The following is a 115,343-nucleotide window of genomic DNA, read 5'->3' as shown; positions in this document are numbered from 1 at the left end:
AAGATACCGTTGGAGACTTAGCATTTGAGTACTTTAAGGAGCTTGATTTAGGGGATATTTTAGGTGTTGAAGGAACAATTTTCCGTACTAATCACGGTGAATTATCCGTTAAAGCAAGTGAAATAACACACCTTACCAAAGCATTGCGACCATTACCTGATAAATTTCATGGTCTCCAAGATAAAGAAGAACGCTACCGTCGTCGTTATTTAGATTTAATTATGAACGAAGACTCACGCCGGACTGCCATGTTGCGTCCGTTAATTATGCGTTCCATTCGAAAATTTTTCGATGATCGCGGTTTGGTTGAAGTTGAAACTCCTGTTTTAACACCAATCTTATCTGGTGCAGCTGCACGTCCTTTTGTGACACACCACAATACATTAGATATGGAATTTTACTTAAGAATTGCGACAGAACTTCCTTTAAAACGCTTAATCGTTGGTGGTATGGAAGGTGTTTATGAAATTGGTCGTTTATTCCGAAATGAAGGAATGAGTCCAAAACATAACCCAGAATTTACAACAATTGAAGCTTATGTCGCATACGCAGATATGTATGACATGATGGATATCAGTGAAGGTTTGCTTGAATACCTTGCGCATGAAGTTTTAGGAACCACTGAAATTGTATATCAGGGTACAGAACTTTCTTTGAAAGGACCATACCGTCGTGTACATATGGTCGACTTAATTAAAGATGTAACTGGTATTGATTTTTGGAATGTTACATCAGATGAAGAAGCTGTTGCGATTGCGAAAGAACATAATATTAATATGGCAAAACATCAATTATCATTTGGTCATGTTGTAAATGAGTTCTTTGAAACATTCTGTGAAGAGAAGATCGTTCAACCTACATTTGTTTATGGTCATCCTGTCGAAGTATCACCATTAGCAAAGAAAAATCCTGAAGATCCTCGTTTTACTGATCGATTTGAGATGTTTATTGATGCACGTGAATATGCGAATGCATTCTCCGAGCTTAATGATCCAATCGATCAACGTGAGCGCTTTGAGAGTCAATTGAGTGAACGTGAACTTGGAAACGAAGAAGCGAATGAGATGGATGTTGATTATGTTGAAGCGTTAGAATACGGAATGCCACCAACAGGTGGAATCGGTATCGGTTTAGACCGCCTCATTATGCTCTTAACAGACAGCGCAAGCATTCGTGACGTCTTGTTGTTCCCACATATGAAAAAAAGATAAAAGAAAAAAGATACTAACACAGCGTTAGTATCTTTTTTATAAAAGCCATAGTAAACCAAGACAAGCCGATACAATAAGAATATGAGTAGTTTGAAGCTTAAATTTATAACTTAAGCCAAGCACGATTGCAAATGACACAACGGTCAAAGCACTAAACTGACTTTCTTTTAGGATTAACATGGAAAAAATGGTTACCGTTGCAAGGCTGATCAGTGTAGCAGAACTAATACGTAATGACTTAAGAATAATTTCCCAAAGTTTTTTGTGAGTCGCATTAACGTAGGAACGATACACAGTAAGGGTCAATACGACGCCGATTAGGACACAACCCAAGGTTGCGGTCATGGCCCCAGGAACTCCAGCAATGTTTAGTCCTACAAAAGTGGAGATGTTTACTGTTAACGGACCGGGTGTCATTTGGGAGATGGTTATCATATTGATAAACTCATGGGTGGTAATCCAACCATGGACATTGATAATTCGATTTTCAATCAAAGGAATGGTTGCATAACCACCACCTAAACTAAACAATCCTACATATAAAAATTCTACAAACAATTTAATCAACGCTAACATGGCGCAGCTCCCATCGGTTTAAAAGATATACAAACATAAAATTGAGGATAAGAATAAAAACAATGTGTATTTTGAACACCAGCGAAAGGATTAATCCCGTAGCATAAAACATGATTGCGGATTTTTGATCTCTTTGGTATAGATCCTTCACCATGTCGATGACAAGGCGCACCATAATGACAGCAACACCAACCTCTAATCCCTTAAAAATTGCTTGGATAAGGGGCTGGCCCATAAAAAAATCATAAGAATAAGTAATCACTGAAATGATAAATAATGGTGGCAAGACGGTGCCAATAAATGAGACGAAGCCTCCAGCTTTACCGTTAATTTTATAGCCCACACCCGTTGCAAGATTTACGGAAATGGCACCCGGTGCAGATTGAGCAATCGCCGCTAGGTCTTGTAATGTGTCTTCGGTGATTAATTGTTTCTCTTCCACATATTTTGTACGTAAAATGGGGATGGTTATGTATCCACCACCAAAGGACACCGCGGATAAGAAAAAGGATGTATAAAATAGTTCGAAATTTGTAATTTTCTTCATAAAAACCTCCGCTTGTATTATAGGTAATTCTTAGAGATAATTATAATAGATAGAATGAATGAAGGTATAACCGTATCGTTATGGAGGAAGGCATGAATATCCGTTTATTAAAAATTTTTAAGACAGTTTATGAATTAAAGTCAATTACAAAGGCTACAGAGATTTTGTACATATCACAGCCCGCTGTATCGCAAGCAATTAAGGAACTTGAGACGGTTTTAAAACGTAATCTTTTTGTGCGTAAATCAGGAGGAATCGAACCAACACCGTTTGGTACTCAATTTTACGTTCAGGTTACTCATTTTTTAAAAGGGTATCATCAGTTTGAGTCAGATGTTTTTAAATTGGATCAGTCCAATCCATTACGAATTGGTTCCAGCATTACGGTTGCCAAGACCACACTCCCGGATATTATTAAAGATTTTGAGGCATTGAATTCAACCAATAAAACAGTAACAACGATTGCGAATGCTCAAGATGTCCTTGAACTGTTGGTTGAGGATAAAGTCGATGTTGCCATTATTGAAGGTGCAATGCAAGACGATGGTTTTGAAACGATCCATCTTGGTTCTTATGAACTAAAATTTTTCTCAAAAACTCCATTTGATATTTCGACACTCGAGTCATTACTTCAACATCGAGTCTTGCTCCGAGAGCCGGGCAGCTCAATTCGGAATGCATTTGAAGAATTGCTTTTAAGAAATGGATTGGTTTATCAAGCAACATGGCAAGCTGTGAATTCAGAAGCAATCCTATTTGCGGTAAGTCAAGATTTAGGAATTGGTTTTTTACCGGAAATTCTCATTGATGATGTATTTTATATTTATAACGATATCAAGTCAGATATTCGTACACCGATAACTCTGTGCTATCGGAAAAATCAAGTTTTTGAAGATCCTTTAAATGAATTTGTGGAGATTGTAATCAAGGCGTTTGGTAAATAATACGAATTCCTTTAATCCGAGCGTGTGATATGTTAGAATACTAAAAAAGAAGAGGTGACTTATGGATTATTCAGTATTAATTGTTGCCGCTGGAAAAAAAGCAGCAGAGGGTGCAAGTTACGCAAAAGCACTTGCCTCATTTAATGACTCTAAAAGTGTTTTAGGTCAGACAATTTCCGTGTTTATGCATGACACGCAATGTAAACAAGTCGTAATTGTTGCGAGTTCTGCCGATATGACACGTGTTGTGAAATCGAATGGAAGCGGTAAAATTGTTTATGTTAAAGGTGGGAAAACACGTCAAGAGAGTGTGCTAATTGGTCTAACAGCCGTCTCTGAAGATGTTGTTTTGATTCATGATGGAGTACGTCCATGGTTGCGTCAAGGTTTAATTGATAAACTTCTTGTGCGTATGCAAACTGAAAAAGCATGTGTACTCGGGTTACCTCCTACCAGCCGCATGTGCCGAGTTGTAGATGGTTATATTGAGTCAACAGTTGATACGGATTCTTTCATTCAAACCCAAACACCACAGGCATATCACACTTCATTTATTTTGAGTTGTTATGCGAAAGCAAATCGATCGGGTGGAACGTTTATGGATGATTCAGAAGTTGTCTCCGCATTCTCAGACGTTAAGATTGCAGTTGAAGCGGGCGATTCGCGAAATCGTCGATTTATACTTAAAAAAGAAGATTAGGACATTAGGTCTGTGAAACTTATTTAGTGATGACGGAATAGGTTTACATAGACCTTTTTGTTTGGTATAATGAAGAACGGATAAAATATAAAAAAATATCCTTGCTCGAAAGAGCCATAGACCAGAAGGAGGTGTACAAATGCGCAAATATGAAGTAATGTACATCGTGAAACCTACATTAGACGAGGAAGCTCGTACAGCAGTTATTGCTAAATTACACGCTATCTTAACAGATAACGGAGCAACAATTGATGATGTTAATGAATGGGGTTTACGTGAACTAGCATACGAAATTGAAGACTTCAAAAAAGGTTACTATGTAGTAACTCAATTTACATCAGGTGACGAAGCAGTTAATGAATTTAACCGTTTAACACGTATCAATAACGATGTAATCCGTCACATGATCGTACGTCAAGACGAAATCTAATCAAAAACACAAGGGGTGATTATTTATGATTAATCGCACTATATTAGTGGGTCGTTTAACTCGAGATCCAGAACTTCGTAAAACACAAACAGGTAAATCAGTCGTATCATTTACTGTAGCGTGCAACCGCCGCTTCGGTCAACAAGATGAAACTGATTTCATTAACTGTGTGGCTTGGAATCATACAGCTGATTTCATGGCGAATTACTTGCTAAAGGGTGCTTTAGTAGGGCTAGAAGGTCGAATTCAATCGAGATCATACGAAGATGCTACTGGCAAACGTGTGTATGTTCAAGAGGTAGTTGTGGATACACTTCAGTCACTTGAATCACGCGCACAACGTCAAGAACAAGGCGCAAGCCAAGGTCAATATCAGAATCAAGGCGGAAATCAAGGTGGATCAAGTTATACACCTTCATATCAACCAGATCCTGACCCATCATTCTCAATGGATGATGAACCTGTTCTCGATATAACCAGTGACGATCTTCCATTCTAATCGAAAGGAGATTTGTTATGTCATTCAGAAAATTCCGTGGACCACGTCGTAAAGTTTGCTATTTTACAAAAAATAACGTAAAAACAATCGATTACAAAGATGTGGAATTACTAAAACGCTTTATCTCAGCAAATGGTAAAATTATTCCTAGACGTGTTACAGGTACAAAAGCTAAATACCAACGTCCATTAGCAACAGCTATTAAACGTGCTCGTCAAATGGCTTTATTACCATACGTATCAGATAACTAAGATATACAAAAGCCTCTCTAACGAGAGGTTTTTACTTTATGGAGGATACTATTATGAAGAAAACATTGAGTCTTACTTATGGCGCAATGACTGTTGCTTTAACAGGTATTATTTTATTTTTTGATCGTATAACTGCAGGTTTTTTTATGACGTTTCTTGCGCTGCCTTTAATTGTTTATGGTTCGTATTGTGAGTGGTCGGATGCTTTCGTTGTCTATCTCTCATGTATCATTATGGCGGTTATTATGTCTGGGCTTTTCTCAACTGTTTTAATGATGGCGGGTTATGGTGCCGTAGGCTTAGCGTATGTTTACTGTATGAAAAAGAATGCCTCCCCATCGCGGAGTTATCTTGTTATGGGAGCGGTTATTGCATTGTTTTACTTTATAATGATTCGATATTTTGGACCTGCATTCGGTATGGATTTTCAAGAAATCATACAATCTGTGAAAGGAATACTAAATGTTCACAATTCATGGGTGCTTTATGGGATTTCCATCGGTATGGTTCTGTTTACAATGGCTATGGAGCTCTTTATTATTAAAACGAGTTCGGACATCGTTTTAGTGATGTTACATCGCAATAGAAAATAGTGTTATTTTGTGATAAAATTTAGGGTGAAAACCTAGGGGGTTTATTATGTCAAATCGATTTGAGACTCTTAAAACACGTTTAATGATTTTAACTTTGACCCAATTGGTGGTCCTCTTCTTTTTCCATGTTTTTATTAATAAATACTTATATGTTGTTCAATACATTTTCCTTGTGATTGATTTTGCGATTATCTTTTATATCTTTGCAACCGCGATTACAAGTCGTAAGGAGCGTGTTATCTCTGTTGCGGATGTATTAGGTCAGGAAGCACGGTACGCTTTTGAGTATGCAAATATGGGGATTATTACGCTTGATGATCAAAATACAATAACGTGGATGAGTGAACTTTTTGATGAACTTAATATTCTCGGAACGGGAGAATTGGTTACCGATATTTTTCCATCAATTGTGAAAATAATAAAAGGAAATCAAGAAACCATGACAATTCGTTTTGATTCGCATGTTTTTGAAGCATCAACAATGGGTCAGAAAAACATCGTTTTCTTTAAAGATGTTACCGAATTGAATGAACTTGAAATTATTAATAAAAATAACCAAGTTGTATTGGGAATTGCCCACCTTGATAATTATGAAGAAACAACACAGTACGAAGAAGAACAAACGATTGCCTTTATTGATTCAAACATTCGTCAGGCTGTTGTGCGATGGGCGGATAATCATGAGATGTTTGTGCGTCGTATTCGACCAGACCGTTATCTTTTAGTACTCAATGAGCAAGTGTTTCAGCGACTTGAGAGTGAACGATTCTCGATTGTGAATGAAATTCGAAAACAAGCTACAAAAATTGACGCAAGCATTACCTTGTCATTGGCTTTTGCACGACACAGTGATAATTTTAAAGATTTAGAAGATATGTCGAATAAAGCACTTGAAATGGCACAGAGTCGTGGTGGTGACCAGGTTGCAATTAATACTAAAAATGAAGTAATGCGATACTTTGGTGGAAATACTGAAGCTGTGGAGAAACGAAGTAAGGTTCGTGTACGGGTCATGGCTCAAAACCTCGGTGAACATATTTTAGAATCCAGTAATGTCGTAATTGTAGGACACCGCATGATGGATTTTGATTGCTTCGGTAGTGCCTTGGGTGTCTCATCAATTGTTTCAGTTTACAATAAAGAAGCATCTATTGTGATTGATTTAGAGGACACTGAGGTTAATCTTGCAGGCGGAATTCGAAAGCATCGTGAAGAATTTGAGAAGGATCACAATTTAGTAACACATGAAAAGGCGCGCGAACTTATTGGGCCCAATACATTACTTATTATGGTAGACCATCATTCCTTACAACAATGTCAATTTCCGGATTTAGTGGATAAAGCAGAAACGATTGTGGTGATTGATCATCATCGTCGTACGGGTGATTTCAAGTTTAAACCAACACTAACATATATTGAATCTTCCGCGTCATCTGCAAGTGAGCTAATTGTTGAGTTGTTCCCATATCACCGTCGAAATGTTGTTATTTCAAAGTTGGAAGCAACCTTTATGTATACGGGGATGTTGATTGATACAAATCGATTTAGAAATCGAAGTGGAAGTCGAACATTCCAAGCAGCTGCTGAGTTACGAAAATATGGCGCTGACTTAATGGAAGTTGAGAACATGCTTCGAGATGAATATGAAAGTTTTGAAATGAAGAATAAAGTATTAAGCAAATGTGAATTTTTCGATGATTACTATGTGATTGCGGCCTATAAAGATGAGTTATTACCACGGCCACTCATGTCACAAGCTGCTGATGAAATTCTCACGGTTAAAGAGGTTGAGGCTTCATTTGTGGTTGCTTATGTTGATGAAGACATTGTGGCCATCTCATCGCGTTCAAAAGGAGAACTTAACGTTCAAGTTGTGATGGAACGCCTTGGTGGTGGTGGACACTTTACGGGTGCCGCGGCTCAAATTAAAGGACAGTCGATTCATGAAGTAGTGGAATCGTTGAAAAAAGCTATAGAAAATGTAAGAGAGGAAAGTGAATAATATGAAGTTGATTCTATTAAAAGATGTTAAAAAAGTAGGTAAGAAGAATGATATTGTTGAGGTAGCCGACGGTTATGCACGTAATTTTTTATTACCCAATAAACTTGCAGTTATGGCAAGTGATCAAAGTCGTGAAATTTTAGACCACCAAAAAAAAGAACATGCTGCAGAAGTGCAAGCAGAGATTGAAAAGGCGAAAGAACTCGCAAAAGAACTTGAAAAAATCACTTTAGAATTTAAAGTAAAAGTGGGTGAAGGGGGTCGTGTATTTGGATCTGTATCCACAAAACAAGTAGAGGATGCATTGAAGAAAGAACACAAAATCAAAGTAGATAAGCGTAAATTTAAACCAAATGGTCCAATTACTCATTTAGGATCGAACCGTATCCAAGCAACATTGTATGGAGATGTAACCGGAGAAATCCATGTTAAATTAATTGCTGAATAAAAGGAGGAACTATGCGTAAATTGCCTTACAGTCAAGACGCGGAGATGGCACTTTTAGGAACACTATTGGTGTTTCCAGAGTCTGTTGCAGTTGTTGAAGAATATGACATGCAAGTCGATGACTTTTATAATACCGAGCACCAAAAAATATTTTCTCATATGTTGGAAATTATTGAACGTGGTCGTGTTTTAGATGCGACGACTTTAATAACACGATTAAAAGATCAACATGAAATTGATAGTGTAGGTGGTGTTGAATACTTATTTGCCCTTACGGAAAACAGTGCGACACCAGCAAGTGTGAAGCATTATATCGAAGTAGTTCAAGAAAAAGCACAGATGCGACGTCTTATCGATGTTGGGCAGTCTATCGCTGAAAAAGGGTTTGACTCTACAACAGAACTTACCGCACTCCTTGATGAAGCAGAACAGAGGATTTTAGAAGTAACGCGTGTCCGTCGAACGACTGAGATGCAACAAAGTCGTGATGTTGTACGAGAAGTAATCGACAATCTAAATCGTATTCGTGATAATCATGATCGTATTACAGGTTTGAAAACAAATTACAGTCATTTGGACAATGTCACCAATGGATTACAACGGGGTGACCTAATCATCTTGGCGGCGCGTCCCTCTGTAGGGAAAACCGCTTTTGCGTTGAACCTGGCATTGAATGCTGCACGTCATAACAAAGATGAAAAAGCAGGTATGGCAATCTTTTCTCTTGAGATGCCTGCAACACATTTGATATCTCGGATGTTAAGTGCTCAATCTTCCGTTAAAAGTGAGTATTTACGAACCGGCAACCTCAATGATGAACAACTCAATAATGTTTATGCTGGCGCGAATGTTCTATCGAAACTGAATATTTTTATTGATGATAGCTCAACAATCACCGTTCCAGAAATCTTTTCGAAGTGTCGAAAACTTAAAGCTGAAGGGAATCTCGATATGATTGTAATTGACTATATTCAGTTAATTACAGGACGCGGTAAAACCGAATCCCGTCAACAAGAAGTGTCTGAAATTTCCCGTGGACTGAAACAATTAGCTCGTGAGATGGATTGTCCAGTTATTGCTCTGTCTCAGTTATCACGTTTAGTAGAACGACGAGACAGTAAAATTCCTCAATTGAGTGATTTACGTGAATCCGGTTCAATTGAACAAGATGCGGATATTGTTATGTTCTTATATCGAGAAGATTACTATAAAGATCGTGAAGGCGAGGATGACGACGCACCTCAAATGCCAAAACCAGAACAACAAGAAGTATTACTTAAAATGGCGAAACACCGTAATGGTGCATTGGCAGATATTACCCTTATGTTCAATGCTTCCATCAGTAAATTTTATGGAGTAGCCGGAGAAGGAGGTAGATTGTAATATGAAAAAACATAAAAACCTCATTATGATATCCGTTGCATTTCTTTTTGCGATTGGATTGGGTTACCTTTACAAGTCGCCAACTTCCGCAACAGAAATAAAAACCGCGTATGAAGCAATCGATTCGTCATCCGCGATTTTTCCTCAAGAAGTAGTTACTGTAAATGATAATCCAGTGGTTATTACAAAACTTTATCGTGAACAGAAACTTGTCGGCGTTATTAAAGATTCAACACGCTTACAAAAAATGTTCGATGAAGTATATGAAAATGAATATAAAGAAGAATTTCCAGACTCAAAGCTTGGATTTATTGATGACTTGATTCAAGTCGATGAGATGAGTTTTAATATTTATGAAGATCGCGATAATGATATTTTTGACTACCTTTATAAAGAAAATTTATTTGCGATTGAAGCAAATAAGGTAACGTTTTCAAATGGAGCCATTATCTACGTAAAAAACTCCGAAGATTTTGATTCGGCACGCGATAAATTTATCCAGAACTTTACCAGTGAAAGCACATTTGATGCCATTAAAAACAATAAAAAAATTCCAGCGATTACCGATTATGGAACGAAGGACATCGATGTAAAAGTTAAAGAAACCGTTAAAGTAACGCGGGGTCTGGCAACGAAAGATAAAATTTTAAAAGATGAAACGGAAATTCTTACGTTCCTTAGTTATGGGTATAATCCTAAAGTTGAAACGTATAAAATTAAGCCGTTTGATACATTAGAAGGTATTGCATACCATAGTGGAATGAACGTAAATCAAATTCAGTCCATCAATGCTGATAAAATTAAAGACGTAAATCAAGTGCTTGAAGTCGGTTCGGAACTACGAGTAAGTAAGTTTGACTCACCATTTACCGTTACCGTAACAAAACAACGTATGACGACGGAACCCGTTTATCCTGAAAAAACGGTATATCAATCTGATCCAGAACTTGCAGAAGGAAAAGAAGTTGTGGACGTTGTGGAACAAAATGGTGCACGAGATGTTATTTACGAAGACGTTTATGAAAATGGTGCATCCATCTCAACGAAAGAAATTTCAAGTAAAGAAACTAAGAAACCAGTTCGTGGTGTCATTCGTTATGGAACTAAAGTTGAACCAAAAGTAGGTAGTGGAGCTTGGCGTTGGCCATTAGACAATGCCTATGTCCTCTGTGGATATGGTTGTTATCCAAATCACTCGGGTACTGACTTCTCGACACACGGTAGTGGATACGGTCCAATTTATGCGATTGACCGTGGTGTTGTAACTACAAACTCCTATGATCCAGGTGGATGGGGTAATTATATTGTTATTGACCATGGTAACGGATACCGTTCCCTCTACGCGCATATGGCAAGCCCAGGATATTTCCAAGCAGGTCAAACGGTTGCGAAGGGTGAAAACATTGGTTATGTTGGTATGACGGGTCGAACAAGTTATCCACACGTTCACCTCGAAATTATTGTAGGTGGAGGAACACGTGTTGATGCATGTGGTGTTATTGGCTGTTAAGGCTTAATCAAATCGAAGTATAAACGAGATTACGGTCTCGTTTGTGCTTTCCAAAAGGAGTTGGTTTAATGAAACAACATAAAGAACTGAAATTAATCCTGATAACTTTTGTAGTCTCAGTACTTATTGCGTATGCAATCGAAACTGTGAGTGCGAATGCGAGTGTTGTGGATTTATACAAATTAACCGATACATCTACATCAATTTTCCCACAAGCGGCTCAAGGGAAGTCCGACAAACCGATTGAGGTTACAAAACTGTATCGCGATAATAAACTAGTGGGGATTATCAGCGATGGCTCTAAACTTAATAAGATGTTTGACAAAGTATATGAAGAAGAATATAAAGCGGAATTTCCGGATTCAAAATTAGGGTTTATTGATGATCTAATTCTGGTTAAAGAGCTAAGTTTTAATCACTATGAAGATCGTGATGATGAAATCTTTCAATATCTCTATGATGAAAAATTATTTGCGATTGAAGTAAATCAAGTGAAGTTTTCAAATGGTGCGATTATTTATGTCAAGAATATTGATGACTTCAACAAAGCGCGTGATACCTTTATCCGAAACTTTACGGATGAGAAAACTTTTGAAGCGATGAAAAACAACCATAAAATCGAAAGTATCAAAGATTATGGAACTCACGATGTCAATGTGGAAGTTGAAGAGACGGTTCAAATAAGCAAAGGACTCACGTCAAAAGAAAACATTCTTATGAATGAAAGTGATGTATTAACCTTTTTAAGTTATGGATATAATCCTAAAGTTGAAATTTATGAAGTTCAGCCTTATGACACAATTGCAGGGATTGCTTGGCATAAAGGTATGGATGCAAATCAAATAAAATATATAAATAGTGATATAATTAAAGACGTAAACCAAGTACTTGAAGTTGGATCAAAACTTCGAGTAAGTAAGTTTAATTCTCCATTTACCGTTAAAATTACTCGCGAACGAATGACTTCAGAAGTTGTTTATCCCGAGTCGACCATCTATGAATCGGACCCGGAATTATCGGAAGGGAAAGAAGTTGTGGATGTTGTGGAACAAAATGGTAAACGAGATGTGGTTTATGAAGATGTTATTGTGAATGGTGCTCCGAAGTCTTCAGAAGAAATTCGGACTCAAATGACCAAAGAGCCAATTCGTGGAAAAATCCGTTATGGAACTAAAGTTGAACCGCGTATTGGATCGGGTAACTATCGTTGGCCTTTAGATAACGCGAATATCTCTTGTGTATACGGAAATTCCTGTTATTACAATCACAATGGAACAGATTTTGTACTTAATGGTGGAGGATTTGGTCCAATCTATGCGGTTGACCGTGGTGTTGTCTCGGAGACGGTAAGTGGTTGTTTCGAAGGGAATTATGGCTGTGGAAGTGGCTGGGGAAACCATATCGTAATTGATCATGGTAACGGCTATACAACACTTTATGCACATATGGCTACCGGACCATACTTTAATGTTGGAGATCTTGTAAAGCGCGGAGATAATATTGGCTATATGGGTATGACGGGAACGACTTATGGTCCTCATGTTCATTTAGAATTCCGTTATCATGGCGTGCGGGTGGACCCATGCTCTGTTATGGGATGTTAGATAAAGGAAGATGTTTATGAAATATTCAATGCTTGCAAGTGGATCTAAAGGGAATTGCTGTCTTGTGGAATCGCAAGGGGTTCGAATTATGATTGATTGTGGAACCACCAAGCGTTATCTTAAGCAAAGTTTTGAATCACTTGAACTAACATTTGATGATGTAGATTGTGTGTTGATTACGCATGATCATAGCGATCATACAAGTCAGCTTAAACATTTTTCACACCATCAAATCTACTGTCCTTCTGATATTGTGTTCAATCATATCAGAGTTGAACCGTATACAAATTATCACGTTGGACCATTCGTAATTACAGCCGTGAAAACATCTCACGATGCGGATGATTCAGTTGGCTATATTGTGGATGATGGACATCGAAAACTTGTTTATATTACTGATACAGGATATATTCGAGAACAAGATTTTGAACTGATTCGTGATGCAGATTACTACATACTTGAGAGTAACCACGATCCTGAATTGTTAATGCAAACCAATCGTCCTTATGCCATAAAGCGTCGTATTTTATCGGATACAGGTCACTTGTCAAATGAAGAAGCGGGTGTTCTGTTATCAAAAGTTGTTTCGGAAAAAACAAAGGAAATTTTACTAGCCCATCTTAGTTCGGAAGCTAATGATGAATATTTAGCCCTATCAACAGTTCGTGAATTAGTTGATAATGAGGGGATTGAATTCAATGTCGCTAAACAATTTGAAATTGTAATTGGAGGATATCAAATATGAAAAAAGACCAAGGCTTTAAAAACACATTTATCGGAATTTTAGTTATTTTACTTGCTTGGAATGGATTTTTAACATACCAAGTGTATGATTTAAACAATCGCCCTACAGTCACAGAAAAGACAGAAGATGGAAAAACTGTTGAGAAAGTTGTCACAGAATTTGAAACAGATCCAACAAAAGTCGTTGAGAATGTTCGCGACCAAGTAGTGAGTGTCTTAAATGTTCAAGGTGGACAACTGGCGGGTAGTGGATCTGGAGTTGTATACAAAAATGAGGGTGGTAAAATTCATATCATTACCAACAATCATGTAACGGAAAAAGGGGAACAGTTTTATGTTCAGTTCTCTAATGGTGAAAAAGTCGAAGCGAAATTGTTAGGGGCAGATCCATTTACCGATCTCGCATTGCTTCAGGTAGAAACCGAATCGGACGTAAAACCCATGAAACTTGGAGATTCATCGGTTGTTAAAGTAGGGGAATTTGTACTTGCAATCGGAAGTCCCGTCGATTTAGAATTCGCAAACTCAGTAACGTTCGGTGTTATTTCGGGTAAAGACCGAAAAGTTCCGGTAGATTTAAATGGTGATCGTAATCCAGATTGGGATATGGTTGTTATGCAAACAGATGCCGCAATTAACCCGGGAAATAGTGGTGGTGCCCTTGTGAATATGAATGGCGAATTAATTGGTATTAATTCAATGAAACTTTCTTCGGCTCAAGTCGAGGGGATGGGATTCTCGATTCCAATCAATGAAGTGGTTCCAATCATTAAACAAATTGAAGAAACAGGTAAGGTTCAATATCCCGTGATCGGAATTTCGGGTGTTTCCGTTTCAGAAATGAATCCATTCCTAAGAAATTACTATAAAGTGCCTGCGGATGTAAGTGCCGGCGTCTTTATTGCGGAATTAACACAAAATGGCCCAGCCCGAAAAGCAGATATTAAAGAGGGTGACATCTTAACTCACATTAATGACAAAGCTATTTCGAGTTATCGAGAATTTAGACGCGAACTTTATACTCATAAAGTGGGCGATGCTGTTAAACTCACCATAAATCGAAATGGCGCAACACATGAGGTAGAGGTAACATTGCAGTGATTAAAATAATCGCAATTGGAAAAATAAAAGAGAAACCAATGCAAGCACTGATCCAAGAGTTTGAAAAACGTCTTAAACCCATTCATGCCGTTGAGATGGTTGAACTTACGAATTCCAATAAAACAGATATTACAAGCATCATCGAAGATGAATGTCAGCGTATTATGGAAAAAATTGATGATCGTGATTACGTGATTCTTATGGACTTAAAGGGTAAAGATTTGGATTCTGTATCAATGAGTGAGAAAATAATTGACCTGATTGATATGGGAAAACCAATCATCTTTATCATCGGAGGTTCTCATGGTGTGAACCAAGCGATTCGAGATCGTGCGAACTATCGATGGAAGATTTCAAACCTTACATTTCCGCACCAACTTGTACGACTCATGTTGTACGAACAAGTGTACCGTTTTTTTATGATTTCAAAAAATCATCCATATCACAAGTAAAAAAAGACTAATCATTGTATTAATCTTTAAAATAGTATAAAATTGAAATGAAAAGTAGGAGGTTATACTTATGAAAGAGATTACAGTAACAGTTATTGATCCTGTTGGATTGCATGCACGTCCTGCAACCGTAGCAGTAAATGCAGCAAGCAAATTCAAGAGTGAAATCAAAATCAGCTACAAAGGTAAAGCTGTAAACATGAAATCAATCATGGGCGTTATGTCATTAGGAATTCCAACTCAGTCAGAAATCGTTATTTCAGCTGAAGGCGAAGATCAAGATGATGCAATCGCTACAATTGAAGAAGTACTAAAAGCACAAAAAGTAATTGCTTAATTTTATAATTAGAATAAAATAGAAGATGAGAATCTTCTATTTTTTTTATGCAGGAGGGAATTATGTCATTAGATAGATGGAATGAGTTGGCTCGCAATTATTCATGGATTGAGGAAGCAATGAAATCAATGGATGAAAGCACAAAACAGGACGCTTTTTATAAGTCATTAGAATTTGGTACTGCAGGAATGCGCGGATTATTAGGAATCGGACCTAACCGCATGAATGTTTATACGGTAGCGAAAGCAAGTGTGGGATTTGCGAAATACTTAGTTGAGACATTCAAAAATCAAGAATTAAAAATAGCGATTGCATATGACAACCGTCATATGTCTAAAGAATTCGCGGATGTGAGTGCAATGGTATTGTCCACATACGGTATTAAAAGTTACATTTTCTCACAACCTCGACCAACACCGGAGTTATCGTTTGCGGTAAGAACTTTAAACTGTGTTGGGGGAATTGTTATTACAGCAAGTCATAACCCTAAAGAATACAATGGTTATAAAGTCTATGATGAAAATGGTTGTCAATTGGTGGATCACAAGATTGCGCGTGTGATTACGCTCATCAATGAGGAACCGGATGAAACATGTGTTGATATCAATCAAGGTGATCGTTCAATGATTACATATATGGAAGCTGATTTTGATGAGACCTATAAAGATGCCATTCATTCGATTCAATTACGCCCTGAGGAAGAAAAGACGTTATCGGTTGTATTTACATCTCAACACGGAACATCTTATCCGCTTGTACCCGATATCCTAACGGATGCAGGATATCATGTTATACCCGTTCTTGAACAAAGTAATTATGATCCTAATTTTAGTAATACCAAAACACCAAACCCTGAAGAAAAAGCATCTTATGATCTCGCGGTTGAATATGCGAAAAACCATGATGCAGATCTTGTGTTGAGTTGTGACCCGGATGCAGACCGCATGGGGATTGTAGTTAAACATCAAGATACGTATGTTTACCTTACAGGGAACCAAGGTGGGTCGATCCTCCAAGAATATATTTATGCTACGCATATTGAAAAAGAAACGATGCCCGAAAATCCAATTATGTTTAATACAGTTGTGACTTCTGATCTAGGCGAAAAGATTGCGCAAGCATATGGTGTTAATGTGGAGAAAACATTAACCGGATTTAAGTATATTGGTGATAGCATTGAAAACCACAATAAAGTTGGTGATTACAATTTTGTATTTGGATATGAAGAGAGTTATGGTTACCTCATTGCGGACTTTGTACGTGACAAAGATGCATTGCAAGCATGTATGATGGTTGCGGAGGCAGCAAACTACTATAAAAACAAAGGTTTGACGCTTGTAGATGTTTTAAACGGACTTTACGACCGCCATGGTGCTTATCATGAAACGCAGGTTGCGATTACGTTATCAGGACAAGAAGGCTTAAATCGTATTCAAGAAATACTAACAACGTTTAGAGAATCAAATATTGAAATGTTTGCGGGAATTAAGGTTCTATATCGTGATGACTTTCTCACTTCGACACGATCAAATGGTGAGATGTTAACATTACCAAAATCAAACGTTATTAAATACAGTCTTGAAGATGGTTCTTGGATTGCAATTCGTCCATCGGGAACCGAACCAAAATGCAAGTTCTACTATTGCGTTGTCGGTAAAACAATCGAAGAATCACTCTTGAAATTTGAAGCACTAAAAAAAGACATTAATCAAATAGCGCAACTCGACTAAAAATACAGTGTGCTATGTCTTTTTAAGGCGTAAACGGTACATTGATATATTCGTTAAAATCATGTATCTTATATATGAAAAAGAAGGAGCACATATAAATTATGAATAATATAGAAAACTTAGCAGTTAATGCACTACGTGTGTTATCTGTCGATGCAGTTCAAAAAGCAAATTCTGGTCATCCAGGGATGCCTTTAGGTGCTGCACCCATGGCATACACAGTCTGGGCAAACCATATGAACTTTAACCCTGCTGATCCAAAATGGATTAACAGAGATCGTTTTGTTCTGTCTGCAGGACATGGTTCGGCACTGCTCTACTCATTACTCCATGTATTTGGGTATAATGTTTCAAAAGAAGATTTACAAAATTTCCGTCAGTTTAACTCGTTAACACCAGGTCATCCAGAATATGGTCATACGGATGGTGTTGAAGCTACAACAGGTCCTTTAGGAGCGGGTCTATCGACAGCAGTTGGTATGGCAATGGCTCAAGAACATCTTGCAGCAAAATATAACAAAGACGGTTTTGAAGTCTTCAATAACTTCACTTATGTCATTTCAGGTGATGGTTGTATGATGGAAGGAATTACAAGTGAAGCTTCCTCATATGCAGGAGCAATGAATTTAGGTCGCTTGATTGTTCTTTATGATTCAAACAACATTACAATTGAAGGAAGTACAGATCTTTCATTCCATGAAGATGTTTGTGCACGTTATGAATCCTATGGGTTTGATACATTCGTGGTTGAAGACGGTAACGATATCGAAGCAATTAATGCTGCAATTACAGAAGCTAAAGTAAATCTGGATAAACCTTCATTTATTGAAATTCGAACAAAAATTGGTTTCGGAACACCTAAAGAAGGTTCTGCCGCATCACACGGTGCTCCAATCGGTGAAGAAGGTATCAAAACATTTAAAGAACTTGTAAATTATCCAAGTCTTGAACCATTCTATGTACCCGAAGAAGTTTACGAACACTTTAGTTCAATTGCAGCTGAAGGCGCAAAAGCACAAGAAGCATGGAATGCAATGATGGATTCATATAAGAATACGTATCCAGAATTAGCACAACAATTAGAGCAAGATTTCAAAGATATTACTGTTGAAGAACTCACAGCAAATAAATCACTTTTTGAATTTGAAGATAAGCCAATGGCAACACGCAGTGTTTCAGGTATGATGATTAACCGTCTTAAAGATCAATATTCAAATATTTTTGGAGGGTCTGCAGATTTAGCGCCTTCAAACATGACTCATATGAATGATGAAGATTCATTCTCTTCACAAAACTTTGCAGGACGTAATATTCATTTTGGTATTCGTGAACATGCAATGGCTGCAATGGGAAATGGGATTGTTCTCTATGGTGGACTTAAAGCATATGTTGCAACATTCTTCGTGTTCTCAGACTTCCTAAAACCAATGGCTCGTTTAAGTTCACTTATGAACTTGCCACTAACCTACGTTTTAACGCATGACAGTATCGGCGTTGGAGAAGATGGACCAACTCATGAACCTGTTGAACAATTAACAATGTTGCGTTCATTACCGAACTTCTATACATTCCGTCCTGCAGATGCTACTGAAACAGCATACGGCTGGGTTTTAGCACTTACATCAAAAACAACACCAGTTGGACTGATTCTTTCACGTCAAAACTTACCACAACTTAAATTAACAGGTGCGGATGCACTTAAGGGTGGTTATGTTGTGAAGGATGCGGAAAAGGTTGATGCAATCATCATGGCTACTGGATCTGAGGTTTCACTTGCAATTGAAGCAGCTGAGTCATTAGAAAAAGAAAACATCGGTGTTCGTGTTATTTCAATGCCATGTATTGAACTCTTTGAAGCGCAAAGCAAAGAATATCAAGAATCGGTACTTCCTTCATCCGTTCGTGCCCGTGTTGCTGTAGAGGCAGGGTCATCGATGAGTTGGGGTAAATTTATCGGACTTGATGGTGCGTATGTAACCTTGGATCACTTTGGTGGTTCTGCACCAGCACCAAAACTCTTTGAAGCATTTGGATTTACTGTTGAAAATGTATCTGAAACTGTAAAATCAGTAATCAAATAATAACGATTAAGATGTGAGGAAGTCTCACATCTTTTTTTATTCAAAGGATAGGGTATAATAAACATAAAAAGAAGAGGTGCATGTTAGATGATACGTTATATGGAAATTCCCGAGATTGAACAGGTTATGAAAATATGGTTGGAGTGCAACTTGGAGGTTCATTCCTTTATGGAGGCCACCTATTGGACAGACAATTATGATACTGTAAAAGAAATGATGGAGAATTCAAACATCTATGTTTCAGTTGAAGAAGGTGTTATTCAAGGGTTTGCAGGTGTGACTGAGGGCTATTATCTTGCGGGTATTTTTGTTTTGAAAGATTATCGAAACAAAGGAATTGGTAAGCAACTTCTTGATTATATAAAAACGCGATATGATGAACTCACACTTGATGTTTATGATCACAATAAACAAGCACAAAACTTTTATAAACGCGAAGGATTTGTTGTTGTGGAAACGCATCCCGAGAGTCCTGTCGAACATACCATGGTTTGGCCAGAAACAGTTTAATGATCTCTCATTAAGAGACTTGACTTAGACCGATGTAAGATGTAAAATATATAAGCCTGTAAAAAGGCTTTTGTTATGTGGGAGAGTGATGCAACCATTCATTTAACCACAGCACAGACAAACACATATAAGGAGGAATGTCTCGTGAGTAAAAAAGTTGCAAGAGTAGTTAAACTACAATTCCCTGCCGGTGGCGCTAAACCAGGACCTGCATTAGCTGGTGTTGGTATTAACATGCCTCAATTCTGTACTGCGTTCAATGATCAAAGTAGAGAACGTGCAGGAGATGTCGTTCCTGTAGAAATTACAGTATACGATGACAAGTCATTTGATTTTGTCTTAAAAACAACACCTGCTGCAATCTTATTAAAGAGAGCTGCTGGCGTTAAGAGTGGATCAGCAACACCAAATTCAAACATTGTTGCTACAATCTCAGCAGATCAATTACGTGAAATTGCTGAATATAAAATGCCCGATTTAAATGCAAATAGCATCGAAGGTGCTATGAACATCGTTGCTGGTACAGCACGTAATATGGGTATTGCTATTGAAGGAATGGAGGACTAGAGTATAATGGCTAAAAAATCAAAAAACGTCGTTAAAGCTAATGAATTAGTGGATCGCTCAAAAGTTTACTCAATTTCTGAAGCAATCAAATTAGCAAAAGAAGCAAGTTTCGCAAAATTCGATGAAACATTTGAAGTTTCATACCGTTTAAATGTTGATCCTCGTCATGCTGATCAACAAATCCGTGGTGCTATGGTATTACCTAATGGAACAGGTCGTTCACAAAAGGTATTGGTTGTAACTCAAGGTGCTAAGGAACAAGAAGCAAAAGATGCTGGAGCAGATTTTGTTGGTGGTAAAGAAATTCTTGAAGAAATCCAAAAAGGATGGTTCGAGTTTGATATTATCGTTGCAACACCAGATATGATGGGTGAACTTGGTAAACTTGGTCGTGTATTAGGACCTAAAGGTTTAATGCCAAACCCTAAAACTGGAACAGTAACAATGGACATTACTAAAGCTGTTGAAGAAATCAAAAAAGGTAAAATCGAATACCGTGTTGATAAAGAATCAAACATCAATACAATTATCGGTAAATCATCATTTACAGATGAAGCATTAGAAGAAAACTTTAACGCATTACATGACGTAATTCTTAAATCACGTCCAGCTGCAGTTAAGGGTGCTTTTATTAAAAACCTTACAATCTCAACATCAATGGGTCCTGGAATCAAAGTTTCAATCGACTAATTTATGTTAAATTAAACAAACCGGTCTCAGACCGGTTTTTCTATATTAAGGAGTAACCATGGACTTAAAATTTAACAGTGAATACTGTGTTTTTGTAACAGTTCTCACTAAATACAACAATCAATTTTTATTTGATAATAACCAAAAACCCATTCAAGGGGTTTTACGATACAAAGAACGCATTGAAGATTGCGCAAAGCGCTTGGTTAAAGAAACGCTTAATCAATCGATAGAAAATCTTGAATTTATCGGTCTTGGAGAGTCATTTGGATTTGAGTGTAGTCACGGTCATAATTTTATCTTGATTGCGGATGTGGAAGGTTTCAGTGAAAATACGTCTTTCTCTGTGGTACAAGAAGCAAATTATCCTGAGATGTGGCTCCCATTGATTAATGCAGAGGATTTTGATTTTTATGAGTATCGCACCGAAGAACCGAGTTCTTTGGAGTCCAAGGATTTAAGTTATGCGATCGCTACCGGACATGAGTTTACATTTCGAGTAAGTGCGGTAATACGTTCAGATCAGGGAATTCTCTTCGATGATGCTCATAATTTAATTGGTGGTCGTCAACGACTTAATGAAACAATCTATCAAGCGTTGGAACGTGAAGTTAAAGAAGAATCTGGATATGATATCGATGACTCATATTTCATAGGGATTGCGGAAGATATTGTGGAACTGCCAAAGTACAATAAAATTGTCCATTATTTAAATCTTGTTTTTGAAGTGTCGGGTGATTTTTCAGAAAACATTAAGTCATCCGGTCAAGGATTCGTATGGAAATCCGAAGATGACATTGAAGACTTAGATATGGGGATGGTTGAAGTTAAACATATCATTGAGAGCATGTAAAAAGACAGCAGATATAGGGTGCTGTCTTTTTTTGTGTTTATATGCAATGACGAAGTGTCTCGCGAATGACTGATTTGATGTCGTTTTCAGGAGTAATTCCTAGGGTTTCCATTGTATCCGCGGGATCGAGGTAGAGATCCTCTTCATTCATCTTTTGGGATATGGCGACGTGGATCCCGTGTTCTTTACCTTCAGCTGCAGCATGTTGATCTGCTGCGATGTATCGATCAGCCATGCTTTCATAATCAACAACGTGTATTTGAGTGTCTTGGTTTAATGCTTCCACAATCATGTGGAAAAATTCTTCATATTTAAGGTTTGAATCGCATATTGCGTAGGTTGTACGGTGGGTTCCGTTTTCAAGTGCTCCTACAGCGGCTTCTGCGACCTGTGTGGCGGTTATGATGGCAGTCCCCCCTTTGTGTACCGGATAAACGGGTTGGTCACGTACCATGTCCACAAACATCTTCCAAAGCGGTGTTCGACCTGGCATTGTGCCAAATATATAAGGGAGTCGAAGACTTGTAACGCGCATCGCTCCTTCACCTTCAGCAAAGGCAATTTGTTCTTGAAGTAAACGTGTTCCGGGATAACCTTGATTTTTTAAGTTATATTGCGGCAGACGTTCCGCAAACTCTGAAAAGTAAGATCCAAAAACAACAAAACTTTCAACACCTGCTTGAACAGCTAGTCGCGCAATACGTTGTGTGGGTAAAACATTTGCTTGATAGAAAGCCCGATAGGATGGAGCATCTGGCAACCAGCGTTCATCGGCACCAATTGCGTAAACAAATCCATCGACATCGTAAAGCATATCAACAATTTCAGAGTCGCTCATTTGATTAATATCACCTAAATGGCTTTCCACATTATCCGGAAATAAATTTTCGGAGGGCATTGGAGGAAGGGACATTGTCTTTACCTGATAGTCTCTTTTCAAGAGTTCGCAAATGGTATGATATCCAAGAAATCCCGTTCCACCTAAAACAAATACTTTTTTCATGTACATAAACCTCGCTTTCGAGTACAGTGTAGCATTTTGACGATATCCGTTGGAAAAAGTATGGTGAAAACTGCACAAAAAAAGAAAGACTTAGCTTTCTTTACGCGTAAATATATAGGTATCCTCTGTGGACAATTCACGATTGTAACTGTAACCATCAAAACGTATGGATTTCAGTTCTTGGAAAGAATGGATACGTTTTTCAATTAAGCGTGAGACCATTTTCCCACGAGCGATTTTTACGTATGTCGATTTTGTTTTGAAGGTGTCACCGACCTGTTCTTTAAAATCAAGCGTAATCATCGGCACATTGAGATGTGCTTGGTCAATCATCGAACTGTACTCGTTGGATGCGAGATTAACAATAGGTTGCGCAAGACGGTTTAAGTAGTTTGTAATTGGGTTACGCCAGATTTTATAGAGATCCATGGGTCCATTCATCATAAAATCAAGACGATAACGGCCTACAGCAGAAGAACACTTTGAAAGGCCGTAGAGTGCGGAGAAAATATACAACCGATCTTGTGCCTCTTGATAATCATCAGTAGACCACTGTTCTCGATTCATATTTTTAAATGAAGATCCTTGATAAGACCACAGTGCCGGGGTTGTTTCAGAAAAATTTTGGTAATTATGATACACGGTATCCGCAATTTTATCGGAGATGTTCATCATCGATTTAAGTTCATCCCGTTTATATGCTTGCATGGTTCTAAGAATTTCTGATTTGAGGTCGGGAAAAAGAGAATTCTCAAGATTAAATTGAGAATTCTCTTTTTGTGTTTTCGTTGGTGATACGAGAATAATCATTACTTTAAGGTCTCATACATCTCTTCGTGGAACCCAACAAACACACCATGGTCTCCAATTAATAACGGTCTACGAACTAAACGACCGGTTGTAGAGAGCAATTCAAGGGCTTCATCATCGCTCATTTCAGGAAGTTTATCTTTAAGTTTCATTTCGCGATAAACAATCCCAGATGTATTAAAAAAGCGTTTAATAGGCAAGCCACTAATCTGGAGCCATTCTTTTAATTCTGCTTTCGTTGGATTTTCAAGCATCATGTCACGATAAACAACATCGATATTGTTTTCTTCCAAATATTTTACAGCGCGTTTGCATGTGGAACATTTTGGATAGTAAATAAATAATGGTTTCATAAGAACCTCCCTTTAAATATATGTTAATGATAACATATTATTTTAAAGGAATACGTCTTAAAATTGTGGATGCGATGGTAAAGTCGACAAGACTGTGGATAAAACCACCAACACCAACCGCTAAGAAGACAACGGTAAAATAAGAACCGGTAGATATTGATTGAGAAAAAAAGAAAGGTGTAACGGCGAGACACTCAAGGGTAGCATGAATGATTCCGATAATAATATTAAAACGGATGCGTTTTCCTTTATGACTTAAGAAGTCTGGATTTTTTTTGATATAAAGCGACCCTAATAACGCAAAAACACAATGCGAAAAAGCACGAACGGCTACGATAAATGGGGTTGAGAGAAGAAACCCAACACCGGTACCAATTGCAACGGCAAGTGCTACAGATGGCGAAATAAACATCGCAACGAAAAGTGGAACATGACTTGCAAGTGTGTAGGATGCAGGTGGGATGATGATTTTAGGCATAAACATCGGTATGGTGATACCGAGTGCAATCAGCAGTGCAGTGATGCTTAGATTACGAACAGATTTCATTGTGAACCTCCAATGTGTCTTGACACCTAGGAGTATTGTAGAGGGAAAAGAAAAAGGTGTCAAGACACCCTAGTTACTTTCATAGAGAAACGCATGTTTTTTTAATTCAGTGATTAAATCGGCGTAATTTTCTTCAGAGACGGCAACGCGATGCAAGTGAATACCATTGGTTAAGGAGGCAAGCAATTCGGGGTTTTGATTCATAAAAAGGTCTATATCCTCTTGAGATTGGATGTTTAATTGCCCTGTAAGGTAACCATAAATTGGATGTTCAACGGTGACATCCAAAACTTGAGCGTGATGCTTAATGAATATTTCTAATTCTCTTTGGGTATCCTGGTGATTGTGTTGCATCGCCAAGGTGTATATATTTCGATTCGCATCAATACGATTCATGAGATAACCCTTACCCGTTGCGATGATATCATGCCCTTGCGCTCTAAGTAGTGCGACATCACCAACAATAATCTGTCGTGAGACATTGAAACGTTTTGCGAACTGATTTGCACTGATTGCATGCTCGGATTCTATCAATTTTGTAATAATTTGTGTACGTCGCATATCGCCATGCATCTAAAATCACCTCTTATAACTTATTGTAACGAAAGATACACAAAATTGAAAGGGAAAGGTTGTCTTAGAACCTTTATTGACAGGTTCTAGTCACAATGATAGGCTAAGAGTACAGATGAAAAAGGCGGTTAATCATGAAAATATTACTCTATCAAAAGGGCGAGAAAGCATTTAGTAAATCGGGAATTGGACGTGCAATGAAGCACCAAGTTCGTGCATTGACCGAAGCTAAAGTCGATTTCACAACAAACACGCAAGACGACTATGATTTAGTTCATATTAATACTGTGGATTTTGGTGCACGCATGTTTGCACGTAAAGCCCATCGTCGGGGTAAAAAGGTTGTGTATCACGCCCATTCTACCGAGGAAGACTTCCGAAATTCATTTATGTTTTCCAATCAAATTGCCCCACTCTTTAAAAAACATATTGTTTCAAGTTATAAGTTGGGGGATTATATTTTGACACCAACACCCTATTCCAAGCGAATTCTTGAAGGATATGGAATCACGATCCCAATTGAAGATATTTCCAACGGCATTGATTTAAGTCGATTTGAATATCGTGATGAAAAGGTTCAAGCATTTAGAGAGTACTTTAAGATTAAAGAAGGTCAACCTGTAGTGGTTTCGGTGGGACTCTATTTTGAACGCAAAGGATTGCCTGATTTTATGGAAGTTGCTCGCAAGATGCCCGAGGTAACATTCATTTGGTTTGGTCACACTCCGCTTGCAAGTGTTACACAAAAGATTCGTGATGCGATTAAACAGAAACCGGATAATGTCTTACTACCTGGTTATATTGCGGGCGATATTATTGAAGGGGCATATATGTGTGCTGATCTGTTCTTTTTCCCATCTTACGAAGAGACAGAGGGTATCGTTGTTTTGGAAGCATTGGCTGCACATTGCCAAACCCTTGTTCGAAATATTGGCGTATACGATCCATGGCTTGTGGATGGTGAGAATTGTTATAAGGGTGAATGTAATGAGGATTTTATCCGCATTATTCAAGGATGTCTTGATCAAACTTTGCCTTCTACAACTGAAGCAGGATATCAAGTAGCGAAAGATCGCAGTATTAAAGCGATTGGGGAACAATTAAGAGGGATTTATACAAAAGTTTTAAATCAGGATTCCAACATCTTTAAGTAAGGTTGTACTTATGATATTATGACGATAACGAGGTGGATATATGAAACGTCTAAGTGTTTTTTTAGTTCTATTACTAATTTTAACGGGTTGCAGCGATACGCCGGAAAAACCGGAAGTGGTTGAACCGCCTGTGAATACATATGAAACCATTGCATTTAAACTGGGTGGGAAAGCGTATCAACTCCCAGTATCGTATCAAACCTTATTTGAAGATGGATGGATTCCGACAACAGATATTGAAAGCATCTCCCTGGCTTCAAATAGTTATACAGATGGTTATGCTTTACGCAAAGATCGAAATATTATCTGGATTGCATTCTTTAATCCCGAAGATGAAGAAAAGATGTTAGAAGAGACGCTTGTAGCATCGATAAGTGCTGAAAATCGTGAATCGTATTATGATGATCCTGTGGATATTATTGTCCATGAAGGCATTTCCTTTGAAACACCCAAAGAAACAATCATAGAACAATTAGGGGACTACACGGAAGATGAAAATGCACGATTTAAAAACATTACATTTGAACATACTAAAAAAGCTAAAAGTGTTTTCAAATTTGATATTGATTCGGGACGTATGGAATATATTGAAATTACAAATTATCGAAAACCAAGGTCGTAAAATAGATACAAATGCGTATCTATTTTTTTTATTTATTCTTGTCAGAAAAACATCATAAGCGTATGATAATGAAGAAAAAGTTGGGAGTTGTCATTTTGAAGAAAAAAGAACAGATTATTAATTATTTTGATAAGACGCGTTTAGCCTTTATTGGTAAGGGAATACTGGTAGGTATCTGCGCAGGTCTTGTTGTCAGTTTATTTCGATATCTTATTGAGGAATTGTTAGGACTTGTGAAGTTGGGTTATGCACTCTTACACATTAATCCTCAAATGATTCTTTTCTGGGTTATCGCATCAATCATCCTTGCGATGGTTTTGGGGCTCTTTATTAAAAAAGATCCAATGATTAAAGGCAGTGGTATTCCGCAAATTGAAGGTCAAATATTAGGGGTAATGCACATGAATTGGCTCTCGATTGTTTTGCGAAAAGGAGTTGCGGGTGTTTTGGCTATTGGATCTGGGCTCTTTTTAGGTAGAGAAGGACCTTCGATTCAGTTAGGTGCAGCCGTTGGACAAGGTGTTAATGAAGGATTTAAAGGCAATAGGATGTCTGAAAAGGTATTGGTCTCAAGTGGAGCAGGAGCGGGTCTCGCCGCGGCGTTTAACGCTCCGGTAGCAGGGTTGTTGTTTGTATTGGAAGAGGTTCATCATAATTTCTCGCCACTTGTTCTTCTAACGACACTTGCGGCAACGACAACAGCAAATTTTATTTCACTTTACTTTTTTGGTTTAAGACCAATCCTATCGTTTGGATATTTACAAACATTTGAGTTGAAGCATTATGGATTCTTAGTGCTCTTAGGTGTGCTTTTAGGTGTAGCGGGCTTTATCTACCAAAAAGTCGTTCTCTGGATACCTACGGTCTACAGCAAGCTCAAAAAAATGCCACCATATTTTTACGGAGTTATTCCATTTATCCTCGTAATTCCGATTGGTTATTTTTATCCACACTTAATTGGAGGAGGTAGTGATATTATTCATCTTCTTGCGGAGAATCCTTTTGGCCTTTCCACACTCATTTCAATCTTTATTCTAAGATTTATATTCTCGATGATTTCTTATGGTTCTGGTCTACCAGGAGGTATATTTTTACCAATTCTTTCTCTTGGTGCCTTGTTAGGGGCAATATATGGTGTATTTTTAACGACACAGTTTGGCTTCGATCCGAACCTTTTAAAATCATTTATTGTGATTGCAATGGCAGGGTACTTTACCGCCATTGGTAAAGCACCGCTCACGGCAATTGTGCTAATCACTGAGATGGTTGGTAATTTTGATCAACTGATGCCGATGGCGGTTGTTTCTTTGGTTGCTTATGTCATTTCGGATTTATGTGGGGGAGAACCTGTGTATGAAGCGATGTTGGAACGTTTGGTGGGAGAACGGGAACCCAATATTACCGGTCAAAAAGTTATTGTTGAACTGTGTGTGCACGTTGAAAGTGCTCTTGACGGTTGCATGGTTCGTGATGTTAGTTGGCCAAGATCAAGTCTTTTGACAGGGATAAGTCGGGGAGACCATGAATTTATTCCACATGGAGATAGTATTATTTGTGCGGGTGATACATTAATGATTTTAACTAATCGTGATTCAAGCGCAGAAGTACGTGAGTATCTTTCCAGTTACGTAGGTGTTAAAAAACCAGTTTAGGACTGGTTTTTTAATGGACTTATTTATTATTAGGGTTAAAGCACTAAAAAAATTCTCAAACCCGTTGACAAAATACAAGAATGCGATATGATATTAGCACTTAACGAATTAGAGTGCTAAGGAGGAATAGAATGGCTCGAACAAAACAATTTAAAGCTGAATCAAAAAGGCTACTGGACTTAATGATTAATTCTATCTATACAAACAAGGAAATTTTCTTACGAGAACTCATATCAAATGCGAGTGATGCGGAAGATAAACTTTACTATAAATCTTTGCAGGATACCTCGATTGAAATCAGTAAAGACGATCTAAAAATAGAAATTGAATTGGATGAGGAGAACCGTACCTTAACCATTCATGACTATGGTATTGGTATGACTGAAAAAGAATTAGAAACTTATCTGGGGACAATTGCGAAAAGTGATTCGCATGCCTTTAAAAAAGCGCTTGAGGAAGGTGATGATGCGGTTGACGTCATTGGCCAATTCGGTGTGGGTTTCTACTCTGCGTTTATGGTAAGTGATCACGTTGATGTTATCTCAAAGGCTTATGGTTCTGAAGCTGCTTATAAGTTTAGCTCGGATGGATTAGATGGATTTAAAATTGAAGCAGCAGAACGGGAAAAACACGGAACCACAATCGTATGTAAGATTAAAGACAATACGGATGACGAATTTTATGAACGATTTATTGATGAGTACACAATCAAGAATTTAATCAAAACATATTCAGATTACATTCGTTATCCAATTGAAATGAAAGTAGAAGACGAAGTCGAAGTTTTAAACTCAATGATTCCAATTTGGAAACGATCCAAAAATGATGTTACTGAGGAAGCATTAAATCAATTCTATAGAGATAAATTCCATGATTATGATGATCCATTTAAAACAATTCAGATGAAAGTTGAAGGAAACCCTTCTTTCGATGCATTACTGTTTATTCCGAAACATGTTCCAATGGATTTCTACTCACAATCCTTTGAACCCGGACTCCAACTTTACAGTCGTGGCGTGTTTATCATGGATCACAACAAGTCTTTAATTCCGGAAGAATTCCGATTTGTAAGAGGACTTGTGGATTCACCTGATTTAAATCTAAATATTTCACGTGAAATCCTACAACATGATCGACAACTTGCTGCGATTTCAAAACGAATTGAACGAAAGATCAAAAGCGAACTAGAGCTAATGATGAAAAACGATCGTGAATCGTATGAATCATTCTGGAAAAACTTTGGTCTTTCAATCAAATATGGTATTTACACGTCTTACGGATCAAAAAGCGATGCCTTAAAGGATCTTGTCCTCTTTAAGAGTTCACAGGGTGATGATTTGGTATCGTTCAAAGAATATATGGAACGTATGAAAGAAGATCAAGAAGAAATCTATTATGTTTCTGGTGAAAACGAAACAAAATGTGCTCATCTACCTCAGACTGAATTTGTTGTTTCAAAAGGTTATGAAGTACTTTATTTCACAGATGAGATTGATGAATTTGCAATTCAAATGTTGCGTGAGTATGAGGGCAAAGCCTTCAAATCAATTAATCAAGGGGACCTTGATTTAGTTGATGATGAAACTAAAAAATCAATTGAAGCGAAAAAAGAAACGCATAAACTTTTAATTGAAGCATTAAAAGAAACTTTAAAGGATGAAGTTGATGATGTAACCTTATCCACTCGCCTCGTAAATCACCCAGTGTGTCTCGTCAGTGAAGAGGGTGTTTCATTTGAGATGGAGAAAGTGTTGAATGCGATTCCTGATCAAGGGGAACACGTGAAAGCAAAACGGATTTTAGAAATTAATCCAGAACATCCACTGCTTGATGCACTTGAAAATGTTCATCAAAACAAACCTGAGGAACTCGGTGATTTTGCGACCATCTTATATGATCAAGCATGTCTAATCGAAGGACTTCCTATTAAAGACCCAGTAACATTCTCAAAACGCGTTGCTGACTTAATGGTAGCTTCCGCAAAATAATAACATTATGCAAAACCCCTTTATGAATCGTAAAGGGGTTTCGCGTATGCGGTTGATAATAAAAAAACTGTGGTTTTAGACTGATTGTGCTACAATAGATTTAGAAAAAGAGGATTTGTAATGCGAAGTGTAGGAGAAAATCTACTGAAGTTTGTTCCTAATTTTACGGTAATTGACTTAGAAACAACAGGACGTAGTAATAAGTTTGAAGACGTAACGGAATTAAGTGCGATAAAGTATCGAAATTATAAACAAGTCGATGCATTTTCCACATTGGTAAAACCTGATAATTCAATTCTTCCTTTTGTTGTAGAGCTAACTGGCATTACCGAAGAAATGGTTTCCGATGCACCTAAAATAAATGAGGTTATCGAACAATTTGTTGAGTTTATTGGGACTGATGTTATTCTTGGTCATAATGTAATGTTTGATTATGGTCTTGTTTATGATGCTTATCTCGATGTTGTTGGGAAACGTATGCATAACGATTACGTTGATACGCTCCGCGTTTCAAGGCTTTTAAATAAAGATTCTAAGAACCATAAATTAGAAACTTTATGTATTTACTTTAATGTTGAGCGTTTAGTGGGACATCGAGGTTCAGAAGATTGTCTTCAGACTGCAGAAGTCTATATCAAAATGAAGGATAAGTATAAACGCCTACGACAGATTCAAAAAGAACAAAAACCAAAAGTATATCCTGTAGAAAAGGGGGCAGAATAAATGAATGTTTATGATTTCGATAAGACCATTTATGATGGGGATAGTTCCATGGATTTCTATAAGTACAATTTAAAACGTGATAAATCGATTATGAAATTTTGGCCGCGTCAAATCAAAGCAGCGCTTGACTATAAACGTGGAAAGATTGATAAGACAGAAATGAAAACGGTTTTTTATGAGTATTTCACGGCGATTCCTGATATTAGAAAACGAGTCTTAGAATTTTGGGATGAACACCGTGATAAGATTAAACCATGGTATCTTGAACAAAAACGTGATGATGATTTAATTATATCAGCATCACCGGAGTTTATGCTTGAACCAATTTGTGATGAATTAGGTATTGAATTGATCGCTTCGGTTGTTGACCCAAAAACTGGGAAGAATCTCAAACATAATTGTTGGGGTGCTGAAAAAGTTGCACGTATGGAAGCATTTTATGATTTGGGTCTGATGGAAGATTTCTATTCTGATTCCTATTCAGATGATCCACTCGCACAGTATGCGGAGCATGCGTATCTCGTAGAAGGTAATACGATAAAACCTTGGTAGAAATAAGACTGATACTCTCTTTACGAGGGGATCAGTTTTTTTATTTCACTAATTATTGGTGAAAATATTGAAATTAGTGAAATTAGTGGTATAATTTGAAAAGTAAAGGAGGTCGCTATGTTTGAATGGGTAACAGGAAATGCACAACTTCAAGTTGTGACTTTGACTGAAAAAAGTTTAACATTAAATCAAAATGCATCATCTCATTTTAAAGACAGTCAGTATGTCTTGGTTGGTTTTTCAAAAGATGGGCAGGTTGGCATTAAGCCAGTTACAAAACGCGATCTTGAACTGAATGTCTATCCAGTCGAGAATTTGCATAAAATTTCAATTGGTAAAGGTTATGCGAAGGTAAATAATAAAGCGTTGTGTGATTTAATCTCTGCTAAAGTAGGGAAAAATCTTGACGGTCAGAAGGTTATTGCGAATTATGACAAAAAAGAACGTGTTCTTACATTTGATTTGTCATCACTAAATGAAGAGGGAGTGATACTATGACATTAACGATGGATTGGGTATGGCTAATTGTTTGTTTAGGGATGTTGGTGCTTGAAGTAATCACGGTTGGAAATTTGGTTTCCCTTTGGTTTTCATTTGGTGCGCTTGCGGCACTAGGTACAACATTTTTAACAGATAATGTAGCAGTACAGTTAGCGGTTTTCGCTATAGTAAGTGTTGCGGCATTAATTATGATTCGTCCAATGACTAAAAATCTCTTAAGAGGTAATGTTGTTTCGACGAATGCGGATCGTTTAATTGGCCGTCAATTTATTTTAAATGAAGAAATTAGCCAAGATTCTTGGGGAAAAATCAAGGTTCATGGCGAGGAATGGTCCGCAACGACGGCAGATCAATCTTCAATTTCAGCACATACACGTGTTGAAGTTATTGCCATAGAGGGTGTAAAATTAATTGTGAAAAGTGTAGAGGAGGCTTAACATGCCAGGAATAATTTTATTTTTAGTCATTTTAGCATTAGTATTAATCATTATTGGATATTGCATTCGTGTGATTCCGCAATCGAATGCCTATGTTGTTGAACGATTAGGTGCTTACAGTCATACACTCGATAAGGGAATGCATTTAATTCTGCCGTTTGTAGATCGTGTTGCCAATAAAGTTTCTTTAAAGGAACGTGTTCAAGACTTTGCACCACAACCTGTTATTACAAAAGATAACGTAACAATGCAAATTGATACGGTTGTCTATTTCCAAATTACAGATCCAGTATTATATACATACGGTATTCATAATCCAATTAATGCTATTGAAAATCTTACAGCAACAACGCTTCGTAATATAATTGGGGATTTGGAGTTAGACCAAACCTTAACGTCGCGTGATATCATCAACTCAAAAATGAGAGCAATTCTTGATGAAGCAACAGATCCTTGGGGTATTCGTGTACAACGTGTTGAAGTTAAAAACATTATTCCTCCACGTGATATTCAAGAAGCAATGGAAAAACAAATGCGTGCTGAACGTGAACGACGCGAGTCAATCTTACGTGCAGAAGGGGAAAAACGCTCTGCAATTCTGATTGCTGAAGGGGAAAAGGAATCAACCGTACTTCGAGCTCAAGCTCGTAAAGAAGCAATGATTACAGAAGCTGAAGGGGAAGCCCAAGCTATGGAACGTGTGTTTGACGCTCAATCTAAAGGGGCGCAACTGTTAGCATCTATTGATCCAAATAGCGCTTATCTAAAACTTAAGAGTTTTGAAGCGTTTGAAAAAGCAGCAAATGGCCAAGCAACAAAAATTATTGTTCCTTCCGATTTACAAAACTTAGCTTCCGTTTTAGCAGCAGGTAAAGAAATTATTAACAAATAATATAAAACCACTCTTAGAGTGGTTTTTTTTAGGTTTATTTAAGCACGCACCATACTTATTATTGGGTGATTTAAATGATTTGTGACCGTTGTGGCTACATCGTTCAAAATGATAAATGCCGAAGATGTCTTTATTACAGTCAATATCTCGTGGATTTGGAGTCATGTCAGCAGGAGTCTGTAACCAACAATGATGCGATATGTACACTTCCTTTTAAATTGACAGCATATCAAAACGATATTGCGAATCGTTTGTGTGAATTGGTTAAGACGGAAGATGTATTTTTAGAAGCGGTTTGTGGTGCTGGGAAAACAGAAATCTGTGTCCCCCTTATTGAACAATTACTGAGAGATGGGAAATGTGTTTGTTGGGCAGTTCCTCGCAGAGCAATTGTGCTTGAGTTGTATGAACGATTTCAATTGTATTTTAAAACTGTCAAAGTCGCATGTGTATGTGGTGGGAAAACGGATGATGTTATTGCACCGCTTATTATTTGTACGACGCATCAACTTTATCGATACGATCATCAATTTGATCTGTTAATTTTAGATGAGCCGGATGCCTTCCCATTTGCAAATGATGCGTTGTTGCTTAAATTTGTTTTGAACGCTTGTAAAGGACGTATCGTCTATCTTAGTGCAACATGTAATGCATACCTTGAATCCTTATGCGAGTCCAAGCAGGTAAAACATCTATATGCATCATTGCGTCCCAGTGGGAAACTTTTACCGGTCCCAATTTATATTCAATCGTTCTTTCCAATACTACGAATGTTAATTGAGTATCGAAAAAACAAAAAAGAGAGTTTGCTCATATTTGTACCAACACGTAAGCTGGCGCAGGTGCTATCGTTATTATTACGTGTGCCTTCGATTACATCACAGACCACAAATCGTGACGTGGTCTTGGAGCATTTTAGAGAATGTGGAGGGGTACTCGTTTGCACAACGGTACTCGAACGCGGTGTAACGTTTAAAAAATGTGATGTATTTGTACTTTATGCAGATCACCCAATTTTTAATACTTCATCTTTAGTACAAATTGCTGGACGCGTAGAACGTGGTTTGAATCCAAAAAAGGAGTATGTATGTGTTTTTTTCTCGAATTGACACCGTCCTTGCAAAGGGCAAAACAGATCATCGACAGTGCGAACAAGCATGCGATATTTGCTTTAAGAGCATTGGAATGAAACCATTCATTGATTCGGTTATGCATCCAAGGCAGCATTTGTTATGTTCATGCTGTTGTGCCCAGCTACGAATCAAGAAATTTTACCGCGAAGACCTTTCCGTCAAAACGTGTGTATTGTTTGAGTATCGAGATTTTATTCGAAACCTTATCCTAAGATACAAAGTTCATAATGATGATTATCTGAAACGATATTTGTTTGAATATCATCGACTTTGGATTCGACTTCATTATGTAGGGTACCATTATGTTATTGCGCCATCGCACCAAAATACAACTAAAAGTAGTAAGAAAAATCATTTAGAAAATTTAGTTGAAAATATCGGACTCAAGTGCAGTGGAATCAACCTCATCAACACGGCACCCATAAAGCAAGCTCAATGTAATGCGCAACAGCGGTGCTTGATCAGAAATCATATTCAACTCGAAAAAGTCCTACACACAAAGACAAAGAAAATTTTAATCATTGATGACATTGTAACAACTGGAAATACTTTAGAAACAATTGCAGGTCAACTCAGTCCCTATGTCAATCAGATTGAGGCACTCTGCCTCGCGGGGACGTTACCAAACCATAAGTAAGCGATTTCACTTGCCTTTTAAGTACCTCTATCGTATAATTTTATTGAAATTAAAAGTATATAAATATGCTTAGAAAGGGTCTGTACAATGAAGGGGAAAGTTAAAACATTCAACAAAAACAAAGGATTCGGATTTATCACGGCAGAAGATGGCCAAGACATATTTTTCCATTACACACATCTGATTATGGAAGGATTTAAAACCATTGAAGAGGGTACTGACGTTGAATTTGAACTTGTGGAATCCGATCGCGGTTTGCAAGCACATAATATTGTGAGAATCTAGAGTAAAAAAGTTGGTCATGCCAACTTTTTTAGTTATGTATTCTGAAATCGTTATGTGTTACAATATCAAGGAATGGAGGCTTGAATTATGGCTGGATTTTTAAGTAATCTTTTTAGTGGCGATCGTAAGATTTTAAATGAAATTGAAAAAATTGCAAATGAAATTGATGCATTGGCAGATGAGACGCGAGCTCTATCTGATGAAGCATTAAAAGAAAAAACTAATGAATTTAAAAACCGTATTGCGCAAGGGGAAACTTTAGATGATCTTCTTGTGGAAGCTTATGCTGTTGCACGTGAGGCTGCATATCGCGTTATTGGCGAATTTCCATATGTTGTTCAGCTCATGGGGGCTATAATTCTTCACCGCGGTGATATCGCGGAAATGAAGACCGGAGAAGGGAAAACATTAACTGCAATTATGCCTACTTACCTTAATGCGTTAGAGGGTAAAGGGGTTCATGTTATTACGGTTAATGAGTATCTTGCTCAACGTGATGCGGAATGGATGGGTGAGATTCACCGATTCTTAGGACTTACAGTCGGTATAAACGTGCGCGCTTTATCACCTTCAGGTAAACGCGAGGTATATGAATGTGATATTACATATACGACAAACTCGGAAGTTGGTTTCGACTATCTTCGAGACAATATGGTGACAAAGGTCGAACAACGTGTTTTACGTCCTTTAAACTATGCGCTTGTTGATGAGGTCGACTCGATTCTCATTGATGAATCACGAACACCCTTAATTATTTCAGGTGGTGCACGTGATGGTGCGAAGTTGTATGAATCTTCAGATAAATTTGCGAAAAAACTAAGCGAAGGTGCAGACTACGTAATTGATGTTAAGTCAAAAACAGTCCAACTTACTGAAGCGGGTGTTGAAAAGGCAGAACGCACTTTTAAAGTAGATAACCTCTATGATCTTGATAATACATCGTTGGTGCACCATATCAATAATGCATTAAAAGCAAATTACATTATGCTTAATGACATTGAATATGTTGTTCAAGATAATGAAGTAGTGATTGTGGATCAGTTTACAGGACGTTTGATGGAAGGACGTGAGTATTCTGATGGACTTCACCAAGCACTTTGCGCAAAAGAAGGCGTAACAATTAAACAAGAAACGGTAACGTTAGCAACCGTAACGTATCAAAATTTCTTCAGACTTTATAATAAACTTTCAGGGATGACCGGAACTGCGAAAACGGAAGAGGAAGAATTCCTTGAAATTTATAACATGCGTGTTTTAGAAGTTCCGACAAACCGTCCGATTGCACGTCAAGATCTACCAGATCTTGTATACGGTACACGCAAGGCGAAATTTGAAGCCCTTATTGAAACCGTACGTGAGCTTAATGAAAAAGGACAACCCGTGCTTGTGGGTACTGTTGCTGTTGAAACATCTGAATACTTAAGTATGATGATGAAACAACGTAAGATTAAACATGAAGTTTTAAATGCGAAAAATCATGCTCGTGAAGCACAAATTATTGAAAAAGCAGGGCGTAAAGGTTCTGTAACAATTGCAACCAACATGGCTGGTCGTGGTACCGATATTAAACTTGATGAAGAATCAAGAGCGTTAGGTGGTCTTGCAGTTTTAGGTAGTGAGCGTCATGAATCACGTCGTATTGATAACCAATTACGCGGTCGTTCAGGTCGTCAAGGGGATCCAGGGATGTCCCGTTTCTTCGTTTCATTTGAAGATGATTTAATGCTGCGTCACGGTAGTGAGCGTTTTGAAAATGTTTATAGTCAATTGGGAGATGTAGCAATTGAAAACAAAGTAATTACAAAACAAATTAGTGCTGCACAACGACGTGTTGAAGGGGTCAACTTTGACATTCGTAAGACACTGCTTGATTATGATGATGTACTACGTCAACAACGTGAAATCATTTATGAACAACGCGATTACGTTTTAGAAAACGAAGATGTTCATGGAATAATTAAAGAAATGTATAAACGTGTTGTATCAGATACCATCGCATCGTATACAAATACAGAGTCAAGAGATCTTTCAATTGACAAGGAAGGACTTGTAGAAGCATTAGACAAACTTGGTTTGATCGATGACACATTCGATCTAACATCGTTGGATAAAGCATCACAAGAAGATATTCAAACAATCATCACGGATGCTGCATGGGAAAAATATGAAACCAAAATTTCTGATGTTCAAGATCAATTTACTCGTGTTGAAAAAGAAGTTGTTCTTAACATGATTGATCGATCATGGGTTGATCATATCGATGCTATGAGTAAGTTGAGAGAAGGGATTCATTTGCGCTCTTATGCACAGGATAAACCGCTCCAGGCTTATGTGACTGAAGGATTTGAAATGTTTGAAGAAATGCTAGGACAAATTGCACAAGACATTGTAATGTTCTGTGTAAACGTAAAGATAGAGTACAGACAATAGATAGGGTGATACGATGGAATTATTTGAAATAGCACAGATTGTTGATTCAACAACATCTGATTTGAAAGCACTTGGTGATTCACTTTGACTTAGCTCAAAAAGAAGCTAAAATCAAAGAACTTGAATCAGAAATGGTTGAGGACGGTTTTTGGGATGATCATCGTCACAGTTCTCAACATATTCAAAAGCTGAATCAATTAAAAAAAGTCGTTGAAACACATCACGATTTACTCGAACGATTGATGTCATGCTCCGATAGCATTCTTTTACTAAAAGAAGAGTCGGATGAGGAGTTTCAAACCTCACTTGAAGCAGAAGTTAAAGAAATTCAAAAAGAAATGGAATCTTTCTCGGTACTTGTACTTCTAAGTCATGACTACGACCAAAAAAATGCAATTGTGGAAATCCATCCGGGTGCCGGTGGGACAGAAAGTCAAGATTTCGCAGAAATGTTGTACCGTATGTACACACGCTGGGCGCAAGATCACGGATTTAAGATTAGTGTTCTTAACTATCTTGATGGCGATGAAGCAGGGCTAAAGTCCGTATCTTTTTCCGTCTCGGGAATGTTTGCATATGGTTATCTTAAAGCCGAAAAGGGTGTGCACCGTCTTGTTAGAATTAGTCCTTTTGATTCATCAGGTCGCCGTCACACATCATTTGCTTCCGTTGATGTCGCACCCGAGTTTGATGATAGTATTGAAATTACAATTTTACCAGAAGACATTGATGTTGATACCATGCGTGCAACAGGCGCTGGAGGACAACATGTTAATAAAACGGATTCAGCAGTGCGGATAACGCACAAGAAAACGGGTATCGTTGTGACATGTCAAGCGGGAAGAAGTCAACTTCAAAATAGAGAAGAAGCCTTAATGATGCTTAAGAGTAAATTGTATCAAAGAGAAATCGAAGAAAAACAGGCTCAACTTGCAGCCATAAAGGGTGAGCATAAGCTTATTGAATGGGGATCACAAATTCGATCTTATGTCGCTCATCCATACACAATGGTGAAAGATCATCGTACAAAATTTGAGACGAGCCAATATGGTGATGTATTAGATGGTGATATTGATGATTTTATTGAAGCATTTTTAAAAATGAATGTAGGAGTATAGAATGGATCGTATAAAAGAACATTTAAGCGACTTGCTATTTTTACTTCTAGGAAACTTTGTACTTGCGGTAGCTGTAACATTTTTTATACTACCCAATAATATTCTTTCTGGGGGCGTATCGGGTGTATCCGTTGCGCTCTACCCATTTATAGGGATTGAAAAAGAATTGATGATTAATATTATTTATGCATCATCGTTTCTATTAGGGTTGGTTTTCTTAGGTAAACGATTTGCAATTAAAACGCTAGCGAGCACAATATTATCCCCTTTGTTAATTAACCTTCTATCAACAGTCGGATACGCACCTGTCGTTGAGCCAATACTAGCATCGATTTTTGGAGGCGCATTAATGGGAATTGGATTGGGATTAACATTTAGGACTGGTGCAAGTACTGGTGGTATGGATATTCCACCCTTAATTCTATCAAAGTATACTGGGATTAAGGTCTCTGTATGGATTGCACTTATCGATACTGTTACAGTACTACTAGGCCTAAAAAGTTATGGATTGAACAATGTCCTGATTGGGTTTTTATCAATTTTTACTTCAGCGGTAGCGATTGATAAGATTCAGATGATTTCAGGAGAGCAAGCAAAACAAGTATTTATTATAACCGATGAAGTAAATGAAGTTTTAAATCGTATTCATACTATGATTGATCGAGGATCAACGCGCATTCCGGCAACTGGTGGATATACGAATGAATCACGTGAAATTATTTTAACGGTATTAATGAAAGACCAATATGTCGAGCTGGAGCGTCTTGTTAAAGAGGTTGATCCAAATGCATTTTTGATTGTATCAGATGCTACGGAGGTTCATGGGAAGGGCTTTATGAAGGCATCAATCACATAGCCTACCATACTTTTTCACATTATGGACATAAACGGTGTGATATAATAACACATGATAAAAGGAGTGAGTTGATCGATGTTATATTTCGAAAATGTATCAAAACAGTATAAAAACGGTGTTAACGCGCTCTATAATATTAATCTTGGAATTGAACAAGGCGAATTTGTTTATATCATTGGACCGACAGGTTCAGGAAAATCTACGATGATTCGTCTCTTAAATGGTGAAGAAATACCTACTAAAGGAACCGTTAAAGTTGGGAAATTTAATGTAGGTAAATTAAAACATTCAAAAGTGCCGCTCTATCGACGTCACATTGGAGTAGTATTTCAGGACTTTAAATTATTAGAACGTAAAACAGTATTTGAGAATATTGCTTTTGCACTTGAAGTTGTTAATACACCACGCGTTGAATTACGCAAGCGTGTACGCGAAGTTTTAAGACTTGTGGATTTAACTGAAAAGGCAAATGCTTATCCGAATGAATTATCAGGGGGACAACAACAACGTGTTGCAATTGGACGCGCGATTGCAAATAGACCCAAAGTTCTTATTTGTGATGAACCAACAGGGAATCTTGATCCCGATAAATCAACGGAGATTATTCATTTATTGGAACGCATTAATGAAGAAGAAGCAACAACAGTCGTAATGGTCACACACGATGTTGAAATTGTTAATAAAAACAAAAAACGTACAATTGCTTTAGATGAAGGCCACTTGGTGGCAGATTTGACTGCGGGAGGATATATCAACCATGGGTAGAGTCTGGCGTCATATCAAAGATGGTTTTACAGGTGTTACACGACACTTTGCATTATCACTATCAAGTATTTCATCGGTTACTGTGACCCTCTTACTAATGTCAATCTTTCTATTTTTAAGTGTAAACATTAGCACAATTACGAAATCAATGGAACAAAGTGTTCAGATCCATGCTCAGATTTCGAATGACTATGAGGAAAAATCACAGATTAATGAAATTCAAAAACAAATTGAACAATTACCAGAAGTTTTAGATGTTAAGTTTTCATCCAAAGAAAACGAGCTTGATGCATTTATTCGAGCCAATGACTCAGAAGATGCCGAAAGTCTTTACGGTGGTTATCGTGGAGAAAACAATCCGATGTTGAACGCGTTTTTAATCAATGCCAAATCGGGGGATGAAATTAAAGACTTATCAAATAAAATTGCGAAAATCGAAGGTGTTTATAAAACAAGTTACGGAGGAAGCGGAACAACTGATTTCCTTGGTATGCTTGAACAAGTTCGAAATATCGGGTTTATTATTGTAATCACACTTGCTGTGATTGCTGTATTTTTAATATCGAATACGATACGTGTTTCAATTCATTCACGTCGTCGTGAAATTAGTATTATGCGAACGGTGGGTGCAACCAATTGGTACATCCGTTGGCCGTTTATCATCGAGGGGATGATAATTGGATTACTCGGAGCAGTAATTCCTATTGTTATATCGATATTTGGATATCAATACTTATATCAAGCAACGGGCGGTATATTAATATCGCAAATGTTTAAATTGGTTGCAGTTTATCCATTATCACTACAAATCTCAGGGATTCTAGCATTAATTGGAATCGTTGTAGGAGCATTGGGAAGTCTCTTCTCAGTGGGTAAATTCTTAAGGTGGTCACGATGAAAAAATTTTTCAGAAATGTTATAATCATATTAGTAGTAGTATTAATGCTTGCTGGCGTGCTGGCACCCGTGTTTGTTACGGTGCCAATCTACGCTGAGGATATTGAATCACTTCAAAATTCAATTGCTGAACGTGAGAAAGAGCTCGAGGCGCAAAAGTCGAAACAGGCTAATATTAAAGAACAACTTTCTGAAGAAGTCGCTAAGTTGGATGATTATCGCCAACAAATCAAAAATCTTGAAGCAGAAATTGAGTCGATGAAGACAGCGATCGCAACTTCGGAAGAAGAGATCAAACGCCTTCAAACAAGTATCGATGAGAGAGCGAAAAAGATTAAAGAAACGGAAGAGAAGGTTAAGGGCTATATGGTCAATGCCCAATCATCTTCTCGTGTTAACGGTTATTTCGAGTTTGTAATGGGTGCTGAAGATTTCGCTGAGATGGTTCGTCGTCTTGAAGGTATGGGCGCCATTAAGCGTTATAACGAAGATCTAATCCGTGAAATGAATGAAATTAAAACAGAATTGGAAGCAGATAAAGCAAAACAAGAAGAAGAAAAACAATCGATTGTTTTACGTAAAGAAGCTTCGGAACTTCAAAAGGAAGAAGCAAAACTTCTTGAGGAACGTGTTCGCGCCGTCATTACAGAGCTTCATCAAAAAGAAAAAGAAGCCCAAGAGCAAATTGCGAGCATTAATGACAAAAACAAAGCGGATGAAGAACGTATTAAAGAACTTCAGTTTCCCTCAACACCTGGAACAGGTGGCAATGGTTTTACATTACCACTCCCATCAGGAACCTTTAGCGTCACTGCCGATGTTTGGCATTATCCAGAAGAATATGGTGGAAGCGCTCATGCTGGTGTCGATTTAGGTGTAAGTCAAGGAACTCCGGTATTTGCGGTTGGTAATGGACTTATTGTTTCAACCAATTCAGGCTGTTATCCAGGCAATTGGAGTTGCGGTGGAGGTTATGGAAACTACATTTCATATATTGTAAATGTAGGGGGACATAACTATGGAATTCTTGTTGCCCATCTATCCGCTGTATCGGTTTCAAAAAATCAAGTAGTATCTGCTGGTAGTCAAATTGGACTTTCAGGAAATACCGGATCTTCAACCGGACCACATCTTCATGTCGAAACAATTGATATGGGACCTGGGACCATTTTAGATGCTTGGAATCGATGGAATGGTGATCCTCAATTTGGAACAGGTCCGGCTTCTTACGGGGGCCGACGTTGTGATCAAGGTTACGGTGTTCCATGTCGCCTTTATCCGCGACAAACATTAGGAATTTAATTATAGAAAAAAGTACAAATCTCCGTTTGTACTTTCTTTGCCTAGTATCCTACTCGTCTATGATTTGTTCATAGTTCTGCACTATTACGAAATAGGAGTGATTGTATGAAAAAAATAATCAAAAATGGACTGTGTATATTTCTTGCGTTGTTTGTGCTTGGTGGAACGTTAACACCTGCAATCAGTACAACTGTATTTGCTGCGTCCTCAGACACAACAAAAAAACAAGAAGAAAGACGCGCACAAATTGAAGAAAATAAGAAAAAATTGAGCGCGCTTGAAGGATCTCAGAAAGATATTAAGGCAAACTTAACAGAAGAAATGAAAAACTTAAGCGGATATAAAGAACAAATCGCAAGTTTAGATTCAAAAATAAAAGAAATCGAAGGTGAGATTCGCGTTTCTGAAGCACAGATTGTTCAGCTTCAAAAATCGATTGATGAACGACAAGCTAAGATTGAAGAGACAGACGTAAAGGTTAAATCCTATATGTTAAATGCGCAATCTGCTACACGCGTAAATGGTTATTTTGAATTTATGATGACGGGCGAAGATTTTTCTCAAATTGTGCGACGGTTTGAAGTATTGAGTTCCATTAAACGCTATAATGAAGAACTTGTACGTTCAATCTATAAAATCAAACTCGAACTTGAAGCAGATAAGAAACTTCAAGAAGTTGAGCGTGAAGAAATTAAACTTCACAAAGAGGACATCGAACTTCAAAAAGAGACTGCAAAGATCTACGAGAAACATGTCGAGGAAATTGTGAAAGAACTTCAAAAACAAGAAGCAGAATTACAAGATGAACTTGATGAAATTAAGTATGTTAATGCAGGGCATGAAACTCAGATTAAAGCGTTAGCAGAACAACTTGCTCATGAACTTGCCCAAGAACAAAATAATAATTCAGGTTCGCAAGGATCAAATGGTGGCTCTACCGGTGGTGAGTCATCAGGAGAATCTCAAGAAAATGGTTCTACAGGTGGAGAATCAAGCGAAGGGGGATCTACCGGTGGTGGATCAACTGGAGGAGGCTCTACGGGTGGTGGATCAACAAGTGGATTTTCACTGCCTCTCGATCCGGGAGTATACCGAGTAGGAAACAGTGTTTGGGCGTATGACTGGGGCTCACCTCATATGGGTGTGGATCTTGAAGTCTATTATGGAAACAATGCACGTTCAGTAGGAACTGGAATGGTTGTTGCAACGAATTCCGGATGTTCTGAAGGAAACTGGGCTTGTGGTGGAGGTTATGGAAACTATATTTCATACCTTGTGCACGTAAACGGCCAAAATTATGGTATTCTGTTTGCCCATTTAAGTGCTGTTTATGTTTCGGAAGGACAAATTGTTCATCCAGGTTCAGTACTTGGACTCACGGGTAATACCGGTGCATCAACCGGACCTCACTTACATGTTGAAACCATTAACATGGGTGGTGGATCAATCTATGATGCTTGGAGTTTATGGGCTGAGAATAGTACTATGAACTTTGGGACAGGATCTGCAAGCAGTGGTGGTCGACGTTGTGATCAAGGCTATGGTGTTCCATGTCGATTACATCCGCAATCAACGCTTGGACTCTACTAAAAAAACTGAGCTCAATAGACTCAGTTTTTTTTCTGCTCAAATCCAAATTATGAATCCATCAGTTTCGCTTCCATTTGACGGATAAACGCATCAAAATTCGATTCAAAAATAATGCAATCAATCTGTTCATGTGATGAGAATCCGACATTTGCTGCTGTATCCAAATATGTTTGAATCCCATCATAGTAATGGTTAATATTTAAGAAACCGTAAGGCTTGTTATGAATTCCAATCTGATTCCATGTAATGACTTCAAAAATTTCTTCCATCGTTCCACATCCACCGGGAAAAGCAATAAACCCATCTGCCATATCCATCATCAGTGCTTTTCGTTCATGCATATCCTTCACAAGTATGGATTCGGAGAGTCCTTCATGGAGGATTTCCTTATCCGCAAGAACCTTTGGCATTACACCAATAACATATCCGCCTTCTTGCAACATCGTATCCGCAAGAAGCCCCATAATCCCTACTTTTGCGCCACCATAAATTAATTGAATATCATGATGTGAAAAATACGTTGCAAGTCGTATCGCTTCATCGCGATAAATCGACAATTCTGGCATTTTTGATCCACAAAAAACTGCAATTCGTTTCATAATGTGTCCTCCGTGATTTATTTGTGATTATTAATATTATAACATTGAATTCTTATTCCCTTATGCTAGGATTATATTAGATTACTTTTACCATAGTCTATGTTAACGCTTAAGGCTGAGTCTATGGTAAACTATAACCATATTGAGGTGATTTCATTGAAAGATAAAAATAAAAAAGTAAGTATAAAACTCGAACGTCATCGATGGCCTGATGAAATAGCAAAAGACCAACAGAAACGACGCAAGGCTTTTAAAATCGTAATCGTGATTATTGTTGCATTTTTACTTGGTACTCAATTTAATAAAATTTCAAGCTTTGCGGGAGGGCCAACAGAGGCTCATGCTGGCGTAGAGCGTTTTGATCGTGTTTACCGTGATTTGCTTGCAAGTTGGTATTTTAAAACGGATATGGATCATCCGGAATCAGAAATGATTGATAATGCGATAAAAGGGATGCTTGAAAAAAACGGAGATCAACATACTTCGTACATGACTCAAGAAGAAATGAATAATTTAAATGAGTCGATAAACATGAATTTTGATGGTATTGGTGTCCAATATTACGCAGGAAATGGTGCGAATATCATTACTCGTGTATTTAAGGGATCCCCAGCGGAAGGTGCTGGCCTTTTAGCGGGTGATGTCCTTTCTAAAGTTGATGGTGTTGAAATTAAAACCGTAGATCGTGAAAAAATTCAAGAATTAATCATGGGAAAGGAAGGCACTTCAGTTAAAGTTGAAGTCTTACGTGATCAAAAACCGATCGAGTTTGATATTAAACGTGGAAAGATTAACGCACTGGTTTGGGGCGAGATTCGTGATGGCGTGGGTTATATCGAAATATCCTCATTTGGTAAAAATCTTGCGGATGCAACGAAGCTTTATCTTGATGAATTTCTGGAGCAAGGCATCGATAAACTCGTAATTGATTTACGCGATAATGGCGGCGGATACTTGCAAGCTATCGAGGACATTGCACGAATTTTCTTTGATAATGATGAAATTGTCTATAAAGAAGACTTTATGAACCATTCTGAGAAGGTGTATAAAGTGACAGATAGTGAGAAAAATCAGTACCCATTCAAAAATATTGCAGTACTTATTAACGAAAAATCTGCAAGTGCTTCGGAAGTACTGACACTAGCACTCCAAGAAAATCGTGGCGTTCAAGTTGTTGGTGTTAATTCATATGGAAAAGGGACAGTTCAAACACAACATGAATATCCTGATAAGAGTGCTTTAAAAGTAACAATTGCGAAGTGGAATTCACCAAAAGGAAATAATATTCACGGTACGGGTATTAAACCGGATGTGGAAGTGAAGTTACCGGCAATTTTCTATACCAATTTTGTCGTGTTAGACGATTCTAAGGAAATACACGTTGATGCAGTGCATGAAGCGGTTGTGTATACTCAAAATGCGCTCAAATTTTTAGGATACCACAATGGCCGTACGGATGGCTATTATGATATCCAAACATCAGAAGCCTTAATGAAATATAAAGCCAATCTTAATCTAACGATAAATGATACGATTGATCATAGCGTTCAAGAGCAGTTGTACAGTTCGGTTGTTTCAGAGTGGTCAAGTAACCGTAATGCTCGAGATGTCCAGTTACAAAAAGCAATTGAGGTTGTGAAAAATGGCAAATAAAGAGGAACATAAATTTGAACTTGTTTCCAAATTCGAACCGAAAGGGGACCAAATTAAAGCAATTGGTGCACTTACAGATGGAATTTTAGAAGGTAAAAAAGAACAAGTTCTTTTAGGGGCAACTGGAACGGGTAAAACCTTTACAGTAAGTCAAGTTATTGCGAAGTTAAACAGACCAACCCTTGTTTTTGTACATAACAAGACACTTGCTGGGCAACTTTATTCAGAGTTCAAAGAATTTTTTCCAAATAACCGGGTTGAATACTTCGTTTCAAACTTTGATTATTATCAGCCAGAAGCTTACTTACCCGGCTCAGATACTTATATCGAAAAAAGTTCAATGATTAATCAAGAATTGGATATGCTGCGACACGCTGCACAAAACTCGGTATTACAACGTCGTGACACAATCATTGTCGCATCCGTGGCGAGTATTTATGCAACTGCGGATCCAAGTTACTATAAAGAAATGCTTTACGTAATGCGCGTTGGACAAGAAATTTCGCGGGAAGATTTGATGCGTGATCTTGTGAAGCGTCAGTACATTCGTAATGATATTGAACAAAGTGTCGGAACATTTAGAGTTCGTGGTGATGTGATTGAAGTCGTTCGCGGTGATCGTGACGATATCGTGGTTCGCGTTGAATTTTTTGGCGATGAAATTGATCGAATCGTGGAAGTCGATCGCATTACCGGGAATGTTCGTGAAGGTTATTTAGTCTACGATATCTTTCCGGCAAATCAGTATGCTCGAGATATGGATCAAATTCGTCCTGCAGCCGACCGGATTGAAGCAGAGTTACAGGAACGTCTTGCTTATTTTGAATCTGAGAATAAACTGGTTGAATACCAACGCCTCAAACAACGGACTGAATATGATCTTGAGGCATTACGGGAATTTGGGATGTGCTCGGGTGTTGAAAACTACTCCATGCATATTGATGGTCGAGATCCAAATCAACGTCCTTATACATTATTCGATTATTTCCCTGATGATTATTTATTTGTTGTGGATGAGTCTCATGTGTCATTACCGCAAGTTCGAGGGATGTACAACGGTGATCAGTCCCGTAAACGCACACTTGTGGAATACGGATTCCGCTTGCCGAGTGCTATGAACAACCGTCCAATGACATTTGAGGAATTCACAAGTGTTCAAAAACAAACGATATATGTTTCTGCGACACCTGGCGATTATGAACTTGAAAAAGTGAATCATGAGGTTGTTGAACAAATTATTCGGCCAACTGGACTTCTAGATCCGACAATTGAAATTAAAAAAAGTCAGGGACAGGTGGATGATTTAATTGACCAAATTCTCGAACGTCGTGAGCGTGATGAACGTGTCCTGATCACGACACTTACGGTGAAGATGGCTCAAGATTTAACGAATTATCTTCTTGAAACGGGTATTAAAGTCGCATACCTTCATCATGAGACCAAGACTTTGGAACGTATTGAAATATTAAGAGATTTACGCTTAGGAAAATACGATGTCGTTGTTGGGATTAACCTCTTAAGAGAAGGGTTAGACCTTCCCGAGGTAAGTCTTATTGCGATTCTTGATGCCGATAAAGAAGGATTCCTAAGATCCTATCGATCACTTGTTCAGATTGTAGGGCGTGCAGCTCGAAATTCAAACGGTCATGTTATTATGTACGCAGATAAAATAACGGATTCCATGAAAAAAACAATTGATGAAACGAGACGAAGACGCGATATCCAAATTGCGTATAACGAAAAACATGGCATTACTCCGAAAACCATTAAAAAAGAAATTCGTGATGTAATTGCAGGGAAAGAAACCGCTGAATTGACACATCGTATCCGCAATAATAAAGGAAAACGTAAAGATAAAAAAGCTGTGGATGAACTTATCCAAAAACTCGAGAAAGAAATGCGAGAAGCTGCGGCACTTCTTGATTTTGAGAGAGCAGCTCAACTTCGTGATATTGTTATGGAGATGAAAGCAAGCTTGTAGACCAAGGAAACTTGGTCTTTTTTTGTAGTTTTTGTGCACTCATGCGATAATAGAATTAAATGAAGAGAATGTTGATTTGTTTGAAATCAAACATTGGAACGAAGTAATGTGATAGGGTTTCTTAAAAATGGTAATTATTTATTACCAGAGGAGGCGTGCTATGCGAACTGAAACTGAAATTATGACTGTAATTTTGGAAGAAGCGGAATCAAGTCCACAGATTCGAATTGTTGCGATGAATGGTTCACGGGTAAATAAAAATATCGAAAAAGATGCAATGCAAGATTATGATATTGCATACATAGTCGATGACATCGAATATTATAAAAATCATCAATCATGGTTGGAACCTTTTGGAAAGATATTGATGATGCAAAGACCCGATGATTTTACGCTGTTTGGGCAAACAAAGTCTCGAGACTATCATTACTTGGTTCAGTTTGAAGACGGGATTCGTATCGACTTCACATTTGTATCCATCGAGAATCTTGAAGATTATCTTCAGGAAGATCATCTAGTATCCATCATTTTGGATAAGGATTCCATTATATCCGGTGTCCTTCCTGCAAGTGATCAAGATTATTGGGTTCGTAAGCCAAGTGAGCAAAGTTACCGTGACTGTATTAATGAGATGTTGTGGTTATCCTTTTATGTCGTTAAAGGTATCAAGCGCCATGAGCCAATTTACGCAATGGACCACCTTGCATTGATGCGCGGAATGTTGCTTCAAATGATTACGTGGCAAGTCGGATTTGAAACAGAATTTTCCTTGAGTGTTGGGAAGAATTATAAACATCTTGATCGATATATTAGTTCGAGTATGTGGGAAAAGCTACTTTCAACGTATAACTTAAGTTCAAAAGAGCAGTGTGTCATTGTGTTGGAGTCCATGCTTACAATCTTCTCGGTAGTTGCTGATCGCGTAGGAGATTATGGAACTTTTGTATATGATCGTCATGAATACCATGATGTTTCAACTTATGTCTTAAATCAGATTAACGGTGAGTAAAGCGGTATTGTGGAGTTAAGAAACATGTTATAATTTGTTCAGTAGGTGATAGATATGGAAAACAATAAAATTGTCATTAAAGGTGCAAAAGAGAATAATCTAAAAAATATTAGCCTTGAGATTCCAAGAGATAAACTTGTAATTATGACGGGCCTTTCTGGGTCTGGTAAAACGAGTTTAGCGTTTGATACGATTTATGCTGAAGGACAGCGTCGTTATGTCGAGTCACTCAGTTCGTATGCACGTCAGTTCTTAGGAAATATGGAAAAGCCGGATGTTGAGTTAATTGAAGGACTTTCTCCATCGATTGCAATTGATCAAAAAACAACAAGTAATAATCCTCGTTCCACTGTTGGAACAGTAACGGAGATTTATGATTACTTGCGTCTTTTGTATGCTCGAGTGGGTATCCCTTATTGCCCTACGCATAATATCGAAATTACGTCTCAGACGATTAAACAGATGGTTGATCGCATTATGATGCTTGAAGATAAAACACGTCTTGAAATCTTGGCGCCGGTTGTGAAAGCACAAAAGGGAGAACATCGCGATTTACTGGATCATCTTCGTAAAGAAGGTTATGTCCGTGCGTACATTGATGGTGCTTTAGTAATGTTGGATGAAGAAGTCGCACTTGAAAAGAATAATCGCCATGATATCGACGTTGTCATTGACCGAATTGTTAAGAAGGAAGACAGCCGTTATCGATTGAGTGATTCATTAGAGACTGCCTTAAAATTGAGTAATGGAGTTGTACTCGTGAAAAATGGCGAGGAGAATATGGTGTTTTCAAGTAATTTTGCGTGCCCGGAGTGTGGATTCAGCATTGCATCCATCGAACCACGTCTTTTTTCTTTCAACTCACCCATGGGTGCATGTCACAACTGTAATGGTTTAGGCATGACGCAATCAGTAGATCTTGAGTTCTTAATTCCTGATCCGACTTTGTCGATTTCTGAAGGTGGGATTCGATACTATAAAAATATTGTGAATTCTCAAAATATCGAGTGGCAGACATTTGAGCATCTCATTCAATTTGCGAAAGTTGATATTGATAAACCCATTAATAAATTAACGAAAAAACAAATGGATATTTTACTCTACGGAAGTGTTGTGCCCGTAAAATATGTTATTGAATCGCGTTCGGGAAATAGTTTTCACCGTAACGAACCCATCGAAGGGGTTGTAAGTTTAATTGAGCGACGTCATCGCGATACGACATCTTCATCATCGCGAGAATGGTATGGTTCGTTTATGGGTGAAGCTGTCTGTTCAGAGTGCCATGGTGCACGTCTGAATCAAGAAGCCTTAAGCGTGCGCGTAGGCGGATTAAACATTAGTCAATTTACTGAACAATCGATTGGTGATGCACTGCATTTTATGGATCATTTAGAACTCGATGAGATGAAAGCAAATATTGCTGAGCTTGTGATTAAAGAAATTGTCTCACGTCTAACATTCCTTAAGGATGTAGGACTAGAGTACTTAACGTTAGACCGTATTGCAGGAAGTCTTTCAGGTGGAGAATCTCAACGAATTCGTCTTGCCACCCAGATTGGGTCGCGCCTTACGGGCGTGCTCTATGTTTTAGATGAACCCTCAATTGGTCTACATCAACGTGATAATGCGCGTCTTATTGAGACGCTAAAGAACATGCGTGATCTAGGGAATACCTTGATTGTTGTGGAACATGATGAGGAGACGATGGAAGCTGCGGACTGGATCGTGGATATCGGACCGGGAGCGGGCGCACTGGGTGGAGAAGTTATTGCGAATGGCCCCCTAGAATCGATTTTAAAAAACGAAAATTCAATTACCGGTCAGTATCTAAGTGGTAAACGAAGAATTCCTACACCTCAAAAACGCCGTAAAGGCAATAAAAAGAAAATCGAAATTATGGGTGCGGAAGAAAATAACTTAAAAGGAATTAATGTTAAGTTTCCACTTGGAACATTTATCGCAGTTACAGGTGTAAGTGGTAGTGGTAAGTCGTCACTTGTTAATGAGGTCTTAAGCAAAACCGTTTATCATGCGCTTGGAAAACAACGTGTAAAACCTGGTAAACATAAAAAAATTAAAGGTCTCGATAATATTGATAAATTAATTACAATTGATCAAAATCCAATTGGACGTACACCACGTTCTAACCCTGCAACCTATACAGGGGTATTTGATGATATTCGTGACTTGTTTGCGAAAACACCTGAGGCCAAAATGCGCGGTTATGATAAAGGAAGATTCTCCTTTAATGTTGCCGGTGGCCGTTGTGAGATGTGTAAAGGTGATGGAGTCAAACGGATTTCGATGCACTTTTTACCGGATGTATTTGTTAAATGTAGTGAATGTGATGGTAAGCGCTATAACGATGAGACACTCCAAGTTCATTATAAAGAAAAAACAATTTTTGATATTCTTGATATGAGTATCGATGAGGCGACGGAATTCTTTGCACCGATTTCGAAAATTCGAAAAGGACTTGAAACGTTGCAGGATGTCGGACTGGGTTATATTAAACTGGGTCAATCAGCAACCACTTTATCCGGAGGTGAAGCACAGCGTGTTAAACTTGCGAGTGAGCTTCAAAGACCTTCTACTGGGAAGACGATGTTTGTTCTTGATGAACCGACAACAGGTTTACACAGTTATGATGTGGAAAAACTAACGGGAGTATTACAACGTATTGTGGATAATGGTGATACCGTAGTTGTGATTGAACATAACCTTGATGTTATTAAAAATGCGGATTATGTTATTGACCTTGGTCCAGAAGGCGGTGAAGGCGGTGGAACACTTGTTGCTTGTGGTACACCCGAAGACATTTGCCAAGTCGAAGACAGCTATACTGGACATTATCTTAAAGGGGTCTTAGAAAAGGGGTAGTTTATGGAAGAAAGAGTTTCATGCAGTGTAAAAACACTCGTACATCATTTTGGATTTGAACAAGTGGCGGGAGACCGAGAATCGTTAAAACGACGAATTACTCTTCCGAATACAAACAGACCTGGCTTGGAATTAACGGGGTTTTATGCACATGCAGAACCAAAACGTGTAGTCATAATTGGGAATAAAGAATCCTCATTTATCAAAACATTGGATGAGTCCGAACAGGCCGAACGATTTGATACAATCTTGAATGAAGAAACACCGTTCGCGTTAATTACAGGTGGCAATCCATGTCCGCCAACCCTTCGTAATGTTGCGAACAAAAAGAATTTCCCCGTGTTTGTTACAGACCGACCAAGTTCAGATATCATGGTGGAAATCGTTACGTTTTTAGATGAGGTCTTGGCACCGACAGGAAATGTTCATGGTGTTTTAATGAACGTTTTTGGAAAAGGTGTACTTATTATTGGTGAGAGTGGTATGGGTAAAAGTGAAGTCGCACTTGAATTGGTCTTACGTGGTCATGCGTTAATTGCCGATGATCGTGTAGATATTACCCGTGTTAAAAATAAAATAATGGGAACAGCCCCCGAGTTATTACGTGGAATGCTCGAAATTCGTGGAATTGGAATTATCGATGTCAGCCAGATGTTTGGGGTCCGCTCATATTTGGAACAAGAAGAAATTAACTTTGTAATTGAGTTTACAAAATGGGATGACAACCAGCAATACCTTAGAGCCGGTATTGAAGAACAATTGCCTTATGAGGCATTGGGACTAAAAATACCGCACCTTGTATTCCCGGTGAAAGAAGGTCGTAATATGTCAGTACTCGTTGAATCCGCTGTACGTGATCATATGCTTAAACAACGAGGAATTAATAGCGCAGAACTTTTTGATGAGCGCGTAATGGATTTTATTAAACGTCAAGCAAAGGAGCAAGTTGATGATTAAGTTTTTTCCAAATACTCAAACATTCGTTCAAATTGGACCTGTAAGTATTGCGTGGTATGCAATACTGATAATGTCTGGTGCATTTCTAGCGTATTCTATAAGTCAACGAAATTTACTCAAAGTAGGTTATAAAAAAGAGGATATCGAAGATTTATTCATGGGTTCGCTCATTGCGGGTTTTCTGGGCGCGCGTCTTTGGTATGTTTTGTTTTTTGAATTTAAGACATACCTTTCTCAACCTTTACGCATCTTTGCAATCCATGAAGGTGGACTTGCGATTCAAGGGGGTTTAATTGCAGGGGTGGCATTTGGCTATTGGTTTACAAAGCGCCGACGTCTAAATTTTATTCAATGGGCAGATCTCATTATTCCAAATATTCTCCTTGCACAAGCTATCGGTCGATGGGGGAATTTTATGAACAAGGAAGCTTATGGACGTGTTGTTCAAGAAAGCTTCTATAATCATTTTCCAATTTGGTTTAAAGATATGATGTATATTGATGGAGCATTCCGTCAACCAACATTCCTCTATGAGAGTGTTGCAAATATTATTGGATGGATTCTGATTGTATTTGTACTCAAACGATTCAGTAAGATTAAGCGCGGCGACTTAACTTTCGCATATATGATGTGGTATGGAGCAACCCGCTTTATCATTGAGGGATTTCGATCAGACAGTTTAATGTTTGGTCCAATTCGAGTTGCACAATTTATTTCAATTATTTTTGTAGTACTTGGTGTGGCTGGATACATGGGACTTTTTAAAAAATACCTTAAACGTCAGAAACCAATTATTCTATTTGATTTTGATGGAACCATTGCGAATACACAAGCGTGCATTTTGGAGACGTTCCGTCGCGTGTTTGAAACATACAAGCCTGAGTATAAACTCAGCGAACAAGAAATGAAATCCTTTTTAGGACCAACACTTCATGATACGTTTAGTAACTATTTTGAAGAAGCTGACATTGAGTCAATAATCCAAGAATACCGTCGGATCAATCATGAGCTGCATGACGCTTATGTTGTTCCTATGGAACATGCGATTCCATTATTGGAAGATCTTAAAAATGATGGATATCGTATGGGTGTTGTTTCAAATAAAATCACATCGACACTTGAACTTGGGATGGAAGTAACGGGTATCAACCCTGAACTTTTTGAAGTGGTATTAGGATGTGATCAATTTGAACCCGTAAAACCCGATCCTGCGGGCATCGATAAAGCACTCGAGTTGATGCATGCAGATCGTGGACAATTAATTTATGTTGGAGATACTGCTTCAGATATTCTCGCAGGACAGCGGGCAGGTTCATTTACTATCGGATATGTATTTGATAAAATACGTGAGAAGGATTTAGAAGAAAGTAAACCGAATCGTATGATTTCGGATTTAATGGAAATCAAAGAAATTTTGAAGGAGGATCATGAATGGACAATAACTATGATGTAGTCATCATTGGAGCAGGTCCAGCAGGTTTGACGGCAGCGGTTTATGCAGGACGCGCTGGCTTGAAAACAGCAATGTTGGAATCGGAAGCCCCAGGTGGAAAAATGATTAAGACGGACTTAGTCCAAAACTATCCCGGTGTGGATAATATTGCGGGGGTCGATTTATCGATGAAAATGTTTGAGCACTCGACCGCTTATGGAACAGAATACCTTTACGGTAATGTCAATGGCATTGTTGATGAAGGGGATTATAAAGTAATCAAAACTGAAGATGGATCGGAGTACCGTGCTCATGTTGTCATCGTTGCAACGGGGACAAATGAACGTACTTTAGGATTTGAAAAAGATGACGCACTCTTAGGTCACGGCCTATCTTATTGTGCAGTGTGTGACGGTGCATTCTTTAGAGATAAAAAAGTTGTTGTTATTGGTGGGGGGAATTCAGCCCTTGAAGAAGCTGTCTATTTAACCCAGTTTGCAAGTGAAGTTAATCTTGTAATTCGTAGAGATGTCTTCCGAGGTGATGATTCAGCACAACGCCAAGTATTTAGCAACGATAAAATTAATGTAATTAAAAAACATATTCCCGTTGATTATATCGATAGCGATGGGAAATTAACAGGGATGAAATTTGAACATGTTGAGACAGGAGAACCACTAGTAATTGAAACAGATGGTGTCTTCCCTTACATTGGGGCGATTCCAGCAACAGGGTTCCTAAAAGATTTAAATGTTTTAGATAACGAAGGTTATTTAATTGTTAATAATCAACTTGAAACTGAAATTCCAGGCATCTTTGGAGCCGGTGATGTTATTCAAAAACATTTACGTCAAATTGTTACTGCAACAAGTGATGGTGCAATTGCAGCACAAAATGCATTTCACTATATACAAGATCTTAAATCTAAGGCATAGCCTTAGATTTTTGTTATAATTGGGGTAAGAGGTGGAACATGGAAAAACAAAAAGTAGTTTTAGTCACAGGTCTATCAGGTGCAGGGAAAACAAGCGCCATGGCTGTTTTAGAAGACATGGGGTATCATTGTATTGATCGTTTTCCAGTATTTATGATTGAAGATCTTGTACGAGATATTGAGGCGATGAAAGATGGGACTTACAGCAATCTTGCGTTAAGTGTGAATGCTGCAGATTTCGATGTTTTCTATCGTACATTCAAGAACTCAGAGTGTGAGTTGATTGTCTTGTTTTTAGATGCGAGTAAAGAACAACTTCTGCTACGCTATAAGTATAATCGACGCAATCATCCATTAATTGTTGCGAATCTGGCAAATGGGCTTGAAGAGGCCATTGATGCGGAAATCGAACAGTTTTCAAATATTAAGTCACGCGCATCGATTATCATCGATACAACATTTTTAACACAACAAAATCTAACATCACGCATTAAGCGGTTCTTTAAAATAGAGGGAAATCAATCCTTATCCCTAAGCTTTATTTCGTTTGGTTATCGTAAAGGTCTTCCAATGGATGCAGACCTTGTTTTCGATGTGCGATTCTTAAACAATCCATATTGGGAAGAATCCCTGCGATCTATGACGGGGAATGATAAACCAGTCTTTGACTACGTAATCAACGATGAAAAAACACAAGAATTTTTAAAATATCTAACACACTTTTTAGATTACGCATTTGAACGTTATATCGAAGAGTCAAAGCACTTGTTAACTGTTGCAATTGGTTGTACAGGTGGTCAACATCGATCTGTTTCGATTGTGAATTGGCTCTATGAAAATTATGACAAACAATATAATACCTTAAAAGACCACCGTGATATGCCCGAGGATAAAGAGTAATGAAGGTCGCGGTAGTTGGTGGTGGAAAAGGGCAATCTGCGTTATTAAGAGGTTTAAAACATATAGAATCACTGGAGTTAAGTGCGATTGTTACGGTGGCTGATGATGGTGGTAGTACTGGGCGATTGCGAGAAGATTTTAATGTTCCAGCTATGGGTGATATTCGAAATGTGATGCTTGCTTTAGCGGAGTCAGAAAATTTGCTGTCGCAAATAATGAACTATCGTTTTAGTAAAGATTCAAGATCAACCCTTGCAGGTCATAATCTTGGTAACTTAATCCTTACGGCACTTACAGACACCACTGGCGATTTTATGGACGCGGTTGCATCGGTTTCAAAAGTTTTAAATGTGATGGGTGACATTATTCCTTCATCCGAAGAAACCATTACATTATGTGCACGGATGGAAGATGGAACGATTGTCCGCGGAGAATCGAATATTCCAAAATATGCGAACTCAATTGACTGTGTTTACTACGATGAGCCGGTACATGCAACAGATCAGGCGATTCAAGCCATTCTTGAAGCGGATGTGATCTTATTAGGTGTTGGTTCGTTGTATACCTCAATTCTTCCAAATATCATCATTCCAGAAATAAAAGAAGCACTGCAAAAAAGTAATGGGAAGATTGTGTATTATTGCAATGCAATGAGTCAGCCCGGAGAAACAGATGGCTATAGTGGGGAAGATCATGTGAATGCAATTGTAAAACATATCGAAAAACCTGTCGATCTTGTTGTACGTTGTGTTGATGAAATTCCTTCTGATGTAATTCAAAACTACGAAAATGAAGATTCTCATCCAATTTACTTTAGAAGTTCGGTTCATACGTATACCGTTGTAGACCAAAACTTATTGAATTTTGAGAATGGAAAAATCCGTCATGATCATGATCGTGTGCGTGAGGGATTCTATGAAATACTGGAGGTGATTGGATGTCCTTTAGCAGTGAAGTAAAACATGAAATATCCACAAATATTTATCACGAGTGTTGTGAACGTGCATTCTTATCGGCATTCTTACAAATCAATTCAAATTTGATTATTGCGAATAAGCGCATGCAAATTCAAATTGAGATTGAAAATGCAGCAATTGCGAAACGATTGTTTTCACTTCTTAAAGAACGTTACCAAGTCGAAATTGACTTGACGGTTGTTAAAAAACAAAAATTAAAGAAAAATAATGTTTATGTTCTCCGTGTTATGAATCGCGGTATGGAAATCTTGGAAGATTTGGGAATTTATTCGTCGAAAGGCATGCGAAGCACACCATATAGCGTAATTACACTTAAAGAATGCTGTGCGCGTGCTTATCTTGCGGGTGCATTTCTGGCAAGTGGAAGCATTAATGCGCCAACAACTGCAAATTATCATATGGAAATAACGTGTGAAGGCGAGGAACTTGCGCGTTATCTACAAAAACTACTCAATCGTTTTGACATCACCGCTAAAATAACAACCCGCCGCAATCGTCAAGTTGTTTATGTTAAGGCAGCAGACCAAATTGCGGATTTCTTAAAAATAACAGGCGCTCATGTTAATACTTTGGAATTTGAAGATATCCGCATTCAGCGCGATTTTAAAAACTCCTTAACACGACTTGATAATTGCGAAGTTGCAAATGAGGTCAAAACCATTAAAGCCGGAAGTCAACAATTGGATGCAATTTACAAACTTATTGAACATAATCGTTACAATCAACTTGAAGCGCGATTAATTCAAGTGGGTGATTTACGCATGAATCATCCTGAAGCAAGTTTAAACGAGCTTATTGAATACTATGAAGAAGAACATAATGCAACCATTAGTAAATCAGGTCTACAACACCGTTTTAAAAAAATAATTGAATTAGCAGATAAATTAGACCAAGAGGTAGCATCTTGATGCATTATGAAGGTGTAAAATTTAACTTGAGAGAAGCTCGTGATGATGATGCACACGAACTTTTCCAGATAATGTGTGATGAACGTGTTACGAAATATTATGGAATGGGTCGCTTTGAAGATCATGACGAGGCATTAAAGGAAATCCATCGCTTTAAAGAATCTGAGACCAGCTTTGATGGGTTTCGTTGGGTTATTTCAGATAAAAATGACTGTTATATCGGCGATGTAGGGTGTTATAACTATGATCTGGATTTTAACTGCATTGAAGTCAGTTTTAAACTCAAATATGAATATTGGAATCAAGGAATTCTTTCGGAAGCATTACAATACGCAATTGATTATGCGTTCAATTTCAAATACTATAATCGACTCCAAGTAAAAGTTTGTCCTGAAAATCAAGGATGCATTCGACTCTTGGATAAAACAGGATTTAAGTATGAGGGGACGTTGAGGCAAGCGGAGTATGAAGCGGGACGCTATATCGATATATGTATCTATTCGCTACTTCAAACCGACATTATGTGATGATTAGTGAACCGCGCTAAAAGTGGTATTGACATTTTTTTTCGTGTTATAATTATTAAAAGGCGGTATTTATTATGGGTTCTATTATTTCGTTTTTAATTTTATTCTTTATAACAATGATTATTATCAAGATTTTACCCCAATTATTGGGTATTGTCGTCATCATTTGGGTTATTAGTACGATTGTACGTGTAATCCAAGAAGTACGTCGTCCTCGAGGATCTTCTCGAGATTTTTATGGGAGTCAAAGTTCGCATACAGATCAATCGTATTCGGATAATCATAACGGCGATGTTATCGATGTAGAATATACAACACGTGATGTCACAGATCAAGAAAATAAATAGCGATTAAGGGAGGGGATGCTTGATGATCTCGAAAGCAGTTATTGCAGATAAAAAACAATTAAATCTATTGTGGAAAGATGCGTTTCCAAACCTCAATCGCGGTGCAGTCGATGCGTATTTTAATAATTTTTATCATGAAGATCAATGTTATGTATCCAAAAATGATTATGACGAGATTTTGGCTGCAATCCAAGTTCATGATAAAGTCCTATCGTTACATGATAAAAATATTAAAGCTTCCTATCTCGTTGGGAGTTTTATAAGACCGAATGTCTTGGTTCAAACGATGACGACACTGATTGAAACAATCTTAGAAGATGTTTCAAAGACAGATATCATTACATTGTGTCACACAGATCATCCGGAATGGTTTGAACCATTTGGATTTGAGACAGTTGTGGAAAACTATATTTATACAATCCCAGCAATTTCACTTCCTGCATTAGGAATGGAAGGGATTGTTAGAGATCCAAGCCCAGAAAGTCTGTTAGAAGTATATCGACGATTCACAAGTCATTTCACTGCGAATTTTGTACGGGACGAAGTTTATTTTGGAAAACTCAAAAAAACAATGCGAGAACAAAACGGCCAAATTATTGGACTTCAAGAAAATGGCGTTTTAATTGCCTATGCAATTGTTACAAATGGGCCTCATTCGGTAGAAGTGTTAGAGTGCTGTTATGATAAGAGTGGTTCTTTAGTACGCCTTCTTGCCTTTGTTTCGCGCTCTGTTCAAGATGTTCGTCTTCATGCTTCAATTTCGGAGCGACTGGATAAAATATTTACAGAGGCTCAGCGTGTAAAGGCACCTTTTCTAATTGCGCGTGTTAATGATAAAGAATTATTTGAACGATTGTATCATATAAAAATTATCAGTGCGTATTCGGCATTTCATGCCTTTGGGAAGCCACTGTTTAATAGGGATTTTTTATAGATTGTTAGTTGGCTCACAATTGACAATTGGTTGAGATGGTATATAATAAGAATGTCAATTATAAGGAGGATATAGACACTATGACAGTTAAAGTAGCAATTAACGGTTTCGGCCGTATTGGTCGTTTAGCAACACGTTTATTAACAGGTTCAAAAGACATGGAAATCGTGGCAATCAACGACTTAACAGATGCAGCAACATTAGCTCATTTATTAAAATATGATTCAGCACAAGGACGTTTCGAACATGATATCGAAGTTAAAGACGGAGCTTTCGTAATCGACGGACACGAAATCAAAGTTTTAAGCGAACGCGATCCTAAAAACTTACCTTGGAAAGAACTTGGTGTTGACGTAGTTATCGAATGTACAGGTTTCTTCACAACAGAAGAAAAAGCTGGCATGCACTTAGAAGCAGGAGCACGTAAAGTTATTATCTCAGCTCCAGCAACAGGCGACATCAAAACAGTTGTTTACAACACAAACCATGAAATTCTTGACGGTAGCGAAACAGTTATCTCAGGTGCTTCATGTACAACAAACTGCTTAGCTCCAATGGCTGCAGTATTAAATGACAAGTATGGTATTATTTCAGGAACAATGACAACAATCCATGCTTACACAAACGATCAAAACACATTAGATGGTCCTCATCCTAAAGGTGACTTACGTCGTGGACGTGCAGCTGCACAAAGCATTATCCCTAACTCAACAGGAGCAGCTAAAGCAATCGGTTTAGTAATTCCTGAGTTACAAGGTAAATTAGATGGTGGAGCACACCGTGTTCCTGTAATCACTGGTTCAATCACTGAATTAGTAGCAGTAGTTGAAAAAGCAACAACAGTTGAAGAAGTAAACGCAGCTATGAAAGCAGCAACTAACGAATCATTCGGTTACACTGAAGAACAACTTGTTTCAACAGACATCATTGGTATGAGCTACGGTTCATTATTTGATGCAACACAAACTAAAGTTTCATCAATCGGTGGTGTAAACTTAGTTAAAGTTGCTTCATGGTATGACAACGAAGCATCATACACAAACCAATTAGTACGTACAGCACATTACGTTGCTTCAAAATTCTAATTGATTCAATTATGATCTTGAAAGCTATCCATTTGGATAGCTTTTTTTATATTTGAAGTGTGCCTAAATAAAGGCGATTTATGATATACTTATTGCAAAGGTTTGGAGGCTATTATGAAGTTATATAATTCGAAATCAAATTCGCTTGAAGAGTTTACACCGATTGAGGAAGGGAAGGTATCCATGTATGTCTGTGGACCAACTGTTTACAACTATGCACATATAGGAAATGCACGCCCAATCGTCGTATTTGACTTATTGCGACGCGTTCTAACGGCACTTGGGTATGATGTTAAACTTGTATCGAATTACACGGATGTTGATGATAAAATCATTAAGAAAGCGTTAGAAGAAGGTGTTGATGAATCGGTTATTTCAAATCGTTATATTGAGGCCTATGAAAAAGTTCGTAAAGGACTTCATGCAGATTACGTTCAAGCAACTCCAAAAGTAACAAGTACGATGCCAGAGATTATTGCGTTTATTCAGGACTTAATTGATCATGGTTATGCGTATGCATCCAATGGAGATGTTTATTTTCGTGTGTCTAAAGCAAAAGAATACGGCTCCATTTCTTCACAAAATATTGATGAATTGATGGTAGGTGCACGTATTGAGGAAAACAGCAGCAAAGAAAACCCTCTTGATTTTGTATTGTGGAAAGATACAAAGGATAATGGCATTAAGTGGGATGCACCATGGGGTAAAGGAAGACCGGGTTGGCATACTGAGTGTGTTGTTATGATTGGTAATGAATTTAAACAAGAGGTTATCGATATTCATGGCGGTGGTCAAGATTTAAAATTCCCGCATCACGAAAATGAATCAGCACAATGCCGTGCACTCCATAATCATGATCTTGCGAATTATTGGATTCATAATGCGATGCTAAATATTGATGGTGAAAAAATGAGTAAGTCAATCGGTAATGTTATGTGGGCCCAAGAGTTTATTGATAAATTGGGTGAAAATGCTACACGGTGGTTGCTTATGTCGACACATTATCGTCTCACACTAAATATTACGGAAGAACTTATTGAACAAACTCAGAAAGAACTTGATCGTATCTTCCAAGGACTAAACAAAGCATATATTGAACTTGAAAAGATGGAATATCATATTGGCCCACAATTTGATGATGTACGCTATCATCAATTTATGGACGCCATGGCGGATGATTTAAATGTCGCGAATGCGAATGTTGTCCTGTTTGACACCGTGAAACAATTAAATGCTGCAGTGCGCCAACGTGAAATTAATGGTGAAGAGGTATCTAAATATATTGTGACTGTGGAGAAAATGTTGGATGTTCTTGGTATTGCTTATTCAAGAATTGTCCTTGATGACAAATCTAGAGCGCTGTTTAAGCAATGGAATGATGCTAAAGCACGCAAAGATTTTGAAGACGCAGACCGCTATCGTAGCGAACTCATGGAACGAGGATTATTATAATATGATGCATTCAGGAAATGTATTGGCTTTTGTGGGTGATGCGGTTTTATCCCTTCAAGTGAGGCAATATCTGGTAGAACAAGGAATTACGAAAACAAAGCAATTACAAGAAACTTCGGTTAAGTTTGTGAGTGCCATGGCACAAGCCGATTACATGAAGACATTACTGGATGGTAATGCACTTTCTGAGGAAGAGATGGGTATCTATAAACGAGGCCGAAATGCCAAAAGTGCATCAATGGCTAAAAATGCGGATGTTATGTCGTATCGTATTGCGACGGGATTTGAAGCATTGTGGGGATATCTTTATATGGAAGGTCATCATGAACGTTTGGACACGCTTTGGAAAGAATATATAGAAACGGTGGAAATATAATGTCGAATTACATTTTTGGGAAAAATACGGTCACTGCATATTTAAAAAGTGGGCAGAAACCAAAGAATTTATATTTATTCAATAAAGGAAATTATCAAGAAATTGTGACGCTTGCGAAAGAACACGGAATTAGACCGCAATTTGTCGATAAATTTCGATTGGATAAAATGGCTGATGGTGTGCACCAAGGTGTCGTGATAGAAATTCAAGACTACAAATATTACTCACTTCAAGAAATTATTCAAGGCGCTCAAAACAATTTAATCGTGCTCTGTGATCAACTTGAAGATCCACATAATCTGGGTGCAATTTTAAGAACGTGTGATGCATGTGGTGTAGATGGAGTGGTAGTTGGAAAACATCGAAGTGTTGGCTTAACATCAACGGTTGCGAAAGTTTCAACAGGTGCAATTAATACGGTAAAGGTAGCGGAAGTTACAAATATGGTTAAAGCTATCGCAGAACTTAAAGAAGCGGGCTATTGGGTAGTAGCTGCTGAGAATGCTGTGGAAGCAGTTGATTATACTGAATTTAATGTTGATATGCCACTTGTATTGATTGTGGGTTCTGAGGGTAAAGGAATTTCACGTCTTGTAAAGAAAGAGTGCGATATATTAACAACGATTCCAATGCAGGGAAGCGTCAATTCACTAAATGTATCCGTCGCAACGGGTGTTTTGCTCTTTGATATAGTACGTCGCCGAAAATAATGCAGTATGGGGGGATTTGCATGATAAGCGATTTTGAGTATCTTTATATGATTCGCCAGAACAGTGAAGATGCATTGGATATTGTAATGGGGAAGTTCAAGCGTTTGCTTTGGAAAAGAGCATATGAACTTTATACTCAACAAAAGCCTATCGGGATTAATATCGAAGATTTGTTTCAAGAAGGATTTTTAGGGTTTTATGATGCCATTTATACCTTCAAAGAAATAAAAGATGTAGGATTTGCATATTATGTAAATCTATGCGTAATCTCCACGATGCGAACCGCACTACGAAAATGTCGATCACAATCATACAAACTTTTGGATAGTAAATGGTCGTTGGATCTCTTTGTGACAGAAGATAAATCTGTTTATCTTGCTGATATGATTGAAACGCAAGATCTCACCAGTGATCCGGTTGTGGTTGCACATTATCATGATGCACGTCGCATTGAACGCAAAGTACTTGAAACGATCCCTGAAAAAGAGCGGATAATCTATACAATGCGGGAAGAGGGATTTGGATATCGTGAGATTGCAGATCGGTTTAATATTTCACCGAAAAATGTGGATAATATCATCCAAAAAGTGAGGCGTCGTCTTGTAGCAATGCGCGATGTTTCCCACATGTGAGTTCATTGACACCCCATTGTGATTGTGATAAAGTTAGGGAGCACGAAAGTGGGGTTTTTTAATGACAAATAAAAGAGAAAAAGTAATCTTGGTATGTACTGAATGCCTTTCACGTAACTACTCTACTTTTCGAAATCATTCAAGTGTTACGGAACGACTTGAGATAAAAAAATTTTGTAAACGATGTGGAAGACACACATTACATAGAGAGACAAAATAGGAGGTAAATGCTATGGCTTGGTTTAGTTTTGCTGGAATTAAAGAAGAAATCCATAAAATCAAATGGCCTACTCGTAAGGAAATGACACGAAACACAACAATCGTTTTATCCTTTGTTCTGTTTTTTGTAGCTTACTTTTTACTAACAGAAGTTGTGTTAGTAGCAGCATTGAAATTGATTGGAATTGGTGGATAAGATGGAAGAAAAAAAATGGTATGTTGTTAACACCTATTCAGGACATGAAAACCGTGTTAAAGAAAACTTAGAACGACGCGTAGAATCAATGGGTATCGAAGATGCTTTATTTAGAATTCTTGTAGCCGAAGAAAAAGAAATTGAATATAAGAATGGTAAAAAAGTCGAAAAACTTCGTAACTTATTCCCAGGTTATTTATTTGTAGAAATGATTATGACGGATGAAGCGTGGTATATCGTTCGTAATACTCCTGGTGTTACAGGATTTATCGGTTCATCAGGTGGTGGTGCAAAGCCATTCCCAGTTTCAGATGAAGAGATTGAATCAATTTTAAGACGCATGGGTATGAGTGATCAAAAACTTATCGTTAATTTCAAGGAAGGCGATACAGTTCGAATTCTTTCGGGACCATTTGCAGGGATCGAAGGAACTGTTGATAGTATGAATGATGATTCTCAAACAGCAATGATTCTTACGATTTTATTTGGTCGTGAGACACCTACTGAGATTTCATATACAGATATCGAAGCATTATAATAATTACAAGCGGGCTATGCTCGCTTTTTTTATGCACAATTATATGAATTCGTGTGAATTGGAAAATCTTAAGATTTATGATGTATAATATAGATGCTATTTATGTTTGGAAGGTGTTTATATGAGTCTATATGGAATTGGGTCTGCGACCGGAAAAATTATTCTAATGGGTGAACATTCAGTTGTTTACGGTAAACCAGCGATTGCGTTGCCTTTCGCATCCGCACGTATTGAGACAAGAGTGGATTTCCATCAAGAAGAAACCACGATTGATTGTCTTTATTATCAAGGGGCCTTGTCAAGTGCGCCTTCAGTTATTGCGGGTATCAAAGAATTAATCACACTAACATTAAAATTTATGAATAAAGAGAATTATGGTCTTCATATTTCAATTGTATCAACATTACCACCACAACGTGGATTGGGCTCGAGTGCCGCAGTTTCAGTATCCGTTGTTCGTGGTCTTTTTGATGCGTTTAAAATGCACTTATCAGACGAAAACTTAAATTATTTGGTGTCAGTAGCCGAGCGCATCCACCATACGAATCCTAGTGGCCTTGATGCAAATACAATCGCTATGGGAAAACCCGTTTTCTTTGAACGGGGTAAATTGGGTGAAGTTATTGAAGTGGATATGGATGCGGTCCTCGTTGTTGCAGATACTGGCGATTCCGGTCAAACCCATCTTGCCGTTTCAGAAGTGAATGCAATGCTTAAGGATAATCCAGAGTATGTGGAATCGTTGATGAACAAACTTGCAGATTTGACCAATGAAACCCGTATTCACCTTCAAACAAAAAATGTGGGGGAAGTGGGTAATTGTATGAATCGTGCCCATGAGGTTTTAAAAACAATTCGCGTAAGTAATGATAAATTAGATCTCCTAACAACCATCGCCATTCAAGAGGGGGCATTGGGCGCAAAGTTAACGGGATCAGGAAAAGGTGGCTGTATGATTGCCCTTTGTGCCAACGAAGAGGATTCAATGCATGTATCACAAAAATTAAAAGAAGCGGGTGCGGTAGATACATGGTCTTATAATTTAAATGGTAAACAAATTCATGACTAAAACGATTCGTGCTCATACCAACATTGCCCTCATTAAGTATTGGGGAAAGAAGGATAATGAATTAAAAATACCGCACAATTCCAGTCTTTCTATGACATTAGATCAGTTTTACACCGATACATGGGTTGAATATGATGCCACATTAACTGAGGATATTTTTATCCTTGATGGTTATGAGGTGGAAGGTAAGGAAAAAGATCGCGTTGTTTGGTATATGAATGAGCTTAGGAAACGATATCCGTTACCTTATTTTGCTCGCATTCATTCTACCAATTTTGTCCCCAAAGCAGCAGGCTTAGCCTCATCAGCATCCGCATTCGCTGCGCTTGCGAAAGCAGCAACGCTTAACCTTGATTTATCCGATGAAGAAGTGTCTCGCTGTGCGCGATTGGGTTCGGGAAGTGCATCGCGTTCAATCTACGGTGGATTTGTGAAATGGAATCGCGGCTCAAATGATTTGGACAGTTTTGCGGAGCCTATAATCATGAAGCCTTGGCCAGAATTTAGAATGATTGTCTGCATTCTTAATGATCAAGAAAAACCGTTTTTAAGCAGCCAAGCGATGAACACAACTGTCGAAGAATCGGTTTATTACCCAGCGTGGGTAGAACAGACAGAAAAAGACATCATAAATTTAGAATCGGCACTGAAAGAACACGATATCTGGACTGTTGGTGCGATTGCGCAACAAAATGCTTTACGAATGCACGCATCGTTAATGTCAGTAAATATGTGGTATTTTGAGCCGCAAACGGTCGAAATTATGAATAAAGTGCGTAAAATCCAAAAGACAGTACCTGCTTTCTTTACCATGGATGCTGGTCCTAATGTGAAAATCATGACAACCTCTGAACATGTGGAAACGGTTCTCGCTGAGTTAGAGGGTGTTAAAACGGTAGTTTGCGCGCCGGGAGTGGGGGTATCGGTTTATGATTCACGTTAAATTTCCTGGGAAACTGTTTTTAATGGGGGAATATGCAATTATGGAACCAGGTCAAAAAGCGGTCATTGCAGCCATTGATCGGTTTTTAAATGTTTACATAGAGGCCGCTGAGCAATTTGAAGTAAACAGTCGCTATGGTCAACTTCAAGGTACTGAGATATTTATGCAGAATGGAACGTTGACTCATGTGAAGGCAGCAATTGAAATTTCAAGACGCTATTTGAAATTTAGAAAAATAACAATGACCCCTTTCAAAATGCATATTGAGAGTGAGTTGGATTCGGAAAATGAGCAAAAATATGGATTTGGATCGAGTGGTGTTGTGCTAGCGGCAGTGATTGATGCTATTTTGAGACTTCATGAGGTAGAGCTGGAATCGTTAGAACTTTTTAAACTCTCGGTGATGGCCCAAGTAATTGTTGGTGAGATCAGCTCGGGTGGTGATTTGGCTTCCACATGTTTTGGCGGCACACTAGTTTATCAGCGTTATGATGAGTCATGGCTTATTGTTGCGGATATGTGTAATATGAACCTTGTCCATTCAACATGGCCAGGATTGTTGATTGAACCTTTACCATCAACCAACCTAAATCTATGTGTTGGATGGACGGGAACTGTAAATCAAACCTCGCCTTTTGTCGACGCAGTACGAGAATTAAAAAGTAGTAATCCAGCCTATTATGCATCCTTTCTCGAGGAAGCGAATCTTCGAGTCAATCAGTTTATTGATGCTTGGAAAGACCATGATTTTATATTGGTTTCTCAAGCCATTGATCACTATAGAATGTTGATGGCCGAATTAGGGAATCGTGCATCGATCAATATTGAGACAAATGTCTTAACGAAGCTGATTGAATCCGCGCACAATATCGGTTTACCTGCGAAGATATCCGGTTCTGGTGGTGGTGATTGTGGATTCGCATTAATATCTGAAAACTTTAATGAAAAAGCGAACACTTTAGTACATGAATGGGAAAAACATGGTATTCTATATCTAGATGTAGGAGTGTATAAAACGTAAATGAGATCAAAAAGAAAAGACGAACATGTAGCACTTGCGTTAAAGCAAAATGTGTATCAATCTGATTTTGATACCGTACGGATTGTTCACCAAAGTTTACCAAATATCAATTTGAGTGAAGTAGATCCTTCCATTCAATTTTTAGGTCAGACGATGAAGTATCCAATTTATATTAATGCAATGACAGGTGGTAGTGAAAAAACTGAAATGTTGAATCGAAACCTAGCGAGAATTGCTCGTGTTTTTGGTTTGCCGATGGCAGTTGGTTCACAACATGCTGCGCTTGATGATAAGACCCTTGAATCATCGTATCGAGTTGTACGTGATGAAAATCCTACAGGATTTATTATTGGGAATGTAGGGGCGAATGCAACTGTGGATGAGGCGAAGCGTGCAATCGCGATGATTGATGCGAATGCACTAGGTATCCACATCAATGTTGCGCAAGAAATTGCGATGGACGAAGGTGATCGCGACTTTGCTCACTGGATTGAAAATATAACCGAAATTGTTGCTTCGGTGAATGTTCCAGTTATTGTTAAAGAAGTGGGATTTGGTATGAGTGCAAAGACCGTTGCTCAGCTCTATGATTGTGGTGTGCGTCATGTAGATTTAAGTGGTCGTGGGGGTACGAACTTCGTTTGGATTGAAAATGAACGCTCACAAGGCAAACGTTATAACTATCTATCAGATTGGGGTATTACGACCGTCGAGTCACTTATGATGACTAAATCATATCAAGAAAAATGCGATATATTCGCATCAGGTGGGGTGCAAAATCCACTTGATGCCCTGAAGTGTTTAATACTCGGTGCAAAAGCAGTTGGGATTTCAGGGTATTTCCTCAAGGTAGCACATTTAGAGTCAGAAGCGATGCTGAATGAAGTTTCCATGTTTTTGGAAGACTTTAAAAAGCTAATGGTTTTAGTTGGGGCTAAAACGATTGAATCGTTAAAGAATGTTGATTATACAGTCCATGGGAAGGAGGTGTAGTAGGATGAGCGAAGAACATCAAGCAATACATGTTGAGGAAAATGCAAACGACAAGAAAGAAAAACAGCGTTTAGTTAAAAATCCAAAAGAAAATAAGAGTGTTATCATTGGTGTTATTGCAGTCTTGTTACTTGCAGTTTTTTCAACCTCATTCTTCTTCTTAAACAGTCGTTGTACGGTAGATGGAAAGAGTGTTTGTTACGATAAAGATAATGAATATTTTAGTATTGAAGAAAATGCCTCGCTTACCGTACAAGTAGAAAATAAAGAACTTGGAGATTATCTCGTGTCCACATGGAATGAGATTCATCCGCAACATAAAGATGCAATTTCATATGTTGTACAGGAACCTTTAAGTATTGATCAAATGGCAAAAGGACTTCCTTATGATGTTATGGTGACGTCTCAAAAAAATGCTGTTTATTTTCTAGATCAGTTGGTCAATCTGGGGAATTCACTTGATACAGTAGTTGGGAGTCGTATTCCGGTCCAACTGCAAGATTCCATTAATCTTAAAGGATACTATTTCGTTCAAAACAGTATTGAAGGTGGCCTTTTTGTCTATAATAAAACCCTTCTAGAGGAAGCAGGTTTTGATTTAAAAGATTCGGATGAATCTGGTTTACCTGATGTTTTTGAGACCTGGGATCAAATCTATAAAGCTTCAGATAAAATACTGAAAAAGACCGATATGGTTTTCCCATTATCCTTTAAAGATCAAGAATCCTTTTATCCTTTCTTAACCAGCGGACGCTGGACGTTGAATTTTACAAAAAAAGGATCTGATCCTGGCTTTGAAACTCAAGAATTTAGAGATGGTCTTGTATTTATTGAAGCAATGAGCACACATAAAATGGATAAGACTCTCTCTAAAGATGTGAAGGCAGAAGATCTTCCATGGCAATTGGATGCTGCATTTTATGAACGACGATCGGCCTTTAGTTTTATTACCGATTTTGAGATGGCCGATAAATACGAAGTAAGCAGTAACGATGAATATGTATATGCTCCATTCCCAGAATATATGAAGCATCGCATGTCGCCTATGGGTGAAGTCGATGGTTACATCGCACGAAAAGAGACAAAGTATCCTTCAGCAGCAGCCGAAGTAATCCGAATCTTACGCAGTGGTGAAGGGGTATCAACATATCAAAGTTCGGTAGGTAAAACGCCGATCTATCATCGCATACACCTTGATGAACTTACGATTACCGATAAACGTGTGATTGAAAAGATGAGAGCCTATAATTTCCATGACACACCACCCGTTATGGCATTGGATAATAATCCAACGAAGTTAGCACGAAGTCTTTATAAAGAAGTTGATTTTATGCCAATCTTACGAGATTTATACGATCATAAAATTACAGTTGATGAAGCGCAGATAAAAATTGTGGAATTAGCAAACAAGTGGATTGAAGAAAATGATTTGACGGAAGATGAGAAAAAAACATTGGAAGCCAAAAAGGCTGAAGATGAAAAAAAAGAGCTTGAAGCTAAGAAAGAAAAAGAATCAAAAGAGTCAGATGATGAAGCATCTTCTGATGATGAAGCGAAAAATAATTAATTGATAATCACAGTTTTGTGATGGAGGTTAGCATGGCTAAAAACAATCGAAAAGAATTTATTTTATTCCGAGACAAAGTAATCGTACTGATATTTTTACTTTGTTCAGTCGTTACTTTGTATGCAATTTATAAGTTTAATGCAATTCCGACAAAGTATCTCATGATTATTGTAGGGATTATCCTACTTTTATTCCTTATTGGAGCGTTAATAACCATGCTCACCAAACCCGGTAAGTTGAAAAATTTTGGTAAAGTATACAGTTTAATTTTAAGTTTACTCTTGTTACTGGGAACACGTTATTTAGTTACAGGAAATAGTTTCCTTGGCAAATTAACCGGGGCAAATAAAGACACACATGTTATTTCTGTTGTGGTCATGAAAGATTCAGAATATAAAAGCATTGATGATGTTAAATCGTTATCCTTTGGTGCAAATACACGATTGGACTCGAAAAACATCGCTAAAGGTAAGAAATTAATTGATGAAAAATATAAATCAGATATTAATATCGTGGACTATGAAGATTATACGGAACTCGCAAATGATTTGTATGATGGTACACAAGAAGTCATCTTATTGAGTGAAGCACACCGTGGTTTTATTCAAGATGAGGTAAAAGATTTTGATGAAAAGACTCGTATTATAGGTACCGTAGCGTATGAAGAAGAAGTCGATTTTAAAAATAAAAATACAGACGTAATGCAAGATACATTTAGTATGTTTGTAACCGGGATTGACACCTATGGACCTGTTTCATCCGTTTCACGCTCAGATGTGAATATGATTATGACCATTGATCCTAAGAATAAGCAGATCTTATTAACAAGTATTCCTCGTGATTATCATGTTGAACTTGCATCCTTTGGAGCTTATGATAAGCTAACACATGCGGGAATTTATGGTGTCGGAGAATCAATGGCAACACTGGAAAATCTTTTCGATATCGATATTGATTACTTCGTAAAAGTAAACTTCAGTTCAGTTGAAACCATTATTGATGCATTGGGTGGCGTAGATGTTTATTCCCAATATGCATTCCAATCTTATGCAGGTGTGTATTTTGATGAAGGAATTAACCACGTAGATGGACGAAATGGTCTTATCTTTGCACGTGAACGTTATAATCTACCAAATGGTGATAATGACCGTGTTCGAAACCAACAAGCTCTCATTACAGGAATCCTTAAAAAGGCAATGTCACCCGCAATTATTACAAACTATACATCAATTCTAAACTCAGTTTCGGACTCATTCCAAATGAGTATGGAAGAAAGTGATTTTAAAAAACTCATAAAACAACAAATTAATGACATGTCTGATTGGGATATTCAATCCTATGCAGTAACTGGAACGGGAAGCTCAAGTACAACGACTTATTCAATGCCGGGACCAGCACTCTATGTGATGGAACCAAACTATGAAACAGTACGTCAAGCGCATGACTATATTGAAGCAATGGAACGTCATGAAATTATTTCAGTCAATGAATAAAAGCCAGATATCTGGCTTTTATTTTTAAAAATCATGCAGGAGGTCTTTATGAACTGGCAACAATTATTTAATGAAGAAAAGCAAAAAGACTATTTTCGTTTACTTGAAAATAAAATCAAAGAAGAAAGAAATGAGTTTACAATCTATCCACCTGAGGAGGCGGTTTTCACGGCATTTGAAAATACTAAATTTGAAGATGTAAAGGTAGTGATTTTAGGACAGGATCCTTATCATCAACCCGGTCAGGCGATGGGGATGAGTTTTTCTGTTTATAAAAATCAAAAATTACCTAAAAGTTTGATAAATATTTATAAAGAGTTGGAAGCTGATCTCGGAGTAAAAAATGAACATGGTGACTTATCATCTTGGGCGAAGCAAGGTGTTTTGCTTCTTAATACATTGCTGACGGTAAGAGAAAGTGAGCCAATGTCTCATGCTCATATTGGATGGGAACAGTTTACGGATCGGGTAATTTCGGAATTGGGACGCCGCGAAGAACCAATCATTTTTGTGTTATGGGGGAAAAAGGCTCAAGCTAAAAAAACGCTCATCCAAGATCACCATCAATTTATTGAATCCAGTCACCCATCCCCACTTGGTGCGTATCGAGGATTTATAGGGTCGCGTCCATTTTCAAAAATCAATGCGTTGCTTAGAGAACGTCATCAAGAAGAAATTAATTGGAGTGTTACATGTTTAGACAAATAGAACCTGCGCTTGAAGCGCTTATGAAACGTAAAAATCAGACGTACGGCATTGACTTGTTTCGTCAATGTTTAGAAGATATGGGCAATCCTCAAGATTCCCTCTCTTGCATTCATATTGGTGGTACCAATGGTAAGGGGTCGACAACCAATTATACCCGTGCAATTTTACAGGAAGCCGGTTATACTGTTGGGACATTCACATCACCTCACCTTACGGTACATAACGATCGTATTCGGATAAATAATCAGAATATCACGGACTCGGATTTACTAATGTATATTAATGTAACCGAACCTTTTTGGGATCGATATCAATTAAGCATGTTTGAAATTGATGTTCTCATCTCATTTTTATACTTTCTTGATCAAGATGTAGACTATGCGATTTATGAAGTGGGTCTTGGAGGTCGACTGGATGCAACCAATGTTATCCATCCACTAATTTCTGGAATTACAAACATTGGTCTTGATCATATGAATATTCTTGGGGATACCATTGAGAAAATTGCTGCCGAAAAAGCGGGTATTATTAAGCCGAATACACCTCTTTTCACAACAGAAAGCAAAAGTTCATGTTTAGAAGTATTCCACCAACACGCACATTGTATGCAAACCGAAGTACACCCGATCCAAACACCGGTGCCTCATCGTAGTGGGATGGCCTATCACTTTGAGGTTTTGGGTGACAGCTATAGCATTGAAAATCAAGGTATTTATCAAGTTGCGAATGCAAGTCTCGCCATTAATCTCGTAAAGGCCTTGCCTCAACTTGCGATTTCAACCCAAACCATTCAGAATGCAATTTTGAATGCATCCTGGGCAGGCCGTTTTGAGCGTGTCAGCGATGGTGTTTATGTAGATGGCGCTCATAATGAGATGGGGATAGAAATGCTTGTGAGAAGCATGGAAATGCTTCCTCGACCATGGATTGCGGTATTCACAGCTCTTAAAGATAAAGACTATACGCTTATGATAAATAAATTGGAATCTGTATTTGATGAAGTTATTATCACCCAGTTTGATTTTTATCGTTCCGAAAGTGCAGAAAACTTAGCGTTTGGACATCATGTCACCATCATCAAAAATCAATATGATGCAATTGATGCAGGTATCAAACATCGAAATCATGGGACATGTGTCGTTACGGGCTCACTCTATTTTATTTCTGAGGCGCGTGATTATCTCAAAAAAAAGCAAGACAATTGATGTGAACCCCTAAATCCAAACATGGACAGGGGTTTTTTCATGTCAACATGTAGTGCGGAATTCAAATTAATCGCAATCGAGCATGCAACGATAAACCTAATAAAGTATGGGGACCGATTTCAAATCAAGAAATATGATATCATAAGATATTTAGAAAAATAATCAAGTAGATTCGTCCGCACAGCCGTGACAAAATAAAAAGGACGCTCTTCTGTTTAATACAGAGAAGAATCCTTTGGTACTATTCATTAAATATAAAGCTCTTGGTTATGGGTCCACATCCATTTAAGACATGTTTTTTTTTATAAAACTTTACTTAAAAACTCAATGGTACGTGGATGAGATGGGTGATCAAAGATTGCTTCAGGATTACCTTGTTCACAAATAACGCCCCCATCCATAAATAATACTCGATCACTAATTTCTTTTGCGAAATTCATTTCGTGGGTAACGATGACGATGGTCATGCCACTTACCGCAAGATCTTTAATGACTTCAAGAACATCCTTAACCATTTCGGGATCTAAAGCAGAAGTTGGTTCATCAAACAGCATAACTTGAGGTTGCATAGCAAGTGCCCGAACGATTGCAAGACGCTGTTTTTGACCACCGGATAATTTACGTGGAAATTCGTGAGCTTTTTCTTTTAATCCAACTTTATCAAGTAAAGATAGCCCTAAAGCATTTGCCTCATCAAGAGACATTCCCTTCTCTAAAGTTGGTGCGAGGGTGATATTTTCCAAAACCGTTAAATTTGGGAAAACATTAAAGTGTTGGAACACCATCCCAATTTCTTGACGAAGCTTATCTAAATTTTTATGATCGGGTTGTAATTCAACACCGTCAAAGATTATACTTCCAGAACATGGTGTTTCAAGTAAGTTCAAACAGCGTAACAGTGTCGATTTTCCAGACCCTGAAGGGCCAATAATTGAAACAACTTCACCTTGGGTGATGGTCTCATTAATTCCTTGAAGAACCGATAAATCGCCATATGCCTTATGTAAGTTTTTGATTTCAAGTAGCGGTTTAGTCATTGAGAGCCACCTTTCTTTCAAATGCGGAAATAAGTTTTGATGTTGAGAATGTCATCATAAAGTAAATAACACCAACAATCATTAAAGAAGGAAGTTTTAAGTGCGTTGCACTTGAAACGATCGACTCCGAAGTCATCAGGTTATTAACAAAAAATACCGATGCAAGAGATGTTTCTTTAATCATTGTAATAAATTCATTCCCTAAAGCAGGTAAGATGTTCTTAATCGCTTGGGGGAAAATAATTTTCTTCATCATATTGGCGTTTGAGATACCAAGACTCTTCGCAGCCTCAAATTGTCCTTTATCAACAGCTTGAATTCCTGCACGGAATATTTCCGCAACATAGGCGCTTGAATTAATTATGAGGGCAACCATAATCCATCCCACATCGGGTACCGAGGATGAAATGTACTCAGATCCTAAAAAATAAAATAAACTCAGTTGAAGTAAAAGGGGCGTTCCACGAATGACTTCAATATAAACATTAATAATTGCTTTTAAGGGTTTAAATTTTGACATTTTCCCCATGGCAAGAAATGCACCAAGTAGAGTGCTGATGAGAACAACTACAACAGAAATGGTTAATGTACCCCAAGCTCCCTTGAGGTACACATGTCCATAGCGATTAATGAGCTTTAATATATCCTGAAACATTTTAGTCTATCGCTCCTAATTGTTCTGCAATGCTTGTAGCGTCATCAAGCCATTGTTTATATAAATCAAGTTCTACGGCTTTCGCAATGGCTTTATTCACTTCATTCATAAGGTCTTCTTGACCTTTTTCTAAAATTACTTTTGTACCATTGTCATCGATTGTTGCGAATTTAACTTTACTTACAACGAGATTTTTATTATTGAGGGTAAAACCTTCGCCTGATGCACATGATGCGGCAATGGCATCAACTTTCCCAACATTTAATTGAAGAACGGCATCATCTAAAGTATTCACAAGCTGCATTGTTGCTTCAGGAAGCTCCGTTTCGACATATGTTTGAGGTAATGATCCGTTTTGAACGGCTACCTTTGCTGTTTTAAGATCATCGATTGTATTTAGGGTTGCTTCTTTTTCTTTGGTAACAAGGAACCCTTGGCATGTGGACTCTGTTGTATCATATGTTTCACTGAAATCAACTTGTTCGGCACGTTCGTCATTGTAAGTGAATCCTGCAATACCCATATCAAATTTTCCAAGCGATACGGCGGAGGCAATATCGCCAAAACTCATCGCTTTAATAACCAGATCAACACCAATTTCATTGGCAATAAATTTTGCGAGTTCAATATCTGCTCCAACATATTGATCTTGACCAGATTTTGTTGCATCGATGAACTCATACGGTGCGTAGTCAGGTGATGTTACTAAAACAATCTCACCTTTTGCCTTGATGGCTTCGAGTTTACTTACGGTTGAATCCTTTTTACTACAACCGGTTAATACTAATAATGTAATACTTGCTACGATAAATAATTTTTTCATTTTGTTTCTCTCCTTGTGATGTTCGCTTTAAGTTTGGTTTGTGCGCTTTGCGAAGTCACGTCGTCGTTTGATTCCCATAAAAATTCTCCTCACTCTTATTTGAATCTAGGAACAAAAAAACGTCCCTAGATAGTTATATCTAGAGACGTGTTAAACGCGGTACCACTCTAATTGCCATATGTTTTTCATATGACCTCTCTCCTATAACGCTAGGTTTGCGGTTTATCCTACTCTTTGTTCAGATAAACATCTCCCAAGTGCGGTTCAACATAATTCATCCATTAGGCTTCCACCATCCCTAATTCGCTATCGATATCCGAATGTCTACTCTCTTGTTCTGCGATTTAAGTGAAATAATATCGTACAATCAAATCTTTGTCAATACTTTTATTTATCGTTGTAAGGGAATTGATCTTTCTTAATTGGATGGCTTTTTGCCCAAGTCCTATGTTCTACTGAACAAATAACATCATCACCTAATGTGCGTAAGCGGTCTAATATTTTTTCGTTTTTGATTTGAAGGCCATCAAAATCACAATCTTCAATAAAGACATACTTCTGAACAATCCGTGCACCCATGTAAGATAAAATCGGCTTGAGCTGTTGTTCAGCCATTAAAAAATACTTTGGTGATCCTGCAGTTACAACAATACCTGCACTTTTATCAACCAACGCATGCATTGGTAGTAAATCAAAAATATTTTTAAGGGCTCCAGGAATAGAGGTTTGATACGTTGGCGTTCCAACAATAAGTGCATCGGCCTCCAAAATTGCATTAATAACATATTGGGTATCGGAATTATATTGATTAACGGGGCGTCCATCACTAAATTGGAGATCATAATCTCCGATATTAATAATCTCCGTGTCAATAGTATGATTGTGTTTGGTTATCTCTTGGATAACATAGTCCAAAGCGACACGTGTCTTGCGGCCTGCTACTGAACCTGTGATTGCGATTATTTTCATGATGACACTCCATTTCTAAAAATTGTATCGCTTTCATTATAGAGTTACATGCTTCAAAATGAAAGGAATTCGCATGACTTTATGACAATAACATAAGTTTCGATTACAATTCAATTTCATTATAATAAGAATGTGTTAAAATTTTGATGATAAGGAGGTAGCATATGAAAAAACTCATCGTTCCAGCAATTCTTGCTGCGGCAGGCTATGGTCTGTATAAATATATAAATGAACCGACAACGAGAAATCGATTTCTAAAACCCGTTATGGTACCGACTCTTGGGCGTGATAAAGATATTTTCGTAGGGGAGAAACACTTATATTCGTTTTATATTAGTGAAGGTGATTTTACCCGTATTCTTAAAGAACACATTCGAATTAAACAAGCAGGTTTTGATTTAAATATCAATGAATCTTATACAAATATGCGTTTTGAGGAAATGATTTTACCTCGAATGGATACAAACAGTAATGATACGATTCAAGCAGATATTATTGCAAATTACAGAGAAAATGGCAGTTTAAAAGTAGGGGTAATTAAAGAGATAAATATTGGTCCGGATACGGATGTAAGAGAACGAAGAATTACGCGTAAAGACTTAGAAATGTTTGCGGATCGTTATCAACAACAAGATATTCCTGGCGTGATTACAGTTCGCTTCCATCTAAAAGAGGCCGATGCGTTTAAGGAGTCCCTAGATGTTGTCATTCTAAAAGATCGTACATTATTTATTTTTGAACCGGGTAAAGAACATGAAGACAGTGGTCAAATTGGGATTCATACATGGTTTGGATCTCGAGATCATGAAGCAACGTATACCTATGAAATGGCCTATCATTTTGGTGATTTCAAATAAAAGTCCACGCGATGTGGACTTTTCCTAAATTCAAATCTCAACCGCACCACCCAAGGTGCGGTTGTTTTTGTATAATAAAAGGAGCCCACCCGACTAAAAGGAGCTCCCATATGAAGTATAAACAATTAGATAAAAAAATGAAAGACCAAATTGATATTCTATTAAGCATCGGCTACTCTATGCGCAAGGCAGCACGTAAACTCAATATATCTCATTCTACGATTTCTAGATATAAAAATAATGTCTATAAGAAACGAACGATTGATATTCGAGAAAAATATTCCCACTTAATCGAATATCTGCATTCTCACTATGATCCTAAAGTTCATTCGGTAGAAGTATGCTTGAGTAACTATAAACGATATCATCCATATAAACCGTGTGTTTCATCGCAGCAAGTCTATAACTGGATTAATCAAGGTAAACTTGATATAAAACCAAATAGAATGTGCTATAAACGTCGAAAACGTAAAAAGAGAATTAGTGGAATGATGAATCACTTGAAATGGAACTTGGAAGAGAAAACAGTACTTCCAATTAGCCTTAGACCTAAATACATTGAGGAACGTAACGAGATTGGCCATCTCGAAATCGACTCTATAATCGGTAAGAAACATGAATCTGCAGCGATTATATCCATTGTAGACCGCTGCTCAAGAATGACCTGGCTTATTAAAGCAGAATATCGATATGACTATTACACATCAAACTTAATTCGAAAATTTATTGAAGAGAATAATATAACCACGAAATCGATAACAGTAGATAATGGACTTGAATTTAAAACATTAGGAATTACAGCCAAGCGGTTGGGTGTGAAACTATATAAGTGTGATCCATACTGTTCTTTTCAACGTGGAACCAATGAACGAGCGAATGCAATCGTGAGAAGGTTTATACCAAAAGGTAAATCAATGTATGATATAGCGCAACAATATCTTGATGATATTTGCTTCAAAATTAACTCAATGCCGCGAAAAATATTTGACTTCAAAACGGCCTATGAGATAGACTTTAATAAAAGTAAAAGTGGTGCGGTTGAGATTTGATAAAAGAAAAGTCCACGCGATGTGGACTTTTTTCTTTATGGCTTTCGAATCAATTCTTTTTGAGGAACTGTATTTTCGGTTGCGAATATAAGATTGTAAGGTGTATCTTGATTTACATTAAAAATTAGAGTTGCTTGGTTGTTTCGTGCATTGAGGTCCATTCGTTCGTGATTGTTATTTAAAACAAGACGGGGTGGAAGGTAGGTCGTTGCATCTTCAGAGACAAGTGTAAAGGCATTTCTGAAATCAATAATTGGGTCGTCACTTTGTAAATCAAGTGTTACGGAGATGATCGCAAACTCTTGGTTTTTTTCAGTTCGTTCAATATCGCCATCCGGTTTTTTATAGTTCTCACTGAATTCAATGGAATCGACATTAAACGGAATCAAGCGCAATGTTTTGCCCTGTGTATTTGGATAAATACTTTGATTAAAAATCTTAAAAAATTGTGCATAAGGTGCTTCAAGCTCGTTATTGATATCGAATCGTGCATAATTCCGATAGGTTATTCGGTTAATCGGTGTAAAGCGTTTAAACTTAAGGTGAATCTTATAGAGATCAAAGCGATGGTCTTCAATGAATGAATCAAATGCTTGGTTTGGATCTTCAAAAATTAATTCAGAATGTTCATCAAAGCACAATGCATATTCAGGCTTTGCATCTAAGAACCCACCGGGATCGGTAAATGTTAAAGATGGCTGTTGACACTGCGTTTTCGGTTCAATTGAACGAGGCCAATTTTCTAAATAAAAGGTTATGACGATGCATAGACACGCGATCAGGACGTATCCTCCCATGATTGTTAGGTTAAACCGGTGTGGACGTGTTGCATAGTTGGGTTGATTAAAGCGTCTTGGTTTTGTTCGCTTTTTAAAGCGAATTCGTTTTGATAGGAAATAAATTGGAAAGCCCAAGATTGTTAGGAGTACAAAAAGCGGTAATGTATAGTTAAAAAAGAATTTCATATGTGTTCCCCCTTATATTCTTATTATAGTTGGATTGTTCTTAGAATGTGTGTGAGTGTGGTAAAAAAGCAAAAAAACACAAATCTTAAAGATTTGTGTTGAGATAATGGGTTGCGAGTGTTTCAAGGTGGTCGAGTGTTTCATCGAGGTCATCAAAGGTGGTGATCGGATTAATTGTACACATTCTTAATACGGTGTGTCCTTTGAGTTCGGTTGTAAAGATACCTGCAAATTCATCGGCAACAATTTGCTTTGCGAGATAGGTATTGAGTGAATCCAACGCTTCGTCCGTTAAATCAGGATGGATGTAACGAAAATTAATAATCGAAAACTGAGCAGGTGAGATCATTTCCCAATGACTGTATTTTAGAATTCGTTCTTGAACGTAATTCGCAAGTTCTTGGCCATGATCAATGCGACGAGAATATTCTTCAATTCCAATAGTTTGCAGTGAAAGCCATAATTTTAGTGCGCGAGTCGGTCGTGTAAGCTCAATTCCCATCGAGCCAAAATTTGTTACACGGTCACCATCAATATCTTTTAAATATTCAGGGCTGGCATCGAAACTGTTGAGAAGATCTTGTTTATCTTTCACAAGAATCATGGCGCAACTATAAGTTTGATAGAGTAATTTATGGGCATCCCAGCTAACACTATCTGCTTTATGAATTCCATTAAGGCGGTGTACTTGACTGGTTGAAAGAAGGAAAGACGCTCCATACGCGCCATCAACATGCATCCAAAGAGAATACTTCTTACATAAATCACCGATATCATCTAAGGGATCTACGGTTCCAGTATTGGTCGTTCCTGCAGTTGCAACGACGCAACAAGGAACCAATCCCTGGTTTAAGTCCTCTAAAATTGTTCGTTCAAGAATGTCCGTTTTAATTTGAAAGGCTTCATCGGTATCAATAAAACGGAATTGACGGCTCGTAAATCCAATAATTTTTAAGCCCTTTTCCACAGAGTGGTGTGTTTGATCAGAAAGATAAATGACCCCCAAGTGTCGGTTATCTTCATTCAATACTTTATCCCTTGCTGCAATAAGTCCCGTTAGGTTTGCCATAGAACCACCTGAAACAAACAACCCGCCAGCATGTTCATCATAGCCGATTTGTTTGGTGAGCCAACAAATGGTGTTTTCTTCGATCGTACTTGCGGCAGAACTATTAACCCAATTACTTGCATGCACATTATAAGCGCTCGACATTAAATCACCCAAAACAGAAACCTTTGTAGCCGGTCCGGGGATAAATCCAAAATGACGTGGGTGAGCACTGCGTAAACTATAGGGATAAATATCCGTCATCAATTGAGATACAACGGAATTGAGGTCGCGTCCTTGTTGCGGCATATCTTGATTTTTAAGACGATCTAAAACGTCTTCCGGTGCGATTGTACAGACAGGTCCGGTACCTGGACTTGTTTCACCTTAATAAAAAGTTTTAATAAATTCAATCATCATAGCTTCAATTGAAGCATCTTCATCGAGTTCATATCGTTTCATTTACATACCTCCATTAACTTGACTTCGTGTTAATGAAAATATACCATAACTTATAGAATAAGATAATTTAATAGATTTTATAAAACGGATAAAAAAAATTAATGGGAGAGCGTATGAATCTGAGACATTTTCAAACATTTGTGAAGGTTGTGGAGAAAGAAAGTTTTAGTAAGGCAGCGGATGCCTTAGGTTATACTCAAGCGGCCGTGACCGTTCAAATCCAACAACTTGAAGAAGAACTTCAAACAAAACTCTTTGACCGCATGAATCGAAAAATTCACCTCACGGAAGAAGGCGAGGCATTTATATTTTATGCGAACGAAGTTTTAAGAACCGTTGAGGAAGCGCGTATCTTTAATCAATCGACCAAAAAAGAACACGGTACCATTCGCGTCGGAACGGTCGGATCGTTGGGGTCGAGCATTTTTCCAGACCTTATCTATAATTTTCACAAGGAACATCCCAACGTGGAAATTAAAGTGATCATCGGAAAAACAGAAGAACTGCTGGGTATGGTACGGCGAAACGAAATCGACATCCTTTTCACACTCGATTATCAACTTTATGGTGCAGATATGGTAAAAGTATTTGAAAAGGAAGAAACCATTCTGTTTGTAAGTGCGGATGAGACGGTAAGCAGTACAAAAATCTATAACCTTGAAGAATTTTCGGATGCACCATTTTTACTGACCGAACAAGGTGAGGCGTATCGCTATGAACTTGAGCGCAATCTTGCGAAGCGACGCGTGAACTTAAATGCGATTTTAGAGGTTGGAGATACAGAAATTATCATCGCTGTCTTGAAAAAAGGACTTGGGTTATCGTTTCTTCCTGAATTTTCAGTAAAAGAAGAACTCGAACAACGCGTATTAAAAACGGTGAATGTTGATATTCCTACGGTTTCGATGTACGCTCAAGTCCTTTATCACGAAAAAAAATTCCTGACGACCCACATGAAGTCATTTATCCAGGAAATTGAACAAACCTATATTCGTCGAAAATAAAAAAACCCACTCTAAAGAGTGGGTGTAATTTCAATATGGGGCGACCGACGGGACTCGAACCCGCGCATGCCGGAACCACAATCCGGTGTGTTAACCGACTTCACCACGATCGCCATATCCTCGTCAATTATAACCATAAAAATTAATCTTGTAAAGAGTAGAAAGACCTAAAAATTAAGAATTCAAAGGGGATGAACAAAACGTGATTGTTGGTCATCATATTTTAAGGTTTCTTGAATTCAAATCACCAAAATGATACTATTTTAAAACGAAATTTCGAATTCTAGATGAAAATTCATCAAATTAACAAACTATCTTGCTATTTTCATTAAATGAAAATGACTTTGGAGAACTATCCTTATAGAATGTATGTGTACGTGCTAAAGAGCATAAAGGAGTACGTTCATATCGAGGAGTTTGTACAATTCACGGTTGATATAATTGAGTGTTTTAACAAGACGAAAGAACAAATAAAAACCCACTTAAAGTGGGTGTTATTTCAATATGGGGCGACCGACGGGACTCGAACCCGCGCATGCCGGAACCACAATCCGGTGTGTTAACCGACTTCACCACGATCGCCATTGCTAGACCATTATAGCGTTTAAAAAAACGTTTGTAAAGGCGCTCACCAAAAAATAGTGAATTATATAAGAAATATGATATAGTAATCATACTAATGGAGGACATTTATGATGAAAATTGCTGTTATCACAGACTCATCGGCAGGTGTTTCAAAGCAAGAAGCAATTGATCATGAGATTATCGTAGCACGTATGCCTTTAACAATCGATGGAAAAGCATATATGGAAGAAGAAGGGATCTCTCGTGAACAATTGATTCAAGCCATGAAAAACGGATCATCTGTTTCAACATCACAACCACCTTTAGGTAGGTTGATTGAATTGTTTGATGACGTTTTAAAAACATATGACCATATAATCTTTTTACCGATTTCAAGTAAACTTAGCGGGACGTATCAAACGGCATGCGGACTGGCTCAAGATTATGATGGACGCGTAACGGTTATTGATTCAAAATTTGTCAGTTGCCCATTGTTTTTATTAAGTCTTGAAGTTAAGGAAATGATAAGGCGGGGTATGGAACCGGATGCTATAAGGACGCTCATCGAAGATGAAGCGGATATGTATGCATCACTCATACCTGAGAATATTATCTACCTTAAGCGTGGAGGTCGTATTACGCCAGCAGCTGCAGCCATTGCGAATTTACTCAAAATCGTACCTGTATTAAAGGTTTCAAATGGTGAGATTGATTTGGCTGAAAAAGTAAGGACCTACAAAAAAGCAGTCCGCGTTGGTTTTGATCACACTGTGGTAGATCGGAATAAAGATGATTATGAATGGATTGTTTTAGACGGCGGTTGTGAAGAAAAAATCTACAATGCTGTTGTGAAAGATTTAGAAAAACATTTTGGGGTTGAGGTCATAAAACGTCCTTTATATCCTATTGTACTTGCTCATACTGGACCTGGCAGCATTGCGATTGCTTGGCGAAAAAAACTTATTAAAGATAAAATATAGAGAAGGAGCTTTAATATGAATAAAATTGAAACAAAACTTGTTGGACACATCGAAGATATTATTCTTGATGCGTTTGGTATTGAAAAAGAAGATGGACTTGTAATGTTAGAAATCCCTAATAATCCAGAAATGGGAGATTACTCAACAAACATCGCAATGCGTCTTACAAAACGTGTTGGTAAAAATCCACGTGAAATTGCTAGCGTTATTGTGGAGAAATTAGAAAATAATGAGATGGTTGACTCCATTAGTGTTGCGGGACCTGGATTTATTAACTTTGTTATGAAACCAGCAGTTTTAGGTAGCGTTATTAATGATGTTATTGAGGCTGGTAAAGATTATGGTCGTTCCAATGCAGGGGAAGGAATCCGTTTACTCAATGAATATGTATCGGCGAACCCTACTGGACAACTTCATGTTGGTCACGCACGTGGAGCCGCATGGGGTGATTCACTTTCACGTATTATGTCCTTTGCAGGATATGACGTACTTCGTGAGTATTATATTAATGACCTTGGTAATCAAATTTTGATGTTAAGTCATTCACTTTATGCACGTTATAAACAAGCATTTGGTATCGAAGCAGCATTGCCTGAAGATGGATATCATGGACCCGATATTGTTGAAATCGCAAATGATGTGAAAGATGCTGAAGGTGACAAATGGTTAGATGCACCGGAAGAAGAATGGGTACCTTATTTTAAAGAACTTGGAATTAAATTAGAATTAGAGCGCATTAAAGAAGATTTAAATACTTTTGGAGTTGAAATGGATTCATGGGTTAGTGAAAAATGGCTCTATGATGATGGACGTGTAGAGGAATCTTTAGAAGCACTTAAAGCAAAAGGTGTAACGTTTGAAGAAGATGGCGCACTATGGCTTCGTTCAACAGATTTTGGGGATGATAAAGACCGTGTCCTTATTAAGAGTGATGGATCTTATACCTATCTCGTACCTGATATCGCAAACCACATTTATAAACTCGAACGTGGTTATACACATTTACTAAACCTATGGGGTGGCGATCACCATGGTTATATTGTACGTATGCAAGCTGCACTTGAAGCGCTCGGCCATCCAAATGTTCTGGATGTTGATATTATTCAAATGGTTCGTCTTGTGGACGAAGGTGTTGAAGTTAAAATGTCAAAACGTACAGGGAATGCACTGGGTCTTGTTGAACTGGTTGATGATATTGGTGTTGATGCAACACGTTACTTCTTTGTAAGCCGTGCTTTAGCAACGCCACTTGATTTTGACCTTGGTCTAGCACGTAAAAAATCAAACGATAACCCAGTATTCTATGTTCAATATGCACATGCTCGTATTTGTTCAATTTTACGTCAAGCAGGAGAAGTTCCTCATGTTGATGTCATTGATCAACTTACAAATCCTAAAGAAATTGCCTTATTAAAAGAAATTAATGAGTTTAGTTCTGTTGTTGCAGATGCTGCGAAAAGACGTGAAGTTCATAAGATTGCAAATTATGTTCAAGATCTTGCATCATCCTTCCATAGTTTCTATGGTGAAGTAAAAGTTATGGATCCAAGTAACCCGGAACTACAAGCACAACGTCTAAATTTACTTGTAGCGGTAAAAATTACCCTAAGTAATGCCTTGAACTTAATCGGTGTTAATGCACCAGAACAAATGTAATTCTTGTACATTTTGTTGTTCTATTGTATTATTTAAGTGTTACAGGGGGTGATGGTATGTCACTAAAAAATAGTTCCGTAGCCATTTACCGACAAATCATTGAGTATCTTGAATTAGAAATTGCCTCGGGTCGACTTAATGCAGGGGATCGCATTGAGTCAATCCGGGCACTTGCTTTATTCTTTAAAGTAAATCCGAATACAGTTCAAAAAGCACTCAATGAGCTCGAGCGTGATGGTTTGATTGAAACAGATCGCACAAATGGTAAATTTGTTACAGATAAACAAGAAATAATTAAGAAGTTAAGAAGTGAATTGGGACGTCGTTACAGTGTTGTATTTGTTGAGAAAACGAAAACACTTGGTCTTGACCTTGAAGAAACAATAAGCCTTCTTAAAAATGAATGGGAGGTTGGGAAACATGAATAACGAAAATGGTTTGGTCATTTCACATTTAAATAAGCATTATGGAAAAAATCAAGTGCTTAAGAATATTAATTTAAATTTGGAATCTGGAAAAATAGTGGGTCTTTGTGGTCCAAATGGAGCAGGAAAGACAACCTTAATTAAGACGATTGTTGGTCTTCTTCGTGATTATCACGGAGATATTCAGGTATGTGGAAATCCAGTTGGTCCTGATTCGAAAGCTATTGTTTCATATCTTCCTGATGTGGAATACTTAGCACCCAATCTTACAGGACTCAAAGCAGCAAGACTCTATAGTGATATGTATGCTGATTTTGATATGGGTGTTTTAGAAGACTTATTCCTTAAGATGAAATTAGATGGAAGCATGCCTGTTTCAAAGATGTCTAAAGGGATGCGTGAAAAGTTCCAACTTGCTTTATGTTTATCGCGTAAAGCACGTATCTATATATTTGATGAGCCGATTGCAGGTGTTGATCCTGCATCACGCGATTCGATTATCGAAACAATTTTAAGCAATTATACTCAAGATGCACTACTTATCATTTCAACACATCTCATTCAAGATATTGAAGGTGTCTTGGACGAAGTCGTCTTCATTAAAGATGGTGCGATTCTCATGCACGAAAATTGTGATGATTTACGTGAAGCACGTGGACAAACAATTGATGAAATCTTTAGGGAGGAATTCAAATGGTAGGAAAACTATTTAAAAATGATTTGGTAGATTCTTATAAAGCGTATGCACCCGTTGTAGGGATGATGATTGCAGGATGTGTTCTTACAATCTTGATGATTCAATTAGCGATTAATGATCGATTTGGAATCTTTGGAACCTTTATTGCGTTAGCGTTGTTTGCACTCGTAGTTATTGTGACAGTGATGTCCGTGCGAGCAAATATCTATGTACTTTATACAAGCATCTATCATAAAAACGGATATCGACTCTTTACGTTACCGGTTAAGACTTGGCAAATTCTTGTATCAAAATTATTAGTGGCGTTCTTTTGGTCAGTGATTATGGGTTTACTCCTAATTCTATCCCTGTTCATCATTACTTTCACAACAACAGGAAGTCTTGCAATCTATGGCCAAGCAATGCAGGAATTATCCCAATACTTTGCACAGTATTTTGAATCGAGTGTCGCATTTTTTGCGGTTATTGATAACCTGTTAAACTTTGCGCTCAGTTCGCTTGTCATTCTCTTTGCAGGTGCTGTGGCACATTCAAGCTATTTCCAAAATAATCGTGGATTAGTTGCTGTGGGGATTGCAGTTTTAATCGCTATTGTTCTCGGACAAATTGGTGCGTATGTTGATACTTCGTTTGGAAGTCTTTTATTACGCTATGATTCTTATGCATTCTTACAAGGTGGAAGTATTCCAGTTGGTGAGTTTGCGCTTGTGGTCTTATATCAAATTCTTGTCTGTGGGTTCTTGACCTTTGGAACACTTTGGTTTTGGAACCATAAGTTAGAAGTTATGTAGCAAATTTAAAAACCTGATAAACAATCAGGTTTTTTTTTGCAAAACATGTGATAATGCGTGAACTTTTGTGATTTATTGACTTTGCAAAGGTTTCGCATTATTGTATTCAAGGTAAAGGAATGTGTAATTATGGAAAAAAATAATAAATTATTACTGATTCTTGTTTTTGTACTGTCTTTAGGGACGCTCAGTGTGGGTGGCTTTTTTGCAATCCAAGCATGGCAGACGTACCAAACAACTCTTACTAAAGCAACGATATCAAACCACAGTCAATACAGTCTTCGAAATAATGCAACGGCATATCAAAAAGAACTTTATGAAGAACTTGCTTCTGTTGAATCAGGTTCGGATGCGGTAATTTCTGAACTCATTTCGAAAAACTTTATTGCTGATTTTTATACGTGGACAAATAAAGTTCGAATGAATGACGTTGGTGGCATTCAATTTCTACATCCGGATATTAAAGTCTGGGTATATGATCAAGCGCTTGATCGCTTCTATAATGATATGCGTGTTTATATTGAACGAGAACAAGTTGAGGATACGCTAGAGGTAACGGGAATCGAGGTTACTTCGAAGAAAACAAAGTTCTTGCTTCATGACCATGAAGTACCCGCATATCAAGTCAATGCGACATGGACATACAAAGATTCAACCGTGCTTGATACAAAAAATTATCAACATGCGGCACAGATTATGGTCGTTAAGGTAGACGACACCTATTCAATTGTGGAGGTATCAAATGGAACTCAAACTTCAACCGAAACAAACCCAGCGTAAAGAAAATCGTGTTGTGGGGACGTTATTGCTTATTCTCTCAAACATTCTACCACTGGGGCTTATTGTCTTCTTAGGAAGATTTGCATCCATTCATGGACGTTACTTTGCAATCGGTACACTAAGTGTTATGGTATTTATTCTTCTTCTTAATATTCTCTATATACTTGGTTATTTAAAATCAAATAAACTTTTTAGATACGTATTTCTAATATTGTCTGTTGTATGGCTTTTGGTTGGATCGGTTGGTTCGTTTTACGCAATTAAAACCAATGCCATCACCAACGCCATTCTTAATAAAGACGAAGTTCGTGAATTTAGTGTTGTGAGTTTTAGTGGGGATGACGTGCTTGAGGGTAAAACAGTAGCGTATGCACCCATGAATGAACCCGAAGTTGAAACATCGATTAAGAAAAAAATCGCGGATAAAGCGGATAATGTTGTTTTTGAGAAATATGATAATTATCGTGACTTGTTATCAGCGGTAAGTGCGAAGAAGATTGATGTTGCGGTATTACCCCTTAATTACCACACATTAACTCAAGAAATTCCAGATGGGTCAAATCCTTTTGTGGAATCAAAAGAATTATTTACGTTTTCCACATCCCTTACAAAACAATCCAACACTGAAGTGGATGTTATTAAAGAGCCATTTACAATGCTTATGTTGGGATTAAATGATGATCTTGCAGATTCAATTATTCTTGCATCCTTTAACCCCGAAACGCTTAAAGTTACGATGACAAGTATTGCACGGGATTCGTATGTTCCAATCGCTTGTTATCCAAACGAATCTTACGATAAAATAAATCATTCTCATGGGATTAGTTCACAATGTATGGTAGATACAATTGAAAACTATCTGGGTGTTAAGGTTGATTTTGTGTTTGAAACGGATTTTTATGCACTTGAAAATATGGTAGATGCGATTGGGGGCTTAGAAATTGAAAGTCCGACAACATTTGCAGGTTCATTTCCACTTGAAAAACAATACGATGACGATGGTGAGCCCATTATGGAAGGTGTTACCATTCCAGAAGGGAAAAACCTTCTGAACGGTAAACAAGTTGTCACTTTTGCACGAGAACGTCGTATTGAAAACATGGCAAATGGTGATTTTGACCGCCAAGTCAATCAACAGTATGTTATTAAAGAAATGGCAAATAAAATTCTTGCGACACGAAATCCGAATACGATCTTAAATGTTTTGGATTCGGCGAAGAAAAATATTACCATGACGCTTCCACTTGAAACCATTTCCAAACTCATGGGATATGCATTGCAAAGTATTGATCGTTCTCCGGTAGACCCCATGTCAACATTTAGAGTTGTGCAAACTCAGATTGCGGGTGAAGGAACGATTATTAATGGTGTGTGGTATGCGAAGCCTTTTGAAAATCAGTATTTACAAGCAAAGAAAGTCATTTTGGATAATCTAAAATCAGATGCAGACTTACGAAATGAATACGACTTTACGTTTACCTATGGTAAACCTTATCAAACAGATCTGATTTCTTCGGAAAATTCAGAAGATACCGGTCCGCTTTTGACGGTGCTTAAACCAAGTGAGCGCAGTGCACAAGCCGTTGATGTCTTAGATTTTAATGGCCTCTCTCAATCAGAAATTCAATCGTGGGCGGATAAAAACCATGTTTCAGTTACCTTTGATGTAATCAAACCGGACTCCCCAGAGTTCAAGCATGATTACATTAACAATCAAGTGCTCGAACAAGATGTTAAGCCCGGATTTTATAACGAAGGTGTAAATGCAATCCACATTAAAATCGTGAATAAGTAAAAAAGAAAACAACCACTTCAGGTTGTTTTCAAATTCTAATCTAAGATTGAACACATCTTAGTCAATTACAGCTTGCATGTAGACATCATGATTAAGTGTATACGTTGTGAGGACACGATCATCCAGATATCCATACGTGTTTGGATGATTTTCTTTAGGAAGTGCAATGGATCCAGGATTATATATTGTTGTATGGTCTATTTTTTTCAAAACAGGCACGTGTGTGTGTCCAGAAATAAAGAGGTCTACGCCGTGTCGTGGTCCCTCAATATCGGGTTCAAAAAGGTGACCGTGTGTCACCATGATGGTAAGATTATTCCATTCTGTCACCGTATAGTCTTGCATTATTGAGAATTGACATAACATTTGATCCACTTCACTGTCACAGTTTCCGCGCACTGCGATAATGGGGCATGTGAGTTGGTTCAATCGATCGGAAACAGCTTTCGGATTGTAATCCGCAAGAATTGGATTTCGAGGTCCATGATACATGAGGTCCCCTACCAGTAAAATGCGATCATAAGGTAAGGGTGTGTTGAGAACATCATTTAAACGGTCGATGCTACCGTGTATATCAGAAATAATTAAAGTTTTCATGCTTTCCTCCAGTCATATGTAATGAAATTATACCATCAAACATATTAAAATATGGGATTTTCCAATCGTTAATTGATAATTATGAGCGAACATTTTATGATAGAATAAATAGAGGATGTGAAAATATGAAGCAACACAGTAAAGGTCTTACCATTTTTATTTTAATTCTTTCACTTACAACTTTGAGTGTAGGTGGTTTTTTTGCGTACCGAGCATACCAATCAAAAACAAGTATTGATGGGGGTACTACAAGCGAGAATAGTTTCTATTCGCTGCGTAAAAATGCAACTGAGTATCAAAAAGAACTCTATAAGGAACTTACCTCGAAACTGAAAGAAGATCCAAGAGATGATAAAGTGATTTCAGAGCTTATCGCTCAAAACTTTGTTGCGGATTTTTATACATGGACCAATAAGTTGCGCTTTAATGATGTAGGAGGCATGCAGTATATTCATAAAGACCTTGACTGGGTTTATGGTCAGGCACTGGATACATTCTATAACGATATGCGTTACTATAAAGAAAAAGGGAAATTAGACAAAACACTTGAAGTTGCTTCATCGACCGCAAGTGCCAAAAAAGACACGTTAGTTTTAATTGAGCAAGAAGATGAATTGGTGACACAAGAAGATGGGACGGTCAATACCGTAACAAACGATGTTGAACGTTCGATTCCTGTATATCGTGTTGCGATAACATGGAAATATAAAGACTCGGATGTTTTAAATGTCTCGGAGTTTCAACAGAAAGCAGATATTTATGTAACGAAAGATGACGATGGATTGTATTCAATCATGGAGGTAGACGATGGGCAAGTCAAAGAAGCAGCAAACTAAAACAAAACAACGTAGACCCTCATTCATTCATCGACCAATATTTGGATTGCTTCTAACAGTAGTCGTGAATATAATCTATATTGCATTATTATTTGTCATTGGACGATACGTTAATTTACACAGCAAGTACTTTATGCTCGGAATCACAATTATCGTATTGCTTGTTTTAATTCTTAATTTATTTTTCCTTTTAGGGTATGCGAAACGAATTCGTTTTTTCCGAAAAGCAGTTGCAGTATTTGGAATGTTTATGTTGATTGTTGGATCGGTAGGGTCCTATTACACATTTAAAACCAATGCAATCGCGAATCAAATGATTAATGAATCCGGCCAGGAAAATAAAGAGTTTTCAGTAATTAGTTTTAAGGAAGGTGGGAAAAAAGAAGATCTTGATCACAGCACGCTGGGTTATGTTGAAACAACGCAAGAATTTGAAGATGCGGTAAAGAAAAATGTCGCTAAAGAATCAAGAACGGTTGAGTATGTCAAGTTTAAATCCTATGACGATCTTCTTATAGCGAGTTTAAATGATAAAATTCAATTCGCAGTGGTACCGAAAAACTTTAGTTCGCTTTCAAAACGACTTGAAACGGAAGAACGAAATCCAATTGAGTTTTCAAAAGCAATGTTCTCGTTCAGTATAAAAAGCAAAGAAACGGTGAATGATAAAGATGTGTTAAAGGAACCCTTTACGATGTTAATGATTGGGGTTAATGAAGAACTCGCTGATTCCATCATCCTAACCTCTTTTAATCCTGAAACACTTAAAATCACCATGACAAGCATTCCACGTGATTCTTATCTACCGATTGCTTGTCAGAATAATTATCCCGATAAAATTACCCATGCACGTGCATTTAGCCGTCAATGTCTCATTGATTCGGTTCAAGATTTTATGGGCGTGAATATTGATTTCTACTTTGAAACAGATTTCTATGCGCTTGTGAAAATAGTCGACACATTAGGCGGACTTGAACTAGAATCACCGATTGCATTTGGGGGATCATTGCCTAAAGAAGAAGATCCATCAGAATTCCATGAAATTTGGATTCCAGCTGGAAAACAAAAAATGGATGGAAAGCAAGTGATTACCTTTGCTCGTGAACGTTATGCCTTTACCGGTGGTGATTATGTTCGTCAAATGAATCAACAATATGTTATTAAAGAACTCGCAAATCAAATTTTAAGTACACGTAATGTGAATACACTTGTGAATGTATTGGATGCCGCAAAGGATAATATTCAAATGAATATATCCATAAACGATATTACATCGCTTATGGGATACGCATTACAAAATATCGAGAAATCACCGGTATCTCCGTATAATACCTTTAGAATTGTATCGACCCAACTTCAAGGTGAAGGGGAAATTATTGATGATGGCTACAGTGGAAAATATGTTTCCCATCCATATATGCGCGATGTCCAAGTAGCGCGTGATGTCATTAGCGATAACTTGAAACACGACGCGGATCATCTAGATGTTAAGACATTTAGTTTCAAACAATCAAAACCGTATCGTTCAGCGCTTTTTAATCCAAGTCAAAATGTGGAAGGGCTCTACTATCCAGGTGATGTCGTACCGAAACGTCTTGAAGATACAGACAAAGATAAAGAAACAGAGCGTTCAAATGCTGTACCTGATCTAACATCAATGTCACGCAGTGAGATTAAACGTTGGGCTCAAAATAATGGCGTGACGGTCGTTTTCAATGAGATTGATCAAAATTCAGATTCTTATCAAGACTACTACAGTGATGGACAAATAATTTATCAAAGTGTAGAACCTGGAGATTATCACCAAAAACAAACATATATTGAACTTACAATAGTCGTGAAATCAGAGGTTGAAGAACCCAAAGGTGTTACAATTCCTGATTTTATTGGAGATACGGTAGCCGATGCAATCGCATGGGCGAATGGAAATGGATTTACCATTGAAGCCATTCCATCCGGGGACACCACTGCGATCATCGAGTCGCAAAGTATTCGTCCAGGTCTTTACCAAGGCGAACATCGCAATATCGTTGTATCGGTTCGAATAGAATCGGAGAAACCCGAAAATCAGAATTCCAATGAATAAATTGGATGCACATGGGTAACACAAAATATAAAATATTCGCTATAATACTTAAGAATCGTGAGGCCTCTATGAAAATAGAGGCTTTCATTCTTGTATTATTAGGTCATCTGTACCATAATAAACATATGTGAATTGAGGTCGAAATCATGAAACACGTATTTATCATTAATCCAACTTCAGGCGTAGGACGTTATCGTGACGTCGAAGCATGGATAGACAATAACTTTAAAGACAAAGAAGACAACTATGAATTGCGTTATACAGAATATCCAGATCACGCACAAAAAATTGCGGAAGAATATCATGGGAATGATGTCGTTATTTACTCTGTAGGTGGCGATGGTACCGCACATGAAATTCTTAACGGTTTAGATTTAGACGTACAATTAGCAATTATACCTGTAGGTACCGGTAATGATTTTTGGCGGATGATCAACTATAACCATCCCCTTGAGAAAATACTTGAAGATACCATTAACGGGTCTGTACAACACATTGACATTGGCGAAGCCAACGGTCACCGCTTTTTAAATTGTATGAATATGGGTGTGGATTCAGAAGTTAATCGTGATGTAAATGCAGTTCGTAAAACATGGTTTCCTCGCAAATTGATTTATATCTATTATGCAATCTACGAACTTATTCGTAAAAAGCCCATCCAATGTATAGTTGAAGCGGATGGTACCCAAAGCGAACACAATGCCCTTCTCATTTCGGTTATGAATGGTCGTTGGTATGGAAATGGATTTCAAAGCGCACCTAAAGCCATTATTAATGATGGTGCACTCGATGTCTGTATCGTAGAAGATGTACCAGCAAGACGTCTTCCTAAATTGCTGCCAATGTATTATAAGGGAGAGCATTTGGATCTTGATGTCGTGACAAGCTTTAGAGCGAAAGAAATTAAGATACAATGCAATCAAACTGTAGCTTTAGGATGTGATGGTGAAGTCTTTGAATATTCAACCGTCCATGCACGTGTTCTAGATGGAAAACTTAAGTTACGTGTTCCAAATGCTCTGTGAGCATATTAAGGTACATATGAAATACTTGTGATATAATAACTAAGCAAATAGGAGGACACTATCAAATGAAAAATATAACAAAAAATGATTTTAATGAAGCCGTTAAAGATGGCGTAGTACTTATTGATTTTTATGCTAACTGGTGTGGACCATGTAAGATGATCGCTCCAATCTTGACAGAACTTTCAACAACAATGGCAGATGAAGCAACAATCTTAAAAGTTAATGTGGACGAAGAAGGCGAACTAGCACAACGTTTCGACGTTATGTCAATTCCTACTTTAATTCTCTTTAAAGATGGAAAACCTGTTGGACGCAAGACAGGATTTTTACCAAAACCTGAGCTTGAAAAATTTATTCGTTCAGCACAATAAACGCAATCTTAAACCAAAGAAAGACCAACACTCCGTTGGTCTTTTTATTTTTACATTTTTTCTATTAATTCGTTTGCATTTTAGAAACCATTATGTATAATTAGTTTGTGTTTATACTTACTAATATAAAAGTTTACCAACACTAAACAAGGGAGGAACTATGGAAATTGGAAAACGACTCAAACAGTTGCGCACAAAAAATGGTCTGACCTTAGAGGAACTCGCAAGCCGTAGTGAATTAACCAAAGGGTTTTTATCACAACTTGAAAATGACTTAACGTCCCCATCCATTGCAACACTTAACGATATCGTGGAGGCGCTGGGCACGAATTTGTCAGTCTTCTTTAAAGAAGAGTCTGCTGAGCAAGTTGTATTTACTGCAGATGATTATTTTATTGATGAACGCGATGATTCGACAATCCATTGGATTGTACCCAATGCGCAAAAAAACGAGATGGAACCCATCCTTTTAGAACTCGAGCCAGGTGGTGAATCCAATGAAATCTTACCGCATGAAGGGGAAGAATTTGGATATGTACTCCAAGGTAAGGTATCATTAAGGTATGGAGATGAAACAATAACGATTTCAAAAGGACAAACTTTTTACATAAAAGGAAATCGTAATCACGTCTTGGTTAATGAACATCAACAACGAGCACGTGTGATATGGGTGTGTACACCCCCTGTATTTTAAAGGAGGAAGAATATGGAAGCATTAATTCAATTTACAAATATTGTGAAGAGCTTTGAAGATCAACTTGTCTTAAAAGGGATCAACTTGGATATCTTTGAAAATGAGTTTGTGACGCTACTTGGCCCTTCTGGCTGTGGAAAAACAACACTTTTAAGAATCTTAGGTGGATTTTTAGAGCAAAGTTCTGGTGAAGTCTATTTCGAAGGCATTGAGATTTCGAAGTTAGCTCCTTATAAACGTGAGATTAATACAGTCTTTCAACGGTATGCACTTTTTCCACACATGGATGTTTATGACAACATCGCATTTGGTCTTCGCATTAAGAAAACAAACGAAGATATTATTAAGCAAAAAGTTGAGAAGATGTTGAATCTTGTAGGGTTAAGCGGTTTTGAACACCGTCCTGTAACACTTTTATCAGGAGGACAACAACAACGTGTTGCGATTGCGCGTGCGCTGGTGAATGAACCGATGGTACTGCTACTCGATGAACCCTTAGGGGCATTGGACTTAAAAATGCGTAAAGAAATGCAACGTGAACTTAAAGAAATCCAAGAAAATGTGGGTATTACTTTTGTTTATGTTACACATGACCAAGAAGAAGCGTTGACCATGTCAGATAAAATTGTCGTGATGAATGAAGGGGAAATCCAACAAATTGGGAAACCCATGGATATCTATAATGAACCTGAAAACCGTTTTGTCGCAACATTTATCGGAGATTCAAACATCATCGAAGGAACGATGATTGAAGATCGCCTTGTGGAATTTGATGGTGTTCAGTTTGAATGCGTTGATGCAGGTTTCTCAAATAATGAAGTGGTAGATATCGTAATCCGACCTGAAGACATTGATATTGTTGATGTGGAGCTTGGAAAATTAACGGGTGTTGTTGAGTCGATTCTATTCAAGGGTGTTCATTACGAAATTGTCGTTAAAACAGAGCATCGTGACTTTATCATTCATACAACGGATAATTCAGAAGAAGGAAAAGAAGTCGGCATCCATTTCTTCCCTGAAGACATCCATGTTATGTACACAATGGAGTCGTATTAATGAAGAAATATAGACCACTGGTTATTCCCTATGTAGTTTGGATGTCCGTATTTATTGTTGTACCAATGCTCTTGATTGTATTTTATGCATTTACGACCGTAGGGAACCAAATGATTCCATTCCAGTTTAGTCTTATTAACTTTAAAAAATTCTTTGATCCCGTCTTCCTAAAAGTACTTCTTGATTCATTTAGAATTGCAGGGATAACAACCGTCATCTGTCTCTTAGTAGGATATCCTTTAGCTTATTTTATTTCACGGCGTTCAGAACGGATGCAAACACTCCTGATTCTCTTGGTAACCATTCCGATGTGGATCAATATGCTCGTTCGGACGTACGCTTGGATTAGTATTCTTTCAGACAAGGGGCTGATAAATAGTTTCCTTGCGTTGTTTGGGATTGCACCACTTAAAATGATGAATACAGATTTTGCGGTTATCCTAGGGATGGTTTATAATTTCCTGCCTTTTATGATTATGCAAATCTATAATGTTTTAGCGAAAATGGACGAGTCACTGATTGAGGCAAGTTATGACCTTGGAGCAAATCGTTTTGAAACGTTCCGTAAGATTGTCTTCCCCTTATCATTATCTGGGGTAATCTCCGGGATTACGCTTGTCTTCTTACCATCACTTTCGACCTTCGTCATTCCTCAATTCTTGGGTGGCGGAAGTTATGTCTTGATTGGTAACTTAATTGAAAATCAATTTATCAACATCGGTGATTATAATTTCGGTAGTGCTATCTCATTAATCATGGCTGTCCTTATTATGCTCTCAATGCATTTTGCGAATAAATTTGATCGTGAATACGATGAATCAAAACCAAAAGGAGGAAAAATCTAATGAAAGAAAAAAATCGTTGGATCGGGCCATTGGGTATTATCCTGATGCTCATCTTCTTCTACGGACCGATTCTTGTCATGATGGTGTTTTCTTTTAATGACTCACGATCGTTAACATCATGGTCGGGATTCTCAACAAAATGGTATGGAAAACTCTCGCAGAGTAACGATATTACTGCTGCTGTTCGAACCTCGCTTTTTATTGCCTTAATTACAACGGTTATCGCAACGGTCGTTGGAACGATGACTGCGATTGGCTTGAGTAAACATAAGAAAATTTTTAAGAAATCAATTTTGACTATAAATAACTTTCCAGTTCTTAATCCGGAAATTGTAACGGCAATTAGCTTTATGCTTCTGTTTGCATCTGTGAAGGGACTTCAAAAAGGGTTTGGTACTATGCTTGTTGCGCATATAACCTTCTGTACCCCATATGTGATCCTTACAGTCTTACCAAAGCTAAAGTCATTAGATCCAAGTTTGGCAGATGCTGCCATGGATTTAGGGGCTACGCCCACGGTAGCGCTTCGTAAGGTAATTTTACCGCAACTAACACCTGCAATTATTTCGGGAGCCCTAATCGCTTTTACAATGTCGTTTGATGATTTTGTAATTTCATACTTTGCGACCGGGAATGGTGTAAGTAACATCTCAATACTTGTTTATCAAATGTCGAAACGCATTAATCCAACAGTCAATGCCCTCTCAACAATTATTGTTGTGATTATTACCGTTGTTTTAATCATTATAAATGTATTACCAATTCTGAAACGTAGTAAAAGAAAGGTGGCTGTTTCATGAAAAAAATCTTAGTAGCATTACTTGCATCACTTCTTGTATTAACGGGATGTGGCGCAAAAGAACCCAAAGAAGAACTCCGCGTTTATAACTGGGGAGAGTATATTGATGAATCATTGATTCCAGAGTTTGAGAGCAAATATAACGTTCGCGTTATTTACGAAAAATTTCTTTCAAATGAACAAATGTACAACAAACTCCAGGACGGTTCAAAATTTGATGTGATTGTTCCTTCTGACTACACAACGCAACGTATGCGTGAGGAAGACATGCTTCAAAAAATAGATTACTCAAAGATTACAAACTATGAGAATATCATTCCAAGCCTTAAAGGGCGTCATATGGATCCTGATAACGAATACTCGGTTCCTTATTTTTGGGGAAATGTAGGGATTCTATATAATAAGAACACAGTAGACCGTAAAGATCTTGAAACTCAAGGTTGGAATATCTTAATGAATGAAAAGTATAAGGGCAAACTGTTCTTTTATGATTCAGAACGTGATGCTTTTATGATTGCATTAAAAGCACAAGGCTTTTCAATGAATACGACACAAGAAGACGAACTCAAAAAAGCGAATGATTGGTTAATTGAAATGAAACAAACGATGGATCCCGTTTACGGTACCGATGAAATCATTGATCAAATGATTGGTGGTGCTAAGGACATTGCTGTTATGTATTCAGGGGATGCGAATGCAATTTTACTTGAAAACCCTGATATGGACTTTTATTCCCCGGCTGAGGGCACAAACACATGGGTGGATGCAATGGTCATTCCTGTTGACGCACCCAATCCAGATCTTGCCCACAAATGGATTGATTTTATGATTTCAGAAGATGTCTCAAAACGCATCACTGAAGAAATTGGTTATACAAGTCCGATTCAATCTGTGATTGATGATGTGACTGGACCTGGTGGTGCATTCAACGGAATCGATTCCTATGTCACACGCACAGGTTATGATAAGGACGAAGAATTTTTCTACGACAAAGAGATGAAAGTAATTCTTTCTGATTATTGGCAAAGAATTAAAGCAACAAAATAACGATAAAACGCATCAAAAAGGGCTAAAAAGGCCCTTTTTGTTGAATTAAAGGAACAATTAAATCTTTTTTAAAAAAAATGTATTATTTTGTATTTTAAGTGTTGCATTTCTATACTGATGATGTATAATGTAAAAGCACAGTGAGAAACGACAACAACAAAGACAATCGTCGAGTTAATGTGTCGCGACACAGTTAATGGTTCCTTAGCCAAGTGGTAAGGCAATAGACTGCAACTCTGTGATCATCGGTTCAAATCCGATAGGAACCTCCAGTAATGGGGATGTGGCGGAATTGGTAGACGCAACGGACTTAAAATCCGTTGAAGGTAACTTCGTATGGGTTCAAGTCCCTTCATCCCCACCATTACTTTATTGATGGAGTTCTAATTTAAATCGATGTATATGCGCCCGTAGCTCAACTGGATAGAGCACTTGATTACGGCTCAAGAGGTTATGGATTCGACTTCTGTCGGGCGCGCCAATTTTCGGGATGTAGCACAGCTTGGTAGTGCACCTGGTTTGGGACCAGGGGGTCGCAGGTTCGAATCCTGTCATCCCGACCAATTTATTATTAAAATTAAATATTCCTATGGCGGGTTAGCTCAGTTGGCTAGAGCGTCCGGTTCATACCCGGAAGGTCGCGAGTTCGAATCTCACACCCGCTACCATTTCTATTTTGAAAAGCGTAATACCGATGTAGCGGACCCTTAGCTCAGTTGGTTAGAGCTACCGGCTCATAACCGGTTGGTCGTAGGTTCGAGTCCTACAGGGTCCACCAATTTGACACTTAGGATTATCGGAATTTAATTACATTAAAATGCAAAAAACTCTATGGAGGAGTACCCAAGTGGCTGAAGGGACTGGTCTTGAAAACCAGCAGACGTGAGAGCGTGCGGGAGTTCGAATCTCCCCTCCTCCGCCATATTATTTCTTTACGAAATAAGGTTGCATTATATACCAGTTATGCTATAATGACATAGCATTAAACATATCGCGGGGTAGAGCAGACTGGTAGCTCGTCGGGCTCATAACCCGGAGGTCGTCGGTTCAAATCCGGCCCCCGCAACCAATGGCCCTGTAGCTCAGTCGGTAGAGCAACGGATTGAAGCTCCGTGTGTCGTCAGTTCGATTCTGACTGGGGCCACCATTTAAACCGATAAGACAAACCACTCAATGAGTGGTTTTTTTGTTCCTAAAAAGAGATTTTTTTTATTGTTTGATGAATAAGTATTCAAGATACGATACTTAATAAGGCAACGATTTGTATGAACATAACAAACTCTTTTTAGAAGTATTATTTTTTTGAATTTCAAATTAAGAAATGCGATGGTTTATGTTAAAAATAATAGTATAATAACTATATGAAACTATTACTTGTAGAAGATGATCGAGCAATATCTCGAAGTCTAAAATATATCTTAGAAAAAGAAGGCTATCATGTTGATGCTGTATTTTCTGTGCAAGAAGCTGAACGCTTTCTTGGATTGAATCAATACAACATTCATATTCTTGACGTTCGACTACCAGATGGCAATGGATTTGATATTTGTACGTTTATTCGGCAACAGAGTGAGGCCCCAATTCTATTTCTAAGTGTTGAAAATGAAGAAGATAGCATAGTTGAAGGCCTGACTCGTGGTGGTGATGATTATATTATTAAACCTTTTAAATCAAAGGAACTTTTAGTTCGATTACAAAAGCTTTTAAAGAAACATGAAAAGCATGTATTTATAGACGGTGACATGAGTATCGATATGCAATCAGGAATCGTGAAGTTTGGTTATGAGATGATTAATCTTTCAACTATAGAATATAGATTACTCTTATTCTTTATTAGCCATAAAAATGAAATCGTTAAACGAGAAGATCTCTACGAATTGATTTGGGACTCTATGGAATATGTGAATGATAATGCGCTCTCAGCGTCCATTAAACGCTTAAGGGAGAAGTTTAATGGAGAATTAGATATTGTTACCGTTCGTAGACAAGGATACCGATACAAGCATGAAAATACTCAGAGATAAGAAAATTGCTCATCTTTTTGCACAAAGTATCATCTTAGGGGTATCTGTTGGTTTTTTATGTGCATATTTCATGAATTCATATGTTGGTATCTTAGTCGGGGTTCTATGTATCTTGATTTTGGTGTATCGATATCTCTTGTATCGGAGTAGAGAGATAGAAGAACTAACAGAGTATTTAAAGCGTCTGAATGATAACAGTCACGACTATGAACTCAACACATATGAAGAAGGAGAATTATCAATTCTGCATTCAAAACTCAATAAAATAACCGTTCTTCTCAAGACAATGAATCGAAACTTAGATGCCAACAATACCTTTCTGAAGAAGTCGTTAACTGATATCTCTCATCAACTTAAAACACCCATTACTTCCTTACTTCTTACTAATGACATTTTACGAGATGAATCACCAGATAATGATTTCTTACTTCAAAATCAAGAACAATTGGAGCGACTAGAATCATTGATAACCTCACTTTTACTTCTAGTTCGCTTGGAATCAAATACAATTGAAATGGATAAGAAACACGTTAATACTCATGAATTTGTGAATAGTTTGAAACTTAATATATCATCAAAAAGTAATGAGCTCGGCATTGAAACTAGAGTAGCTGCAAACACAATATATGTAGATGAAAAGTGGTTTTTAGAAGCAATCATTAATATACTTGATAATAAAACACGATATGCCCAAAATACAATCTTCATGACAATTGAAGAAAATGTATTTGAAACACAGATTATGATCTCTGATGATGGTGAAGAAATCGCGACGGAACTTAGAGAAAAAGTTTTTGAGAGGTTCGTTAAAACAAATAGTGTTAGCTCCAAGAGTGTTGGAGTTGGACTTGCAATATCTAAGGAAATAATCGAAAAACAAGGCGGTTCGGTTCGAATTATTGAGAAAAATACGTTTGAAATTAGGATACCTACTAAGTGACGAATAAATCACTTATAACACTCTCATGAAATATATAATAAAAGTGAGGTGATACTATGTCATTATTAGTGCTGGAAAATGTTTCAAAAACGTATAAGCAAGGCGACGCAGAAATTAAGGCTCTTGATAACGTCTCTGTTTCTGTGGATAGTGGAGAATTTATAGCAATTATGGGTGCAAGTGGAAGCGGAAAGTCGACTCTTCTCCATGTTATTGGAGGTGTTGATACTGTATCCAGTGGTGTTATTCGATTGGATAACACCAATCTTGGAGCATTAAGTGAAGAAGCACTCACGATTTTTAGAAGACGTCATATAGGTTTAATCTATCAGTTTTACAATCTAATTTCATTATTAGATGTAAAGGAAAATATTATCCTTCCTTTAGAGCTCGACAATCAAAACATTGATGAAATCCATCTGGAAGAACTTCTAAAGTCCTTAGAACTTGTGAATCGTGTAAACCACTTACCAAGTCAATTATCTGGAGGGCAACAACAACGTGTTTCCATAGCAAGAGCGCTCATGAATCGACCAACTCTGATTCTTGCAGATGAGCCAACGGGTAACTTAGACAAAAAAACATCTAAGGAAATCTTTAAAATTCTTAGAGAAACCAATGAGATGAGCGAACAAACAATCATAATGGTTACTCATGATGAAACTATTGCATCACAGGCCAAAAGAATTATTGAAATAGAAGATGGTCGCATTATTAGAGATGAGAGAATACGATGAAATCACTTCTAAAAGTTCAATATAGACACCTTAAAAAATATTGGAAGCAAACACTAATGTCATGGTTGTCCATTATGATTGTAGTGAGTCTTATGACGGCCGTGATCGCAACATTTTCAGGATTTTATAGTAGTTACAAGTTATCGTCGCTTAAATACGGTGAACAATATAATGTCTACTTTCGAAATGTAAAAGATGTGGATGCATTGATTGAAAGTGGAGAAGATATTGTTAAGTATGAGTATGCATCAAAAGTTGGAGATATAACGGCGGTTGATTTTAATGCTGAACAACATAGCCCCCAAACTTTTTTACTTTATGCTTTACATAATGAAGATTTTTCTTTCATCAAACAAGGTTCTCAGCAAACGCTTCTTAGTGGAAGATTGGCAGAAAACAATGAGGAAATGCACGTTTCTGAAATGATGCTTGAGGCATTGAATTTAGATGATCCTATAGGTCACAAACTCGATGTAAGATGGGCAGATGGCTCAAAATTGGCAGTTACAATTGTTGGTGTTGTAGATAGACAATATGCATACGACAATCAAACTAAGAGTGCTATGATGTCATATGACAATACAGTCTATGTTCAATTCGAAAATGACACAAAGATTTTTGAGAAATCGGTTATTTCAATGATGGAGTCTAACAATCTCATAGATGAAGATGTAGTATTTAACGATTTTCGTAATGAACTACTAGGACTAAGCGACAATAAGAATATTATGTGGAAAGTTGTAGTGGTAATGGCAAGTGTTCTATTGGGTTTATTCACGTTAACATCAATCTTCACACTCTATAACACCCTGAACATTAGCCTTGAAAGTAAAGCAAAATCTTTAAGTCTCCTATCAACAATTGGGGCAACTAAAAATCAGATACGAAGGTCACTTTTTTTTGAGATGTTTCTGACCACAATTCCTTGTGTTGTTATAGGATTGATGGGTGGGTTTCTTGTGTCTCAAGGAATCTTTAACATGAGTTATCCCATATTATCTAACACGTCCCTATTTGGATATAATATTATGGAATTTGCGAAGCCAACTCTAACAATGGAGCTAATTTTAGGAATATTTATAGTCTCATTTATAGTTGTTTATATCCCATTACTTCGTTCTATAAGAAATATATTTAAAGAGAGTTCTATTGAATTGATACGTGAAAGCAAGCGGATAACAATCAATAAGAAAAAAGAAAAAACAAGATTCATCAAGTTGTTTTTTGGGCAAGCAGGTGTTTTGTCATATAAAAATACGGTTAGAGATCGAAAAAAATACTTGGGTCTTAAACGTTCTTTGATAATAGGTACTGTATCGTTGGTATTGATTGCTTCTTTCTTGGCTTCTTCCCTAGATTTAGCCTCTGCAAAATTAGATCATGGTAATTATGCGATTCAAATTGAAAAACAGAATATCGATTCGAGCGCTTTTGATGACATTAGAAGTCAAATTGAAGAAAATGAAGACGTAAGTTCGACGTTTAAGGTGACAACAGAATCAGGACGACTTGGAATTTGGCATCACAATGATGTATTTGATGAAGAATTGAGATATTTATTGAGACATAAAATAATCGTTTTAGATGACAAAGATTTCAATACATTATATCCCTCCGTTAATCTTCATGAAATTGTGGTAAACGATTATTTTGAAGGCGTCATTTCAGACTATAATAACGGAAGAATGCAGATATCTCGCCATTTAACTGACTTGAAAGTTGGTGATCTTGTCCATTTTTATACATATGATGGAACAGATGGGAAAAGTATGTCAAAAACATCAGAGTATCCCATCGGTTTAAAGGTTGACACATTTGATGGTGCATCCTCAGTGCTCAAATTTTTCTATAATGAGTCGATCTTTCGTAGTGAGGTACTAGTAAACTATATTGTATCCCAAACTTTGTTTGATAGAATTGAGAGTGAGAGCCCTTATCAGTTTGTACTGAATAGGAGTTTGTTGATTGAGACTGAAAAAGCGGATGCAGTTGAAACAAGCCTTATTAGAATGAAGCCAATATTTTCTATTAGAAACTTAGCCTCAGACTATACGCAAGATAAGAATGTTTATGATGTTATCGTAAAAATATTATTTTCAGTGATGGGTCTGATTCTCTTGATGACGGTTACGAGTATTCTTAATACAACTATATCTGAACAGGATAGACGCAAAGGCGAGTATGCAATCCTAGAGTCAGTGGGAATGACACGCAAGGACATGTGTAAGATGTTACTCTACGAATCTGTATTTACAATAGGGAAAGTGATTGTTTACTCAATCGTATTAAGTTTTGGACTATCCTATGGACTGTATGCAATTGTAAGAAAAGTGATTTGGATGCCTGAATTTAACTTTAGATTGGACTATCTCTTGTACGCAATTATTGGTTCTACGCTAATACTGATTACTCAAACTCTAATTTCAACAAGTATGTTCAATCGAGAATCGGTTATTGAACGTTTAAAGTCTCAAAAATATTGAGAGTAGTTTTAATATTGTGCTTCAGTTCCAAAAGTGATTTTTTGAGAAATGATTTAACTCTTATTTGATGAATCGGTAGGTGCATCGACTCTTTTAAGCTCGTTGATATGAATCATAGATAAACGATGTTCAGGTGGCCAACGATTTTCTTGTGCATCAATAATGAATTTGGTATCATTTTTTTATTAAAGGGGGATTATTATAATGGTGGTATTTAACCAAGAAATGATAGCTATAAGATCAATACGGACTGGAAAGTTTCTTTCACCAAAGGATATTCTGGAAAGAAGTTTATTTGAAAGAACACGGTACTAGATATCATGAAAAAATTATCTTACTGTATTCTAATGATATTACTTATTGCAGGCTGTTCTTCAACACCTTCCACAAATGCACTTAAAGATACTAAAACAATAGTATTAGGGAACGATACTTTCCATAGCGCAAAATCACCAGAATTTCTAAACTTATTGAATCACACGGAGTTTAAGTTTCTCGATAAGAGTGGGCATGTTCTAGGCTCGAAAAAATATCGCGGAAATTTTTATAAATTAAAAATTGATAATAATTTTTACTATCTGATATCATCCGATAAATTTATAAAGGGAAAATTATCGAACCAAGACGAAAAAGTATACAACTTCGAACCCTCTTTGAATGCGATTGATTCACAGGTATATCTTTATGAAGAAAATTTGTATTTCATTGATAACCAAGGCTTTAGATCGGAACCTACAAATTATTTGACATCAATATATAAGAACAACGAGAAACTTTTCGATATTGAGGATGAACAAGCAACTTCTCTTGTAGTGATTGGTTCTGATGTTTATGTACTTACGGAAAATAACCATAATCAAAAACATTCTGAACGTGGAATTAAACGAAAGCTCTACAGATATAATATTGAAAATAAAATGATTGAGAAGATGTCTGAAACATTGGAATCAAGGCACTATACCTCACAACTCATCACGGATTCAGAAAAACTATATCTTTATTTGTATATAGCGGATAATGTACCAATCTCAGATAGTATTGGCTCAATAGGAGACCGGCTTCTTGTAATTGATAAGGATTTGAATGTTGAGTCGATCTCAGATTTTAAGCGATTTGGACCATCCTTCACAAGTGATGTACAAAATTCTATCATCAATAACAAGCTCTACATTAAAAGTGAACGTCACGAACTTCGAATGATTGATTTAAATACTATGGAGCGTCGGGATCTTAAACTTGAGCCAATAAGTGATACCGCACAGTATCATTATTGGTCTCAGTATTGGTATGATTCGAGTAAAGAAAATCTTGTTCTATTTGGGAACTTTGAATCCAAGCCAAACTACACACAGTATGTCTACGATTTGAAAAGTGGTGCACTGATTGAAACAATTGAATGTCCTGATGTGAGTGCGTTGTATCGGTCTAGTTCCATCGAATTATCAGAGTAGAAGATTTGTATCGAATCAGTACATATATTGCTTAATTCATGCCTAAAAGCGTTCTTTTATGTAAAGTTTATTATATAATAAAGGGACTTAGTAAAAGGAGCGTTATAAATGGCAAACACCATAAATAATTACACACAAAACATTGCGAAAACATTGGAATGTGAGATTGATTCCATTTTGAACTTTACCCCACTATTTGGCGGACTTACCAATCATTCTTACACATTCGAGGTTGATGGAAAAAAGTATGTTTATCGTGAACCAGGCGTTGAAACGGATGCTTATATTAATCGGAAAAGTGAGTTCTATGCTCAATTGAAAGCGAAAGAACTTGGCTTAGATAACAGTCTTGTATTTATGGATCAGACTGAGGGCTGGAAGATATCGAATTATATTGAAAATGCACGCTATTTTGATTATATGAACGAAGAAGATGTTAAAGTTGTAATCGAGAAAGTACGTTACCTTCATGATGCAAACATACAAGGCGAATGGGAGTTTGACTTATTCCAAAAAATTCAAGACTTTAAGCAAGAAATTGGTGATGTTGGTCGTTCCCATTTCTCAGATTATGATGATTTAAGTGAACGCGTAGAGCGCATTTATGAGTGTGTTTCACGTGAAGGTTATGCGAAGACTCTTTGTCATAATGATATCTACACGACTAATATTCTCTTCCAAGATGATAATTTTTATTTAATTGATTGGGAATTCGCGATGGTTGCCGATCCAGCTGTAGACCTTGCGACCTTTATCGTATGTTCGCCTTACGATTACTCAACCATTCTGAAGGTTCTTGATCAATATGCAGGGGGGACCATGAGCGAAGCTGACAAGCATCATTTTATTGGAACTTTTGCGGTTACCGGATTTTATTGGATGAACTGGGCAATTTTCCAAGAACATAATGGTACTGATGTTGGGGATTTCTTTGAAAATTATGCTGCTTATACGCGTTTGTTTGTAAAACAGGCTGAATCTTTTTATAACTTATGATGTTAATTTTGATATTACATCGTTAGAAGCGAACTCCTCTTTATAAATAGATCTATCAAACTCAAAAACATTCAGAAATATATTAATACTACCATTTTTAGGAATAAAAACGATCTATCTGGTTGGAAGCATTTGATTTTAGATTAATTCAAAGTCGTTAAATTTTGGACTTCATTATTTATAGAAAGACATGTGATTCTTTTCTGTTATCATTTGAGAAATGCTACATCACAATATCCTATTCTCTATCTCTAGACATAAAGAAAATATTTAAGTTTATGCTCTATTGATTTCCTAAACATGAACACTACTAAAACATATTAATAATTATCAGTGTGTATGATATACTAAATTTAAAAGAGGTGCATAAAATGAATCAGTACTTAGTGGTTATTGAACTGACAGGAATGAAAGAGCGTTGTTATCGTAAAGTTGTGGTTGATGCAGATTTAACAATGTATGAACTCCATCTCGTTATCCAAACTGCTATGGGATGGAATAACGCTCATCTATATGAGTTCGTTTTACCAAATGACATGAAAATCGTAGGTTTTTTTGAAGGTGATAGTTCCACAATGGAAATCGATGCCGCTAGCATTCAAATACGCGATGTATACAATAAAACGAAGAATTTACGTTATATATACGATTTTGGTGATTGGTGGGATCATGATATCGTGATTAGTGAAATTGTCGAACAATATGATACTTCCGCAACGGTTATTGAAGCGGAGGGTGTGTGCCCTCCAGAGGATGTCGGGGGAGTAGGCGGATATGAATATCTCAACAATACCTTAATTTCCGGAGATGAAGAAGAAGTCAAAAATATCTTGGAATGGTTGGCTATGATTGAATATTCACCAACAGATACAATAAATGTTACACGGATGAATGAAAAATTAAGCGAAATATTAAATAACACTAAAACTAATCATAAAATACTACATTAATCATAAGAAATAAAGTCGTCGGAAATGTCGTTAAAGACTTTAGTTGAATTTATTTTTCAACCGTACCAGTAATGGTGCGGTGTTTTTATAAATAAAAATGTATGAAGCAAAATATTTAATTGAAAATGCAACACAATTATAATGATTCATAAGCCAATATTCGATATGCATTACATAAGAAGATAAAAGGATTATTTGCATTTTATTATAATAAGGTATAATAGAAACAGATACGATATAAGGGATGGGGCGCTATGACAAAAGATAATTACAAGAGAACACGGCTAAAGGATATCGCTGAACTTGCAGACGTATCCGTGGCAACAGTATCCATTATACTGAAAGATCCGGATACCAAACGGTTCTCAACTAAAACAAAACGACAAATCATTGATTTGGCTAAATCACTTAATTATACACCCAATATGGCAGCGAGAAGCCTCGTGCAACATAAAACATTTGCTTTGGGTTTAATCATACCGGATCTTTCAAATCCGTTTTTCGCAAACCTAGCAAAAAAAATCGAGACATTAGCGAGAGCTTATAATTACACAGTGCTTATGGTTAACTCGGATGAACACTACGAAAATGATATCAATTTGTTCGATTCGCTCTTTCGCAGAAATATGGATGGTATCATTCTTGCGGCATCTGCCAATTCGTATGGACATGAAAAACAAATAAACCGGATGATAGAAAAGGCAAATATTCCTACCATCACAATTGACCGATCTTTAAAAGATTATAAAGGGAGTCAAGTTGTATTTGATAATAAATTGGGTACATACATAGCGACAGCACATTGTATCGAGAAGGGTCATCAAAATATAGGTTTTATCTCAACTCGAGAAACGTCTTTGAATGGCTATTTTCGACATGAAGGCTACCGAGAAGCGATGCTTGATCACCAGTTAGAGTATGATGAGTCACTAGTTTTTTTTGGGGGGTTCGATTTTAAAACGGGTTATGATGCTGCCGAAGTACTGCTTAAACAGAACATTACTGCAGTTGTTGCTTCAAATGATTTAAATGCTTTTGGGTTCAAAAAACGTGCTGAGGCTTTAGGATATCGCATTCCACAAGATATTTCGATTGTTGGTTTTGATAATCTCGAGATGAATGATTATATTTCAGAAGGCATTACGTCTATTGATTTGAATGTTGATGCCATGGCAAAAAGTACGATTGAGATTATGATTCGGATGATTGAAGAGAAGGACTTCGTTGAGCGCTTAGTATTGAAACCGAAGTTATATGAACGAGATAGTGTAATTGATTTAAATCAAGAAATGAAAAATGATGCTTAGCATCATTTTTTTTATGGAAGTCGATGGTACAAATAATGTAAGCGATTTCCATAAAAAACTCAAATACCGTTGACAACGCTTACATTATTAACTATACTAGTTTTAAATTAAGTTAAACGTTTAACTTAATATCGAAGCGTTCGATTTGATTGAATAGGAGATTACAATGAAAGTCCTTAATTTTGGTTCAATGAATATTGACAATGTTTACTATCTTGACCGGTTTGTACAACCTGGAGAAACCAAGGATGTCAGAAAATTGGAAGTAAATCCTGGTGGTAAAGGGTTAAATCAGTCAATTGCAATGAGGCGTGCGGGCATTGATGTCTGCCATGCTGGAATTTTAGGAAATGGAGGGAATGTACTTAAGGAATATTTAGAAGAGAACGAAGTTGATGTACATTTGGTCAAGATGGATGACATCTTGCAAGGGCATGCAATCATACAGGTTGATGAAATTGGTGAAAACTGCATTATCGTTTACAGTGGTTCAAACGGAAGCGTGGATCATGAGTATATTGATAATGTCTTAACTCAGTTTGATGACGAAACCATGCTTGTTTTACAAAATGAAATCAGTGAGTTGGAGTACGTGGTCAATGAAGCACACAAACGTGGAATGACCATTGTTCTTAATCCGTCCCCCCTTACTGAAAGTCTAAAGCAAATTGATTTAAATAAGATCAGTTGGTTGATTATGAACCAAGTTGAGGCAGAAATGATGAGTGGTTGCACGGAAACGGAGGCCATTCTGGATACATTTAAAGTGAAGTACCCAGATTTAAATTGTGTACTAACGCTTGGGAGCAAAGGAAGCGTGTGTCTCTATGAAGGAAGCATCATCGAGCAGGTTGCTTTTCAAACCAAGGCTGTCGATACAACCGGAGCTGGGGATACGTTTGCAGGATATTTTGTAGCGGGTATGAGTCGCAACAAACCAATCCAAGAGGTATTAAACGATGCATCAAAGGCCGCAGCATTGTGTGTTAGTCGTTATGGAGCGGCACCATCAATACCCTATTATAAAGATTTAGCTCAGTTAACATCATTCAAAGGAGAAAAACGATGAAAAAGTTTAAATTAATTTTGTTTGCAGCTGTGTTATTACTTGTGACTGTGGGATGTAGTTCCACAACGGATTCCGCTTCAGAAGATGGCGTGATCTTGATTGTTAATGGAAACTTGGGTGACCTTGGTTTCTTTGACTCCGCTAATGAAGGAATGAAACGTGTTGAAAAAGATTTGGGATTACCAATTCAAGTTATTGAAACTGGTTCTGACGAATCAAAATGGGAACCCGCTCTAGCGGATGCAGCTGAAGAAAAAGCAAAAATTATTATTGCGGTATCACCTTCAATGGTTGATCCAATTCAACAAATTGCACCACAATATCCAGATAAAACATTTATCTTAATTGATAACGCGGTCGATTACAGTAAAGGAAACTTAGACAATGTATATTCAGCAACTTTTAAACAAAATGAAGGTTCGTTCTTAGCGGGTGCTTTAGGCGCTTATATGACTACAGAATTACCGAATGCTGATGAAAAACCGATGATTGGCTTCTTGGGTGGAATGGATATTCCTCCAATTAATGACTTCTTAGTTGGTTACATCGAAGGTGCTAAATACGTAAATGAAGATATTAAAGTTGTCGCAACATATGCGGGAGACTACTATGATCCAGCTAAAGGGAAAGAATTAGGAATTGCATTAGCCAATAAAGGTGTTGATGTTATATTCCCAGCAGCAGGTCCTACAGGATTAGGAACCATTGAAGCTGCTCGTGAAACAAACAAATACATCATTGGTGTGGATAGTGACCAATCTGCAATGTATAGCAATAACAATAAACAAGATATTGCGGATATCATTATTTCCTCGATGGTTAAACGTGTTGGAGATGTTCTATTTAACTCAGTGAAACTTCATCAAGAAGATAAACTACCTCTAGGATCAGCAGAACAATTAGGTGTTAAAGAGGGAGCTGTTGGATTGGCTAAAAATGATGTCTTCACATCAAGCATGAAGCCGGAAACGATTGCTGCCCTTGAAGAAATTGAACAAAAAATTGTTGCAGGTGAAATCGAAGTAAGTACTGCAATCGGTATGTCTACAGAAATATTAAACAGCATTAAAACAAGTGTTGCACCTTAAGAATTGATGCAACTCAATTCTTAAGGTATGGAGGTTATTATGCAAGAATTACTAAATTTAGAGAATGTATTGAAAGTTTACCCCAATGGTGTTGTCGCAAATAAAGATGTAAATTTGAAATTGATGACCAACGAAATTCATGCCTTAATTGGAGAAAATGGCGCTGGTAAATCAACGTTAATGAAAATTCTCTTTGGGATGGAACGTCCAGATAGTGGTACGATAACACTTAATGGAGAAGCGGTTACGATTGAAAACTCTAAAAAAGCAATCGATTTAGGGATCGGGATGGTTCACCAACATTTTATGTTGGTTGAATCACTCACGATTGCTGAAAATATTGTCCTTGGCGATGAGCCAACACGTGGAAAATTATTTCTCGATGAAAAAGAGATGCTTAGCCTTGCACGTGAATATAATGAAAAATATCAGTTTAATATCGATATTACCAAAAAAGTGCAGGATGTATCCGTTGGTGTTAAACAAAAAACGGAAATCCTTAAAGCGTTGGTTCGTGGTGCAAAAATTCTAATTCTCGATGAGCCAACGGCAGTACTCACTCCACAAGAAACGACAGAGCTATTCCAACAATTAAAGATGTTAAAAAATCAAGGACACACCATTGTATTTATATCACATAAATTGAATGAGATTATGGAACTGTGTGATCGTGTGACAATCATGCGTCATGGTCGTACAGTTGTCTCTAAAAATATTTGTGATACTAGTGTTGAAGATATCTCAAAAAATATGGTCGGACGTGATGTTGTATTGAAAATTGAAAAAAAACCAATGGAACGTGGTGATGTCTGTTTATCTGCACGAAATTTAGTTGCAATCAATGATATCGGGAAACGCGTTGTGGATCATGTCTCACTGGATGTTTACGCCGGACAAATTCTGGGAGTTGCTGGTGTTGAAGGCAATGGTCAATCTGAATTGTCGGATATCTTGAGTGGAATGACAACGATGCAAGAGGGTTCCTTTTCAATTAATGGTAAAGAACCTGAAAACTATACACCCAAAGCAATTCGCGATTGTGGATTAAGTATTATCTCAGAAGACCGTCTCAAGACAGGAACCGCACCCCACATGTCGATTGTAGATAATATGTTTACCAATCGAATTGAATCGTTTACCAAAAAAGGGAATATCATTCTCGATCGTCATATAATGAACCATCAGGCTCAAGAATTGGTTAAAGAATTTGAAATTGTCACCGACTCAATCAATCGTTCAATTTTAATGTTATCGGGTGGAAATATGCAAAAAGTTGTAGCCGCTCGTGAATTGTTGGATGAATCGACCGTTATTATCGCAAACCAACCCACACGTGGCATTGATGCTGGTGCGTCAGAACTTTTGCGCCGGAAGATTATCGAATTAAGAGATCAAGGCAAAGCAATTATTTTGATTTCCGCAGATTTGAATGAAATATTAGAACTCAGTGATAGTGTTGCAGTTATGTATTCAGGGAAGCTTAACGCATATTTCGATGATACAAAAACACTCACTGAGGAAGAACTCGGATATTACATGTTAGGGGTAAAAACAC

115 protein-coding genes, 11 tRNA genes and 1 other annotated feature (2 of these 127 only partly in view) are annotated in these 115,343 nt (G+C 37.5%); of the genes, 109 read left to right on the top strand and 17 right to left on the bottom strand.

The genetic code is table 11. The annotated features are described in order from the left end of the window. Window positions 1–1,211, top strand: partial view of a lysine--tRNA ligase gene (lysS, locus tag AAG186_RS08250; protein WP_342621632.1) — the 3' portion only. Its footprint begins 274 nt before the window's first position; 1,211 of the gene's 1,485 nt are visible here — the last part of the coding sequence; its start codon lies beyond the left edge, outside the window; the stop codon is at window positions 1,209–1,211. Window positions 1,212–1,247: 36 nt separating this feature from the next. Here lysS and AAG186_RS08245 read toward each other — a convergent pair whose 3' ends face one another. Both AAG186_RS08245 and AAG186_RS08240 read right to left on the bottom strand, forming a co-directional pair. Further along, the gene (locus AAG186_RS08245; protein ID WP_331836624.1) at window positions 1,248–1,787 is read right to left on the bottom strand and encodes a chromate transporter; all 540 of its coding nucleotides are present in this window, start codon (window positions 1,785–1,787) and stop codon (window positions 1,248–1,250) included. Then, a complete protein-coding gene (locus tag AAG186_RS08240) occupies window positions 1,771–2,334 on the bottom strand; it encodes a chromate transporter (RefSeq protein ID WP_331836625.1) in 564 nt (187 codons plus the stop codon). The genes AAG186_RS08245 and AAG186_RS08240 overlap by 17 nt, the downstream gene beginning before the upstream one ends. A gap of 92 nt (window positions 2,335–2,426) precedes the next feature. Between AAG186_RS08240 and AAG186_RS08235 the strand changes: the two genes are divergently transcribed. From AAG186_RS08235 to AAG186_RS08135, 21 genes are all read left to right on the top strand, one after another. Then, window positions 2,427–3,278, top strand: a complete 852-nt coding sequence (locus AAG186_RS08235) for a LysR family transcriptional regulator (protein WP_342621631.1) — start codon at window positions 2,427–2,429, stop codon at window positions 3,276–3,278. Between the two features lie 61 nt (window positions 3,279–3,339). Then, on the top strand, window positions 3,340–3,978 hold the full coding sequence (locus AAG186_RS08230) for a 2-C-methyl-D-erythritol 4-phosphate cytidylyltransferase (protein WP_161636815.1): 639 nt from the start codon (window positions 3,340–3,342) through the stop codon (window positions 3,976–3,978). A gap of 139 nt (window positions 3,979–4,117) precedes the next feature. Continuing rightward, window positions 4,118–4,408, top strand: a complete 291-nt coding sequence (gene rpsF / locus AAG186_RS08225) for a 30S ribosomal protein S6 (protein ID WP_018580287.1) — start codon at window positions 4,118–4,120, stop codon at window positions 4,406–4,408. Window positions 4,409–4,433: 25 nt separating this feature from the next. Further along, window positions 4,434–4,907 (top strand): single-stranded DNA-binding protein, encoded by a 474-nt coding sequence (gene ssb, locus AAG186_RS08220; RefSeq protein WP_342621629.1) that lies wholly within the window; start codon window positions 4,434–4,436, stop codon window positions 4,905–4,907. Between the two features lie 17 nt (window positions 4,908–4,924). Continuing rightward, window positions 4,925–5,158, top strand: coding sequence for a 30S ribosomal protein S18 (gene rpsR, locus AAG186_RS08215; RefSeq protein WP_003774357.1), 234 nt, complete (start codon window positions 4,925–4,927; stop codon window positions 5,156–5,158). Between the two features lie 53 nt (window positions 5,159–5,211). Further along, window positions 5,212–5,751, top strand: a complete 540-nt coding sequence (locus AAG186_RS08210; RefSeq protein WP_161636814.1) for a DUF2232 domain-containing protein — start codon at window positions 5,212–5,214, stop codon at window positions 5,749–5,751. A gap of 46 nt (window positions 5,752–5,797) precedes the next feature. Next, on the top strand, window positions 5,798–7,753 hold the full coding sequence (locus tag AAG186_RS08205; protein ID WP_161636813.1) for a DHH family phosphoesterase: 1,956 nt from the start codon (window positions 5,798–5,800) through the stop codon (window positions 7,751–7,753). Window position 7,754: 1 nt separating this feature from the next. Next, window positions 7,755–8,201, top strand: a complete 447-nt coding sequence (rplI, locus tag AAG186_RS08200; RefSeq protein WP_125163981.1) for a 50S ribosomal protein L9 — start codon at window positions 7,755–7,757, stop codon at window positions 8,199–8,201. An 11-nt stretch (window positions 8,202–8,212) separates the two neighbouring features. Continuing rightward, entirely contained in the window at window positions 8,213–9,583 is a 1,371-nt protein-coding gene (dnaB, locus tag AAG186_RS08195; RefSeq protein WP_342621628.1) for a replicative DNA helicase, read from the top strand. 1 nt (window position 9,584) lies between these two features. Further along, window positions 9,585–11,093, top strand: coding sequence for a M23 family metallopeptidase (locus tag AAG186_RS08190; RefSeq protein WP_125163983.1), 1,509 nt, complete (start codon window positions 9,585–9,587; stop codon window positions 11,091–11,093). 68 nt (window positions 11,094–11,161) lie between these two features. Further along, a complete protein-coding gene (locus AAG186_RS08185; protein ID WP_200542578.1) occupies window positions 11,162–12,697 on the top strand; it encodes a M23 family metallopeptidase in 1,536 nt (511 codons plus the stop codon). 16 nt (window positions 12,698–12,713) lie between these two features. After that, on the top strand, window positions 12,714–13,442 hold the full coding sequence (locus AAG186_RS08180; RefSeq protein ID WP_125163985.1) for an MBL fold metallo-hydrolase: 729 nt from the start codon (window positions 12,714–12,716) through the stop codon (window positions 13,440–13,442). Further along, a complete protein-coding gene (locus tag AAG186_RS08175) occupies window positions 13,439–14,542 on the top strand; it encodes a trypsin-like peptidase domain-containing protein (RefSeq protein WP_342621626.1) in 1,104 nt (367 codons plus the stop codon). The genes AAG186_RS08180 and AAG186_RS08175 overlap by 4 nt, the downstream gene beginning before the upstream one ends. Next, entirely contained in the window at window positions 14,539–14,994 is a 456-nt protein-coding gene (locus AAG186_RS08170; protein ID WP_125163987.1) for a 23S rRNA (pseudouridine(1915)-N(3))-methyltransferase RlmH, read from the top strand. The genes AAG186_RS08175 and AAG186_RS08170 overlap by 4 nt, the downstream gene beginning before the upstream one ends. Before the next feature lie 70 nt (window positions 14,995–15,064). After that, window positions 15,065–15,331: a phosphocarrier protein HPr gene (locus AAG186_RS08165; RefSeq protein WP_003774368.1), complete on the top strand. Its 267-nt coding sequence runs from the start codon at window positions 15,065–15,067 to the stop codon at window positions 15,329–15,331. Between the two features lie 62 nt (window positions 15,332–15,393). Further along, window positions 15,394–17,061, top strand: coding sequence for a phospho-sugar mutase (locus AAG186_RS08160; protein WP_342621625.1), 1,668 nt, complete (start codon window positions 15,394–15,396; stop codon window positions 17,059–17,061). A gap of 101 nt (window positions 17,062–17,162) precedes the next feature. Beyond that, window positions 17,163–19,142, top strand: coding sequence for a transketolase (gene tkt / locus AAG186_RS08155; RefSeq protein ID WP_207106262.1), 1,980 nt, complete (start codon window positions 17,163–17,165; stop codon window positions 19,140–19,142). An 87-nt stretch (window positions 19,143–19,229) separates the two neighbouring features. Continuing rightward, a complete protein-coding gene (locus AAG186_RS08150) occupies window positions 19,230–19,652 on the top strand; it encodes a GNAT family N-acetyltransferase (RefSeq protein WP_161636808.1) in 423 nt (140 codons plus the stop codon). A 144-nt stretch (window positions 19,653–19,796) separates the two neighbouring features. Next, on the top strand, window positions 19,797–20,219 hold the full coding sequence (gene rplK / locus AAG186_RS08145) for a 50S ribosomal protein L11 (protein WP_125163991.1): 423 nt from the start codon (window positions 19,797–19,799) through the stop codon (window positions 20,217–20,219). 6 nt (window positions 20,220–20,225) lie between these two features. Beyond that, window positions 20,226–20,909, top strand: a complete 684-nt coding sequence (gene rplA / locus AAG186_RS08140; protein ID WP_161636807.1) for a 50S ribosomal protein L1 — start codon at window positions 20,226–20,228, stop codon at window positions 20,907–20,909. A 58-nt stretch (window positions 20,910–20,967) separates the two neighbouring features. Next, window positions 20,968–21,762 (top strand): NUDIX hydrolase, encoded by a 795-nt coding sequence (locus AAG186_RS08135; protein ID WP_342621622.1) that lies wholly within the window; start codon window positions 20,968–20,970, stop codon window positions 21,760–21,762. A 37-nt stretch (window positions 21,763–21,799) separates the two neighbouring features. Here AAG186_RS08135 and AAG186_RS08130 read toward each other — a convergent pair whose 3' ends face one another. The 5 genes from AAG186_RS08130 to AAG186_RS08110 form a co-directional block, all read right to left on the bottom strand. Then, entirely contained in the window at window positions 21,800–22,765 is a 966-nt protein-coding gene (locus AAG186_RS08130; protein ID WP_342621621.1) for an NAD-dependent epimerase/dehydratase family protein, read from the bottom strand. Window positions 22,766–22,855: 90 nt separating this feature from the next. Further along, window positions 22,856–23,575, bottom strand: a complete 720-nt coding sequence (locus tag AAG186_RS08125) for a peroxide stress protein YaaA (RefSeq protein ID WP_342621620.1) — start codon at window positions 23,573–23,575, stop codon at window positions 22,856–22,858. Next, window positions 23,575–23,928 carry an arsenate reductase family protein gene (locus AAG186_RS08120; RefSeq protein ID WP_125163994.1) on the bottom strand — a complete coding sequence of 118 codons (354 nt, stop codon included), beginning with the start codon at window positions 23,926–23,928 and terminating at the stop codon, window positions 23,575–23,577. The genes AAG186_RS08125 and AAG186_RS08120 overlap by 1 nt, the downstream gene beginning before the upstream one ends. A 37-nt stretch (window positions 23,929–23,965) precedes the next feature. Further along, window positions 23,966–24,475 (bottom strand): hypothetical protein, encoded by a 510-nt coding sequence (locus tag AAG186_RS08115; RefSeq protein WP_161636803.1) that lies wholly within the window; start codon window positions 24,473–24,475, stop codon window positions 23,966–23,968. A gap of 69 nt (window positions 24,476–24,544) precedes the next feature. Next, window positions 24,545–25,048 (bottom strand): transcription repressor NadR, encoded by a 504-nt coding sequence (locus AAG186_RS08110; protein ID WP_161636802.1) that lies wholly within the window; start codon window positions 25,046–25,048, stop codon window positions 24,545–24,547. A 134-nt stretch (window positions 25,049–25,182) separates the two neighbouring features. On the opposite strand from AAG186_RS08110, the gene AAG186_RS08105 reads away from it, so the two are divergent. The 19 genes from AAG186_RS08105 to AAG186_RS08015 all read left to right on the top strand — a co-directional run bounded on the left by AAG186_RS08105 (window position 25,183) and on the right by AAG186_RS08015 (window position 44,582). Further along, on the top strand, window positions 25,183–26,202 hold the full coding sequence (locus AAG186_RS08105) for a glycosyltransferase (protein ID WP_342621618.1): 1,020 nt from the start codon (window positions 25,183–25,185) through the stop codon (window positions 26,200–26,202). A 40-nt stretch (window positions 26,203–26,242) separates the two neighbouring features. Continuing rightward, on the top strand, window positions 26,243–26,824 hold the full coding sequence (locus AAG186_RS08100; RefSeq protein ID WP_161636800.1) for a membrane lipoprotein lipid attachment site-containing protein: 582 nt from the start codon (window positions 26,243–26,245) through the stop codon (window positions 26,822–26,824). A 95-nt stretch (window positions 26,825–26,919) separates the two neighbouring features. Continuing rightward, a complete protein-coding gene (locus AAG186_RS08095; RefSeq protein ID WP_342621617.1) occupies window positions 26,920–28,476 on the top strand; it encodes a ClC family H(+)/Cl(-) exchange transporter in 1,557 nt (518 codons plus the stop codon). A gap of 131 nt (window positions 28,477–28,607) precedes the next feature. Next, window positions 28,608–30,464, top strand: coding sequence for a molecular chaperone HtpG (htpG, locus tag AAG186_RS08090; protein WP_342621615.1), 1,857 nt, complete (start codon window positions 28,608–28,610; stop codon window positions 30,462–30,464). 120 nt (window positions 30,465–30,584) lie between these two features. Further along, window positions 30,585–31,187 (top strand): 3'-5' exonuclease, encoded by a 603-nt coding sequence (locus AAG186_RS08085; protein WP_161636797.1) that lies wholly within the window; start codon window positions 30,585–30,587, stop codon window positions 31,185–31,187. After that, on the top strand, window positions 31,188–31,739 hold the full coding sequence (locus AAG186_RS08080) for a haloacid dehalogenase-like hydrolase (protein WP_125164001.1): 552 nt from the start codon (window positions 31,188–31,190) through the stop codon (window positions 31,737–31,739). Window positions 31,740–31,856: 117 nt separating this feature from the next. Beyond that, entirely contained in the window at window positions 31,857–32,237 is a 381-nt protein-coding gene (locus AAG186_RS08075) for a hypothetical protein (protein WP_013853417.1), read from the top strand. After that, the gene (locus AAG186_RS08070) at window positions 32,234–32,677 is read left to right on the top strand and encodes an NfeD family protein (protein WP_342621613.1); all 444 of its coding nucleotides are present in this window, start codon (window positions 32,234–32,236) and stop codon (window positions 32,675–32,677) included. Before AAG186_RS08075 ends, AAG186_RS08070 begins: the two co-directional genes overlap by 4 nt. 1 nt (window position 32,678) lies before the next feature. Beyond that, window positions 32,679–33,569 carry an SPFH domain-containing protein gene (locus AAG186_RS08065; RefSeq protein ID WP_200549523.1) on the top strand — a complete coding sequence of 297 codons (891 nt, stop codon included), beginning with the start codon at window positions 32,679–32,681 and terminating at the stop codon, window positions 33,567–33,569. Window positions 33,570–33,643: 74 nt separating this feature from the next. Beyond that, complete coding sequence (locus AAG186_RS08060) at window positions 33,644–34,678, top strand: DEAD/DEAH box helicase (RefSeq protein WP_342621612.1); 1,035 nt, start codon at window positions 33,644–33,646, stop codon at window positions 34,676–34,678. Continuing rightward, complete coding sequence (locus tag AAG186_RS08055) at window positions 34,653–35,339, top strand: ComF family protein (RefSeq protein WP_342621611.1); 687 nt, start codon at window positions 34,653–34,655, stop codon at window positions 35,337–35,339. The genes AAG186_RS08060 and AAG186_RS08055 overlap by 26 nt, the downstream gene beginning before the upstream one ends. 87 nt (window positions 35,340–35,426) lie before the next feature. Continuing rightward, window positions 35,427–35,624, top strand: a complete 198-nt coding sequence (locus tag AAG186_RS08050) for a cold shock domain-containing protein (protein WP_342621610.1) — start codon at window positions 35,427–35,429, stop codon at window positions 35,622–35,624. A gap of 87 nt (window positions 35,625–35,711) precedes the next feature. Then, complete coding sequence (gene secA, locus AAG186_RS08045; protein ID WP_342621609.1) at window positions 35,712–38,054, top strand: preprotein translocase subunit SecA; 2,343 nt, start codon at window positions 35,712–35,714, stop codon at window positions 38,052–38,054. A 13-nt stretch (window positions 38,055–38,067) separates the two neighbouring features. Continuing rightward, a protein-coding gene (gene prfB / locus AAG186_RS08040) for a peptide chain release factor 2 (RefSeq protein ID WP_161636791.1) occupies window positions 38,068–39,172 on the top strand; the annotation gives its coding sequence in 2 pieces (ribosomal slippage) (window positions 38,068–38,139 and window positions 38,141–39,172; 1,104 coding nt in all). Window position 39,173: 1 nt separating this feature from the next. Next, a complete protein-coding gene (locus tag AAG186_RS08035; protein WP_161636790.1) occupies window positions 39,174–40,028 on the top strand; it encodes a YitT family protein in 855 nt (284 codons plus the stop codon). A 75-nt stretch (window positions 40,029–40,103) separates the two neighbouring features. Next, window positions 40,104–40,793 carry a cell division ATP-binding protein FtsE gene (ftsE, locus tag AAG186_RS08030; RefSeq protein ID WP_125164008.1) on the top strand — a complete coding sequence of 230 codons (690 nt, stop codon included), beginning with the start codon at window positions 40,104–40,106 and terminating at the stop codon, window positions 40,791–40,793. Continuing rightward, window positions 40,786–41,691, top strand: coding sequence for a permease-like cell division protein FtsX (gene ftsX / locus AAG186_RS08025; protein ID WP_161636789.1), 906 nt, complete (start codon window positions 40,786–40,788; stop codon window positions 41,689–41,691). Before ftsE ends, ftsX begins: the two co-directional genes overlap by 8 nt. Continuing rightward, window positions 41,688–42,992 carry a peptidoglycan DD-metalloendopeptidase family protein gene (locus AAG186_RS08020; RefSeq protein ID WP_342621605.1) on the top strand — a complete coding sequence of 435 codons (1,305 nt, stop codon included), beginning with the start codon at window positions 41,688–41,690 and terminating at the stop codon, window positions 42,990–42,992. Before ftsX ends, AAG186_RS08020 begins: the two co-directional genes overlap by 4 nt. A 105-nt stretch (window positions 42,993–43,097) precedes the next feature. Beyond that, window positions 43,098–44,582, top strand: coding sequence for a peptidoglycan DD-metalloendopeptidase family protein (locus tag AAG186_RS08015; RefSeq protein WP_342621604.1), 1,485 nt, complete (start codon window positions 43,098–43,100; stop codon window positions 44,580–44,582). Between the two features lie 47 nt (window positions 44,583–44,629). Here AAG186_RS08015 and AAG186_RS08010 read toward each other — a convergent pair whose 3' ends face one another. Continuing rightward, the gene (locus tag AAG186_RS08010) at window positions 44,630–45,181 is read right to left on the bottom strand and encodes a TIGR00730 family Rossman fold protein (protein WP_331836656.1); all 552 of its coding nucleotides are present in this window, start codon (window positions 45,179–45,181) and stop codon (window positions 44,630–44,632) included. 99 nt (window positions 45,182–45,280) lie between these two features. Between AAG186_RS08010 and AAG186_RS08005 the strand changes: the two genes are divergently transcribed. From AAG186_RS08005 to AAG186_RS07865, 29 genes are all read left to right on the top strand, one after another. Then, a complete protein-coding gene (locus AAG186_RS08005; RefSeq protein WP_244660372.1) occupies window positions 45,281–46,834 on the top strand; it encodes a S41 family peptidase in 1,554 nt (517 codons plus the stop codon). Further along, entirely contained in the window at window positions 46,824–48,815 is a 1,992-nt protein-coding gene (gene uvrB, locus AAG186_RS08000) for an excinuclease ABC subunit UvrB (RefSeq protein ID WP_200548932.1), read from the top strand. Before AAG186_RS08005 ends, uvrB begins: the two co-directional genes overlap by 11 nt. Window positions 48,816–48,975: 160 nt before the next feature. Beyond that, window positions 48,976–49,824 carry an aminoglycoside 6-adenylyltransferase gene (locus AAG186_RS07995; protein WP_342621603.1) on the top strand — a complete coding sequence of 283 codons (849 nt, stop codon included), beginning with the start codon at window positions 48,976–48,978 and terminating at the stop codon, window positions 49,822–49,824. Between the two features lie 54 nt (window positions 49,825–49,878). Next, window positions 49,879–52,704: an excinuclease ABC subunit UvrA gene (gene uvrA, locus AAG186_RS07990; protein ID WP_342621602.1), complete on the top strand. Its 2,826-nt coding sequence runs from the start codon at window positions 49,879–49,881 to the stop codon at window positions 52,702–52,704. A gap of 3 nt (window positions 52,705–52,707) precedes the next feature. Then, window positions 52,708–53,661: an HPr(Ser) kinase/phosphatase gene (gene hprK, locus AAG186_RS07985; protein ID WP_125164015.1), complete on the top strand. Its 954-nt coding sequence runs from the start codon at window positions 52,708–52,710 to the stop codon at window positions 53,659–53,661. Continuing rightward, entirely contained in the window at window positions 53,654–55,114 is a 1,461-nt protein-coding gene (gene lgt / locus AAG186_RS07980) for a prolipoprotein diacylglyceryl transferase (RefSeq protein ID WP_161636782.1), read from the top strand. Before hprK ends, lgt begins: the two co-directional genes overlap by 8 nt. Beyond that, entirely contained in the window at window positions 55,093–56,028 is a 936-nt protein-coding gene (locus AAG186_RS07975) for an FAD-dependent oxidoreductase (protein WP_200542560.1), read from the top strand. The genes lgt and AAG186_RS07975 overlap by 22 nt, the downstream gene beginning before the upstream one ends. Before the next feature lie 38 nt (window positions 56,029–56,066). Beyond that, a complete protein-coding gene (rapZ, locus tag AAG186_RS07970; protein ID WP_161636780.1) occupies window positions 56,067–56,927 on the top strand; it encodes an RNase adapter RapZ in 861 nt (286 codons plus the stop codon). Next, window positions 56,927–57,886: a uridine diphosphate-N-acetylglucosamine-binding protein YvcK gene (gene yvcK / locus AAG186_RS07965; RefSeq protein WP_161636779.1), complete on the top strand. Its 960-nt coding sequence runs from the start codon at window positions 56,927–56,929 to the stop codon at window positions 57,884–57,886. Before rapZ ends, yvcK begins: the two co-directional genes overlap by 1 nt. Then, window positions 57,865–58,812 carry a DNA-binding protein WhiA gene (gene whiA, locus AAG186_RS07960; RefSeq protein WP_331836662.1) on the top strand — a complete coding sequence of 316 codons (948 nt, stop codon included), beginning with the start codon at window positions 57,865–57,867 and terminating at the stop codon, window positions 58,810–58,812. Before yvcK ends, whiA begins: the two co-directional genes overlap by 22 nt. Next, window positions 58,812–59,339: a GNAT family N-acetyltransferase gene (locus tag AAG186_RS07955; protein WP_125164901.1), complete on the top strand. Its 528-nt coding sequence runs from the start codon at window positions 58,812–58,814 to the stop codon at window positions 59,337–59,339. The genes whiA and AAG186_RS07955 overlap by 1 nt, the downstream gene beginning before the upstream one ends. A gap of 74 nt (window positions 59,340–59,413) precedes the next feature. Next, entirely contained in the window at window positions 59,414–59,686 is a 273-nt protein-coding gene (locus AAG186_RS07950) for a hypothetical protein (protein ID WP_125164021.1), read from the top strand. Between the two features lie 22 nt (window positions 59,687–59,708). Next, window positions 59,709–60,620, top strand: a complete 912-nt coding sequence (locus AAG186_RS07945; RefSeq protein WP_161636777.1) for a hypothetical protein — start codon at window positions 59,709–59,711, stop codon at window positions 60,618–60,620. 80 nt (window positions 60,621–60,700) lie between these two features. Further along, window positions 60,701–61,705 carry a type I glyceraldehyde-3-phosphate dehydrogenase gene (gene gap / locus AAG186_RS07940; RefSeq protein ID WP_125164023.1) on the top strand — a complete coding sequence of 335 codons (1,005 nt, stop codon included), beginning with the start codon at window positions 60,701–60,703 and terminating at the stop codon, window positions 61,703–61,705. 114 nt (window positions 61,706–61,819) lie between these two features. Beyond that, window positions 61,820–63,157 carry a cysteine--tRNA ligase gene (gene cysS, locus AAG186_RS07935; protein ID WP_200542558.1) on the top strand — a complete coding sequence of 446 codons (1,338 nt, stop codon included), beginning with the start codon at window positions 61,820–61,822 and terminating at the stop codon, window positions 63,155–63,157. A 1-nt stretch (window position 63,158) separates the two neighbouring features. Further along, complete coding sequence (locus tag AAG186_RS07930; protein WP_161636775.1) at window positions 63,159–63,533, top strand: ribonuclease III domain-containing protein; 375 nt, start codon at window positions 63,159–63,161, stop codon at window positions 63,531–63,533. Beyond that, entirely contained in the window at window positions 63,533–64,243 is a 711-nt protein-coding gene (rlmB, locus tag AAG186_RS07925; RefSeq protein WP_161636774.1) for a 23S rRNA (guanosine(2251)-2'-O)-methyltransferase RlmB, read from the top strand. Before AAG186_RS07930 ends, rlmB begins: the two co-directional genes overlap by 1 nt. Before the next feature lie 20 nt (window positions 64,244–64,263). Further along, window positions 64,264–64,875 carry a sigma-70 family RNA polymerase sigma factor gene (locus tag AAG186_RS07920; RefSeq protein WP_161636773.1) on the top strand — a complete coding sequence of 204 codons (612 nt, stop codon included), beginning with the start codon at window positions 64,264–64,266 and terminating at the stop codon, window positions 64,873–64,875. 61 nt (window positions 64,876–64,936) lie between these two features. Further along, window positions 64,937–65,095, top strand: a complete 159-nt coding sequence (gene rpmG / locus AAG186_RS07915; RefSeq protein ID WP_083913023.1) for a 50S ribosomal protein L33 — start codon at window positions 64,937–64,939, stop codon at window positions 65,093–65,095. Window positions 65,096–65,107: 12 nt separating this feature from the next. Then, the gene (gene secE, locus AAG186_RS07910; protein WP_125164028.1) at window positions 65,108–65,290 is read left to right on the top strand and encodes a preprotein translocase subunit SecE; all 183 of its coding nucleotides are present in this window, start codon (window positions 65,108–65,110) and stop codon (window positions 65,288–65,290) included. A gap of 1 nt (window position 65,291) precedes the next feature. Then, window positions 65,292–65,828, top strand: a complete 537-nt coding sequence (gene nusG, locus AAG186_RS07905) for a transcription termination/antitermination protein NusG (protein ID WP_125164029.1) — start codon at window positions 65,292–65,294, stop codon at window positions 65,826–65,828. A 121-nt stretch (window positions 65,829–65,949) separates the two neighbouring features. Next, window positions 65,950–66,897 (top strand): mevalonate kinase, encoded by a 948-nt coding sequence (gene mvk / locus AAG186_RS07900; RefSeq protein ID WP_342621601.1) that lies wholly within the window; start codon window positions 65,950–65,952, stop codon window positions 66,895–66,897. Then, on the top strand, window positions 66,890–67,840 hold the full coding sequence (mvaD, locus tag AAG186_RS07895; RefSeq protein ID WP_342621600.1) for a diphosphomevalonate decarboxylase: 951 nt from the start codon (window positions 66,890–66,892) through the stop codon (window positions 67,838–67,840). Before mvk ends, mvaD begins: the two co-directional genes overlap by 8 nt. Next, window positions 67,827–68,861 carry a phosphomevalonate kinase gene (locus tag AAG186_RS07890; RefSeq protein WP_161636770.1) on the top strand — a complete coding sequence of 345 codons (1,035 nt, stop codon included), beginning with the start codon at window positions 67,827–67,829 and terminating at the stop codon, window positions 68,859–68,861. The genes mvaD and AAG186_RS07890 overlap by 14 nt, the downstream gene beginning before the upstream one ends. Beyond that, complete coding sequence (gene fni, locus AAG186_RS07885; protein ID WP_342621599.1) at window positions 68,862–69,854, top strand: type 2 isopentenyl-diphosphate Delta-isomerase; 993 nt, start codon at window positions 68,862–68,864, stop codon at window positions 69,852–69,854. 4 nt (window positions 69,855–69,858) lie between these two features. Then, window positions 69,859–71,421 (top strand): ABC transporter substrate-binding protein, encoded by a 1,563-nt coding sequence (locus AAG186_RS07880; RefSeq protein ID WP_342621598.1) that lies wholly within the window; start codon window positions 69,859–69,861, stop codon window positions 71,419–71,421. A gap of 32 nt (window positions 71,422–71,453) precedes the next feature. Further along, a complete protein-coding gene (locus tag AAG186_RS07875; RefSeq protein ID WP_342621597.1) occupies window positions 71,454–72,914 on the top strand; it encodes an LCP family protein in 1,461 nt (486 codons plus the stop codon). 48 nt (window positions 72,915–72,962) lie between these two features. Next, the gene (locus AAG186_RS07870) at window positions 72,963–73,622 is read left to right on the top strand and encodes a uracil-DNA glycosylase (protein ID WP_342621596.1); all 660 of its coding nucleotides are present in this window, start codon (window positions 72,963–72,965) and stop codon (window positions 73,620–73,622) included. After that, a complete protein-coding gene (locus tag AAG186_RS07865; RefSeq protein WP_342621595.1) occupies window positions 73,607–74,827 on the top strand; it encodes a folylpolyglutamate synthase/dihydrofolate synthase family protein in 1,221 nt (406 codons plus the stop codon). The genes AAG186_RS07870 and AAG186_RS07865 overlap by 16 nt, the downstream gene beginning before the upstream one ends. Window positions 74,828–75,129: 302 nt before the next feature. On the opposite strand, the gene AAG186_RS07860 is transcribed toward AAG186_RS07865, so the two are convergent. The 4 genes from AAG186_RS07860 to AAG186_RS07845 form a co-directional block, all read right to left on the bottom strand. Next, a complete protein-coding gene (locus AAG186_RS07860; RefSeq protein ID WP_161636764.1) occupies window positions 75,130–75,864 on the bottom strand; it encodes an amino acid ABC transporter ATP-binding protein in 735 nt (244 codons plus the stop codon). Beyond that, on the bottom strand, window positions 75,857–76,519 hold the full coding sequence (locus tag AAG186_RS07855; RefSeq protein WP_125164038.1) for an amino acid ABC transporter permease: 663 nt from the start codon (window positions 76,517–76,519) through the stop codon (window positions 75,857–75,859). Before AAG186_RS07855 ends, AAG186_RS07860 begins: the two co-directional genes overlap by 8 nt. Before the next feature lies 1 nt (window position 76,520). After that, window positions 76,521–77,342, bottom strand: coding sequence for a transporter substrate-binding domain-containing protein (locus AAG186_RS07850; RefSeq protein WP_342621594.1), 822 nt, complete (start codon window positions 77,340–77,342; stop codon window positions 76,521–76,523). A gap of 138 nt (window positions 77,343–77,480) precedes the next feature. Then, window positions 77,481–77,691: a binding site (T-box leader), on the bottom strand. Between the two features lie 38 nt (window positions 77,692–77,729). After that, window positions 77,730–78,311 carry an NADPH-dependent FMN reductase gene (locus tag AAG186_RS07845; RefSeq protein WP_342621593.1) on the bottom strand — a complete coding sequence of 194 codons (582 nt, stop codon included), beginning with the start codon at window positions 78,309–78,311 and terminating at the stop codon, window positions 77,730–77,732. 164 nt (window positions 78,312–78,475) lie between these two features. On the opposite strand from AAG186_RS07845, the gene AAG186_RS07840 reads away from it, so the two are divergent. Next, window positions 78,476–79,168, top strand: a complete 693-nt coding sequence (locus tag AAG186_RS07840) for a hypothetical protein (protein ID WP_161636760.1) — start codon at window positions 78,476–78,478, stop codon at window positions 79,166–79,168. Between the two features lie 110 nt (window positions 79,169–79,278). Next, window positions 79,279–80,217, top strand: a complete 939-nt coding sequence (locus AAG186_RS07835; RefSeq protein ID WP_342621592.1) for an IS30-like element ISErh4 family transposase — start codon at window positions 79,279–79,281, stop codon at window positions 80,215–80,217. A gap of 35 nt (window positions 80,218–80,252) precedes the next feature. Here AAG186_RS07835 and AAG186_RS07830 read toward each other — a convergent pair whose 3' ends face one another. Continuing rightward, the gene (locus tag AAG186_RS07830; RefSeq protein WP_342621591.1) at window positions 80,253–81,182 is read right to left on the bottom strand and encodes a hypothetical protein; all 930 of its coding nucleotides are present in this window, start codon (window positions 81,180–81,182) and stop codon (window positions 80,253–80,255) included. Window positions 81,183–81,267: 85 nt separating this feature from the next. Next, a complete protein-coding gene (locus AAG186_RS07825; protein ID WP_342622105.1) occupies window positions 81,268–82,581 on the bottom strand; it encodes an aminotransferase class V-fold PLP-dependent enzyme in 1,314 nt (437 codons plus the stop codon). A 224-nt stretch (window positions 82,582–82,805) separates the two neighbouring features. On the opposite strand from AAG186_RS07825, the gene AAG186_RS07820 reads away from it, so the two are divergent. Next, window positions 82,806–83,696, top strand: a complete 891-nt coding sequence (locus tag AAG186_RS07820; RefSeq protein WP_161636757.1) for a LysR family transcriptional regulator — start codon at window positions 82,806–82,808, stop codon at window positions 83,694–83,696. Window positions 83,697–83,732: 36 nt separating this feature from the next. Here the strand turns inward: AAG186_RS07820 and AAG186_RS07815 are convergent. Both AAG186_RS07815 and AAG186_RS07810 read right to left on the bottom strand, forming a co-directional pair. Beyond that, window positions 83,733–83,809, bottom strand: a tRNA-His gene (locus AAG186_RS07815). Window positions 83,810–84,201: 392 nt separating this feature from the next. After that, a tRNA-His gene (locus tag AAG186_RS07810) sits at window positions 84,202–84,278 on the bottom strand. A gap of 110 nt (window positions 84,279–84,388) precedes the next feature. Between AAG186_RS07810 and AAG186_RS07805 the strand changes: the two genes are divergently transcribed. From AAG186_RS07805 to AAG186_RS07775, 7 genes are all read left to right on the top strand, one after another. Next, entirely contained in the window at window positions 84,389–85,240 is an 852-nt protein-coding gene (locus tag AAG186_RS07805) for a DegV family protein (RefSeq protein ID WP_125163770.1), read from the top strand. A 15-nt stretch (window positions 85,241–85,255) separates the two neighbouring features. After that, window positions 85,256–86,896, top strand: a complete 1,641-nt coding sequence (gene argS / locus AAG186_RS07800; protein ID WP_161636756.1) for an arginine--tRNA ligase — start codon at window positions 85,256–85,258, stop codon at window positions 86,894–86,896. A gap of 56 nt (window positions 86,897–86,952) precedes the next feature. Further along, window positions 86,953–87,324, top strand: coding sequence for a GntR family transcriptional regulator (locus tag AAG186_RS07795; protein WP_161636755.1), 372 nt, complete (start codon window positions 86,953–86,955; stop codon window positions 87,322–87,324). Next, on the top strand, window positions 87,317–88,021 hold the full coding sequence (locus tag AAG186_RS07790) for an ABC transporter ATP-binding protein (protein WP_200542552.1): 705 nt from the start codon (window positions 87,317–87,319) through the stop codon (window positions 88,019–88,021). The genes AAG186_RS07795 and AAG186_RS07790 overlap by 8 nt, the downstream gene beginning before the upstream one ends. After that, complete coding sequence (locus AAG186_RS07785) at window positions 88,015–88,809, top strand: hypothetical protein (RefSeq protein ID WP_342621590.1); 795 nt, start codon at window positions 88,015–88,017, stop codon at window positions 88,807–88,809. Before AAG186_RS07790 ends, AAG186_RS07785 begins: the two co-directional genes overlap by 7 nt. A 129-nt stretch (window positions 88,810–88,938) precedes the next feature. Beyond that, window positions 88,939–89,589 carry a hypothetical protein gene (locus AAG186_RS07780; RefSeq protein WP_200548912.1) on the top strand — a complete coding sequence of 217 codons (651 nt, stop codon included), beginning with the start codon at window positions 88,939–88,941 and terminating at the stop codon, window positions 89,587–89,589. Then, the gene (locus tag AAG186_RS07775) at window positions 89,552–91,384 is read left to right on the top strand and encodes an LCP family protein (protein WP_200542550.1); all 1,833 of its coding nucleotides are present in this window, start codon (window positions 89,552–89,554) and stop codon (window positions 91,382–91,384) included. The genes AAG186_RS07780 and AAG186_RS07775 overlap by 38 nt, the downstream gene beginning before the upstream one ends. A gap of 57 nt (window positions 91,385–91,441) precedes the next feature. Here the strand turns inward: AAG186_RS07775 and yfcE are convergent, their stop codons facing one another. Further along, window positions 91,442–91,981 (bottom strand): phosphodiesterase, encoded by a 540-nt coding sequence (gene yfcE, locus AAG186_RS07770; RefSeq protein WP_161636751.1) that lies wholly within the window; start codon window positions 91,979–91,981, stop codon window positions 91,442–91,444. Between the two features lie 125 nt (window positions 91,982–92,106). On the opposite strand from yfcE, the gene AAG186_RS07765 reads away from it, so the two are divergent. The 29 genes from AAG186_RS07765 to AAG186_RS07625 form a co-directional block, all read left to right on the top strand. After that, window positions 92,107–92,817: a hypothetical protein gene (locus AAG186_RS07765; protein ID WP_200542548.1), complete on the top strand. Its 711-nt coding sequence runs from the start codon at window positions 92,107–92,109 to the stop codon at window positions 92,815–92,817. After that, on the top strand, window positions 92,789–94,903 hold the full coding sequence (locus AAG186_RS07760; RefSeq protein WP_342621589.1) for an LCP family protein: 2,115 nt from the start codon (window positions 92,789–92,791) through the stop codon (window positions 94,901–94,903). Before AAG186_RS07765 ends, AAG186_RS07760 begins: the two co-directional genes overlap by 29 nt. Before the next feature lie 146 nt (window positions 94,904–95,049). Further along, window positions 95,050–95,928, top strand: a complete 879-nt coding sequence (locus AAG186_RS07755; RefSeq protein ID WP_161636748.1) for a diacylglycerol kinase family protein — start codon at window positions 95,050–95,052, stop codon at window positions 95,926–95,928. A 65-nt stretch (window positions 95,929–95,993) separates the two neighbouring features. Next, on the top strand, window positions 95,994–96,302 hold the full coding sequence (gene trxA, locus AAG186_RS07750) for a thioredoxin (protein WP_125163760.1): 309 nt from the start codon (window positions 95,994–95,996) through the stop codon (window positions 96,300–96,302). 160 nt (window positions 96,303–96,462) lie between these two features. After that, window positions 96,463–96,996, top strand: coding sequence for an XRE family transcriptional regulator (locus AAG186_RS07745; RefSeq protein WP_125163759.1), 534 nt, complete (start codon window positions 96,463–96,465; stop codon window positions 96,994–96,996). Window positions 96,997–97,008: 12 nt separating this feature from the next. Then, window positions 97,009–98,052 carry a spermidine/putrescine ABC transporter ATP-binding protein gene (potA, locus tag AAG186_RS07740; RefSeq protein ID WP_200548909.1) on the top strand — a complete coding sequence of 348 codons (1,044 nt, stop codon included), beginning with the start codon at window positions 97,009–97,011 and terminating at the stop codon, window positions 98,050–98,052. Continuing rightward, the gene (locus AAG186_RS07735) at window positions 98,052–98,897 is read left to right on the top strand and encodes an ABC transporter permease (protein ID WP_342621588.1); all 846 of its coding nucleotides are present in this window, start codon (window positions 98,052–98,054) and stop codon (window positions 98,895–98,897) included. The genes potA and AAG186_RS07735 overlap by 1 nt, the downstream gene beginning before the upstream one ends. Next, window positions 98,897–99,697 carry an ABC transporter permease gene (locus AAG186_RS07730; RefSeq protein WP_123171011.1) on the top strand — a complete coding sequence of 267 codons (801 nt, stop codon included), beginning with the start codon at window positions 98,897–98,899 and terminating at the stop codon, window positions 99,695–99,697. The genes AAG186_RS07735 and AAG186_RS07730 overlap by 1 nt, the downstream gene beginning before the upstream one ends. Further along, window positions 99,694–100,743 carry an ABC transporter substrate-binding protein gene (locus AAG186_RS07725; RefSeq protein WP_342621586.1) on the top strand — a complete coding sequence of 350 codons (1,050 nt, stop codon included), beginning with the start codon at window positions 99,694–99,696 and terminating at the stop codon, window positions 100,741–100,743. Before AAG186_RS07730 ends, AAG186_RS07725 begins: the two co-directional genes overlap by 4 nt. 198 nt (window positions 100,744–100,941) lie before the next feature. Further along, a tRNA-Cys gene (locus AAG186_RS07720) sits at window positions 100,942–101,015 on the top strand. A 5-nt stretch (window positions 101,016–101,020) separates the two neighbouring features. Further along, a tRNA-Leu gene (locus AAG186_RS07715) sits at window positions 101,021–101,107 on the top strand. Between the two features lie 40 nt (window positions 101,108–101,147). Beyond that, window positions 101,148–101,224 (top strand) — tRNA-Arg (locus tag AAG186_RS07710). Between the two features lie 5 nt (window positions 101,225–101,229). After that, window positions 101,230–101,306, top strand: a tRNA-Pro gene (locus tag AAG186_RS07705). 28 nt (window positions 101,307–101,334) lie between these two features. Then, window positions 101,335–101,411, top strand: a tRNA-Met gene (locus tag AAG186_RS07700). 33 nt (window positions 101,412–101,444) lie between these two features. Continuing rightward, window positions 101,445–101,521: transfer RNA gene (locus AAG186_RS07695), tRNA-Ile, on the top strand. Window positions 101,522–101,576: 55 nt separating this feature from the next. Beyond that, window positions 101,577–101,665, top strand: a tRNA-Ser gene (locus tag AAG186_RS07690). 70 nt (window positions 101,666–101,735) lie between these two features. Beyond that, window positions 101,736–101,812, top strand: a tRNA-Met gene (locus AAG186_RS07685). Between the two features lie 2 nt (window positions 101,813–101,814). Continuing rightward, window positions 101,815–101,890, top strand: a tRNA-Phe gene (locus tag AAG186_RS07680). Between the two features lie 214 nt (window positions 101,891–102,104). Next, window positions 102,105–102,767, top strand: a complete 663-nt coding sequence (locus AAG186_RS07675; RefSeq protein WP_342621585.1) for a response regulator transcription factor — start codon at window positions 102,105–102,107, stop codon at window positions 102,765–102,767. Continuing rightward, window positions 102,748–103,707, top strand: a complete 960-nt coding sequence (locus AAG186_RS07670) for a HAMP domain-containing sensor histidine kinase (protein ID WP_342621584.1) — start codon at window positions 102,748–102,750, stop codon at window positions 103,705–103,707. Before AAG186_RS07675 ends, AAG186_RS07670 begins: the two co-directional genes overlap by 20 nt. 56 nt (window positions 103,708–103,763) lie before the next feature. Then, window positions 103,764–104,444 carry an ABC transporter ATP-binding protein gene (locus AAG186_RS07665; protein WP_342621583.1) on the top strand — a complete coding sequence of 227 codons (681 nt, stop codon included), beginning with the start codon at window positions 103,764–103,766 and terminating at the stop codon, window positions 104,442–104,444. Beyond that, window positions 104,441–106,927 carry an ABC transporter permease gene (locus AAG186_RS07660; protein ID WP_342621582.1) on the top strand — a complete coding sequence of 829 codons (2,487 nt, stop codon included), beginning with the start codon at window positions 104,441–104,443 and terminating at the stop codon, window positions 106,925–106,927. Before AAG186_RS07665 ends, AAG186_RS07660 begins: the two co-directional genes overlap by 4 nt. A 320-nt stretch (window positions 106,928–107,247) precedes the next feature. After that, complete coding sequence (locus tag AAG186_RS07655; protein ID WP_342621581.1) at window positions 107,248–108,378, top strand: hypothetical protein; 1,131 nt, start codon at window positions 107,248–107,250, stop codon at window positions 108,376–108,378. 108 nt (window positions 108,379–108,486) lie between these two features. After that, window positions 108,487–109,374 (top strand): choline kinase family protein, encoded by an 888-nt coding sequence (locus AAG186_RS07650; RefSeq protein WP_342621580.1) that lies wholly within the window; start codon window positions 108,487–108,489, stop codon window positions 109,372–109,374. Window positions 109,375–109,745: 371 nt separating this feature from the next. Further along, window positions 109,746–110,324, top strand: a complete 579-nt coding sequence (locus tag AAG186_RS07645; protein ID WP_161636738.1) for a plasmid pRiA4b ORF-3 family protein — start codon at window positions 109,746–109,748, stop codon at window positions 110,322–110,324. A 254-nt stretch (window positions 110,325–110,578) separates the two neighbouring features. After that, the gene (locus tag AAG186_RS07640) at window positions 110,579–111,631 is read left to right on the top strand and encodes a LacI family DNA-binding transcriptional regulator (RefSeq protein ID WP_342621579.1); all 1,053 of its coding nucleotides are present in this window, start codon (window positions 110,579–110,581) and stop codon (window positions 111,629–111,631) included. A gap of 166 nt (window positions 111,632–111,797) precedes the next feature. Beyond that, window positions 111,798–112,700 (top strand): ribokinase, encoded by a 903-nt coding sequence (locus AAG186_RS07635; RefSeq protein ID WP_342621578.1) that lies wholly within the window; start codon window positions 111,798–111,800, stop codon window positions 112,698–112,700. Continuing rightward, on the top strand, window positions 112,697–113,788 hold the full coding sequence (locus tag AAG186_RS07630) for a BMP family ABC transporter substrate-binding protein (RefSeq protein ID WP_342621577.1): 1,092 nt from the start codon (window positions 112,697–112,699) through the stop codon (window positions 113,786–113,788). Before AAG186_RS07635 ends, AAG186_RS07630 begins: the two co-directional genes overlap by 4 nt. Window positions 113,789–113,827: 39 nt before the next feature. Further along, window positions 113,828–115,343 carry the 5' portion of an ABC transporter ATP-binding protein gene (locus AAG186_RS07625; protein WP_342621576.1) on the top strand. 38 nt of this gene lie beyond the right edge of the window, so the window shows 1,516 of its 1,554 coding nt (coding positions 1–1,516); the start codon lies at window positions 113,828–113,830; its stop codon lies beyond the right edge, outside the window.

It is taken from the genome of Erysipelothrix sp. P66, assembly GCF_038682365.1.
GTDB classification, from domain to species: Bacteria; Bacillota_I; Bacilli_A; order Erysipelotrichales; family Erysipelotrichaceae; genus Erysipelothrix; species Erysipelothrix piscisicarius.
Note: the sequence above shows the minus strand (reverse complement) of the source record. Positions and strands in the feature narration are given on the sequence as shown.

Coding starts and splice junctions, on each gene's coding strand:
- AAG186_RS08245 (WP_331836624.1), bottom strand. CDS start 1,787: ATGTTAGCGTTGATTAAATTGTTTGTAGAATTTTTATATGTAGGATTG.
- AAG186_RS08240 (WP_331836625.1), bottom strand. CDS start 2,334: ATGAAGAAAATTACAAATTTCGAACTATTTTATACATCCTTTTTCTTA.
- AAG186_RS08235 (WP_342621631.1), top strand. CDS start 2,427: ATGAATATCCGTTTATTAAAAATTTTTAAGACAGTTTATGAATTAAAG.
- AAG186_RS08230 (WP_161636815.1), top strand. CDS start 3,340: ATGGATTATTCAGTATTAATTGTTGCCGCTGGAAAAAAAGCAGCAGAG.
- rpsF (WP_018580287.1), top strand. CDS start 4,118: ATGCGCAAATATGAAGTAATGTACATCGTGAAACCTACATTAGACGAG.
- ssb (WP_342621629.1), top strand. CDS start 4,434: ATGATTAATCGCACTATATTAGTGGGTCGTTTAACTCGAGATCCAGAA.
- rpsR (WP_003774357.1), top strand. CDS start 4,925: ATGTCATTCAGAAAATTCCGTGGACCACGTCGTAAAGTTTGCTATTTT.
- AAG186_RS08210 (WP_161636814.1), top strand. CDS start 5,212: ATGAAGAAAACATTGAGTCTTACTTATGGCGCAATGACTGTTGCTTTA.
- AAG186_RS08205 (WP_161636813.1), top strand. CDS start 5,798: ATGTCAAATCGATTTGAGACTCTTAAAACACGTTTAATGATTTTAACT.
- rplI (WP_125163981.1), top strand. CDS start 7,755: ATGAAGTTGATTCTATTAAAAGATGTTAAAAAAGTAGGTAAGAAGAAT.
- dnaB (WP_342621628.1), top strand. CDS start 8,213: ATGCGTAAATTGCCTTACAGTCAAGACGCGGAGATGGCACTTTTAGGA.
- AAG186_RS08190 (WP_125163983.1), top strand. CDS start 9,585: ATGAAAAAACATAAAAACCTCATTATGATATCCGTTGCATTTCTTTTT.
- AAG186_RS08185 (WP_200542578.1), top strand. CDS start 11,162: ATGAAACAACATAAAGAACTGAAATTAATCCTGATAACTTTTGTAGTC.
- AAG186_RS08180 (WP_125163985.1), top strand. CDS start 12,714: ATGAAATATTCAATGCTTGCAAGTGGATCTAAAGGGAATTGCTGTCTT.
- AAG186_RS08175 (WP_342621626.1), top strand. CDS start 13,439: ATGAAAAAAGACCAAGGCTTTAAAAACACATTTATCGGAATTTTAGTT.
- AAG186_RS08165 (WP_003774368.1), top strand. CDS start 15,065: ATGAAAGAGATTACAGTAACAGTTATTGATCCTGTTGGATTGCATGCA.
- AAG186_RS08160 (WP_342621625.1), top strand. CDS start 15,394: ATGTCATTAGATAGATGGAATGAGTTGGCTCGCAATTATTCATGGATT.
- tkt (WP_207106262.1), top strand. CDS start 17,163: ATGAATAATATAGAAAACTTAGCAGTTAATGCACTACGTGTGTTATCT.
- AAG186_RS08150 (WP_161636808.1), top strand. CDS start 19,230: ATGATACGTTATATGGAAATTCCCGAGATTGAACAGGTTATGAAAATA.
- rplA (WP_161636807.1), top strand. CDS start 20,226: ATGGCTAAAAAATCAAAAAACGTCGTTAAAGCTAATGAATTAGTGGAT.
- AAG186_RS08135 (WP_342621622.1), top strand. CDS start 20,968: ATGGACTTAAAATTTAACAGTGAATACTGTGTTTTTGTAACAGTTCTC.
- AAG186_RS08130 (WP_342621621.1), bottom strand. CDS start 22,765: ATGAAAAAAGTATTTGTTTTAGGTGGAACGGGATTTCTTGGATATCAT.
- AAG186_RS08125 (WP_342621620.1), bottom strand. CDS start 23,575: ATGATTATTCTCGTATCACCAACGAAAACACAAAAAGAGAATTCTCAA.
- AAG186_RS08120 (WP_125163994.1), bottom strand. CDS start 23,928: ATGAAACCATTATTTATTTACTATCCAAAATGTTCCACATGCAAACGC.
- AAG186_RS08115 (WP_161636803.1), bottom strand. CDS start 24,475: ATGAAATCTGTTCGTAATCTAAGCATCACTGCACTGCTGATTGCACTC.
- AAG186_RS08110 (WP_161636802.1), bottom strand. CDS start 25,048: ATGCATGGCGATATGCGACGTACACAAATTATTACAAAATTGATAGAA.
- AAG186_RS08105 (WP_342621618.1), top strand. CDS start 25,183: ATGAAAATATTACTCTATCAAAAGGGCGAGAAAGCATTTAGTAAATCG.
- AAG186_RS08100 (WP_161636800.1), top strand. CDS start 26,243: ATGAAACGTCTAAGTGTTTTTTTAGTTCTATTACTAATTTTAACGGGT.
- htpG (WP_342621615.1), top strand. CDS start 28,608: ATGGCTCGAACAAAACAATTTAAAGCTGAATCAAAAAGGCTACTGGAC.
- AAG186_RS08085 (WP_161636797.1), top strand. CDS start 30,585: ATGCGAAGTGTAGGAGAAAATCTACTGAAGTTTGTTCCTAATTTTACG.
- AAG186_RS08080 (WP_125164001.1), top strand. CDS start 31,188: ATGAATGTTTATGATTTCGATAAGACCATTTATGATGGGGATAGTTCC.
- AAG186_RS08075 (WP_013853417.1), top strand. CDS start 31,857: ATGTTTGAATGGGTAACAGGAAATGCACAACTTCAAGTTGTGACTTTG.
- AAG186_RS08070 (WP_342621613.1), top strand. CDS start 32,234: ATGACATTAACGATGGATTGGGTATGGCTAATTGTTTGTTTAGGGATG.
- AAG186_RS08065 (WP_200549523.1), top strand. CDS start 32,679: ATGCCAGGAATAATTTTATTTTTAGTCATTTTAGCATTAGTATTAATC.
- AAG186_RS08060 (WP_342621612.1), top strand. CDS start 33,644: ATGATTTGTGACCGTTGTGGCTACATCGTTCAAAATGATAAATGCCGA.
- AAG186_RS08055 (WP_342621611.1), top strand. CDS start 34,653: ATGTATGTGTTTTTTTCTCGAATTGACACCGTCCTTGCAAAGGGCAAA.
- AAG186_RS08050 (WP_342621610.1), top strand. CDS start 35,427: ATGAAGGGGAAAGTTAAAACATTCAACAAAAACAAAGGATTCGGATTT.
- secA (WP_342621609.1), top strand. CDS start 35,712: ATGGCTGGATTTTTAAGTAATCTTTTTAGTGGCGATCGTAAGATTTTA.
- AAG186_RS08035 (WP_161636790.1), top strand. CDS start 39,174: ATGGATCGTATAAAAGAACATTTAAGCGACTTGCTATTTTTACTTCTA.
- ftsE (WP_125164008.1), top strand. CDS start 40,104: ATGTTATATTTCGAAAATGTATCAAAACAGTATAAAAACGGTGTTAAC.
- ftsX (WP_161636789.1), top strand. CDS start 40,786: ATGGGTAGAGTCTGGCGTCATATCAAAGATGGTTTTACAGGTGTTACA.
- AAG186_RS08020 (WP_342621605.1), top strand. CDS start 41,688: ATGAAAAAATTTTTCAGAAATGTTATAATCATATTAGTAGTAGTATTA.
- AAG186_RS08015 (WP_342621604.1), top strand. CDS start 43,098: ATGAAAAAAATAATCAAAAATGGACTGTGTATATTTCTTGCGTTGTTT.
- AAG186_RS08010 (WP_331836656.1), bottom strand. CDS start 45,181: ATGAAACGAATTGCAGTTTTTTGTGGATCAAAAATGCCAGAATTGTCG.
- AAG186_RS08005 (WP_244660372.1), top strand. CDS start 45,281: ATGTTAACGCTTAAGGCTGAGTCTATGGTAAACTATAACCATATTGAG.
- uvrB (WP_200548932.1), top strand. CDS start 46,824: ATGGCAAATAAAGAGGAACATAAATTTGAACTTGTTTCCAAATTCGAA.
- AAG186_RS07995 (WP_342621603.1), top strand. CDS start 48,976: ATGCGAACTGAAACTGAAATTATGACTGTAATTTTGGAAGAAGCGGAA.
- uvrA (WP_342621602.1), top strand. CDS start 49,879: ATGGAAAACAATAAAATTGTCATTAAAGGTGCAAAAGAGAATAATCTA.
- hprK (WP_125164015.1), top strand. CDS start 52,708: ATGGAAGAAAGAGTTTCATGCAGTGTAAAAACACTCGTACATCATTTT.
- lgt (WP_161636782.1), top strand. CDS start 53,654: ATGATTAAGTTTTTTCCAAATACTCAAACATTCGTTCAAATTGGACCT.
- AAG186_RS07975 (WP_200542560.1), top strand. CDS start 55,093: ATGGACAATAACTATGATGTAGTCATCATTGGAGCAGGTCCAGCAGGT.
- rapZ (WP_161636780.1), top strand. CDS start 56,067: ATGGAAAAACAAAAAGTAGTTTTAGTCACAGGTCTATCAGGTGCAGGG.
- yvcK (WP_161636779.1), top strand. CDS start 56,927: ATGAAGGTCGCGGTAGTTGGTGGTGGAAAAGGGCAATCTGCGTTATTA.
- whiA (WP_331836662.1), top strand. CDS start 57,865: ATGTCCTTTAGCAGTGAAGTAAAACATGAAATATCCACAAATATTTAT.
- AAG186_RS07955 (WP_125164901.1), top strand. CDS start 58,812: ATGCATTATGAAGGTGTAAAATTTAACTTGAGAGAAGCTCGTGATGAT.
- AAG186_RS07950 (WP_125164021.1), top strand. CDS start 59,414: ATGGGTTCTATTATTTCGTTTTTAATTTTATTCTTTATAACAATGATT.
- AAG186_RS07945 (WP_161636777.1), top strand. CDS start 59,709: ATGATCTCGAAAGCAGTTATTGCAGATAAAAAACAATTAAATCTATTG.
- gap (WP_125164023.1), top strand. CDS start 60,701: ATGACAGTTAAAGTAGCAATTAACGGTTTCGGCCGTATTGGTCGTTTA.
- cysS (WP_200542558.1), top strand. CDS start 61,820: ATGAAGTTATATAATTCGAAATCAAATTCGCTTGAAGAGTTTACACCG.
- AAG186_RS07930 (WP_161636775.1), top strand. CDS start 63,159: ATGATGCATTCAGGAAATGTATTGGCTTTTGTGGGTGATGCGGTTTTA.
- rlmB (WP_161636774.1), top strand. CDS start 63,533: ATGTCGAATTACATTTTTGGGAAAAATACGGTCACTGCATATTTAAAA.
- AAG186_RS07920 (WP_161636773.1), top strand. CDS start 64,264: ATGATAAGCGATTTTGAGTATCTTTATATGATTCGCCAGAACAGTGAA.
- rpmG (WP_083913023.1), top strand. CDS start 64,937: ATGACAAATAAAAGAGAAAAAGTAATCTTGGTATGTACTGAATGCCTT.
- secE (WP_125164028.1), top strand. CDS start 65,108: ATGGCTTGGTTTAGTTTTGCTGGAATTAAAGAAGAAATCCATAAAATC.
- nusG (WP_125164029.1), top strand. CDS start 65,292: ATGGAAGAAAAAAAATGGTATGTTGTTAACACCTATTCAGGACATGAA.
- mvk (WP_342621601.1), top strand. CDS start 65,950: ATGAGTCTATATGGAATTGGGTCTGCGACCGGAAAAATTATTCTAATG.
- mvaD (WP_342621600.1), top strand. CDS start 66,890: ATGACTAAAACGATTCGTGCTCATACCAACATTGCCCTCATTAAGTAT.
- AAG186_RS07890 (WP_161636770.1), top strand. CDS start 67,827: ATGATTCACGTTAAATTTCCTGGGAAACTGTTTTTAATGGGGGAATAT.
- fni (WP_342621599.1), top strand. CDS start 68,862: ATGAGATCAAAAAGAAAAGACGAACATGTAGCACTTGCGTTAAAGCAA.
- AAG186_RS07880 (WP_342621598.1), top strand. CDS start 69,859: ATGAGCGAAGAACATCAAGCAATACATGTTGAGGAAAATGCAAACGAC.
- AAG186_RS07875 (WP_342621597.1), top strand. CDS start 71,454: ATGGCTAAAAACAATCGAAAAGAATTTATTTTATTCCGAGACAAAGTA.
- AAG186_RS07870 (WP_342621596.1), top strand. CDS start 72,963: ATGAACTGGCAACAATTATTTAATGAAGAAAAGCAAAAAGACTATTTT.
- AAG186_RS07865 (WP_342621595.1), top strand. CDS start 73,607: ATGTTTAGACAAATAGAACCTGCGCTTGAAGCGCTTATGAAACGTAAA.
- AAG186_RS07860 (WP_161636764.1), bottom strand. CDS start 75,864: ATGACTAAACCGCTACTTGAAATCAAAAACTTACATAAGGCATATGGC.
- AAG186_RS07855 (WP_125164038.1), bottom strand. CDS start 76,519: ATGTTTCAGGATATATTAAAGCTCATTAATCGCTATGGACATGTGTAC.
- AAG186_RS07850 (WP_342621594.1), bottom strand. CDS start 77,342: ATGAAAAAATTATTTATCGTAGCAAGTATTACATTATTAGTATTAACC.
- AAG186_RS07845 (WP_342621593.1), bottom strand. CDS start 78,311: ATGAAAATAATCGCAATCACAGGTTCAGTAGCAGGCCGCAAGACACGT.
- AAG186_RS07840 (WP_161636760.1), top strand. CDS start 78,476: ATGAAAAAACTCATCGTTCCAGCAATTCTTGCTGCGGCAGGCTATGGT.
- AAG186_RS07835 (WP_342621592.1), top strand. CDS start 79,279: ATGAAGTATAAACAATTAGATAAAAAAATGAAAGACCAAATTGATATT.
- AAG186_RS07830 (WP_342621591.1), bottom strand. CDS start 81,182: ATGAAATTCTTTTTTAACTATACATTACCGCTTTTTGTACTCCTAACA.
- AAG186_RS07820 (WP_161636757.1), top strand. CDS start 82,806: ATGAATCTGAGACATTTTCAAACATTTGTGAAGGTTGTGGAGAAAGAA.
- AAG186_RS07805 (WP_125163770.1), top strand. CDS start 84,389: ATGATGAAAATTGCTGTTATCACAGACTCATCGGCAGGTGTTTCAAAG.
- argS (WP_161636756.1), top strand. CDS start 85,256: ATGAATAAAATTGAAACAAAACTTGTTGGACACATCGAAGATATTATT.
- AAG186_RS07795 (WP_161636755.1), top strand. CDS start 86,953: ATGTCACTAAAAAATAGTTCCGTAGCCATTTACCGACAAATCATTGAG.
- AAG186_RS07790 (WP_200542552.1), top strand. CDS start 87,317: ATGAATAACGAAAATGGTTTGGTCATTTCACATTTAAATAAGCATTAT.
- AAG186_RS07785 (WP_342621590.1), top strand. CDS start 88,015: ATGGTAGGAAAACTATTTAAAAATGATTTGGTAGATTCTTATAAAGCG.
- AAG186_RS07780 (WP_200548912.1), top strand. CDS start 88,939: ATGGAAAAAAATAATAAATTATTACTGATTCTTGTTTTTGTACTGTCT.
- AAG186_RS07775 (WP_200542550.1), top strand. CDS start 89,552: ATGGAACTCAAACTTCAACCGAAACAAACCCAGCGTAAAGAAAATCGT.
- yfcE (WP_161636751.1), bottom strand. CDS start 91,981: ATGAAAACTTTAATTATTTCTGATATACACGGTAGCATCGACCGTTTA.
- AAG186_RS07765 (WP_200542548.1), top strand. CDS start 92,107: ATGAAGCAACACAGTAAAGGTCTTACCATTTTTATTTTAATTCTTTCA.
- AAG186_RS07760 (WP_342621589.1), top strand. CDS start 92,789: ATGGGCAAGTCAAAGAAGCAGCAAACTAAAACAAAACAACGTAGACCC.
- AAG186_RS07755 (WP_161636748.1), top strand. CDS start 95,050: ATGAAACACGTATTTATCATTAATCCAACTTCAGGCGTAGGACGTTAT.
- trxA (WP_125163760.1), top strand. CDS start 95,994: ATGAAAAATATAACAAAAAATGATTTTAATGAAGCCGTTAAAGATGGC.
- AAG186_RS07745 (WP_125163759.1), top strand. CDS start 96,463: ATGGAAATTGGAAAACGACTCAAACAGTTGCGCACAAAAAATGGTCTG.
- potA (WP_200548909.1), top strand. CDS start 97,009: ATGGAAGCATTAATTCAATTTACAAATATTGTGAAGAGCTTTGAAGAT.
- AAG186_RS07735 (WP_342621588.1), top strand. CDS start 98,052: ATGAAGAAATATAGACCACTGGTTATTCCCTATGTAGTTTGGATGTCC.
- AAG186_RS07730 (WP_123171011.1), top strand. CDS start 98,897: ATGAAAGAAAAAAATCGTTGGATCGGGCCATTGGGTATTATCCTGATG.
- AAG186_RS07725 (WP_342621586.1), top strand. CDS start 99,694: ATGAAAAAAATCTTAGTAGCATTACTTGCATCACTTCTTGTATTAACG.
- AAG186_RS07675 (WP_342621585.1), top strand. CDS start 102,105: ATGAAACTATTACTTGTAGAAGATGATCGAGCAATATCTCGAAGTCTA.
- AAG186_RS07670 (WP_342621584.1), top strand. CDS start 102,748: ATGAAAATACTCAGAGATAAGAAAATTGCTCATCTTTTTGCACAAAGT.
- AAG186_RS07665 (WP_342621583.1), top strand. CDS start 103,764: ATGTCATTATTAGTGCTGGAAAATGTTTCAAAAACGTATAAGCAAGGC.
- AAG186_RS07660 (WP_342621582.1), top strand. CDS start 104,441: ATGAAATCACTTCTAAAAGTTCAATATAGACACCTTAAAAAATATTGG.
- AAG186_RS07655 (WP_342621581.1), top strand. CDS start 107,248: ATGAAAAAATTATCTTACTGTATTCTAATGATATTACTTATTGCAGGC.
- AAG186_RS07650 (WP_342621580.1), top strand. CDS start 108,487: ATGGCAAACACCATAAATAATTACACACAAAACATTGCGAAAACATTG.
- AAG186_RS07645 (WP_161636738.1), top strand. CDS start 109,746: ATGAATCAGTACTTAGTGGTTATTGAACTGACAGGAATGAAAGAGCGT.
- AAG186_RS07640 (WP_342621579.1), top strand. CDS start 110,579: ATGACAAAAGATAATTACAAGAGAACACGGCTAAAGGATATCGCTGAA.
- AAG186_RS07635 (WP_342621578.1), top strand. CDS start 111,798: ATGAAAGTCCTTAATTTTGGTTCAATGAATATTGACAATGTTTACTAT.
- AAG186_RS07630 (WP_342621577.1), top strand. CDS start 112,697: ATGAAAAAGTTTAAATTAATTTTGTTTGCAGCTGTGTTATTACTTGTG.